Origin of the sequence: Pedobacter sp. B4-66 (genome assembly GCF_018492665.1) — a bacterium.
GTDB lineage: Bacteria > Bacteroidota > Bacteroidia > Sphingobacteriales > Sphingobacteriaceae > Pedobacter.
In genome coordinates this window covers 57,672-140,551 of the sequence record NZ_JAFVME010000015.1, presented here as the reverse complement: position 1 = coordinate 140,551, position 82,880 = coordinate 57,672, and the positions used below count along the sequence as shown (strand labels likewise).

The window sequence follows — 82,880 nt, the reverse complement described above, 5'->3', positions numbered from 1 at the left end:
CAATCGACCACTCTGCCAACTCTCCGCGACAAAAGTACAAATACGACTTGATTTTGCAAATTCAGATTTAGATATTTCTGCTTAAAAACGATAACGCGCTAAAAATGAGTAAGAAAAATTTATCTTTTCCCTAGTTTATCCTCTATTGGAGCCGCTTTTTTGAACAAATTGAAGTTAGGTCTGATGATTTTAACGCTGCGTTTCGACAGATCTACGCTTGCATTTAGCTCAAAGCCGACCAAAAGTATCAGAGAATTTAGATAAAGCCAGATCATAATTACGATAAGTGTACCGATAGAACCGTAAATTTTATTGTACGAACTGAAGTTATTAATGTAATAAGAAAAACCCCAGATGGAGATAAAAGCAAGTATGGTAGCCAGACATGAGCCAGCACTAAAAAACTTCCACTTCTTAGCATGAGCAGGGCCATATCTGTAAAGAATAGAAATTGTTACGAAATATAATACCCCCAACAGCGCCCATCTGGTAAGCTGTATGGCAAAAGTGGTAAAGCTTTCTCTAATATTAAGTTTGCTTTCAATACGGTTTATTGCCAGTTCACCAATAGCCATCGCTGTAATACAAGTAATCACCGAGAAAGAGATAATCAAGGTAAGTAAAATAGCCATCAAGCGTTGTTTAAGCCAGCTTCGTGTTTCAATAATTAGGGACGATTTATTAAAAGCCATCATTAAGCTATGTACCCCATTAGTAGCAAAGAATAACGACAAAATAAAACCGAAAGATAGCAAGCCCCTGTTTTGCTTATGCACTATCTCATCAAGTGTAGTGCTAAAAGCATTATATGCATCCTCAGGTAAAATTAAAATAATCAGTTGCATCAGCTGATCCTGAAAACCAATTTTCTTGGGTATAAAAGGGATCAGTGTAAATAAGAAGATGATGGCCGGGAAAATGGCCAGCATAAAGTTATAAGCCAGCGATGAAGCTTTATTAACCAAAGATTCCTTGCCAATTTCTTTAAAAAAGAAAGTAGCGACAGTATAAATAGGAAGTGGACTAAAGCCTGGTAATACACAAACTTTTGTCCAGCTAATAAATAGAGAATAAAGTCTGATCTTTAAAAGCTGCTTATGAATCCACTCCATTTTTTAAATAAAATAACTTCGGACATTTTTCATGAAACTTTCCGGCGGTTGACATGGCCTTCTGGTTTCTTTGTTTACGAAAACAAGTGTAGTTTTTCCTGTGTTAATTAGTTCTTTATTGTTATTGTAGATTTCGTAATCTACTGTTAATCTAACTGTTGGTAATTCGTTAACAATCGACTTTATGGTAAGTGTCTGATTATAAAACGCGGGCTTCAAAAACTTCGATTGAAACTCTAAAATCGGTAACATCACTCCATCAGCTTCCATCGATTCGTATGTGATACCCGAACAGGCTTCAAAACACTCTGTTCTGGCCAACTCATAATATTGAGCATAGTTGCTATGGTGTACTACACCCATCTGATCGGTTTCTACATAACGAACTTTAACCGTGCTTTCGTGTACAAACATTACTTAAAGATATTGCGTTTATTTAAAGCATCTCTATACTTTTTTGCATTCTTTTCATGTTCCTGAACAGTTACTGCAAAATTATGATAGCCCGAAAAATCCTCCTTAGCACACATATAAATATAGTTATTATTATCACGGTTTAATACAGCATCGATAGCATTAATACTTGGCATCATGATAGGACCCGGAGGCAAACCAGCATATTTATAAGTATTATATTTCGATTGTACGTTTAATAATGAATTGGTAACACGTTTAACCGTAAAATCATTATTAGCAAAAATAACAGTAGGGTCGGCCTGAAGCAATATTCCTTTATTTAAACGATTTAAATACAAACCTGCAATAATTGGCATCTCTTTGTCGTATAAAGCTTCAGCATCAACAATTGAAGCTAAAATAGAAACCTGAATAGGAGTAAGGTTTAATGAGGCAGCTTTTTGTTTACGATCTGCATTCCAGAACTTATCGTATTCAGTATGCATTCTGTTAAAAAACTCAGGAGCCGTAATGTTCCAGTACATTTCGTATGTATTAGGAATGAACATTACATAGCTGTTATCTTTATTGAAACCATATTTTTCAAGTAAAGCAGCAGAGTCAAGCAGATTGAAGAAAGTTAAAGAGTCCGGCTCAAGATTTCTTGCCAGATAACCCGCAAAGTTTTCTTTTTTTCTTAAGTTCTGAAACTTAAGTTTTACAGGGTCTTGATTACCAGATTTCAACATATTGATAATGCTGCGGTTACTCATCCCTTTTGTTAGCTTATAACGACCTGGTTTTAGAGAACGCGCAAGTTGCATTTTACCCGATGCCTCACTAAAAGTACCTATGTCAGTTAACATATCTTTTAGCTTAATCTCTTTAAAAACGTCGTCAATATTATATCCTGTTCTTACGTACAAATATTTTTCGTTGCCCGTAACGTTCGGAGCCATGTACACTTTATATAGTTTTAGTCCGTAAAAGCCACCAGCAATTAAAACAACCAATAGTACGCCTAATATTACTTTGATGCTCTTTTTAAGGCCTGTTTTGTTTTCTTCGTTTGACATATGTAAATGATAGTGAATTATTTTTTATTAGATAGTGTAATGTTTACCGGTGTGCCAATTTTAACTTTAGTTACAGAATCGGTTACAAATGGATCCTGCTTAATAATTACAGCATTTGCTGAATCTGTTATAATGCCTTCATAACTAACTGTTCCAAGATTTAGCATTGCACCATTTCTCAATGCAAATATTGCTTCATCTTTAGTTAAACCAACTAATGTTGGAATATCTACTTCTTCATTTCCTTGTCCATTGCTCAATAAAAAGTCTATTCTCGACCCTTTAGGGATCATTTCTCCAGCTTTAATCGGTAGGTTGCCAAATGAAACTTCTAATACAACATCCTTACTCACATCTGGTTTATATGTAGTGTCTCCAAGTTTCAAGCCATAACTTTCAATTATACCTTGTGCCTGTTTAAATGATTTAAATAACACGTCTGGAAATTTTACATTAGGCGCTTTATTCATACTTACCGTAAGGTAAATGGTTCTGTTGTCTTTTACAAAAGTTGCAGGATTCGGGTCTTGATCTATCACAGTTCCCGGAGGAGTGTCCATAATGTACACCGAATCTACTTCATAACGTAAACCCAATTGCTCCAATTTACTAACTGCCTGTGTAAATGATAGTCCTTTAAGTGCAGGTACATTTAAACCCTGTCCATGTTTGGTGTAATACCTTAAACTAAAGAAGGCGATGAATAGAATTACGGCAACAGTGATTGCTGCTGCGAGAAAGTTATTTCTAAATGATTTTGTTTTTAAATAAGATATGAATTTGCCCATGCGTTTTTCTCTTCTGAAGGTATTGCGTCCAAATTTAGATTAAAATAATATTTTATTGGAATTAAAATAACATCTGCACCAACTAATTTATATTTGTGTGCGCAATCAATACGATTAGAATATGAAGAAAACAATAGCATTGCTAACCGGAGGCACTACAGGCGAATGGGTAGTGTCAGTTAAAAGTGCCGCCACTATAGCACAAAATTTAGATGCCAGCAAGTTCGATGTTTATAAAATTATGCTTACTCAGCAGGGTTGGTTTTATGAACCTGCTGATTCTGTAAAGATAGAGGTAGACCGCAATGATTTTTCTATTACCATAAAAGGTAGAAAGATAATGTTTGAAGGTGTATTTATAGCTATACATGGTGCACCTGGAGAGGATGGAAAATTGCAAGGGTATTTTGATATGCTTAATATCCCTTATACAACTTGCGATGCACTGACGTCTGCTATTACCATGAATAAAGGTTATACAAAGGCAATTGTACAGGGAATAGACCAGTTGTATGTGGCTAAATCTGCTCAGATCTTTAAAAATGCATCTTATGATTTAACTCAGCTTAAAAAAGATCTTAAGTTGCCATACTTTGTTAAGCCAAATAATGGTGGCAGTAGTATTGGAATGAGTAAAGTGAGTCATGCTAATGATCTGGAAAAAGCGCTTGAAAAAGCTTTTCATGAGGATACCCAAATTCTGATTGAGGAATTTATCTCAGGCAGAGAGTTTACTGTTGGTGTTGTAAAGCTTGATGGTAAGATAAAAGTGTTGCCAATTACAGAGGTAGAAACAGCTAAAGAGTTTTTTGATTTCGAAGCAAAGTATACTCCCGGTGTTGCAACTGAAACAACTCCTGCACCGGTTAAACCAGAAACCAGAGATAGGGTAGCGAAAATAGCTGAGGCTGTTTATGTTAAATTAAACTGCCGCGGCGTAGTGCGCATCGATTTTATTCTGACTGAAGATGAAGGTGATTTCTATTTCATAGAGATAAATACTATACCAGGTCAAACGGCTACTAGTTTTATCCCTCAGCAAGTTGCTGCGATGGGGATGAAGTTAAGTGATTTTTATACGAAGTTGATTAAAGAAACAATAGGGTAGTATAAAGTCGTCATTCTGAGTTTGGCTCAGAATGACGATCGATTAAAACCTAACCCCTACACTAATGCCAGCTCTTAATCCTGCCCAGGGGCCATTAAAACTAACTTTGGCGCCATTACCATCCACAGTAGATTTAGTTTTTACGATTGGGAGGTCATCTAAATCTTCCAAAGTATCCCGCAAGGCTTGCTGTTCTTCCGGACTTAAAGTCTTCTGACCGGAAATATCTCCATTAGAAGAACCATAATTTGGGCCTAAAATCCACCAGTCAATGGCAACTCTTTTTCCTATTACCCATTGCGAACCAAAAAGTACACCACCTGTAAAAGCGGTAATATTTCCTTCAAGAGGCATTGTTTCCATTCTGATATCTTGAGTAACCGGATCTTCAACTTCAAAATCAAAGGGAACCTCTGCAGTATATCTTGCATATCTGACAAAAGGGGCTACATAAAATCCCTTAAAAAAACCTTGGCCTAAATAAAATCTCACCTCTGGAGTAATCGCGAAGTTGCTTGTTTTAAATTTTTTGATATTTTCTCTTAACTGATCGTCATCTTCAATTTGATCTTCAATTACAGAACTAAGCGGCAGCTTTGATTTTGGAGAGAACCTGAAGCCAACTGCTACTGAGATTTTTTGCTTTATTGACCGCTCATATTGAAAAGAGTAGTTCTTTAAAAGAAGTGCAGGAATATTCCATTTAACTATGTTTTTTTGGTCAGATTCATCATCATTTGAATACTGAGCTTTTACAATTGTTGTACTTGCTATTAAAAGTAAAATGATCCCGCTTAAAAGTGTGATAGTTTTAGTAGAATTTCGTTTCATAAATTTCTCTTTTAGTTATTGTCCTATTTCCTCTAAGTTACATGTAAATAGTAATTGAAAAAAATACCTATTAGTAGGTATTTTTTTAAGGGTATCCTTATATTAGTAAATCAAGTTTTGCTGCAAATCATGACGATTAAGTATTTATTAGACAGTAATTTTAAGCCAACATCTTATGGAAAAGGGGATGTAATTTACGAACCAGGGGCTCAACCAAGAGCCGTTTATTTTATAAAAAGCGGTAAAGTAAGGATGGTTACTGTAAATGATGATGGCAAAGAATTTATTCAGGGCATCTTTAAAACCAACGAATATTTTGGCGAACCAGCATTATTACTTGATAAGCCGTATTTGGCATATACAATAGCTACTCAGGATTCAGAAATTATAGCGGTAAAGGGCGAAGATTTTCTCAAAATGCTAAAGGATCATCCAGATTTTAGTATGAAGCTTATTCAAACATTAAGCCATCGTTTGTTCTACAAATCTATGATGCTCGAGGAGTTGGCAAATGAGCATGCAGAACACAGGATAAGAACATTAGTGGCTTATCTTTTTAAAGATGTAGAGCATGGGCAGGAGTTAAAAGTAACAAGACAGCAGCTTGCTGATATGAGTGGATTAAGGGTTGAAACAGTAATTCGTATCATTAAAAAGCTGTCAGATCAGAAGGAATTGAAGCTGATGAAGGGGAAAATCATTAAAATTTAAGTATGATCTGGATCATAAATTAAATGTTTAATGTATCGTATTTTTGTATCATAATATTAAAGTTATGAAACCAATATCAAAAATACAGGCAGTTGTTGAGTGTAAATGTCCAAGATGCAGAAAAGGCCAAATATTTTCGGGTAAGCTTTATGCTTTTAAAGGACAAACAACTAATGAGTATTGTCCAGTTTGTAACCTTCGCTTCGAAAGGGAACCGGGCTTTTTCTATGTAGCAATGTTTATTAGCTATGCTATGAACGTTGCAGAAATGATTACCATCGCAGTTGCCACATATATATTAGGACTTGAGCTCACTTACGAAAATCTGTGGGCCTTTGTAGCAATTATTATGGTAGGAGTATTTCTTTTTGCTCCTTTAAACTACCGTTATTCCAGAGTGTTTTTACTTCATTGGCTTACACCTGGCTTAGGGTATGTTCCTGGTGTTGAAACAGCAAAAGCAAATTAGATTCTAGTGGATATATAAATAAAGTCCTTCTGAATTTATTTCAGAAGGACTTTATTTATTAAACCTTTATGGTCTTCCATCGGCCAATTTTAAACAGGATGTAACCCGCTAATGCTATACCAGTTTCTGCCACAGGAATGGCAATAAATACGCCTACAGGTCCCAATCCCATATCTTTGGCTAAGAAGTAACCCAAAGGAATCTGGAATAACCAAAACCCGAAAAGGTTAACCCAAGTTGGTGTCCACGTGTCGCCAGCGCCATTAAACGTGCTGATCAGTACCATACCGATTCCATAAAATATGTACCCAAGGCTCATAATCTGAAGTGCATTTTTAGCAACCTCCTGTATCAAAATATCATTAGTGAAAAACGATATAAAATACCTGCCAACTCCAAAGGTTAGTGCCATAACAATGACCATGTAAATCACGATGTACTTAGCGGTTTTCATTACCGATTGTTCAGCACGATCAATGCGTTTTGCACCAAGATTCTGGCCAACCAATGTAGCTGCTGCATTGCTCATTCCCCACGCTGGAAGCATAAAGAACATCATTAGTCTTAAAGCAGTTTGGTAACCTGCCGATCCATGATCTCCGCCTGTAGTTGCCACAAGTTGTGCTAAAAATATCCAGCTGCATGATGCAATAACAAATTGGAAAATGCCCGGAGTAGCAATTTTTAATAATGCTTTTATCTGTTCCCAATGAGGTTTAAAGTAATGCAATTGTATCTTTAAAAGACTTTTTCCACTCACAAGGTGATAAACCTGATAACAAACGCCAATGCCTCGTCCGATGGTTGTTGCCATTGCAGCACCTGTTAATCCAAACGCTGGTATTGGTCCAAAACCATTAATTAAAACCGGACATAGAATGATGTTGGCAATATTGGCAATCCACAAACTCTTCATGGCTATAGCTGCATTACCCGCACCTCTAAAAATTCCGTTTATAAGAAAAAGCAATACAATGATGATGCTACCACCCATCATAATGCGCATAAATGGTGTGCCTTGTGCGGCTGTCTCTGCCGACGCACCCATCAGTAATAAAATGTCTGTAGCGTAAATAAGTCCGATAACGCTGATAATCACATTAAAAAATACAGCAATTATGATGGCTTGCATACCTGCTTTTGCGGCAGCTGCCGGATCTTTTTCGCCGATTCTTCTGGCAACAACCGCTGTTGCGGCCATGCTCATGCCTATAGCAAGTGAATAGATAACTGTAAGCACAGATTCCGTTAGCCCTACAGTTTGTATGGCGTGACTGCTGTTGTGTAAATGGCCTACAAAGTAAAGATCTACCAGTGCGAAAACAGATTCCATGGCCATTTCTAACATCATGGGGATGGCTAGTAAAATAACCGCTTTACGGATACTTCCTTGTGTAAAATCGAGCTCTTCGCCTTTGAGGGCTTGTTTAATAAGTGTAAAAATTTGAGATAGCTTGCCTATTGAAGCTGTATTTTGTTCTAACATTGGGTAGGGGAAAAATAGTAAATAAACCGTATTCAGCAAGAAATGCTGTGTCTTTATTTTCGTGAAAAGGTGGAGTCCTTGGTTTTTTAGAACCTCAAACGGACTGCAAGTACTTTCATCGTAATGCGGTTGAGTTAGAAAACAAATATATATTATTTACAAATACATTGCTAGCATTTGTGAAATTTTATTTAAGATTCCTAAGAGAGAAGTCGGGTTGGATTGTTCGATGTAAGTCCATGTTGAGTCCATGGTAAGTCCATGTTGTGTCCATGTTTTTCCAGTAAAAACATGGACCTAATGTTTATTTTATGTAGAAAGAATGTTGTGTCCTATTAGACTTGCATTAAGCTGTTAAATACTGTATGCTTTTATCATTTCTTCATTTACTTTGCAGCCTTTTCCGGTGGTGGTGTCAATCATTACGTAATCAAACCAACCATCAGAAGCAATTTTTCCGGTTCTTTTGTTCTCAATTTCAAACTGTACTCGACAGCCTTTTTCGTTGATAGTTAAAATTCCGGTACGAACGGCAATCACATCGCCAAGAATAAGTGGACGCTTAAAGTCTACCAGTGCAGTACGAACTACCCAGCCGAAACCACTATCTAAAAACGATTCCATGGGCATTTTATAAAATTCGGCCATCTGATCATAACGTGCAGCGAGTACGTAATCAAAATATTTGCTGTTATGTACATGATTAAACATATCTATATCATCAGGACGTACTTTTAGTTCACTTTCAAAAATACTGTATTGGGTTTTTTCCATAAAATAAGTTGTTACCGCAACAAAAATAGGATTTAGGAATGGGCAATTTATAGTCAGATCAATTTTTTACGCCTACTTGTTAATCTTTAAAACTTACACTATCTTTGCACGCAATTAATTAATCATTTAAACTTTAGTATCATTCAAGAATGTATTTAAGTAAAGAAAAGAAAGCTGAAATCTTTAAACAGCACGGTGAAGTAGAAACTAACACAGGTTCTGCAGAAGGTCAAGTAGCGTTATTCACATACCGCATAGCTCACTTAACTGAGCACTTAAAGAAAAATCGTAAAGATTTCTCTACTCAGTTGTCACTACAAAAATTAGTAGGTAAACGTCGTGGTATTTTGGCATATCTATTTAAAAAAGATATTAGTCGCTATCGTGCTATCATTAAGGCTTTAGGTCTAAGAGATATCATTAAACCTTTGGGGTCGAAAGACAGCAAATAAGCGTAATTGTATCAGGAAAAGCCATTCTTTAGAGAATGGCTTTTTTAATTTTATGATGAAATTGTTTGAGTTTTATCTTAAGTTTGGAAAATAAAAAACAACAATATATAAACAAGGTGTATCGAAAGAGGAAAATGCACCACAACAATTATTAAATGAATGTAATAAAAAAATCGTTCGACTTGGGCGATGGAAGAACAATCGAAATTGAAACAGGAAAATTAGCTAAGCAAGCTGATGGTTCGGTAGTAGTAAGAATGGGCGATACTATGTTATTGGCAACTGTAGTTTCTACAGTAGGTGCTAAAGCTGGTGTCGATTTTTTACCTTTATCTGTTGATTATCAGGAGAAATATGCTGCCGCAGGCCGTATCCCTGGAGGTTTTCTTCGTCGCGAGGCAAGATTATCTGATTATGAAGTTTTAATTTCACGTTTAGTAGATCGCGCTTTACGCCCGATGTTCCCTGAAGATTACCACTCTGATACTCAGGTAATGATCTCATTGATCTCTTCTGATAAAAATATAATGCCTGATTGTTTAGCAGGTTTAGCTGCTTCGGCTGCTATCGCGGTTTCAGATATTCCTTTTAACGGACCAATTTCTGAAGTACGCGTTGCTAAAATTGATGGACAACTAGTAATTAACCCTTACGTAAATGATTTAGAGCGTGCTACAATGGAATTCCTTGTTGCAGGTACTGAAAGAGATATCGTAATGGTTGAAGGTGAGTGTGATGAGATTTCTGAAACTGAAATGGTTGAGGCAATTGAATTTGCTCATAAAGCAATCGTTATTCAGGTTCAAGCTCAAAAAGAACTTGCTGAACTTGTAGGTAAAACTGTAAAACGTGAGTATTCTCATGAAGACAGCAACCTTGAGTTAAGAGAACAAGTTTTTACTGCCACTTACGATAAAGTTTATGCTGTAGCGAAAAGCAACACAAGTAAAGGTGAGCGTGGTGATGCATTTGCTACTATTTTAAAGGATTTTGTTGCTACATTAGGTGAAAACATTGATGATGTAACTAGCTTCCTTGCTAAGAAATATTTCCACGATGTACAATATGATGCAATTCGTAACCTTGTTTTAGACGAAGGAATTCGTTTAGACGGTCGTGATGTACGTACTGTACGCCCTATCTGGAGTGAAATAGGTTATTTGCCTTCTGCTCACGGTTCTGCAGTATTTACACGTGGTGAAACTCAATCATTAACTACTGTTACTTTAGGCTCTAAAGATGATGAGCAAATGATTGATGGTGCTTTCATCAATGGATACAATAAATTCTTATTGCACTACAATTTCCCTGGTTTCTCAACTGGTGAGGTTCGTCCTAACAGAGGTGCAGGTCGTCGTGAAATTGGTCATGGTAACTTGGCAATGCGTTCATTAAAGAAAGTATTACCAGGGTTAGAGGAAAATCCTTACACCATCCGTATCGTTTCTGATATCTTAGAATCTAATGGTTCTTCATCAATGGCGACTGTTTGTGCTGGTACATTAGCACTTATGGATGCTGGTATTAAAATCAAAGCTCCGGTATCGGGTATTGCAATGGGTTTAATTACTGATGAGAAAACTGGTAAATATGCAATCCTTTCTGATATTTTAGGTGATGAAGATCACTTAGGTGATATGGACTTTAAAGTAACTGGTACTGAAAAAGGTATTGTTGCTTGTCAAATGGACTTAAAAATCAATGGTTTGAAATGGGAAGTGTTAACAAACGCTTTAAATCAAGCTAAAGAGGCTCGTTTACACATCTTAAATGAGATGAAGAAAACAATTTCTACACCTCGTGAGGATTACAAAGACCATGCTCCACGTATCGTTTCTTTAACTATTGATAAAGAATTTATTGGTGCTGTAATTGGCCCAGGCGGTAAGATTATTCAGGAAATGCAACGTGAAACCGGTGCTTCTATCTCTATCGAAGAGGTTGGAAACAAAGGTATCGTTGAAATCTTTGCTGATAACAAAGCTGCAATTGATGCTGCTGTTACTCGTATCAATGCAATTGCTGCTAAACCAGAAATAGGTGCAACTTATAGTGGTAAAGTAAAATCTATTATGCCATTTGGTGCATTTGTAGAGATTATGCCAGGTAAAGATGGTTTACTTCACATTTCTGAAATCGACTGGACTCGTTTAGAAACTATGGACGGTGTGTTTAAAGAAGGTGATAAAGTTGAAGTGAAACTTTTGGATGTTGATAAACAAGGTAAAATGAAACTTTCTAGAAAAGCTTTATTGCCTCGTCCGCCAAAAGCAGAAGCTGCTCCAGCTGAAAATAAACCAGCTTAATTAAAAGGTAAGACTGTCAGCCGACGGTAAATCCTTCGGTTAGTTAGTTTCTTATATATGGAAAACCCCGCAAATTGCGGGGTTTTTTGGTTTAAAATGGGTTATTTATTTATATTTACACATGTAAACCAGCTATAATTTTAAAATACATTCCTTATGAAACATCTTATTGCTCCATCTGTACTTTCGGCTGATTTTGCTAACCTTAAACGCGATATTGAAATGATAAATGCGAGTGAGGCAGATTGGTTTCATGTGGATGTAATGGATGGCGTATTTGTGCCAAACATCTCATTCGGTTTTCCGGTAATGGAGGCGATAAAAAAATACGCTACCAAGCCATTAGATGTTCACTTAATGATTGTTAATCCCGATCAATATATTGAGCGTTTTGCTGAAGCAGGAGCATCGGTAATAACTGTGCATTACGAAGCTTGTACACATTTACATAGAACAGTTCAGGCAATTCATGCGACTGGATGTAAGGCAGGTGTTGCAATTAATCCTCATACTCCGGTATCGTTACTTAAAGATATATTGGTAGATCTGGATATGGTTCTTGTGATGTCGGTAAACCCTGGGTTTGGCGGTCAGAAATTTATACCTAATACGCTAAACAAGCTTAGAGAATTGAAAGCAATGGCACTGGCTATTAACCCTAATTTGTTAATTGAGGTAGATGGTGGGGTAGGGATACAAAACCTGGCTGATTTAATAGAAGCAGGTGCAGGTGTTTTTGTTGCAGGAAATGCTATTTTTGGTGCAGCCTCTCCAACAGCTATGATCTCAGAATTAAAACAACTTAATGCGCAATTGAAATCGTCATAAGCCTACAGTTTTACAACATAAATGCATAGACTCTGCCTGTTGCTATCTATTTTACTATTTGGTTTTACGTATGTAAATGCGCAACCCATAGTAAAAGTGACGGGTTTAATTACGGATGATCTGAAAAGTCCGTTGCCAATGGTAACCGTTAGTGTGATTGGGCAAAATCAGTCGACTGCTTCTGATGAGAAAGGTGCCTACAATATTTATTCAAATACTACTTCCTTTACGTTGAAATATAGTTTGTTGGGCTATAAATCTGTTTTGGTTGAGTTTAAAATAGATAAAGCCAGAAGGATCATTCAAAATGTTTCTTTAACGAGAAATATAAACGAGCTTGAACAGGTGACCATTACCACAAGAGAAAATCAGCTTAGTAACAGTACCACTATTAATATTGCTGATATTGCTTCTATACCCTCGGCCTCCGGTAATTTTGAGGTGGTACTTAAAACTTTACCCGGCGTATCTACAAACAATGAACTGAGCTCACAATATAGCGTTAGAGGAGGTAATTTTGATGAAAATCTGGTGTATGTAAATGATGTGGAAATCAGTAGACCAGTATTGATCAGAAATGCGCAGCAAGAGGGACTGAGTTTCATTAATAGTGATTTATTAAGCTCAGCTAAGTTTTCTGCAGGGGGATTTGAATCGCGCTATGGAGATAAATTATCGTCTGTGCTGGATGTTAGATACGACAGACCGGATAGCAGTGAAGCAACATTAAATCTCGGGATGTTAGGGGCAGGTTTTAGTACTAAAATTTTAAATAAAAGCAGTTACTTACTTGCCGGATTGAGGTATAAAAACAATACAAGTATATTAAATAGGCAGGATAATAAAGGAAGCTATGCCCCTAATTTTACTGATGCACAACTCATTTATCATCAGAATATTTCCTCTAAAATGAGTGTTGATTTTCTTGGGAGTTTTAACAGCGGGATTTTTAAACTAATACCCGAAAGCAGAGAAACTCAGTTTGGAACATTAAGTACAGTGATGCGATTGCAAACGGATTATAGCGGTAAGGAAATAGACGATTATCAGACTGCGGGTGGGGCTATCACTTTAGCATTTTATCCTAAATCGGATTTGGTAGTTAAATGGATAAACAGCTATTTCAGTACAATTGAAAGAGAGCGAATAGATATTGAAGGTAGATATGTGTTTGACGAGGTGAGCAATAATTTTGCTAATGGAAATTTTGGTTCAGTTAGAATTAACAGGGGGATAGGCAAGTATATAAATTATGCCCGCAATAACCTGGAATCTGAAAACCTGAGTTCAGAAGTAAAGGTGGATCAGGATTACGAGAATCATACATTTTCACTAGGGCTAAGATTTGAACGAAAGAATTATACGGATAATTTAAATGAGTATAGCCTAATAGATTCTGCTGGATACATACAGCAGGTAGGCCTCAGCAATTTTTACCAGGATAATCTTGTTAATGTTAAAAATGACCTCGCTATTCAGTATTACACTGCCTATATTCAAGATAGTTATACTTTATCTGCTAATTCTACTCTTCAACTTGGGGTAAGAGGTAATTATAATACCTTAAGTAAGCAGTTTTTGCTTAGTCCGAGGTTGTTGCTGGCCTACAGACCATCTAGCAATAATAAAATTATAAGGTTTACTGCGGGCGTTTATCAGCAGGCTCCTGACTATAGGAGTATCAGAGATTTCAATGGAGTTCTTAATTTAAATCAGTTGGCGCAGCGGTCATTTAATACTTCGGCGGGTTTGGATTACGCATTTGATGGGTTGGGGACACGATTAAAATTCACTTCTGAGCTTTATTTTAAATATCAGGATAGGCTGATTCCTTATATGATGGACAATGTACGGGTTAAGTATTTGGCTGATGAAGTAGCTAAGGGATACATTTATGGTGCAGATTTTAGTGTAGGAGGGGAGTTTGTGAAAGATTTGCTATCCTACTTTAGGGTTTCTTTGATGAAGGCCAATCAGAATATTAAAAATGATGAGCGAGGTTATTTAAGAAGGCCAACAGACCAAAGGATTAACTTTTCGGTGTACTTTCAGGACAGATTGTTGAGCAGTCCTACCTATAAAGTGCATTTGAATATGTTGTATGGCTCTAAATTGCCAATAGGGGCGCCTCTTGTAAAGCGTTATTCGGAGGATTTTAATATCCCTGCTTATAAACGTGTGGATATTGGGTTTTCTAAAGATTTTTTAGACGATGCAGGAGTGAAAAAACCGAGGCTGCTGGATAAATATTTTAGTTCGTTTTCCGCTCATTTAGAGGTATTTAATTTGTTAAATATTGATAATACGGTTTCATATTTATGGCTTAAAGACATAGATAACGTACAATATGCTATCCCTAATTATTTAACTGGCAGGCAACTAAATTTGAAATTGATCATAAAGTTCAAGAATTCGAAATAATAAATAATATAAAACTGTTACATTTACAAGCATTAAAAATCACTATAAAAATGAGACACAATTTCGGCGCAGGCCCCTGTATTTTACCTCAGGAAGTATTTAAGCAAGCAGCACAAGCAGTTCTAGATTTTAAAGATGGTTTATCCATTTTAGAAATCTCTCATCGCACATCTGAATTTGAAGGTGTGGTAGCAGAAGCAGAAAAATTAGTTAAGGAATTATTAAACGTACCTTCCGGATATTCTGTTTTATTTTTACAAGGCGGTGCAAGTTTGCAGTTTGCAATGGTTCCAATGAACTTATTGCCTGAAGGAAAAACTGCCAGCTATCTGGAGACAGGCGTTTGGGCAAATAAAGCTATTAAAGAGGTATCTACTTTTGGTAAAGCAAACATTGTTGCTTCTTCAAAAGAATCAAACTTTACCTTTATTCCTAAAGATTATAGTATTCCTGAAGACAGTGCTTATTTCCACTGCACTTCTAACAACACTATTTATGGAACAGAAATGTTCAGCTTACCTGAAACCAATATTCCTGTAGTTTGTGATATGTCTTCGGATATCATGAGTAGAGTAATTGATGTTTCTCAATATGATTTGATCTATGCAGGAGCTCAAAAAAATATCGGTCCAGCTGGTTTAACGGTTGTAATCGTTAAAGATGAGATCTTAGGTAAATCAGGTAGAAAAATCCCTTCTATGCTTGATTATAAAGTTCATATCGATGGTGGTTCTATGTACAATACTCCTCCGGTATTTTCTATATATGTAGCTATGCTTAACTTAAGATGGTTAAAATCTAAAGGTGGTGTTGCTGAGATTGAAAAAGAAAATAAAGCAAAAGCTCAGGCTTTGTATACTGAGATCGATAGAAACCCATTGTTCAAAGGAACTTGTGCGGTTGAAGATCGTTCTAGAATGAATGTTTGTTTTGTGATGGAAAATCCTGAGCTTGAAAAACCATTCTTGAAATTTGCTGAAGAGAACGGAATTGAAGGTATTAAAGGACATAGAAGTGTTGGTGGTTTTAGAGCCTCTATTTACAATGCACTTCCAATTACAAGTGTTCACACACTAGTTGAATTAATGCAGATTTTTGCTGAAAAAAACACCAAATAAAATATAAATTAATGATTAAGATACTTGCAAACGATGGGATTGATCCTATCGGTAAAGCGTTATTAGAAAAAGCAGGTTTTGTTGTTGATACCGAAACTGTTCCTCAGGATCAATTGGTTGAAGCTTTAAAAAACTATGATGGTATTACAGTTAGAAGTGCTACCAAATTACGTAAAGAACTGATTGATCAGGTGCCTAACATTAAATTGATTGGCAGAGGCGGCGTAGGTATGGATAATATTGACGTTGAATATGCCCGTAGTAAGGGTGTTGCAGTGGTAAATACACCTGCAGCTTCTTCGTTATCTGTTGCTGAATTGGTATTTGCACATTTGTTTACCGGTATCCGTTTTTTACAGGATTCAAATAGAAAAATGCCTGTTGAAGGAGCTACCAAATTCAATGCTTTAAAGAAAGCATATGCTGGTGGTGTTGAACTTCAAGGTAAAACTATGGGTATCATCGGTTTCGGTCGTATTGGTCGTGAAACTGCTAAGGTTGCCCTTAGGTTAGGTATGAATGTATTGGCTTACGATCTTTATCCTGCTGAAGGCACTTTACCATTGACTTTTCAAGGTGGTGTCTCTGTTGAGATTCCATTCAAAACAGTGTCATTGGATGAAGTAATTGCAAACAGTGATTTCATTAGCTTACATACTCCATTTGCTGATAAACCTATTTTAGGTGCAGATGAGTTTGCTAAAATGAAACAAGGTGTTGGTGTTGTAAACTGCTCAAGAGGCGGTACTATTGATGAAGAAGCATTAATTGCTGCTTTAGACAGTAGTAAAGTATCTTTTGCTGGTTTAGACGTGTTCGATGACGAGCCTACTCCACGTGCTGCTATTTTACAACATGCTAAAATCTCTTTAACTCCTCATATTGGAGCGGCTACTAATGAAGCTCAGGAGCGTATAGGAACTGAACTTGCTTCATTAATTATTGAGCATTTTAATAAATAAGACTATTGGTCAAAGCTATATTTTTGTATAGCTTTGACCATATTCATAAAAAGTATGCCCCTTATAAAGCCTTTCTGCGCGCTTAAACCTGCAGTAAACTTACAATCTCAGGTTGTAACTAGGCCGCTTGAAAATTATAGCATAGGCGAAGCAAGATTAATTGCTTCTGAAAGTAAGTGTACTTTTCTTCATCTGATCAGTCCGGAACTCGATAATCCATATTTAAGGGGTACAAGAGAAGAGTTAGTTTATAAAAAAATTAGTGAGAACCTTGAGGGGTTTCTTGACCATCAATTTCTTGTTAAACAGGACAAACCTGCCATTTATATTTATAGAGTGAAACATAACGGACTGGTGCAAACTGGCATCTGGACGCTTACTCATATTAAAGATTATTTGGAGGGGAGGATAAGGAAGCATGAATCTACAGTAGAGCGCAGAGAGAAGCTTCTGGCGGACTATCTACAGCAAACTGGACTGGATGCTAACCCAGTATTAATTACCTATCATCCGGATCAGATTATCGATTCGATCACTGAAAGATACACCCAGCTTAAACCTGACCTTGATTTTACATTTGCCGACGGCACAACACATCAGGTATGGGCGATTTGTGATGATCAGGATTTAAAAAAACTGGTTTTCGCTTTTGGTAATATTCCTAGTGTTTATATTGCTGATGGGCATCACAGGGCAGCCTCGATGGCAAAGATGGGAATGCATAAACAAGCTTTAAATAATGGTATGCATACGGGAATGGAAGCTTACAATTATTTTACTACGGTTTATATGAATACTCGTGAGGTTAAAATATTTGAATTTAACAGGCTGATTCGGGACTTGGATGATTTGAATCCTGAGCTATTGATTGGACTATTAAAACAATCGTTTTTAGTACAGGAATCGCACAATGCTGTTAAGCCTGATCAATTGCATAAAATAGGAATGTATTTTAATGGGAAATGGTATGTTCTTGAGCCAAAAACAGCAATTTATGATAAGAATGATCCTGTTAAAACATTAGATGTAAGTATTCTTCAGGATTTTATTCTTGCTCCGATTTTAAATATAAATGATCCAAGAACTGATGCCCGTATTACGTTTGAGGGAGGAGCTAGCTCAGTTTCTGAACTTCAGCAGAAGGTTGATAATGGGCTTTATACTTTAGCTTTTACCTTATTCCCAGTTTCAATAGATCAAGTTATTGCCGTGGCAGATGCCAATGGGGTGATGCCTCCGAAATCGACATGGGTTGAGCCTAAATTTTTGGTAGGGCTATTAACCAACTATTTTAATTAAGAGATTGAGTTAAAACCCAGTATCTGTAACCTAATATTGCTTTTTGGAATGTAGTTAGTTTAAGCGGGTCTTTTTTATAAAGACTTGGCAAAATAGCTTTGTTGATTTTTAAAAGAATTTTAAAGACTGCTTTTTGCATTATGTTTTTTTAAGTTTTTTGTAGAATAAATAACAGGCTACAAATAAGGTAAGGGTAAGAAACATAACTACATAATTTGTAATCTGTTTTTCTTTATTTGCAGCGACAAAATCTTTCTTTAATTGCTCATTTTGATCTTGCAATTTCTTTATAGAAGCTTTGTAGTTCTCAATTCTACTGCTGCTGCTACTCGCTTCATTTTTAATACGTTTAACCTCTTCATCTTTGTAGTTCATTAGTATTTTGAGCTCTTTAAAGATGTTGTTGTCGTTTAAAACAATCTGGCGTAATATTTCATTTGAATTCTTTATATCGTCTTTGGTTTGAAATCCAAATATTCCAGTTCTGGTATCTAAACTTTGATCGTACTGGCCAAATTTGGCGCTTCTTTCATTTAGTAGTGCATTTACTTTTAATCTTTGTGTTTGATAAGCAGTTGTATCTGTTTGAAAAGTTGCGGCTTGTAAAGAAGTGCTAAAAAGAAAAATAATAAGCAATACGTTTTTAATCATGATTAAATGTTTTTAAGGAACAAGCAAACTCCATGCCTTAGCTTTGTATTGTAAATATAGTAGATTTTTTAAGGATGAAACTCGATCCTGATGATATCGTTGAGGTGTAGACCTAATAAACCACTGGCTTTCCCTTTATTTATGGCAATTTCCAGGTGGTTGCTTATGCCAAAAAGGCAAAGCTTTTCTCCTTCAGGAACCTCATTGTAATGCCAGCTTAATTGAGTAATGGTTTCACTTTTTCTGAAGTACAATGTGAAATCGCGATTACGCTGGATTTTAGTAAAAAGATCTTTTGTGATGTTGGTGATTACATTACAGAAAGTGTCGATATAGATCACGCTACCCCTGATGATATCTCGTTCGATTACGGGATTTAATAACATTCTTTCTTCAATACTATCAGTGGCTACACCAATGTCCCTAAGTTTAGCGCCTTTGGCAAGTTGAGTTGCTGCTTTAACAAAGATATCAACCAATGGGAAGTGAAGATATTTTAGATCCTGCATGATATTAAGCTCTACAATTTCTTCAGGCTTTTCATTAAAAAGTAAGGAGAAGATGCCATTGTCGGCACCAACAAAGAAATGATCTTTGTGTTTAAGTGCTATATATTTTGTGTTTTCGCTGAATACAGAATCGATACCAATAAGGTGCACAGTTCCCTTTGGAAAGTAAGGATAAACGTTCTTTAGGACGAATGCCGCATGCGAAATATTAAAGGACGGCACTTCGTGAGTTACATCAACAATTGTAGCTGTAGGCAGGATACTCAGGATACTACCCTTAAGGGCAGCCTGATAGAAATCTTTAGAACCTAAATCTGTTGTTAAAGTAATAATGGCCATTAAAAATTGAATATTTATTCTTAATCTTGCGTAGGTGGTAAAACGCGTACAAATATTCAACTTTTAAATCAAAATATACACTCCAATCTAAAAAACAATATTTTGAACGAACTAAAACTAACATTAGAATCGGTAGATCCGGTACAATTTTGGGGTGCTAACAACGAGCATTACGAGCTAGTTAAGAGTGCTTTTCCGAAATTAAAAATTGTGGCAAGAGGTAATGAAGTAAAGGTACTTGGTGATGAACAGGAACTTAAAGTTTTTGAGAAAAAGTATGGTCAACTGATTAGCCAGTTAGAGAAGTATAGCTCTTTAACGGCGAATGATGTTGAGTCCATTCTGGTTTCAAAAAAAGTACAGTCGGCCGACCAACCTGCTGCTGAAAAAACAAGCAATGGGGGAGGTGGAGAAGTCATTGTGTTTGGTACCAATGGTTTAATGGTAAAAGCAAGAACCGCGAATCAGCGGAGGATGGTGGAGAGCATCAATAAGAATGATGTGTTATTTGCTATCGGCCCTGCCGGAACCGGAAAAACTTATACTGCCGTTGCACTTGCTGTAAGAGCATTAAAAAATAAAGAGATTAAGCGTATCATATTAACCAGACCTGCTGTTGAGGCGGGAGAAAATCTTGGGTTTTTACCTGGAGATTTGAAAGAAAAGGTTGATCCTTATTTGCGTCCGTTGTATGATGCATTGGATGATATGATCCCTGCTGAAAAACTTAAGTTATATATTGAAAACAGGACTATCGAGATTGCTCCATTGGCATTTATGCGTGGAAGGACACTGGATAACTGTTTTGTGATTTTAGATGAGGCACAGAACTCTACTGATTTACAACTGAAAATGTTTTTGACCCGTATGGGGCCATCAGCTAAATTCATTGTAACTGGTGATGTAACACAAATAGATTTACCGAAGAAACAGATGTCGGGTTTACATAACGCACTGCGTATTCTCGATGATATACCGGGCATCGATATTATTTACTTGACAGGGGAGGATGTTGTAAGGCATAAACTTGTTAAAAGAATATTGAAGGCTTACGGTGATATTCAGTAAAACTAGTATTTAGATATTAGCACTTAGTATTTAGACATTGGTATTGGTACTTGGGAATTAATATTTAGATATTTGCAATTAGAAACGTGTACTTAGTAATTAGAGACCTTGATTTAATTACTAAGTACTAACTACTAAAAATAAAATGACAGCAATTAAAGAAACAAATTTTAGCTTCCCTAAGCAGACAAATTTTTACAAAGGAAAAGTGAGGGATGTTTATACCATTAATAACCAGTTTATGGCAATGGTAGTAACTGACAGGATATCTGCATTTGATGTGGTTTTACCTGAGGCAATACCCTTTAAAGGACAAGTATTGAACCAGATAGCAGCTAAATTTTTAGGTGCAACTAAAGATATTGTTCCAAATTGGGTTATTGAGGTGCCTGATGAAATGGTTACAATTGGTCGTATTTGTGAACCGTTTAAAGTGGAGATGGTAGTTAGAGGCTATTTAGCAGGACATGCCTGGAGAGAGTATAGTGCAGGAAAACGCAGCGTTTGTGGTGTGTCATTGCCTGAAGGCTTAAAGGAGAATGATAAGTTGCCTAAGCCAATTATAACACCTACAACTAAGGCATCTGTTGGTCATGATGAGGATATATCAAAAGAGGACATTCTGGCCAAAGGGATTGTTTCTGCAGAAGATTATGCTCATTTGGAAAACTATACTTATGCATTGTATGAGCGTGGTACGCAAATGGCTGCAGAGCGCGGTCTTATCCTGGTTGATACTAAATATGAATTTGGTAAAGTTGGTTCAGATATTTATTTAATTGATGAGATTCATACCCCTGATTCTTCGCGTTATTTTTATGCTGAAGGTTATGCAGAGAGACAGTATAAAAATGAGCCACAGAAACAATTGTCGAAAGAGTTTGTGAGAAAATGGTTAATAGAAAACGGTTTTCAAGGTAAAGACGGACAAACAGTTCCTGTAATGACCCTTGAAATTGTGAGCTCTATTTCTGATCGTTACATTGAGCTTTATGAACAAATAACAGGAGATAAGTTTGTTAAGAATGAAGCTGCTGATGTTGTGAACAGAATAGAGAAAAACGTAGCCGATTCTTTAAATCAGCTCTTTTCGGCGTAGGTGTACAATCGACTCCAAATATTAAATAAATAATAGAATTTTAACTACATTCGTATCAAACTAAATAAATCAATATCATGAAATTTTCAGTAGATAAGCATGAAAAGTATGTTGTTTTGAAGCTTAATGAATCTAAGTTTACAAATGACAATACCCCGAAATTGAAATCTGAATTCATCTTATTGAATACAGAAGGATATCGTAATATCGTATTAGATTTATCATCTATAAAGCAATGTGATGACTCTCAGGATTTGAGCAGTTTACTTGTTGGAGATAGACTTTGCAAAAAATCTAATGGATTGTTCATTGTAACAGGAATAAATGAGGTTGTAGCTAAAATATTGGAAATGTCCAATTTAGACCAATCTTTAACTATTGTATCAAAACTTGATGAAGCAACTGATCTGATCTTTATGGAAGAAATAGAAAAAGAGTTGCTAGGGAGTGTAGATAAAGATTAATGAAATTTGAGGTTACTATTTTAGGGAGCAGCTCTGCAACACCCGTATATAATAGAAATCCTACTTCACAGCTATTAAACTGTAATGAGAAGTTTTACTTGATTGATTGTGGTGAGGGTACTCAGCAGCAATTGATCAAGTATGGCTTTAAAGCAAGTAAGATAGATTATGTGTTTATAAGCCATTTACATGGCGACCACTATTTTGGTTTGATAGGTTTGTTATCGAGTCTGCATTTAAACGGTCGTGTTAAGCCTATTAAAATATTTGGTCCTGAGCCGTTGCAGGAAATTCTTGCACTTCAATTTAAATATTCGGAGACTATAATCAGGTATCCAATTGAGTTTGTTGTAACTCAGGCCAATGAATCTGCCCAGATTTTTGAAAATGCAGATCTTGTTGTGGAATCTTTTGTATTAAATCATAGAATTCCTTGCACTGGCTTTAAGTTTACTCAAAAGAAAAGATTGCGTAAGCTTATTGTCGAAAAACTGGAGGAGGATCAAATAGATATTGAGTATTATCCTTTGCTTAAAAGAGGGGTAGATCTTAACTTGCCTGATGGCAGGGTTATCCTGAATAAGGACTATACTATGGATTCTGATACCCCGAGAAAATATGGGTATTGTTCTGATACACTATTTGATGAAAGGTACTTTAGCTGTATTTCAGATTGCGATTTGCTATACCATGAAGCTACGTTTTTACATGAGATGTTAGATAGGGCAAATGTAACGCATCATACAACAGCTTTACAGGCTGGTGAGATAGCTGATATAACTGGAGCGGCCAAATTACTCATCGGACACTTTTCGTCGAGATACAAGACTTTGCAGCCTCTTTTGGATGAAGCGAAATCTGTTTTTGAAAATACTGAGCTGGCAATAGAGGGGAATACTTATACGATATAAGATTAGCATTAACAAAAAAGACCGCTTCATTAATGAAACGGTCTTTTTTGTTAACCTTTATTATAATTATTTATCCTTTTTTCCGCCACCAAATATTGAGAAGTGAACATAACGTTTAGGATTCTCTTTTAAATCTATCATTAGGTTATCCAGACTTTTCGATGCATTGTTTAAGTTATCATACATTTTTGTGTCATTAACTAACAAGCCTAGTGTTCCTTCACCACTATTGATTTTACCTACAATACTTTGAAGATCTACAACAGCTTTGTTTGCATTGTCTATAGTTTGTTTAAAATTAGCTGCAGCTACCTGATCCGTTATTGAATTTATGTTGTTCAATATAGCGGATATTTTAGCATTGTTTTGCTTAAGGTTGCCCGAAATTGCTTCTACATTAGCTAGAATTGCAGAGATGCGAGTACCTTCTGAGCCTACCAGATTATCTACTTTTTTAGAGGTAGACTCTAAAGAAGAAAGGGTAGAGGCTATGCTGTTAAAGCTTTTGTCTACATTCTTTTGGAAGTTCGGATTTAAAATTGAGTTTACACTTGTAAGGATGGAGTCCATTTTACCTATAATTAACTCTGCTTTTTTCTGAACAGGCTGTACTGTTTCAAGAATACCTTTTTGCACATTAGCGTTTAGTGTATCGCCATCTTGTGCAAAATCACTTCCTGAACCCAAAGCCATAACAATAGCTTTACTACCTAAAAGGTCCGTACTTTCAAGCTTAGCTACACTATTTCTTGGGATTTCGTATTTGCCTTTAATTTTAAGGGTAGCTAAGATAGATCCGTCAGTTAGCAATTGTAGTTTATCTACACGTCCAATCTGGTAACCGTTAATTAAAACGGGTTTGGATACCGCAAGCCCATCAACACGTGAATATTTTGCATATAAAACAGTTTCACTTGAAAAAATGGCATTCCCTTTTAAAAAGTTATAGCCGATAATTAACAGGGCAATAGAAAAGGCAGCTAATATGCCTACTTTGGTTTCGTTTGCTATTTTCATTCAGTGTATGTTCTTGGTATGTATTTACTTAATTTGTTTCGGTTTCCTTTTTATAAGTTTTTATTGCCTTGTAGATTGAATTAACAATCTCCTCCTGACCATGCGCTGAATTCATATATTCTTCTTCTGAAGGGTTAGAAATAAATCCAATTTCTGTTAGTACCGCCGGCATCCCGCATCTTTGAAGAATTAAAACACCTTGTTCCTTAACTCCTCGGTTTACTCTATTGTCATCGTGAGTATAATTGTCTTGAATCAATTTAGCTAGTTTCAGACTTTTATCCCTAAATATATTTTTGAACAAAGATAGTATAATAAATGTTTCGGGATCATTAGGATCATATCCGTTGTAATTTTGCTTATAATTTTTTTCAAGCTTAATATCTTCATTCTCTCTAATCGCAGCATCTTGCTCATTTAAGCGGTGAGATCCTGCCACAAACGTTTCTGTACCACTTGTGCTTTTATTTTTTACATAAGCGTATTTTGGGACTTTTTTGCCTTTTTTGGTTTTTGTATAGCCTGTAACAACCCTTTTGTCGGGCATTGAATTACAGTGAATAGAAATGAAAAGGTCTGCTTGGTTGTCATTTGCCAGGGCAGCTCTTTTGTAGAAATCTACATCTATATCTGTTTTTCTGGTATAAAGGATTTTAACTCCTGGTAGTTCATCCTCAAGTTTTCTGCCTAGTTTTAAGGCCACTTTCAGCGCCACATTTTTCTCTAATGAATAACTGCCTCTAGCGCCAGGTTTACTGCCACCGTGTCCGGCATCGATGACAATGGTTTTAACTTTATAAGTTTGGGCGTATATTAGTTGAGCGTTAAATAAACATAATAGTAATAACAGGGTTGCATTTTTCTTTACACTCATCTAATAATTGTTATTGATTTAACTTATTTATCCTTCTATGCTCTTTTTATAGTTTTCAATTGCCTTTAAAAGACAATCGGTAATTTCTTTTTGACCGGCTTCAGAATTCATGTAATCCTCTTCTTCGGGATTACTGATAAAACCAATTTCGGTTAATATTGCAGGCATACCTGCACGCGCCAAAACTGCAAGACTTTTCTCCTGAACCCCGCGATCAATACGACCTACGTTAACATACTGGTCTTGTACTAACTTCGCTAATTTTAAGCTTTGAGTTCTGAAAGTATTTTTCATTAAAGAGAGGATGATAAAATTTTCAGGATTATTTGGGTCGAAACCTTCATAGTTTTCTTTATAGTTCTCCTCTAAAAATATAGAGGCATTCTCTCTCTTAATCGCTTCGTCTTGCTCATTTACACGACCCATACCCGAAACAAAGGTTTCAACGCCTCTTGTAGATGTGCTTTTTCTGCTAACTGTACTCGTTATTGGAACTCTTTTTCCTCTGCTGTTTTTTCTATAGCCGGTTACTACAGTTGATCTGTATACTGGCATATCATTACAATGAATAGAAATGAAAAGGTCTGCTTTTGCATTGTTTGCAATAGCAATACGTTCATAAAGAGGAATAAAAACGTCTTCAGTTCGGGTATAAATCACTTTTACATCCTTCAAATTGGCTTCAATTGCTGCCCCAAGGTGTAAAGCAGTTTTAAGAGCAACATCTTTTTCTGTAGAGTAGGCGCCCCTTGTACTTCCATCTTTTCCGCCGTGCCCGGCATCAATAACGATAGTTTTTATTTTATATTCTTGCGTAAATGCCTGATAATTAGATAGAGTAATAATAACTGCAGAAATAAATACAATCAAAATTGCATTTGGTCTGAGCAATGGTATATTTTTCATTAATTTTGAACGTTTTGGATTAAACATTAATGCAAAAATAACATTCACACACGAATTTGAAACTTTTACGGTACATCATTTTTTTAAACTTCCTTGTTTTATTAACATCTGTTGGTAATCGGGCACTTGCGTTGAACAGTTTTTCATGGCGGCAAATAACTAAACAGGTAGATACAACTAAAAAAGGTAACGCACAAAGCGCGCCAAAAGATACGGTAGTTAGTGAGAAAATTGAATACTCCGCTCGGGATTCCAGTTATTTTGATAAGGAAAACGAAATGGTTTATCTGTACGGAAATGCCAGGGTTAAATATCAGGGTATTGAATTGGATGCAGACTATATTACCTATAATTCCAAAACGAAACTGATTTATGCCAGTGGAAGAACGGATGCTAAGGGTAAGTATGTAGGTAGACCAATTTTTAAAATGACCGGGCAATCTACATCGCTTGCAGATTCAATATTCTATAATACTGAAACCAGTGTTGGACGTATATGGGGAGTATTTACTGAGCAGGAAGGTGGTTTCTTCACTGGAGGTAAAGCAAAAAAGCAACCTGATGATGAAATTCATAGTAAAGGTCAAACTTATAGTACTTGTAATTTGCCCCATCCGCACTTCGGGATTTATATTACAAAAGGTATTGTAACAGAAAAGCAAATTATTACGGGGCCTGTATATTTAAAGATAGAGGACATTCCATTGCCTATTGGTTTGCCATTTGCATTTTTTCCCAAGCCTAATAAGAAGTCGTCGGGAGTTATTTTACCAAGTCCGGGAGAAGATGCTACTCGGGGCTTTTTTCTTCGGGAAGGAGGGTACTACCTAGGCTTAAATGATTATTGGGATGCAAAAATGCTTGCTACAATTTATACCAGAGGCTCATATGAGGGGACTTTGTTGTCTAACTATACTAAAAGATATAAGTATAACGGAAATATAAATTTTAGGTATTCAAACTCAAGGTATGGCTTGGAAGGAACTCCGGAGTACGAACCTAGAAAGGATTTTAACTTACAGTGGACACATACACAAAATGCAAATGCCAGGCCAGGTACTACGTTTTCTGCCTCAGTAGATGCAGGTACAAGTTCATTTAATCAAAATACTGCTGGAGGGAGCAGCTATGATTATAGCCAGTTTACTAAAAATACTTTAAGATCATCAATATCTTATGGGAAGATATTTGGTAATGGAATAACTCTCGGTGTTGCGGCCTCAGGTTCTCAAGAAACACAAAATAAAACGGTGAGTTTACAGTTGCCAGACATAAGTTTAAGTGTGCCTACTTTTAATCCATTTGATTCTAAAGATAGGCTGGGTGAGCAAAAATGGTATCAGAAAATCACTGTAGGTTATAATATGCAGGCCAGCAATACCATATCCACAACTGAAGATCAGTTATTCAAAAGAGAGTCACTTAATAAATTTAAGAATGGTGTTAGTCACCAGATCCCAGTAAATATGGCATTTAATATATTGAATTATTTTAATTTCAATACAGGGGTATCTTATACGGAGAGGTGGCAATTTCAAACTATAAGGAAATCTTATTTGAAAGTGCTGAATAGCAGTGATCAGGAAATTATTGATACGGTACCCGGTTTTAAGCGCAATGGAGAGTATAGCTTGAATATGGGTGTTTCTACAAAGGTTTACAGTACTGCTCAGTTTACCAAATTTGGTAATTTTAAAGCTTTGAGGCATGTAATGACGCCTCAGGTGAGTTTTAGTTACAGACCTGATTTTTCTGATATAGCTAAAGGATATTATAAGAATGCTTATTATACTGACGGAAGGCCAAAGATCGGTTTTGATGGAAAGCAACAAAAATATTCAATCTTTGAAGGGTCACCTTACGGATTTCCTGGGGCTGGACGTAATGCTTCAATTTCTTTTAGTTTAGATAATACGGTAGAGGCTAAAGTTTTAACTCCAAAAGATACTACAGGTAAAGGCGACAAAAAGATTCCAATTATTCAGGGTTTAAGTATTAGTGGTTCATATAATTTCCTTGCGCCTAGCTTTAAGTTGTCGACGTTAGGGTTTAGTGGAAGATCGCAGTTTACTGATAAATTGGGGGTTAATTATTATGGTACTTTAGATCCATATAGATATACTGATACTTTAGATGCTGCAACAAAAAAGGTAGGCAGAAAGCTGCTTGATGAGTATGTTTGGAATGTTGGTAAATTGCCCCGACTTACAAGTTTTGGATTCTCCTTTAACTACAGCCTAAACCCTGAGGCTTTAAAGAAGAAGAATGAGAATGACCAAAATTTAAAGGATAAAGCGGCGAAAACCGGGATGACACCAGAACAAGCTGAGGAATTAGCCAAAGTAAGCCGTGATCCTAATGCATTTGTAGATTTTAAAATTCCATGGAATTTTGCTTTTAGTTATACTTTTAATTACAATACAGATAGGTTGGGGCAAAACTCTACCATAACGAATACATTGAATTTTAATGGTGATGCAAACATTACCACGAAATGGAAGGTTCAATTTAACTCGGGTTGGGATTTTAAGGCGAGTACCTTCTCTCAAACCTCATTGTCGATCTACAGAGATTTACATTGCTGGGATATGAGTTTTAGCTGGATTCCTTTTGGAGCGTACCAGTTCTATTCTGTAGATATCAAAGTAAAAGCGTCAGTACTTCAGGATCTAAAACTGAGCAAGAGAAAGAATTACTATACCCGATACTAATATTTGAATTTATGCTAGCTGAAATAATAACTATAGGGGATGAGATTCTTATTGGTCAGATTGTAGACACCAATTCAGCCTGGATGGCTAAGGAACTTAATCTGATTGGGATTAAAGTAAAACAAATTACTTCGGTGTCTGATGATGGGGATCATATTATTGAAGCTTTAACGCTTGCAGAAAAAAGAGCCCGGATAATTTTAATTACAGGTGGCTTGGGGCCAACTAAAGACGATATTACTAAAATAACTTTGGCTAGATATTTTAATATGGGCCTTAGAAGAGATGAACCAACATTAGCGCATATTACTGAAATCTTTACGCGTTTTAACAAGCCAATGATTGAATCTAATATGAAACAAGCTGATGTGCCAGATGGTTGTACTGTTATCAAAAATGAAAACGGAACAGCGCCTTGCATGTGGTTTGAACATAATGGTAACATCATAGTATCTATGCCGGGGGTTCCGTTCGAGATGATGTATTTGATGCAGGAACAAATTCTTCCGCGTTTAAAAAGTGCATTCAAGCTCCCTTTTATTGTTCATAAAACAATACTTACAGCTAATATAGGGGAATCATTTCTTGCTGCTGAGATTGAAGATGTTGAAAATAGTTTACCTGAACATATTAAACTTGCATACTTACCAAGATTAGGGCAAGTTCGTTTAAGATTGAGCAGTACAGGCACAAATGAAACAATATTGAGAGATGAGGTTGAGGTGTATGCACAACAGATTATTGCCAGGGTAAAGAAAAACGTTGTTGTAGAAGAAGATATTGCTCTTGAAAAAGCGATTCTAAATATAATGGATAAGAGGAAGCTTACACTTTCGACAGCAGAAAGCTGCACTGGAGGTTACATTGCTCACCTTATTACCCAGCATCCTGGTTGCTCCTCAGTTTATGTAGGCGGGGCGGTAGTATATTCTTATGAACTTAAGGAATCGGTATTAGGCGTTAGTCCGGAAACACTAAATAATTATGGTGCGGTGAGTGAGCAGACCGTAAAAGAAATGGCTCAGGGAGCAATAGATCATTTTAAAACAGACTATGCAGTAGCTGTAAGTGGAATAGCCGGTCCGGATGGCGGGATGCCGGGTAAACCTGTTGGTACAGTGTGGATTGCAGTAGCTAGCAGCAAGGGTGTTGTCGCAAAGGTTTATAATTTTGGAAACAAAAGAGCTCAAAACATAGAACGTTCAGCCATAGCGGCTTTGACCATGATTTTGAACGAACTTAACCAATATGGGGATTAAGTGTTCAAAATACTTTACTTTTGCATCCGATATCAATCATAAAATAAAAAATGGCTCAATACGAATTATTGTTACCTAAAATGGGGGAAAGTGTTGCGGAAGCAACCATCATTAAATGGGTTAAACAGCCCGGAGATATGATAGAGATGGATGATACGATTCTGGAAATAGCTACAGATAAGGTTGATTCTGAAGTTCCTTCGCCAATTGCAGGTAAGCTAATTAAACAGTTATTTAAGGAAGATGAAGTGGTACAGGTAGGTACTGTTATTGCAATTATTGAAACAGATTCTATAGGTGACGAACATGTGCCGGTTACTACACAAGATACCGCCGAACCTATTGTTGAAAGTATCCCAGGTGCGGAACAATTGGTATCAAATGATACAGTTAGAACTGCTGTGAAAGATAATAGCTCCGATCGTTTTTATTCTCCATTGGTAAAAAATATCGCTACGCAGGAGAATATCGCTGTAAGTGAACTAGATTCTATATCTGGTACCGGTGCAGAAGGTCGTTTAACTAAGGATGACTTGTTAAATTATATTCAAAATAAAAAGACAGGTGGATCATTAGGTAACACTGTTTCGGAAACAGCTAAGAGTGCAGAACCAGTGGTGGTGGTTAATGCTCCTACGAACAATCCAAGTATACAGCCTATTAAACCTGTATCTCACAGTGTGAGTGGTGGTGATGAGATTATAGAGATGGATAGGATGCGTAAGCTGATTGCTGAACATATGGTAATGAGTAAGCAAACTTCTCCTCATGTAACCTCATTTGTTGAAGCAGATGTGACTAATTTGGTTCTGTGGCGCGAGAAAGTAAAAAATAGCTTCGAAAAAAGAGAAAATGAGAAGATTACTTTTACTCCATTGTTTATAGAAGCTGTTGCTAAAGCAATAAAAGACTATCCAATGATCAACGTTTCTGTAAGCGGAAACCAGATTATTAAAAAGAAAGATATAAATATTGGAATGGCCGCTGCTTTGCCTAGTGGCAATCTGATTGTTCCTGTTATTAAGAATGCGGATCAGTTTAATTTGGTTGGTTTAACTAAGTCAGTAAATGATTTGGCTAAACGGGCACGTATTTCTAAACTTAAACCTGATGAAACGCAAAATGGTACGTTTACGCTAACTAACGTAGGTTCGTTTGGTAATGTAATGGGTACACCTATTATTAATCAGCCTCAGGTAGCTATTTTAGCTGTAGGAGCAATTAAAAAGAAACCAGCAGTATTGGAAACGGAATTTGGTGATGTGATAGCCATACGTCATATGATGTTCCTTTCACTTTCTTATGACCACAGGGTTGTAGATGGAGCGCTGGGCGGTTCTTTTGTTAGAAGGGTAGCAGATTACCTTGAGAACTGGGATTTGAACAGAGAAATATAATATAAAGTAAAAGGCCCCATTTGGGGCCTTTTCACTATCAAAACAAAGTAAAAATAATAACTAGTTAAATAACACTTCCTCCTCAGAAATCTTTAAGACTTGCTGATCTGTGTAAGTGTACCTACCAGTATGAGCAATAAAAATATCCTTTTGCTCAAGAAGATCGCGGTTAGCCAATAAACTCTTCAGGCTAACATTCCCAATTATATATTTGTAATCATTGCGGGAGAACCGCTCAATAATGTTATCTACCTGAAGTTTGTCCAGTGTATACTCATGGGTATAACGCAGATAAACTTCAATGTTTACATTATCGGTATGTACTAATCCATTGTGCTGATGATATTTCTTATACTCATAACGATAATCATATCTTAATGCAGCTATATCTGATAAAACGGCTGCTCCGGTAGGATGGCCGCCTGCGCCTTTTCCGAAGAAAAATTGCTTATCTGCAAAGGCCGCCTGAACAGTTACCCCGTTATATTCGTTTTCTACATTAAATAAGAAATCATCAGATTTTACAAACTTTGGCAATACATAAGTAACAATCTGCTTAGTGCTTATTTTACGTGCAGTAGGTACCAGCTTAATCTTAAAGTTCTTTTCTCTGGCATATTTAATGTCATGCTCAGATAAGTTTTGTATCCCTATGTTAAGTATTTTGTTTGGATCAATAAATAATCCGTAAGCATGAGCAGTTGCGATAGCCAGTTTAAATTTAGGGTCATATCCTCCAACATCAAGGATAGGGTTGGACTCGGCAAAGCCAAGATCCTGAGCTTGCTTTAATGCAACACCATATTCAAGATTTTCATTAAATATTTTAGATAAAATATAGTTTGAAGAACCATTGAATATTCCGCTGATACCGTGAAGTAGTTCATTATCGTAGTACTCTTCAAGATTACGGATAATGGGTATACTGCCACAAACTGCACCTTCATATAGTAGTGAAGAGTTGTGTTTCTCCTGCAGCTCAACCAACTCAGCCAAATGAGTAGCAATCATTTTTTTATTAGCAGAAACTACATTCTTGCCACTAATTAATGCTCTTTTTACAATGTTATAAGCAACTTCTGCATCATCAATCAATTCAACTATTGTGTTGATTTCACTATTGTCTAATATCTCGTCATGATTTGTGGTGAAAAGATGTGCGTCAAGGCTACGTTTTTTCTCAGGATTTTTAATAGCTATTTTAACGATTTCAAGGTTTAGATCCTGACCACGAATAATATCATGTAGTCCTTGACCAACAACTCCAAAACCAAATAAACCGATCTTAAGTTTCTTACTCATCTAAATACTATGCTGTTTTATGTAATTTAATTATTTTCTTATTTGCACTCTCTTTCAAGAATGTGCCGATTATGTTAGTCAAAATGTCAGTTTCAATTAAAAAACCATCATGACCATAAGCAGAGCTAATACTTTGAAGTGCTGCTCCTGGAATATTCTTTGCTAAAAAATCTTGTTCACAAAGCGGGAATAAAACGTCGTTTTCAATTCCTATTACTAAAGTGTTTGCTTTAACTAATGATAAAGCATCAACTATGCTTTTTCTGTTACGACCAACATTATGGCTGTCCATAGCCTTACTTAAGTACCAATAGCTGTAAGCATTAAAGCGCTTACATAGTTTTTCTCCCTGATAATTCTGATAAGAAGCAGCTCTAAATGAACCCGTTTTGTCGTTTACACTTTCTAATTGAGTAGCTGAATAGGCTTCGTAAGTGCGGTAAGATAATAAAGCAATACTTCTTGCAGCTTTTAAACCTTTTAGACCACCATCAGGTTGCTGTGCATAAAATGTACGATCAGTGCCAATTGCTAAACGCTGGCTCTCATTAAATGCGATTCCCCATGGTGAATGTACTGCATTTGTAGCTACAAGAATTAGATTTTCTATGCTTTTGTTATCAGCAATAGCCCATTCTAAAGCCTGTTGACCACCAAGAGAACCACCAATTAATACTTTAATGTCTTGAATACCAAGATGCGATGCAAGCAAGCGATGAGCAGCTACCATATCTCTTATGGTGAACTCTGGAAAAGCAAGGTAATAAGGTTGTCCTGTTACCGGATTTACACTTAAAGGATTAGTAGTGCCATAATTAGAACCTAATACATTTGCACAAATGATAAAGTGTTCCTCAGGATTAAACAGGTCGTTATTACCAAAAAGCCCTTTCCACCAATCCAAAACATCTGCATTGGCAGTAAGCGCATGGCATACCCAAATTACGTTATCTTTTTTGGCGTTTAATTTGCCATAAGTTTGATAAGCAATTTCTAGTTTACGCAGTTTCTTACCGTTCTCCAGTTTAAATTGTTTTGTGTATACATATGTTGCGGTAGTGCTCATTCTTTAGATCTTGTATCGTTTTACTGTTATTTGTTTATTGTAGCAAAAGCCTGCTCGAAATCAGCTTTAATATCATCTATATGCTCAATTCCTACAGAAACACGCAACTGGCTCGCCGTAATACCTGCTGCAACTTGTTCAGCATCACTTAACTGCTGGTGAGTAGTTGCAGAAGGTTGTATAATCAGCGTTTTTGCATCACCTAAGTTTGCAAGGTGACTCACAAGTTTAAGGCTATCTACAAATGCGGTTGCTTTCTCTTTATCTCCTTTTAATTCAAAAGATAACACTGCGCCGAAACCGTTCTTTAAGTATTTTTTAGCATTCGCATGGTATGGGCTGCTTTCAAGTCCTGGATAATTTACACTCTTAACAGCCTCATGGCTCTCTAACCAAGTGGCTAAAGCAAGGGTATTATCAACATGACGTTGTACACGTAATGATAATGTTTCTAATCCCTGAATTAAAAGGAAAGAATTGAAAGGAGAGATGGCCGGACCAAAATCTCTTAATCCTTCAACACGTGCACGAATAATGAATTGAATGTTGCCAAAAGGACCACCAATCCCAAAAACGTCGTTAAAAATTAAGCCATGATATCCGTCAGATGGATCGGTAAATTGAGGGAATTTGCCGTTACCCCAGTTATAATTCCCTCCATCAACGATTACACCACCAATACTGGTCCCATGGCCGCCAATCCATTTAGTTGCTGATTGAACAACGATGTGGGCGCCATGCTCTAAAGGCTTAAATAGGTAGCCTGCAGCACCGAAAGTATTGTCTACTATTAATGGTAGGTCGTGTTTATTAGCAATAGCAGATAATTTTTCAAAATCAGCTATGCTAAAAGCAGGATTACCTATGGTTTCTAAGTATATCGCTTTTGTGTTTGCATCGATTTTTGATTCAAAATCATTGGCGTCATCACCATTGGCAAATCTAACTTCAATACCTAGACGTTTAAAGCTTACTTTAAATTGGTTATATGATCCACCATATAAATGTGAAGATGATACAAAGTTATCACCTGCTTGTAGAATATTATTTAATGCAATGAATTGGGCCGCTTGTCCGGATGCTACTGCCAAAGCTGCAACACCACCTTCAAGAGCTGCTACTCTTTTTTCGAAAACATCAGTTGTCGGATTCATGATCCTTGTATAGATGTTGCCGAATTCTTTTAGTGCAAATAAATTTGCACCATGCTCAGAGTTTTTAAAACCGTAAGAGGTAGTTTGATATAAAGGAACAGCCCTTGAACCTGTTGTAGGATCAATTTCCTGGCCTGCATGTACTTGTAGCGTTTCGAATTTGTGAGATGTTGACATTTTATATTTAGTTATAAGTGGTTCTTATTAAGTTCTTTGATGGATACGTTTTACTTGAATTAGTTTTAGAAACGTATATAGTTTTTTCGTACCCCTGTAAGAGGCCTTCCGTATGAATCTGAAATGCAAATGGAAGATTTGTAAATTATAGTATGCAACAGCACATGCAATTAGCCTGCTGAGCATAACAATAATTGAATAGATTCGAAGTAATTCTTACAGTTTTCATTTTGTTTCAATTTATCTTTCCAAATGACACCATGTCTTTTGGTCAGGAATTGGCACCTTCTCCATTTTGGGAGGGTTGCCAGTGGGTCAAAGAGCCTGTCTCTCGCCACTTCTTTATAAATCAAACCTTTTCTTAAGGAAGGTTGACTTGATTAGCTTTCGCTAAATGATAATGCAAATGTAGATTTAAGTTAATAAATATCCAAAATATAATTTTGGATATTTATTAACTATTTGTATTTCAGTATTCTAATTTGTTTTTTTAATAAAATGCTTAAGCTTTATCCAGCTAATGCCTGATCTAAATCGGCTATTAAATCATCAATGTGTTCTAGTCCTACAGATATCCGAATTAAATTTTGCGGAGTTTTAGTGTCTGGCCCTTCAACAGATGCACGATGTTCAATTAAACTTTCAACTCCACCTAAGCTAGTCGCCTGTGCAAAAAGTTTAACTTTATTGACCACTTTTCTGGCTTCATCAGATCCACCTTTGACTAAAATAGAAAGCATTCCACCAAAACTAGTCATTTGTACCTTTGCTATTTCATATTGAGGATGGGTTGCTAAACCTGGGTAATAGACCGCTTCTATAGCTGGGTGTTTTTCAAGGTATAATGCTAAGGCCATTCCGTTAGAACAGTGTCCACGCATACGGTATGCTAGAGTTTTGATACTTCTCACCAAAAGAAAGCAATCAAAAGGAGAGGGCACTGCACCACCAACTTGCTGTATGTTCCTGATCTTTTCCCAGAATTCGTTTTTTTCGGCTGTAATAAGAACACCACCAAGGACATCACTATGACCACCAATATATTTTGTTGAAGAGTGCATTACGATATCAGCCCCGAAATCAATTGGATTTTGTAGGCATGGTGAAGCAAAAGTGCTGTCGCAGGCAAGTATAAGATTATTCTCTTTGGCAATTTTTGAGACTCCGGCAATATCTGTAATTTTTAATAGTGGATTAGAAGGCGTTTCTATCCATATAAGAACAGTGTTTTTTTTAATGAACTTTGCAATGTTATCAAGGTTCGTAAGATCTATGAAATCTATTTCAAGAGTATCTTTAAAAATAGTTTGGAGTTGTTTTTTAAAGCCCCAATACATATCGTCAGGTGCGATGATATGGCTTCCTGATTTTAATGCCTGAAAAACGGCCATACCTGCAGTGTTTCCTGAAGAGAATGCACAAGCTTCTATACCTTTTTCGAGCGCTGATAATGCTTTTTCCAGTGCTGATCTGTTTGGATTACTTACTCTACTATACATGTGTCCACCAGAGTAGCCACCGTCTTCATCTCTAAGAAATGTGGTAGATAGATTTATGGGAGGTGTTACATCTTTGGTGCTGATTTTATATAAATTTCCAGCATGTATAGCAAGTGTTTCTGGCTTCATTATTACGGGGTTAAAAGTTAAGAATAGGCATTAGGTGTAGCAAAGTTAAGGGTATAATGTTATTCGCCTTAAGTTTTGGCAAGATTTATGTAATTGAAATATCAAATTAAAGAAGAATATGAAAAGAATATTACTGATAGCAGCCATTTTATGTAGTTCGTTAATGGTTTTGCAAAGTTGCTCACCTAAAGGAGGAGCAGTTCAAAGTTTAAAAAAAGGTAATGTAACTGGTAATTGGGTTTTAAATGACATCACATTTGAAGGTGTACCACAGGCGGCAGTAAAATCATTGTTTGATGAAGGTTCATACACTTGTTTTCAAGGTAGTACCTGGAGTCTGACTAATAGTGGTAATGGTAGCTATACATTACAAGGCGGCGGAGCTTGCCAGGCAAAAACTCAGAAAATTTATTGGTCAGTAAGTCCTGCAGATGAAACTTTTCAATTTAAAAAGATTTTTGAAGGTGAAAAGGCTAAAAACGTAACATCTGGTTACAGGTCTGTTCTTTCTTCTACTGATGGTAACACTATGGTAATTAAGTCGCCTGTTGAATATGGATCAAAAACTGCTTACATCGTGTTGAACTTTGTTAAAGCAGCGAAGTAGTGAAAAAAGCAAACTAGTGTTTAACTAGTTTATGGTTAGTTTGGTTTAGGAGAAAGGGTTCAATTAGATTTGAACCCTTTTTTTGTGGTTTTATTTGCGAATTGGGTTTTAATCTTTATATTTGAATTCATCTGATGATATGATGAATTAGCATGAAGAATCTTATACAAAAAAAGTCTTTGGCGGATGAAGTGGCCTCGCGATTAAGTGAGCAGATATCTCTTGGTCAGTACAAAGTTAATGAACAGTTACCGATAGAACCGGAGTTGATGAAAAACTTTGGAGTTGGACGTTCAACCATAAGGGAAGCTATTAAGATATTAGCAAATTCAGGGTTACTTAGAGTGCAACAGGGAATTGGAACCTTTGTAGATCAGGCTATAGCAAACAGGGAGCCTATGGAGCTCAGGTTGAAAAGGGCTAATGTTAAGGACCTGGATGAGGTTAGACAGTTACTTGAAATGAAAATTGCAGAGCTAGCAGCACTTAACCGAACTGAAAGTGATATCATAGCTATAAGAGCTCATCTGGAAAACAGAAAAAGGGCTGCTAAGGCCGGATTAATTGATGAATGTATAGAAGCTGATGTTCAGTTTCACATAGCAATAGCCCTTGCGTCAAAGAACGAAATACTGGCAGATTTATATAAATCGGCCTCCATCCACTTAAAAAACTGGTTTCTTCAAACGCATCCGGATGTTAGAGTATTTGAAGAAACTTATATATATCATGAGCAACTGCTAAAAAGTATTATTGCAGGAGATGCTAAGAAAGCATGGACCATTGCAGCAAAAATATTAGGACACGTATCTCAGTAAAAATTTATAACAATACATCAGATGATCTGATCTAAAACAATGGAAAAAACATCTTTTACAAATACAGCCGTTATTGATTCAAAAAAGATTGCTCAACAAACGGTTTTCTCTATTTTATTTACCATAAGCTTTACTCATTTACTTAATGATATGCTTCAGGCTGTAATTCCTGCTGTGTATCCTGTAATGAAAGAAAAGTTTAATCTTACATTTACCCAAATAGGTCTCATTACTTTAACTTATCAGTTAACGGCATCAATACTTCAACCATTTATCGGATTTTATACCGATAAAAAACCGCGTCCGTATTCCCTTGCAATAGCAATGGGTTTTACACTATTAGGCCTCATTGCGGTATCTTTTGCATCTAGTTTTATTAATATTCTTTTGGCGGTTAGTTTAATAGGAGTGGGCTCTTCAATATTTCATCCAGAGTCATCCCGCGTTGCACATTTAGCTTCAGGCGGAAAAAAGGGACTGGCACAGTCTATTTTTCAACTGGGGGGTAATGCAGGAAGTGCAATAGGGCCGCTTTTGGCAGCAATTATAGTTGTCCCTTACGGTCAATTTTATATCATATGGTTCTCATTAGCTGCAATTTTAGGTATCGTAGTCTTATCGAGAGTTGCAAAATGGTATCAGGAACAATTGGAATTAAAAGAATCAAATAAAAGCATTGTTAAAGAAGAAGTACATCATCATTTATCCAAAAATCGTGTAGTGATTTCTCTTGGTATTTTATTGGTCCTTATCTTTTCGAAATACTTTTATATGGCTAGTATGACTAGTTATTACACATTCTACCTAATGGATAAATTCGATGTGTCGGTGCAACAGTCTCAAGTCTACCTATTTGCTTTTTTAGGGGCTGTTGCTGCCGGCACATTAATTGGCGGCCCCTTGGGTGATAGATTTGGTCGCAAGTATATTATCTGGATCTCTATCCTTGGTGCTGCACCATTTACTTTATTGCTGCCTTATGTTTCTCTGTTCTGGACAGGTGCTTTATCTGTTGTTATAGGGCTTATAATTTCTTCAGCATTTTCTGCAATATTGGTATATGCAACTGAACTTGTACCAGGAAAAGTAGGAATGATTGCCGGCTTATTTTTTGGCTTTGCTTTCGGAATGGGAGGTTTAGGTTCTGCTATCCTTGGCAAACTTGCAGATCAAACCAGTATTGAATACGTGTTTAAAATTTGTGCTTTCCTTCCATTAATCGGAATTTTTACAGCATTTCTACCAAATATAGAAGGCAGTAAAAGAAAATAATCTTCGCGCTCGATTGTGCTCCTATATTCATTAAATTATTAATGAATTGGGAGCGCTTTTTAGGTTCTACTTACAATTGAGAGAAAAAAAGCGGTTGGTAATTAGCCCGGCTATAAAGATGGCCAAATTAACCTGTTTTTTGTATTAGGATACAAAAATGGCCGCCAGAAGGCAGCCATTTAGGATTATTATTGCAAAAAAAAAAATTAGAAATTACCTGGAGTGGTAGTATCCCACCATAAGCGTGATGCAATATCGTCTTTACCTGAGCTTAAAAAAGTCGCAGCTTCGGCAACAGCAGCAGTATTACCTGTTCTTTCTGCAGGCACAAATACGAGTCGCTTTATCCATTGATCGGCTGTTATTACACCCCAATCCGGGCTACTGTCATTTTTAGCAACATGTGGAATTTTAGGATAGCCTGTCCTTCTAAAATCTACCCATGCTTCTAAAGTATTGGTAAAAGTAGCTAAGTATTTTTGTGTGATAATTTTTTCCAGTTTCAGTTCATTAGAGTCGCCAGCATCCCAGGCTATTGTAATGGTTGAAAGTGCTGTGAAATTATTTTTACTGTCTTTTGGGTCAATATAGTTGATTGGTTTACTTGTTGCATCAGTCAAGTAAGCATCAACACCTGCGGCTCCCCAGTCGGCAAAAGAAAGGCGGACTCCATTTTCATAGTTTGTTTTAGCATCTCCTGCGTTTGCCCATCCTCTTAATGCCGCTTCGGCTTTCAAAAAAGCTATTTCTGATGCAGTAAACCCTCTTCTGTTTTGCACTGATTTGAAATCTGTACTCACTGTAGAATATGAAACTCTGTCATCTTTGGCATTTATGAAAGCGCCGCTGCGAATACCTTTATATTTGTATGCAGGATGGTCAGTAACTAAACTGGCATCACTTACTTCAGCAAAATATTTGTTCATACGTCCGTCTTTTAAACCCACCATAAAAGACTCCATGGTTGCACCCATACGGGTATCGTTCCAGTCAAAAGAAATCATCGAAACAGGCATTACCTCTCCATTTAACGAAATAAGGAAATTCTCGGCATTAGTACTAATTAACCCAACTGGATCAGCCAGAGCTTTTTCTCCTTGTGTTTGAGCAACTGTAGGGCTAACCTTAACCAAGCGCATGGCCAAACGGAAACGTACCGAATTAAGTAATTTTAACCATGAAGCGATGTTACCTTTATAGCTTGGATCAAATTTGGTAAATCCGGTGTACGATGTGTTGGCTTTGAAATTTGTTTCAATCTCATCTAACTGCGTAAACAGATTGTTATATAGATCCGACTCCTTGTCGTATTTGATCGAACCTAAACCAGGAGTACCATAGTTCGAATAGATCACAGGACCATAGATAGCCGTTAATTTCGATATAGCCAATATCCTAACCAATTTTGCCCAATCACCGAATAATGGTAATTCTTTTTCTTCGGCAAGCTGTATTACCTGTTTTGATGGAGACATTACGCTACCATATATACGGTTCCAGTATGCATCAATCCAGCGCAGGTAATAAGTGGTATTGTTTACACCTGCAACATAAGGGGTTGGAGAGCCCATATATCCCATCCAGTTGTCATAACACAGATCTTCTTCAATTTGGTGGCCCATCAGGTTAAATAGCATAACTGAGAAGGAAGATCCAACCAGATTAAAGTCCTGCTCTAGCATTTTATCTGTTATCTGATTTGGATTTGTATTTATTTCTTCGAAATTCTTGGTGCAGGAGTTGAGTACGATCAAAGCAAGCACCATTAAACATATTTTTTTCATTATTTTAAGACATTAAAAGTTTAACTTAAGATTTAGCCCGTAAGAACGTGTAGCAGGTGCAGCAAAAATATCATTAGCCTGCATGCTATTATTGGTACTCATTGCCTGCTCCGGATCGAAAGGTGATTTTTTATAGAAGAAAAACAGGTTACGCCCGATTAGCGAAATAGAAGCTGATTTAATAGCTGTACCCTTAATTGGCAAATTATAGGCTAATGATACCTGTGCCAAACGGACATTGGTGCGGGAGAATACATAAGGCTCCATAATCCCATTTCTATCACCGATTGTTGAATAGTACAGCGCAGGGTCAATTGAGCTTTGAGGGGTAGTACCCATTATGGCATTAATCGGAATACTTCCTGCATCTCGTGCTTCGCCAGTTCTTTTACTTACTCCATACGAATCAAGGAAAGCCTCAGTTTTAGAGAAAGCAACACCGCCGAACTTAGCCGTTACCAGGGCACTTAAACTTAAGTTTTTATATGTAAATGTGTTGTTCCAGCCGGTTATAAAATTTGGATTTAAATTTCCAACATATTCCTGTGTAGCAGCCTTACTCGGTTTTCCAGCATCATCCAATATAATCTGGCCTGAAGCATTGCGTGCAAATTTGAAAATGTATAAGTCGTTAAAAGACCCACCAGCTTTGATTATTGAATTAAAACCTTCGCTATCGCTACCCACCTGATAGCCGGGGTTATCGGCAATCAACTCTACAATCTTGTTTTTGTTCTGCGATAGGTTAACGGATGTGTTCCACTGGAAGTTTTCGTTTCTTATTGGGTCACCACCTAGTGTCAACTCAAAACCCTGGTTGGTAACCTTACCCGCATTCACATAGTAAAAGGTATAACCGGAACCCGAAGGAGCTGGCAAAGATAAAAATTGGTTGGTACTTGTATTTTTATAATAGGTAAAATCAAGAGTTAATCTATCGTTTAGAAGACGGCTTTCTAGGCCAATCTCATTACTGGTTATTTTTTCAGGTACCAATGTCGCAAAAGGTGTCTGTGTATTTCTGGTAATTCCGCCTATGCCGTTCGGTCCACCTGCACCACCGATAACATTACCTGGGTTTACGATATTATATGGAACCTCATTTCCAACCTGAGAGGTAGATGCCCTTAGTTTTAAGAAATTGATTTCATTGGGCATGGTTACCATCTGGCTGATTATTGCTGACAGCCCTGCGGAATAATAAAAATAAGAATCGTTTCCGGTCGTTGCCAAAGTAGATGCGTAGTCGTTACGCCCTGCCAGATCTACATAGATCATATCTTTGAACCCTAGAGAGGCATTGGCAAATAAGCCCTGTTTCTGAACTCTGCTATAGGTCTGATTTATAACCAGATTATAAGGCAGGTTTGCGAAACTGAAAAAGTTCGGGTACTGGAGCGGTGTTGTGCCGTTGGCAAAAGTCATTCCATCATTAAACGTGTAATCCTGGATACTTCCCCCCAATACGCTATTCAAACTGAATTTACCAAAAGTGTTGTCATAGCTTAAGATGGCATCACCATATAAGGCTTTGTCATTATACTTGGCGTAATTCCATGTTCCGTTAGAACTTACGCTTACCGAGTTGCCCCCTGCAGCATAACGATAGTCTAATAATCTGTCATTATAATCAATGTTCCCACGTACATCAAATTTAAAATGTGGTAAAAATGCGTATGATGCTTTTGCTGAAGCAATGACTCTGTTACTAGTGGAAAGTTTTGGGTCATTATTTAATTCCCAATACGGGTTGTTTTGTTTTTCTTCAGTAGAATACCAGTTTTGTTTATACAGATTTCGTTCAGTATTAAAAACCTGATAATTTGTTTTGTAATCATTAAAATCTCTTTCGCGAGCAAATAAATATAATCCTGTTAATGGATTATTGTAATAACCGGCTCCCGTGCGATTTTTTGACTTTTCGTTAGAGAACCTCACATTTCCACTCAAAGTAAGTTTATCATCAAATATTTTTGTCTCCTGACTAAAGGTAACATTATGCTTATTGTAAGTGCTGGTTGGTACAATGCCCGATGCATTATTATTTCCATAAGAGAAATAAGTAGTTGTTCTTTCATTCCCACCTGATACTGAAAGTGAATTAATAGTATTTACACCGGTCTGAAAAAAATCATCAATATAGTTACGTTGGTAATCTCCTTTTGTTTTTGACCAACTGTAATCGCTACCACCTACTGCACCATAATCAAATTGAAACTCAGGTAATGTAGCAGCATTGCTGAAATTTATAGTAGAATTTAAAGCAATAGCAATTTTGCCGGCCTGACCTTTCTTAGTGTTGATTAAAATTACGCCGTTAGCTCCCTGGCTACCATATAAAATAGCTCCATTGGCGCCTCTTAAAATAGTTACTGACTCAAAATCGTCTTGATTTAACGCAGAAAGGCCATCTCCACCATCTGTTCCACCATAAGACCCCGGCTGTCCGCCTTTGTTATTTACTACAGGCACACCATCAATTACAAAAAGCGCTTCACTATTTCCTGCAATTGATTTTGAACCCCTTAATACCGTTTTTGTTGAACCTCCAACACCGGAGTTACTGATGCCAATATCAATACCAGCAGCTTTACCACTTAAAGCCTCCATAAAATTGGGACTTCCGGCTTTTGTAAGTTCTGCGCCTACAAGTTGCTGTGCAGCGAAGGTCAGCGCTCTTTTCTCACGTTTTACACCTAAAGCGGTAACTACTACCTCTGTTAAATTTGCATTACCGGAAGGTTTTAACGTTATAGTTACGTTGGTTAAATTGCTGATATCTACTTCCTGAGATTCCATGCCAATATAGGAAACTATCAGTATGGTGGCATTATCAGGAACATTTAATGTAAACTTCCCATCACTGCCAGTAACTGTTTTAACCTTGGTGCCTTTTGCGGAAATGGTTGCACCAGGAAGTGGTAATCCGGTATCATCGATTACCAATCCGGTTACAGTCTTAGCAACTGTCTCACTTATAGTAATCGGATGTTTTACCACCTTGGAGAGATTTGGGAATAGGCTTTTGTTTATTACAATGCCCTCAGCCTTAGCGGTATTCTGTAAGCCAAGCGCAGCAACTGCTACGAGCGCTAGCTTCCGCAAGCCTCTAGTTGTGCTAGAAAATTTGATTTCTAGGACACTGGTTGTGGAATGAACTTTCCTCATTTTCATACATTTGTTTAGTTTAGTTTAATAATATTCATTAATACGTTCCATTATTTACAAATGGTTAATTGTAAATGAGCTTGGTTAGCGAATTCTTTGATGTCTCAAAGTAATTGACAGCACACAATGACTCGTATTTAGAGAAGAGATCTATTTCAGAAAGAAATTGCCTACAGAGAATTCATTTTTTTTGAAATTATTTTTATTCGCTACATTGCATTGAAAAAAACAACCCATTTAGCAATTGAAAACAGTAAAGCCCGACTTATCCAGTCTGTGGATCAGAATGTCCGTTGAAGACGATGTTAAATCCTTTGAGGCTTTATACTATGCGCTATTCAATAAACTTTTTAAATTTTGTTGTTACTATGTAACTCAAAAGGAGATTGCTGAAGATATCATTTCAGAAATATTTGTAAAGTGTTGGGAAAACAGAAAAGTAAACTTGCATGTAACTAACCCGGAGACATATCTGTTTGTTGCGGTTAGAAATCAATCATTAAAACATCTTAAAAAATATTCAGGGATCCGTATAACTGAATTAGAATTGTCGGGCGAGTATCCATTCTCGGACAATAATAATCCAGAGAAAGAGCTGGAACGCAAAGAGTTGCATGTTAAATTAGATAGTGCAATTGAAAAACTTCCATTGCAGGCAAAAATGGTTTTTAGGTTGATTAAAGAAAATGGAATGAGATATAAAGAAGTTGCCGAAATTCTAGATATATCTCCAAGAACAGTGCAAACACAGCTTTTTAGAGCTATTGATAAACTAAGGGTTACACTTTTCGCATATAAAGAAGGTAAGGATCAAAGCGGCAACAATGACAAACTTATTAGCGGAAAAATTATAAGTCTTATTTTTTTAATAAGCATAACAAACTATTTTTTAGAGTATTGTAGGCATTTTTAAGTAAAAACAGTACTATATATAATAACACAACAAAAAACACAAATGACTGATCAAAGATTTACGGAGTTATTGGGCAAAAGATTAGCTGGTGAAATTTCACCTAAAGAGCTTATTGAGCTTAAAGAACTACTTTCAAAAAGTACCGTTCATAGAAATGAGTACGAAAATCTAACCGGTTATTTTAATGACGAAAAACCAGGCACTAACAATATTGATTCAGTTTTTGAAAAGATTAAACAACAAATAGCTGTTCCGGAGCCTAAGCCTGTTCAGAATATTGAAGAACCTGTAAAAAGAGACTTTGTTAACTGGTACCGAATTGCGGCTGTTATTGCCTTTTGTATCTGTTCTTTTGCTGCGTATTATTTTTTTCCAGATAATTCTGCCGGGAAAAACGATATTGCTGAATGGAAAGTTTTGCAAACCCCGAGTGGGGATAAATCAAAAATTATACTTGAAGATGGTACTCAGGTAAACTTAAATTCTAAAACTCAATTAAAATATCCAGCATCTTTTAGTAGAAAAAACAGGGAAGTATATCTGAATGGTGAAGCTTTTTTTGATGTTAAGAAAGACTCTGAACATCCTTTCATTATTCATACGAAACATATGAGCATAAGGGTATTGGGAACTGCTTTTGATGTAAAAGTTTATGAAGATGATTCATTTATTGAAACAACTTTGGTAAGAGGGCTTGTTCAGATCACATTGAATAACAAACCTGCTGAAAAGATCATATTAAAACCAAACCAGAAGTTTACCCTGGCTGACAAAAACAATGTTAATTACACGATAGTTCCATTGACTTATTATAATTCAAAGGATAGCAGCAACAACAGTATAATGGAAACCTCCTGGTTAAATGACAGGTTAGTATTCAAGAATCAAACATTCGTTTCTATTGCCCGAGATGCTGAAAGAAAATATGGCGTAGAGATAAGGTTTAATGATGAGAAAAAGAAAGATTATATTTTCACGGGAGAGTTTGAGAAAGAAAGCATCGAAGAACTATTAAATGCTTTGAGATATATAGAAAATTTCAGCTATAAAAAAGAGGGGAATATTATATATATTTATTAAAATCCCTCTAACCGATTTACAATCAAGACCCGAGTACGAAGCTTATGATGAAGACGATGCGACACGTATTGATTTTCTGCTTCCTTATGATAGCAATTAATGTTCATTCGCAAACGAAAGTGACATTAAAGCTCGAATCGGCAAGCTTTGATCAAGTTATTAATGAGATACAAAATCAGACCTTTTATCGATTTGTATTTAGTGAACGGAAAATTCCTGATAAGAAAATTACCATCAATGTAAAGAATAAGGAAACCTTTAAAGTACTAGACCAGATTCTTACAAACACCAATTACAACTATAAATTACTTTCCAAGAATCTTATTGTTATAAAACTGAGATCGATTGAAGATCAGGATGTTGATTCAGTTAAGATGCTGAATGAAGTTATAGTAACAGCCTTAAATATTAAAAAAGAGAACAGAAAGATAGGTTATTCGGTATCGACTATCGATGGTTCTTTATTAACGAAGGCAAGGGAATCGAACCTTGCTATGGCATTAGAAGGACTGGTAGCGGGGCTAAATGTTAGTGGCGTGAATGGAGGGCCGGGCTCGTCTTCGAGAATACTGCTAAGAGGTGCAGCAAGTAAGGATGCAGGGCCTCCTCTTTTTATTATTAATGGGATACCTATAGATAATACTCAGCGTGGGAGTGCAAATGAATATGGAGGTGTAGATTATGGGGATGGAATTAGTAACATCAATCCTGATGATGTAGAGACTATTACTGTATTAAAAGGATCTTCCGCTTCTGCTTTATATGGTGCACGTGCTGCAAATGGTGTGATCATAATTACAATTAAAAGTGGAAAAAGGAAATCAGGTAATTCTGTTGAATACAACTCTAATTTCTCATTTGACAATCCTGTAAATAATACTGATTATCAATATGTATATGGTCAGGGCGCACAAAACTTAAGACCACAAAACATTGCAGGAGCAATTGCAACCGGTATACTTAGTTGGGGGGAAAAGATGGATGGACTACCAAGTGTACAAATTAATGGAGAAAACCACCCATATGCACCGGTAAAAGACAACATAAAAAGATTCTATAGAACGGCACCAGCTTTTACAAATACCATTTCTCTAAATGGCGGATCGGATAAAAGCAGCTATCATGCATCAGCTTCAATTCTTGATTATCAATCTATTTTAAGAAATAGCGATCTGAACAGAAAAACCTCAAACATATTTGCTTCATATGACTTAACCAAAAAACTCACACTCACTTTAAATGGCAATTACATTTATGAGCGGGGCAAAAACAGATCGTACCTTAGCGATGGTCCTATTAATGCAAACTATGGTATCAACGCCATAGCAACAAGTGCAGATCAAGCCTTGTTAGCCCCAGGATATGATGTAAATACGGGAGCTGAAACCAGGTGGAATGCGGATGAATATAAAACTAATCCATATTTCACCATCAATAAAAAAGAAGACAACGCTACACGCGACAGGTTAATATCCTCAGCGCTTATCAAATACGATTTGAGCAACAGTCTGTTTCTACAGGGAAGATTTGGTTATGACGTCAGTAACGACCATGTTATAAGTATTGTACCAACAGGCACGGCTTTTTCTATAAATGGTCAGGGTGGTATAAATGCCTTAAATCAATCAAAAACATCAGAATTAAATACTGATATTCTTCTTTCAGGAAACAGAGACATTACTAAAGACCTGAACATAGATGTATCTGCAGGGGCAAGCTTTCGCAATAGAAGAACAAAATCTAATGAGTTAACAGGCACCCAATTTATCATACCCTATTTATACACAGTTGATAATCTATCGGCTGTTAGCAGTAAAGATGCACTTTCAAGAATTGTTACTCAGTCGGCATACTATACAGTTGACTTTGATTTCAAAAAATTCCTTACGGTATCATCTACCGGACGATACGATGTATACTCTACACTTCCCAGCAATAACAGGGGGATTTTTGTTCCAAGTGTCTCAGGAAGCTTTATATTCTCTAACTTTTTAAAAGTAAAAGGTCTGGATTTCGGTAAAATAAGAGCTAGTTTTGCTCAAACAAGCGGAGAACCGGCAGTTCCCTACACTACACAAGTTTATTATTCCTCGGACAAATCTATAAACGGTGTTCCTTTAGGGAATTTTTCAAGAGATTTACCAAACTACAATCTGAAACCATTCACCTTAAATGAATTTGAAACTGGTATTAATTTAAAGCTTTTTGGCAACAAAATAGATCTTGATTTCACTTACTTCCACAGGATTACCAATAAGGAAATTATTAATGCCGGACAATCTGTAGCCACAGGATTCACATCTGCCTATGTAAATTTAGGCAAAACCCGTAATACAGGTATTGAAACTTCTATACAAACCAATTTAATAACCAATGAGAATTTTAGTTGGAAAGCTGGAATTAATGCCAGTCATATAAATAACTTGTTGATATCAATAGACGGCATAAGCAGCTATGCATTTGGCGGCACTTACCGACCATTAAACGCAAATACTGCCCTTGTTGTTGGCAAGTCGATAACTCAGATTATGGCTTATGATTATCAGCGTGACAAAAATGGGAACATTATTATTGGTTCAGATGGGGTTCCAAAGCGAGGAGAGATGAAACCAATGGGTAGTATTCTTCCATCTTACTATGGAGGGTTCAGCAATAATTTTCAATATAAAAGCTTCAGTTTAAGCTTTCTGATAGATTATAAATTTGGAAATAAAGTCCTGTCGGCTACAGAAAATTACTCCTATGTTCTTGGTCTTAATAGGGCAACGCTTTATGGTCGTGAAACAGGTATAGTTGCTAACGGTGTGTATGAAAATGGAGAAACAAATACCACAAATGTTCCTGCCTACAACTATTACCCTGCATTGGCTACAAATATCTCTGCACTCTCTGTTTTAAATGGCAGTTTTATAAAATTAAGACAAGTTGTGCTTGGCTACACATTCTCGTCCAAAATATTAAATAAAACGCCTTTTAAAAATGCATCAATAGATTTAATAGGAAGGAATCTATTAACTATTTTGAAGTATACTAAAAATATAGACCCAGAATCTCAGTTCTCTCCCAGCCTTGCTTATGCAGGAATAGAGGGTGCATCATTACCCGCAACAAGAACTTTTGGTATAAATCTAAATCTGAAGTTTAAATAACTGTACGCTATGAAAAAAGCAATTATTCTTCAAGTGATTTTAATAATGATAATTATGTTTAGCTGCAGTAAAGAACAGCTGGATAAAATAAATAATGATCCTACAAAATCCAATGCTTCAAACTATGACCCTAATGGTCTACTTTCAACAGCACAGTTAAAGTTCGCAAATAAAGGTTATTATCAGTTGCTTTATCAAAGTACAATGACACAGTTACTCGCATCTACTTATTATTACTATAATAACGGAGATAAATACCTAAATGTAGCGAGCTTTACTGATTATCAAGGGCGGATTTTTGACGAGGACTATGCAGAAGCCTCCACAATAAGAGAAATGCAGCGACTCGCAACTGAAAAAGATGATGATAAATATTCAAATCTGATCAGTATTGGTGATATTATGTTCGTGTTAATTTTACAAAGAATAACCGATACTTATGGAGATGTACCTTATAGTGAAGCTGCAAAAGCCAGACAAGGGATTAAATACCCTTTGTATGATAAACAGGAAGACATCTACAACTCCATGTTATTAGATTTAGAAAAAGCCATTGCAAATTTGAACCCTGATAAGCCCAGGCCAACCGCTGATCTGCTTTACAACGGCGACATTAATAAATGGAAAAAGTTTGGCTATGCTTTAATGATACGCGTGGCAATGAGGTTGAGTAAAGTTCGACCAGATATCGCTCGACTATGGGTTGAAAAAGCTTCGGCTCATGCTTTTTCTGATGCAAGTGACAATGCAATTCTAATGACTGATGCTACCAGTTCAGCTAGCCAAAATAGATCTTCAACAGCATTACGTGTGTTTTCAGATTATATTGAAGTAAAATGGAGCAAAACCTTAATCGATTATCTAAGAGAAACTGACGATCCAAGATTGGCCGTTATAGCTGAAATACCTCAGGATGGTCTTGCAAAAAATGTAAATCAAACACTTTCAGGAAATACAGAAGCATCAGTTCAAATTGGACTGCCCAACGGATATGATCTGCTTGGAGGGAATACCGATATCAGCAAACATCCATCATATCCCGGGGGAACAGGGTCAGGTGCTGATTTTGCTCCTCTAGGTAAATATTCCAGACCAAGAACCTCTGTGTACTTGAAACTTGGAGGACCGATTTTTATTATAACATATGCCGAAACAGAATTTTTACTATCTGAGGCAAAGCTGAAAGGTTGGGATGTTTCCGGCACTGCGTCTCAACATTATTCAAATGGTCTTAGAGGCGCATTACAATCAATGGAACAACAGGATGTACAGGCTGAAATTGCCCCTGAAATCATCAACGCCTATGTAAATGAGCATCCACTAAACCAATCTGACCTGGAAACAGCCCTTAATCAAATTAATACCCAGTATTGGGTGGCTACAGGCACCAACTTTAATTTTATTGAATCGTGGTTAAATTGGAAAAGATCAGACTACCCTAAATTGATACCTGTTAAGTATATCGGTAATGTAACTAACGGAACCATCCCCAGAAGAATGATATACCTATCATCTGAAGCTTTGAATAATCCTGAGAACTACAAAACTGCAGTTACTAGATTAAATGGCGGTGATGCCCTAACATCAAGGGTGTGGTGGGACAAGTAAAAAGCGCTCTTAATTCATTAAAATATTAATAAGTACATAATTTGCGTGTTTTTACTAAATTTATCCCTTGTAAACTTACTGTTTTTCCTTTTAGGTAAAACAAAATTTTTTTTAAGCTATATAAATGAACCCTTTCTCCTTAAAAACAAAGTCTTTTTTATTTGCCTTACTCGCAATAGGCTCGTTCTTTTCACTAAAAGCGCAAACTTATCAGTCGGTTAAACAGATTGCGGAGAGAAGAGTGCCATGGTTAGCTTCATCTTTATCATTTAGTATAATCCCGTCCGATAATTGGAATGAGGTTTTTGAGCTTTCCATGCGAAACAATAAAATACATATTGGAGCATCAAGTTCAAGTGCCGCATCATCTGCTTTAAATTGGTATCTAAAATACTATTGTAACCGAAGTATGTCTCATTTTGGAGATAATCTTTCGTCGGTAACAAAGCTTCCTTTAATAAAGCAGAAAATAAGGATTGTTTCGCCATATCCGGTTCGTTATGCATTAAACTACTGTACCATAAATTACTCGATGAGTTTCTATAAATGGGAAGATTGGGAAAGAGAGTTGGATTGGATGGCTTTAAATGGAGTAAATCTGATGTTGGCCCCAGTTGGCATGGAGGCGGTATGGCAAAATACTTTAAGAAAGCTTGGCTATTCAGAGAAAGAAACCCTAGATTTTATTGCAGGACCAGCCTTTAGCGCATGGTGGTTAATGGGGAATCTTGAAGGTTGGGGTGGTCCAGTTAGTCAGGATTTTATAGATCGGCAGGCAAAGCTCCAACAGAAAATCCTTAAAAGGATGAAGGAGCTTGAAATAGAACCCTTAATGCACGGTTTTTATGGAATGATACCAACTTCCTTAAAAACTAAAATGGACATCAAGGTAATTGAGCAAGGTAAATGGGCTGGTGGTTTTCAGCGTCCCGACTTTCTTTTAACTGAAGATCCTGCTTTTTCGAAGCTAGCAGATATTTACTACAATGAAATGAAGATATTGTATGGAAGAGATCTGCGTTATTTTGGTGGGGATCCTTTTCATGAGGGAGGTAGTTCAAAAGGAACAGATGTAACTACATCGGCCACAGCAATACAAAAAGTAATGCAGGATAACTTTCCGGGTAGTACCTGGGTGTTACAAGGCTGGCAGGAAAATCCCTCTCCTAAATTGCTAGACGGATTAAATAGAAAAAAGACACTTGTGATAGAGTTGTTTGGAGAAAATACCAACAACTGGGAAAAGCGTAAAGGCTATAATGGAACTCCCTTTGTTTGGAGCAACGTAAGTAATTTTGGTGAAAAGAATGGTCTGTATGGTAAACTTCAACGATTTGCTGATGAGGTTTATCGTGCTAAAAACAGTCAATACGGAACCTTTTTAAAAGGTGTTGGAATTATACCTGAAGGCATTTACAATAATCCGGTTACGTTTGACCTGATGCTTGAGCTTGGATGGCATAAAGAGCGTGTAGATGTTAAGCAATGGATTAAAAAATATCAGGCTTTCCGTTATGGAAAAACCACACCGACATTAGAGAAAGCTTGGCAATTGTTATTGGAAACAGCTTATAGCAGCCCTGATATTTATCAGGAAGGACCTTCTGAATCGATATTCTGTGCCAGACCAGGTATTGATATTAAAAGCGTTTCTTCGTGGGGAACTAGGAAAAGAAACTATGATCCGGCCAAGTTTAAAGAGGCGGTTAAACTTTTCGTAGCAGCATCCAATGATTTTAAGGACAATGAAACATATCAGGTTGATAAAATAGACTTTGTAAGACAGTTGCAGGCTAATATTGGTGATGAGGTTTATCTGGAAATGACAGATGCCATTAAGGCTAAGGATGCAATGAAATTTAAAAAAAGCAGTGATAAATTTCAACAGTTGATTCTTCAACAAGATTCTTTATTGAGTTCTTCAAAATATTTCTCGTTAAACACATGGCTAAAGCAAGCCTTAAATTTTGGCGATACGGCTCAGGACAAAGCCAATGCTATAAAAAATGCTAAAATTCAAATTACCTACTGGGGGCCGGATTATAATGCGGCAACAGATCTTCATGAGTATGCTCACAAAGAATGGAGCGGTTTGCTAGGTTCATTATATTTATCCCGCTGGAAAAAGTTTACAGAACAGGAACTGGCAAAAATGAGCGATCCGGAAGCTCCAATAACCGACTACTTTAAAATGGATAAAGCGTGGACGGAGGGCCAGGAAATGTATGCGCCTCAGCAACTGTCTGACAAGCAGCTAAATGATTTGATAAATAGAATTATAAAGTAAAAATAGGTTAGCGCTCTTTACATAACCCTGACAGGTAATATCCCTTAAAAAGGGGTTATCTGTTGATTTTATCTTACTTTTGTTCATTATACGTTATAAATGGATACTACTTCAAAACTAGCTCTGATTTTAAACGATCCAGATCTGCCTAAGGCACTTAAATCAATTGCACAAAAGGTACAAAATCAAGAAAGGATTACTTTTGACGAGTGTGTTTATCTTTATGAACACGCCGAATTGGGTTACCTAGGTACTTTGGCTAACTATATAAGAGAACAAAAGCACGGTGATAAGACTTATTTTAACCGTAACTTTCATTTAGAACCGACTAACCTTTGTGTTTACGATTGTAAATTTTGTTCATATTCCCGCTTAATTAAGCAGAAAGAAGAAGGCTGGGCATTAACAATGGAAGAGATGCTCGACGTTGTTAAAAAGTATGATGATGAACCTGTTACCGAAGTACACATTGTAGGAGGGGTTTTACCTCAATATGATGTTGCTTTTTATTCAGCTTTATTTACTGCAATAAAAAAACACCGCCCTGAACTTCATGTTAAAGCACTGACTCCTGTAGAATATCATTATATATTTAAGAAGGCTAAAATTGACTACGCTACTGGTATGAGGTTAATGAAAGAAGCCGGATTGGAGTCAATTCCTGGAGGAGGAGCAGAGATTTTTCATCCTGAAGTTAGAGACCTTATATCTAAAGATAAATGTACTGGCGAACAATGGTTGGCTATACACGAAGAATGGCATAAGTTAGGTATGCGTTCTAACGCAACAATGCTATATGGTCATATCGAAAAATATGAACATCGTGTGGATCACATGGAGCAATTACGCCAATTGCAAGATAGGACAGGAGGTTTCCAAACTTTTATCCCTCTAAAGTTCAGAAATCAGCACAATCAAATGAGTAACGTACCTGAGGTATCTGTAATTGAAGACCTGAGAAATTATGCAATTGCGCGTATTTACATGGATAACTTTGATCACATAAAAGCTTATTGGGCGATGATTAGCCGACAAACAGCTCAACTGTCACTGAACTTTGGAGTAGACGATATAGATGGTACACTTGATGATACCACCAAAATTTACTCAATGGCCGGTGCAGAAGAGCAACATCCTGCGATGAGTACTCAAGATCTTGTAAATCTCATAAAACAGGTAAAACGCAAGCCGATAGAAAGAGATACCCTATATAATGTGGTAACAGATTATACCGATTTCGTTTTTGAGAATGAAGTGAAGCCTCAGTACTACAAATTACCTGTAATTAACTAATGGATAAGGAAATATACATCATCAGACATGGTGAAACGGAATTAAATAAATTAGGAATTGTACAAGGCCGGGGAATTAATAGCGATCTTAACGAGACCGGAAGGAGTCAGGCCGCTGCTTTTTACGCAATGTATAAAGATGTGCCTTTCGAAAAAGTGTATACCTCAAAACTAAAGCGTACACATCAAACAGTTCAAGGGTTTATTGATGCTGGTACTCCATGGGAACAAGTGGCTGGTTTAGATGAGCTTGCATGGGGTAAATGGGAAGGTAAGCCTAATGATGATAATGCAATGGCTGCATTTAAAGCAATTGTACAAGCATGGAACGATGGCGATTATGATGCTCATTTTGAAGGAGGAGAGAGTCCTAATCAAGTTTTGGTTAGGCTTAAAGAAGCGATGGATCTTATCAAATCCAGAAAAGATGAAAGGCTAATCTTAATTTGCATGCATGGCCGTGCAATGCGTTTATTACTTTGTTTACTTATGAACAAACCTTTATCTGAGATGGGCGATTTTCCTCATCAAAATACCACACTTTACAAAGTTGAACTTACCAAAGATGAATTTAATATCATTGAGTTCAATAATACCGACCATTTAAAATAATTCCATTGAGTAATATTAAAATATCTGCAGTTTCCTATACAAATACTAAGCCCTTCATTTACGGAATTGAGCATTCGGAAATTTTAAATAAGATAGATCTAAGTTTAGATATCCCATCAGATTGTGCGGCAAAGTTAATTAATAATCAGGTTGATATAGGCTTAATTCCTGTGGCAGCTATACCATACGTACCTAATGCCAATATCGTAGCAAACTATTGTATTGGTTCAGTTGGCGCAGTGAACTCGGTATTTATTTTTAGTGATGTTGCCATTTCAGAAATTAAAACCGTAAGATTAGATAGCCATTCTCGTACATCAAATAATCTTGCAAAAGTATTGTTGAAGTTTTACTGGAAACAAGATGTCGAATTTACAACTGATATCAATGAAAAAACGGATGCCATAGTTTTAATTGGCGACAGAACTTTCGGCAAAAAGACCGATTATTTGTTTGCTTATGATATGGGAGAAGAATGGATGAACTTTACTGGCTTGCCGTTTGTTTACGCAGCTTGGGTTGCCAATAAAACTATTCCTCAATCCTTTATTGATGAATTTAATGACGCATTGGCTCTCGGATTAGGTCACCGATCTGAGTTATTAAAAGACTTAGCTGTCCGTGATGATTTTGATTTAGACGATTATCTATTCCACAAACTCGATTTCGACCTCACAGATAAGAAAAGAGAAGCATTGGATTTATTCCTATCCTATATTGCTAAACTTTAAACCTATAAACATTTTTTAAATTTTCAACAAATCATAAAGCCTATATATCAAGATAGTATCTTTACGATTTTGTAAACAGAATCATTTTGGCTAAAGATAATACTAAAGAAACCCCGTTAATGCAGCAATACAATGCTATTAAAGCAAAGTATCCGGGCGCATTATTACTGTTTAGGGTTGGCGATTTCTATGAAACATTTGGTGAGGATGCAGTTAAAACATCGCAGATATTAGGAATTGTACTTACCAGAAGAGGTACAGGCCCAAATGGTGCTTTAGAATTAGCGGGCTTCCCACATCATTCATTAGATAATTATCTTTCAAAGTTGGTTAGAGCAGGCCAAAGGGTGGCAATTTGCGACCAGTTGGAAGATCCTAAAACAACAAAAACAATTGTTAAGAGAGGTGTTACCGAACTAGTAACACCAGGTGTAGCTTATAGCGATAACATCTTAAGCCAAAAATCTAACAATTATTTGGCCGCTGTTTATTTTGATAAAAATAGTATTGGTGTATCTTTTGCAGATATTTCGACAGGTGAATTTCTTGTTGCCCAAGGAGATGCAGAATACATAGACAAGCTTTTACAAGGCTTTAAACCAAATGAAGTCGTTTTTCAGAAAAGTAAAAGGAAAGAATTTCTTGAGAATTTTGGCGACAAGTTTTATACTTTTCATTTAGACGATTGGGCATTTACCAACGATTACGCAAATGAAATTTTAACCAAGCATTTTGAAGTAACCTCTTTAAAAGGATTTGGAGTTGATAAGCTACAAACAGGGATTGTTGCTGCGGGAGTGGTTCTTCATTATTTGAATGAAACTGAGCATCGCAATTTAAAACACATTTCATCAATTTCTCGTTTAGAGGAAGAGAAGTTCGTATGGTTAGATCGTTTTACGATTAGAAATCTGGAGTTGGTTAGCTCTACAAACGATAATGCTGTTACGCTTTTTGAGGTGCTTGATCAAACATCAACCCCAATGGGCGCCCGTTTGTTACACAAATGGATCATATTGCCGCTAAAGGAGTTAAAACCAATTCAAGAGCGTTTAGGTGTTGTTGAATTCCTGATAAAAAAAGAATCTCTTTTAGATGAGTTTTTAACTCATATCAAGCAGATCGGTGATTTGGAAAGATTGATTTCCAAAGTAGGACTACAAAGAGTAGGGCCTCGAGAGCTTTGTCAGTTAAAAAAAGCATTATATCATATAGAATCTGTTAAAAAGATAGCTGAAGAGGTGAAAAACCCTTTCTTGTCTGTTCTTGCAGATCAATTAAATCCATGTTTAACCATCAGAGAAAAGCTCGAAAGAGAATTACAGCAAGATCCACCTGCTTTATTAATCAAAGGGAATGTAATTGCTGATGGGATTGATGAAGACTTGGATAGGCTTAGAAAAATAGCCTTTGGAGGTAAAGATTACTTAGTTGAAATTCAGAAAAGAGAAGCTGCCATTACCGGTATACCTTCTTTAAAAATAGCTTTTAATAATGTTTTTGGATATTATTTAGAGGTTACCCATACACATAAAGATAAAGTACCTGCAGACTGGATTAGAAAACAAACTCTTGTAAGTGCTGAAAGATATATTACTCCTGAATTAAAGGAGTATGAAGAACAGATACTTGGTGCCGAAGAAAAAATTCAGCAGATAGAGGTTCGTTTATACAATGAATTGGTATATCAGGTATCTGCATATATTAAGCAAATTCAATTAAATGCTTTCCAGATAGCTCAACTAGATGTGCTGTTGTGTTTTGCTCAATTAGCGATTAAAAATCACTATGTAAAGCCTGAAATTACTACTGGAAAAGCTTTAGATATTAAAGGTGGAAGACACCCTGTAATTGAAAAAAGGTTACCTGTAGGAGAAGAATACATCACCAATGATGTGTTCTTAGATAACGATACTCAGCAGATCATTATCATTACCGGCCCCAATATGTCGGGTAAGTCGGCTATATTAAGGCAAACTGGGCTTATTGTATTGATGGCTCAAATGGGCTGTTTTGTGCCGGCTAAAGCTGCGAGTATTGGGTTAATTGATAAGATCTTTACAAGGGTAGGGGCTTCTGATAACCTTTCTTCGGGAGAGAGTACATTCATGGTAGAAATGAATGAAACGGCCAGCATCCTAAACAACATTTCGGATAATAGCTTAATTCTCCTTGATGAAATTGGTAGAGGAACAAGTACTTACGACGGTATTTCAATAGCCTGGGCAATTGCAGAGTTTTTGCATACGCATCCAACCGCGCGACCAAAAACATTATTTGCCACTCACTATCACGAATTAAATGAACTGGAAAATACCATGAGCCGTATCAGGAACTTTAATGTATCCATTAAAGAGGTTTCAAATAAGGTAATTTTCCTACGTAAGCTAGTGCCGGGTGGCAGTGAGCACAGTTTTGGTATTCATGTTGCTAAAATGGCCGGTATGCCTGCTAAACTGATCAACAGGGCAAATGAGATTCTTAAAAAGCTTGAAATAGACCGAACTGAAGGCCAAAGCATTAAAGACAGCATTAAAAAGGTTCAAAATCAGGCTTATCAATTACAAATGTTTGCCATTGACGATCCTGTTTTAGTAAAAATAAGAGATACCCTTAACAACCTTGATGTGAATATACTTACCCCGGTTGAGGCGCTCTTAAAGCTTGATGAGATACAAAGAATAATTAAACAATAAGGCTATGATAATTTTGAAACTGCAGAAAAACAATATTAAAGGCATACTTTTTATACTTATGTTAGTTGTGTTGTCTTCATGTGGTTCAAGAAAACCAACTGTAAGCCCTAATTCAGCTTCTAAGGTAGCTTATGCCATGTCGCATTTAAAGAGTAAGCAATTGTACCGCTTTATTAATGACTGGACAGGAGTCAGGTATCGCCTTGGAGGATTAGATAAGGGTGGTATTGACTGCTCAGGTTTTGCTTTTTTATTGCAAAAGGATATTTATGGTATTAGCCTACCAAGAAGATCACGCGATCAAGCTACAACAATTAAGGAAAAGAGCATTAGCCAATTAAAAGAAGGAGACCTTATCTTCTTCTCTTTCGGCGGCGGTGCAGTAGACCACGTTGGTATATATCTTAATGATACTTATTTTGTTCATGCTTCTACAACAAGAGGCGTAGTAGTTGACGATTTAAGTCTGCCTGCTTATCAAAAAGCAATGGTTAAAGCAGGGTCTTTTAAAAACTAAATAATGTCAGAACAACAAGATTCCTTCTGGAACAAATACAAACGCTTTGCAACAACCGAAATACTAATGTATTTGATTATGGTTATTGGAATAGCGTTAGGAATTATTTTTCTAAGTTAGTCTGTTTTAAAAACTACCTTACCATTATCAGAGCTGCTTACATCACTAAAAAAGCGCATAAAGTTTTCATATGTGTCAGCAGGATAGGTTCCGTTATTTAGTACAAACTTCCTGTTGTAGGTAAGCTTTTTACCTTCCATTTTTACTTTAATAGTATAGCTTCCGAAAGGAGATTTAATTTCTCGATCTTCAGGCTTTGCTTCTATACTATATCCTTCAGGAACATTGTAAACTATCTCATCTTCATCAGTAAACCCTCTGTTTACATATACGGGTAGTGTTCTGTTTCTAACTTCAGGAATTGAATTTGTTTTATTGAATGCATTAAGAACCATATAAATTCGGTTATTGGTACGCGGTGCATATTTCTGAATAGTGAAATCTAATGATTCTGATGTTACCGGATTACTGTCTTTTTTTTGAGTTAGCTTAAGATTACTGAAGTCTATATTATCGATATCGTATTCTTCCTTTAGCAGCTTTAATTGTTCAGATGTAGGTTTGCCAATAATACGGCGATAATTGTCATATTGAGAACCACTAAAGTTCGTTTGAAGCTTACCATTAACATTTCCATCTTTGTCCAGATTAAGTTCCGCTTTGCGTTTTAACAAGCTGGCAGCGGTAGTTAATATTGGTGTTTTTATCAGTTTTCCTCCTTGTTCCGTACAGGCTAACACAATACGGTCATCTGTAAAGCTACCTAAATAACCGAAAGGGCTGTCCTGACTGGTACATTCTAACCAGGTTGTATCATTTTTAAGTGGTACACATAAGATAATGTGATTACCCTGGTCCATACTTGCAAAATCCACATCCATACTTTTTTTATAGCTATCGCCATATACAACACAATAAAGGCTGTTTATGCCTACAGCTTTTAATAAACTCTGTGTATAGTTTACAAGTGCTTTACAATCGCCATAGGAAACGCGGTGTACTTCTGCAGCTTCAAAAGGTTGAAAACCACCTATGCCAATTTGTACACTGATATATCTTGTTTTCTTTTGAACATATTCATAAATCTTTTTTGCCTTCTCTTTATCAGTGTTTAATCCTTTTACCAGATCATTCATTTCTTGAATGATGTCAGGAGAAAGGGTTTGTCTGGTTTTTACAAGATCATCATAAACCCACTTACCTAATTCCTGCCAATTACTGTAATTTCCTTTATGTCCGTAATAGGTAAATTGCTCAGGCGCTATTTTTACATAAGTAAGGTAATTATCCGGATCTGGAGCGTAAGGTTCGCGCTTAAGTGCACTTAGGTCATTTACTTTCCATGTCCGACTAGCTAATTTATCTGTTTTTTCTACTTCTGGACTACCTTTATAATTATACTCCTTTACACGGATTTTATCATCAGGTTTCGAAATAAAAGTATACGTATTTTTCTCAACCGAAACATCAGAGTAGGGGGTGGCATACCAATCGGGAATAATTAGGTTTTGTTTATACCTTATTTCATACTCGTAGATAATCGTATAGGGATATGATAAAACATTTGGAACATATTTTTTAATCCGTGCATCTTCAAATAGAGAAAAGTCATTTACAGCGCTTTCATCAAGGAAATTGCTTAACGAAAATTTACCTGTTGGTTTTCCGAAAGCATCCATAATAATACCTTTAGCACTTTTAATGGAGGTTGCCTTGTTATAGAAAATATACAGACTTGCAGCTTGTTCTCCATTTTTATTCAGAACTGTAATTGCTTTTTTAACATTCAGGATCACATTTTCCGGAGCACGCATATCAACAGTAGTCGCCATATTTCTGATTACCGCATTGGCTCTGCTTTTTAATGCAGAAGGAATGTTTTCAACGTTATAATCTGGTTGCTCCTGTGTATATCCATTTAAAGCAGCTGCAATAAAAATAAGTACTAATAATCTCTTTAGCATTTACTTGGTTTTTTTAAATACAATATCGGTTTTTTGTAATTGTATAATTCGGCTATAAAACTCTTTGAGCGATAAATAATCCTCAGAATCGTAAATAGGTTTGTTAAACTGTAGCATTTGATTGAAAATAAATGAATCATCTTGCATTGCTGTTGAAGTCAGGTATTTACCACCATTGTCTGCAAGGGCTAGAGACATATCTTTTGGCTTATCTGCAACACTAATATTGGCAGGGAGTTTAATAATCATTGTAATTCTTTCTTCATTTGCGGCTCCTAAATCCACCGGATAGTTTCTTTCATTTAAATTAAACGGATTTTTGCTGATACGGTTTATAAAGAATGGGTTGAAGTAGGACTGATCGGCATTTAAATTGTCGAACACCTTCATGTCAATTTCATATATTTCAATAAGTGGGTTATCTAAACTATCCACATTTTCTATGGAGTGCTTAAGGATGCTAATTCCAGGCATTTGCTCATCTAATTTTTCTACATATTCATCAACAGAGTTGGCAGCTACTATACGTTGACGTTTTTTAAGTGCGGCATATCCTGAAGAATAAGTAGTTAATTTACCTTTTAACTTTCCATCACTGGTTAATTCACCATCCAAAATATATTTTGTCGACTCCTTTTGACTGGCTTTTAAATCATACCAATAAGAAGGCTTTTTCAAATTTATAACCCTGCCATTTCCATTTATACACTGCAATGGCAATAAGCCAAAAGGTAATAGCGGTTGAGATGCATCAAGTAAGTAACTTTGATCGCCGATGTTTACTTTAGCAACCACATAATCAAAATCACTGATCACAGGATATAAATTATTAACTACTCCATTTGCCCTGGTTGATAGTATTACGGCTTCAGCATCCAGATTTGCAGCACTCAATGCTGCAATTAAAGCAAGGTTAATATCTCCGGTATTTCCTGAATGTTTTTCTAAGGCAGTTTTAATATTAGTTTCACTGTATATGCCAATAAAACCATTCATTTTTATATTCTTTCCAATGTAAGTGTAAATTGCTTTAGCTTTATTAAGGTCATCACTGACATTCCCTAATATCTGCGGAAGAAGCTCTTTGAAAACATCTTTCCTCTTCATTTGATCTCCGAATGCTTTTTCCGATACTAGTTCATAATCAACGTCTTTCCAGGTTTTAGTGATGCTTTTTTTACCTCCATTCATTTGCACATAATCAGAAAGTTCGAAGTAAATAGCTGACTTGAAGTTGCTGGGGGCGGTCATGTAATCTTCTTCAATCAATGCTGGAACATCTTTCATGATGTAAGTCATTTTTGAGCAGTCAATTTTAGTTCCGTTAATACTAAGGCATTCTCTTTTCACTTCGGCATTTTGTTTGGCAAACTTTTGCACCCCTCTTAATGAAACATTGTAGTTGTATATCGCAGGGATGTTGGCTATATATTCGCTTTGTAGTTTTGGTATGTCAGACTGAAACTCCCAGGTTTTGAAATTGAAAATGCTTGGTAAGCTCATACGATAGCTATACTCTATAATACTTCCATCCATTAAGTTGGGCATGGTGAACTTTGTAAGCGAAACGTATTTGTTCCTTTTCTCAGTAAATACCTTTTTCTTATCAAGCTCTGTAGTAACCAACTTTCCGTTTGTAAAGTTTATGGTTGTAGCTTTTAATTCTTTAATTTCATCTTCACCATCACGGTATATCCTTAAAGGAATTACAATATTTCCATGGCTAAAACCTTCCTTATTGAAAATCTTAATACGTACGTGGTATTCAAAGTCGATGTAAGTTTTTCCAGTGGCATTATCAAGTTGTACAGAAGCAGTTCCGAATTCTTTGATTACCATTGCATTGGCAGTGCTATCTAGACGGGTATTTTTTAATTCAACATCACTTCCGGTAATTTTGCCATATTCAAAGTCCTGTGCGTATAGGTAGGTGGTCGAAAAAAAAGTTAAAAGAAGGGTAATAGAAAAGAGTTTCATACTGGAGCGATATTGTTATATAAGATTGACATAGCAAAGGAAATAAAAATATACATTAAAACCATTTGTTTCTGAATTTAGTGGATTGTCAAATTAAGTTAAGGATTAATGGATGATTTTTACGACTTTTGAAAAGCTACAAAATGTTAAAAATGAAATTAAATTTAAATCGTCCGCTTGCTTTTTTTGATCTAGAAACTACAGGAGTTAATGTTGGTGCTGATCGTATCGTAGAAATTGCAATACTAAAAGCTATGCCAGATGGCTCAGAACAGATTAAAACTTTACGTATTAATCCTGAGATGCCAATACCACTACAATCATCATTAATTCATGGAATTTATGATAAGGATATTGCTAATGAGCCAACATTTAAAGATGTAGCACAAGAACTTGCTGATTTTATTGGCGATGCTGATTTAGCCGGATACAACTCTAACAGATTTGATATTCCTGTTTTGCTTGAAGAGTTTTTAAGAGCAGGTGTAGATTTTGATATGAACGATAGAAAATTTGTTGATGTTCAGAATGTATTCCATCAAATGGAACAACGTACACTACGTGCCGCTTATAAGTTCTATTGTGATAAAGACATTGTAAATGCGCACTCTGCAGAGGCTGATATTACAGCTACTTACCATGTTTTATTAGCTCAAATTGAACGTTATAGAGATACCGAGTTCGAAGATAAGCAAGGTAATATATCAAAACCTGTACAGAATAATGTTGAAGCTTTGCATGCTTTTACCAATATGAATAAACCTGTTGATTTTGCAGGCAGAATGGTTTTTAACGAAAATGATGAAGAAACTTTCAATTTCGGAAAACATAAAGGTAAAACCGTAGAACAGGTTTTTGATATTGAACCAAGTTACTATGCTTGGATGAAGCAAGGTGACTTTCCTTTATACACCAAGAAAAAGTTAGGTGAAATATGGGATAGATGGAACAAAAAAAAAGAAAAACTAAAGATTGAAAAGCAACAGCAAGGTCAGCAGGCTCAGGCTCCTAAACAAGCCCAACCCAATGTAGCTAGTAAGCCTACTACTCCAAATCAGGCTAGACCCGCATTTAAACCTCAGCCAAAAAAGGAAAAACCTGCGGTTGACGTTACAAATGATATGTTGGAACAGTTAAAAATGAAGTTCGGAAAATAGTAGAGAGACCCAAATGATATAAGTTATTTAGAACTACCCGGATTAATTATTCGGGTAGTTTTTTTATGAAATCTATATTCCTCGTAAGCCCTTTGAATTTAGTTCTTTTAACTGCCGAGTTTTTGAATATGCTTTTAAAAACGTCCTCTGTGATGTCCAGCCAGTCTTCACGTTTCATGTTTAGCAGGCTCTCATTTGGCTGAAACTTAGGTTCAGTATGTGGAACAGAAAACCGGTTCCATGGGCATACATCCTGGCAAATGTCGCATCCAAACATCCAGTTCTCCATTTTATCATTAAATGTGTTAGGTATTTCGTTCCTCAACTCAATGGTTAAGTAAGAAATACACTTCTTCGCATCAATAATAAATGGCGATAATATAGCATCAGTAGGACAGGCATCTATACATTTAGTACATGTACCGCAATGGTCTGTTTCAAAAGCATTATCATATTCCAGTTCTAAATCCACAATAAGTTCAGCCAGAAAGAAGAATGATCCGCTTTTTTTGCTAATTAGATTGCTGTTTTTCCCAATCCAGCCTATACCTGCTCGTTTTGCCCAAGCACGATCCAAAACAGGAGCAGAGTCCACAAAAGCGCGACCACTAACCTCACCAATCTCTTCTGAAATAAAATTAAGCAGTTGAAACAGCTTATCCTTGATTACCAAATGGTAGTCTGTACCATAAGCATATTTGGATATTTTTGGCGCATTAGGGTCGGTCTGCTGCTCTTCAGGGAAGTAGTTCAGTGTTAATGATATTACCGATTTTGAATCATCAACCAGTAACCGGGGGTCTAAACGCTTATCAAAGTGATTTTCCATGTAGGCCATTTCTCCATGAAAATTATTATTAAGCCACTTTTCGAGCCTTGGTGCTTCATCTTCAAGGAATTCAGCTTTGGCAATACCGCATTGCATGAAGCCTAATCGGAGGGCTTCATCCTTAATCATTTTGCTGTATTTTGCCGAATTACTGTTCATGAAATGCAAAGATAATCTTTGCTTATCAAACCTTTAAGGTCTTTAATTGTTTATAAGTAATTAAAACATACTGTTATGGATAATGAAGATGTTAAACACTCGCAAGAGCCGCTAAAACCTCATAAGCCAGTTGAGACGAATTATTCAAAGCATCAGGATGATCCGGGGCCCTCACGTCAGGCAGTAGATGAATATGATAAAAACGGAGCAGCTCCGGTATTAAAATGGATAATTCCCATTCTGGTTGTTGCTTTGTTGATCTATTGGCTGTTTTTTAAAGGCTAATGAAGTAAGATGATTAAAATAGTTTACCTGTTTGACCAGGGAAATTTCTTTTCAAATGCTTATACGCAGCTTCCGTAGCTTCGCGGCCACGAGAGGTACGCATTAGAAAACCTTCTTGTATAAGGAAAGGTTCATAAACCTCCTCAATAGTTCCTTCATCGTCACCAACTGCGGTAGCAATCGTTTTTAAGCCAACAGGTCCACCTTTAAACTTATCTATAATGGTGGTGAGGATTTTATTGTCCATTTCGTCCAAGCCGTGCTCATCAACATTTAAAGCATTAAGTGCATAACGGGCAATTTCCGTATCAATCTTACCATTTCCTTTAATTTGGGCAAAATCTCTTGTGCGTCTTAATAGCGCATTGGCAATACGTGGAGTACCACGACTTCTCCTTGCTATTTCATATGCACCTTCTTCAGTAATTGGGGTGTTTAGTATATCTGATGATCTTAAAACAATCGTCGTAAGTAATTTGGCATCATAATAAGCTAATCTTGAGTTGATGCCAAACCTAGCTCTTAAAGGTGCGGTTAATAAGCCCGAACGGGTGGTTGCACCCACTAGTGTAAATGGATTCAGACTAATCTGTACTGAACGTGCATTAGGGCCACTTTCCAGCATAATATCAATCTTAAAATCCTCCATTGCAGAGTATAAATACTCTTCAACAAGCGGGCTTAATCTGTGTATTTCATCAATAAATAGAATATCTCCAGTATCCAGATTAGTAAGTAATCCTGCAAGATCGCCTGGTTTATCTAAAACAGGGCCTGAAGTTATCTTTATTCCTACACCCATTTCATTTGCAATGATGTGCGAAAGTGTTGTTTTACCTAAACCCGGAGGGCCGTGTAATAAAACATGATCTAATGGTTCACCTCTTAACTTTGCCGCTTTTACAAAGATTTTAAGGTTCTCCATGATTTTCTCTTGCCCTGTAAAGTCCTCAAAAGCTTGTGGACGTAGCACTTTCTCTATATCACGTTCAATAGGAGTTAGGCTTTCAGAAGAAGGATCAAGATTTTCGTTCATTTATTTTAGTGCTTATTTAGTACTTAGTGTTGGATGCTTAGTTAATATTAGTAACATGATATACTCCTAAACGTTCAAAAATACATTTAAAATTACATATATGAAATTCTATACGGTTAGTTGCAAATAGCGCTTTAATACTAAGTGTTAAATTTAACACCCAATACTAAATACTATCTACTAAGTAATAACTAAGCATCCAGTCCTAACTAAACTTACCCGCAACTTTGGCTTCTTTAACACCATTGGCATAATTATAAAAACCTTCACCAGATTTTATTCCTTTGTTACCTGCCGTAACCATATTTACCAATAGTGGGCATGGAGCGTATTTAGGGTTTCCAAATCCATCATGCAATACACGTAAAATGGCTAAACAAACATCTAAACCTATAAAATCTGCAAGCTGCAAAGGTCCCATTGGGTGTGCCATTCCTAATTTCATTACGGTATCTATTTCTTCAACACCTGCAACATTTTCATAAAGTGTGTAAATAGCCTCATTGATCATGGGCATCAATATACGATTGGCTACAAAGCCAGGATAGTCATTTACTTCTACAGGAGCTTTTTCAAGCTGCTTAGACAGAGCCATTACAGTGGCAGTTGTTTCATCACTTGTGGCATAACCACGAATCACTTCAACGAGTTTCATTACCGGTACAGGATTCATAAAATGCATTCCAATAACTTTATCACCACGGTTAGTAACTGAGGCTATTTTGGTAATAGAAATAGAAGAAGTATTACTTGCTAAAATGGTTTGAGGCTTGACAAATGCATCCAAATCCTTAAATATCTTCAGTTTTAGGTCGAGGTTTTCGGTAGCAGCTTCAACAATCAAATCTGCGCTAGCAACACCGGATTGCATATCAGTAAACACAGTGATGTTTTTAAGCGTTTCTACTTTTTGCACCTCCGTGATTGTCCCTTTTGTAATCTGGCGATCAAGGTTTTTACTGATCGTGTTTATTGCCTTTTCAAGGGCTTCCTTGTTAATATCCACAAGGTTTACTTGATGTCCGAATTGCGCAAAAGTATGTGCAATCCCGTTGCCCATAGTACCTGAGCCTATTACCGAGATGTTTTTCATTTACAGTTTTTTTACGGCGCTAATCTATTGATAATCCATGAACCATCCACAAAATCGTAAACAATTCTGTCATGAAGTCTGCTAGGTCTGCCTTGCCAGAATTCTATATGAGTTGGTTCAACCAAATACCCTCCCCAATGTAACGGACGCGGGATTTCCTGACCTTCATATTGGGTAGTAAGTTCCTCAACTTTATGCTCCAAAGATTCTCTGCCACTAATTACCTTACTTTGAGGAGATGCAGTTGCACCAATTTGACTTTCTATTGGACGAGAATGAAAATAATCGGACGAAGCCTGTTCACTAACCTTACTTACCATCCCCTCAATACGTACCTGTCGCTCTAATTCAGGCCAAAAGAAAACCAATGCTGCCTGAGGGTTCTCAACTATATCTATACCTTTTTTACTTTCATAATTGGTATAGAATACAAAACCATCCTCATCAATATCCTTCAATAATACAATCCTTGCCGAAGGCTTTCCAAACCTATCACAAGTGGCAAGAGTCATCACATTTGGTTCATATAACTTTGCATCCACAGCATCCTTAAACCACTTTTTAAATTGAATAATTGGATTCGCATTTACGTCATTTTCAGAAAGACTAGCAGAACGATAATCTTGGCGCAGGTTTTGTATATTTTCTTTAGTAAGGTTCATACACAAAAATAGGGTTAGTTTAGTTAATTTTGTTTTAAATTTCTAAAATGTTAAGTCGCTTAGAGCCATCTATAGGTAAATTATTAATTTCTGAACCATTTTTAATGGATCCCAATTTTAGACGTTCTGTAGTTTTAATTACAGAGCATCAGGAAGAGGGAACGGTTGGTTTTATATTGAACCAAAAAAGTGCGCTTCTATTAAGCGATGTGATTCCTGAATTTGAGAACGCCGACTTCCCGGTGTATATCGGAGGCCCTGTTGGAACTGATACAGTTCATTTTCTTCATCGCTGCTATGATAAACTAAATGATGGGGAAGAAATTGCCAAAGGCATTTATTGGGGAGGTAACTTTGAAGCCTTAAAAATTCTGATTAACGGTAAAATCATTGACCCAAGCGAGATAAAGTTTTTTATTGGCTATTCAGGTTGGGGCACAGAGCAACTTAAAGAAGAGCTTAAAGAAAACACTTGGATAGTATCAGATAGTTATCATTCTGATGTGGTTTTTTCAAATGATGAGGAAGATTTGTGGAGAGAAGTGATCATTAACCTTGGTCCGAAATATGCGCACGTTAGTAATTTCCCTAGTAATCCTAATTTAAATTAGATTTTAGAACTTAGTATTTAGACATGTTGCTAAACTATCAATGTCTAAATACTAAAATCCAAATACTCCTCTACATCTCCAAAGCGCTTTCTTCAACTTTCTTTCTAAGCTCGTCTTTGTAAGCTTGCATTTTTACAGCAAGACTTGCATCAGCTGTTGAAAGTATCTGAACAGCAAGTAAACCTGCATTTTTTGCCGCATTAAGAGCAACAGTAGCAACAGGAATACCGTTAGGCATTTGTAAAATTGAAAGGATCGAGTCCCATCCGTCAATAGAGTTTGAAGATTTTACAGGAACTCCGATTACCGGTAGGACAGTAATTGAAGCTACCATTCCAGGTAAGTGTGCTGCGCCGCCTGCACCTGCGATAATTACTTTTAAACCACGATCAGCAGCCTGCTTTGCATAATCAAACATCCTTTCAGGAGTACGGTGAGCAGAAACAACTGTCATTTCGAATTCTACACCGAATTCTTTAAAAACATCAGCAGCGTCCTTCATAATATGAAGATCAGATTTGCTGCCCATTATAATGCCAACTTGTACGCTCATTAGGAAATAACTTTTAATGTATGTTTAATATAATTTGCTTTTTCTATTGCACTTTCGCGGTTTTGGTCAACAACAGTAATGTGACCCATTTTGCGGAAAGGCTTGGTATATTTTTTCCCGTACAAATGTACATATACACCGTCAATCGCCATGATTTTTTCTAAACCATGGTATTTTGCTACCCCATTATGATTTTTTTCACCAAGTAGGTTAATCATTACCGCGTTGTTTATTGAACGGGTATCACCTAAAGGCAGGTTAAAGATAGCCCTTAAATGCTGCTCAAATTGAGAAACATAATTACCTTCAATGGTTTGATGACCACTATTGTGAGGACGAGGAGCCAATTCATTTACTAAAATGTTACCATCTCTGGTAATGAACATTTCGACCGCTAATATTCCGGTAATATTTAGTGATGAAGCAATGCTTTTAGCAATAATTTCAGCTCTTTCCTGAACAGCTTCAGGATAAGTAGAAGGAGAAATAAGGAACTCAACCAGATTTGCCTCTGCATTGAACTCCATTTCAACCATAGGGAAGGTTTTCATATCTCCATTAGGGTTTCTTGCCACAATCACCGCAATTTCTTTCTCGAAATCTACAAGTTCTTCAATTAAACAAGGACCATCAAATGCATTTTCAACATCAGCCGCATTGTTGATTTTCATTACCCCTTTGCCGTCGTAACCATCCTTGCGCTGTTTAAGCATATAAGGGAAAGGAATGTTGCTGTTCAACATTTCCTCCTTACTGTTTACCAGTTGAAACGGAGCAGTAGGGATATCATTTTCTTTAAAAAACTGTTTTTGAACACCTTTATCTTGAATTAAACGAATTACCCTCGATTGTGGGTAAACATGTTTTCCTTCTTTTTCTAACTGTTCAAGGGCCTCTATATTTACTTTTTCTATTTCAATAGTAATGATGTCGGCTTTCTTTCCAAAATTATAAACGGTATCGAAATCAGTAATTGAGCCACACTCAAAGTAGTTTGCTATATGTTTACAAGGTGCGTCGTTGTCGGGATCTAAAATTAAAGTGGTTAAGTTATAATTGATAGCCTCTTGTATCAGCATTCTACCTAATTGTCCGCCTCCAAGTATGCCCAATTTTAAATCACTTATCTGTTTTGCCATATCAATATGAAAAAGTTATGCTTATTTTGCACAAAAATAACAATATAAACGGATTGATGGATGCAGATGCTATAATTATTGGAGCCGGAGCTTGTGGTTTGATGTGTGCAGTACAGGCAGGATACCTCGGAAAAAAGGTTATCCTACTAGAAAAAAGCGATAAACCGGGGGCTAAAATCCTGATCTCTGGTGGCGGTAGGTGTAACTATACCAACCTGTTTGCCAGTGATGAACAGTTTATATCTAACAATAAACATTTCAGTAAATCGGCATTTACACAGTGGACAGTTGAAGATACCGTCAGTTTTTTTGAAACTTATGGTATCACAGGAAAAGAAAAAACTTTAGGTCAACTTTTTCCGGACGGCAAAAACGCGAAAGATATTGTAGAAGTATTTACTACAATATGTGCCGATTTTGAACAGCAGATTATTTGCAATGCACAGGTATCGGAAATTGAAATTATTAACGATAGTTCTTTTGAAATAAAATACGAAAAAGGAGGGAAGCAGCGCACTCTAAAAGCTCCAAAGCTGGTAGTAGCTACAGGTGGATTGCCAATACACAAAATGGGAGCCACAGATTTCGCACTTCGTTTTGCCAGAAAACATGGCTTAAATATTATTGAAACCGGACCTGCTTTGGTTCCCTTAACCATTACCGGTAAGGACGAAGATTGGTATGCTCAACTATCAGGAAACAGCGTTTTTTGCGAAGTAAGCAATCATCGTATAGCTTTCGAAGAGAATATTTTGTTTACCCATTGGGGTTTAAGTGGCCCAGCTATTTTGCAGATTTCTTCTTATTGGAGAAGGGGTGAAGAGATTAATATTGATTTGCTGCCAGGTAAAGATATTACACGCCTTATTGAAGAAGAAAGAAAGATGAATGGAAAATCTCTGCTTTCTACCGTATTTAATAGGTTTTACCCTAAAAAACTTACTGATGCAATGAGTAAATTTTTACCAATAGAAAAGCAGGTAGCATCATTAACTAAAGTAGAATTAGAACTTATCCATAAAACCATACATCTATTTAAGGTAAAACCTGCCGGAGATAAGGGCTACGATAAAGCCGAGGTAATGAGGGGTGGTATTGACACCAATGAGCTTTCCTCTAAAACATTGGAATGCAAAAATATAGCCGGTTTGTATTTCGGGGGCGAATGTGTAGATGTAACCGGCTGGCTTGGTGGCTATAACTTTCAATGGGCTTGGGCAAACGGATTTGTGATTGCCCAGAATTTGTAGAGCGTTGTTAGGGCCTATTAGGTCCTAACAACGCAAAGAACATTTACTCGCAATTTGGAGTGGTGAAAGTCCAGGTTTCAGCGTTTCCGGTTGGGAAGCTATAAACCATTCCTTTGCCCATCTCAAACCACAGTTTACCACGTAATTTCTCGCGGCCACCAATCTCGTTCATAGATAAACTATCATAAAGACGACCATTTATCATTACATATTTAATCTTCTCAGAATTTCTGATGTCATCCAATGGATTAGCGTCCATAATTACCAGGTCGGCAAGTTTGCCGTTTTCCAGAGAGCCAAGTTCTTTATTCATGCCTAGGTATAATGAACCATTAACGGTAGCCGATCTGATGGCTTGCAAAGGAGTCATGCCGCCTTGTACCAGCATCCAAAGCTCCCAATGCGCTCCCAAACCTTGTATTTGTCCGTGAGCCCCTAAGTTTACTTTAGTGCCACCATCAGCTATTTGTTTAACTGCTTTCGATACCTCAATGTGTCCGTAATCTCCATATTCTGAAGTAGTTCTTCTTCTAGAGCGCGAATCAATAATAGGGCGGGGAGTAAATGCCATTAACCTTTCATTTTCCCATACGTTGGTTCTGTCGTACCAATAATTTTCGCCCCATTGGCTACCGTAACTTACAATTAGAGTAGGCGTGTAAGCTACTTTTGTATTGTTCCAAAATGAAATTACATCTTTATAAACCGGAGCAACCGGAATGCTGTGTTCGATACCTGTATGACCATCAGAAATCATGTTCATGTTAGTAAAAAAGGTTGAGCCTCCCTCAGGTACTACTTCCATTTTTAACTGACGGGCAGCTTCTAAAATCTGTTGACGCTGATCGCGACGTGGCTGATTGTAAGATTTTACAGAGAAAGCGCCTACTGCTTTTAATCTTCTAAGATTAGATAGAGCATCATCTAAACTATTAATTACCACTTTGAAATCTCCATCTGCACCGTATAGTATAGATCCGGTAGAGTATAATCTTGGACCAACCATACGGCCTGACCTGATCATTTCTGACTGACTGAATACCATTTCAGTGTTGCTTGATGGATCGTGTGAAGTAGTTACGCCAAAAGCAAGGTTGGCCAGATATGACCAATCCTGTTGTGGACTAATGCCGTCAGGACTAGTACGTAAATGTGCGTGTACATCTATTATGCCTGGCATTATGGTTTTTCCGGTTACATCAATCACCTTGGCGCCATCAGGTATGCTTACTTCACTAGCTTTACCTACCGCTGCAATTTTATTGTGATCTATTATAATTGTTCCTTCTTCAATTACTTCATCGCCTTTCATAGAAATTATTCGGGCACCTTTTAAAGCCGTTATGCCATCAGGAATATCAGTTTTAACACGTAAACCAATAGATATACCTGTTGAATCAGGTGGCGGAATAGTCTGTGGTGCACCTTCTATAAAGGTAAAGGTGTTTTTAATTTCGCGACTAAAATACTGCTCACCCAATGTCCATAGCAGTTTGCTGCCATCATTACTCCAATGTAAATAAGTACCTGCATCTTTTGTTACCCTGGTTAGCGGAATGGCTTTGTTTGTTGATGAAAGGTCTAAGGGTGCACCTGTAGTAACCATTGGGGTAATGTATGCGTTAAACAATTCAGTAAAAGCCATCCATTTTCCATCTGGACTAGGACAAAATTGTGTAACATATGTCGAGGTATAATGTGTAAGTGGTTTGCCTCCATTTAAGTCGACACTTTTAAAAGCTTTTTTGCCATTCTCATAGCCTTGAAAAAAGATACGGCTATCATCTTTATTAAATTGAGGTTTTATGCCACTTTCAGATACCAGTGTTTTTCCGGCGCCATCTGCTGTCATAGTAAAAATACCCGTTCCACGGCCGTATGCATAGCCTAAAACGTCGTTTCCTACACCTTTGCGGTATACAATTTTGTCCCCCTTGGTAGAGTAAGTTGGAGAGTAATAAAAACCTTTTTCTTCTGTTAGAGGTACTGTTTTGCCTGATTTTAAGTCGGCTTTTTTAATTGCTCCCTTAAATTCATCGCTCCAGGTGGTGTAAATTACAGATTTTCCGTCCGGACTAATGTCTGGTTCAAATTCAAAATCAATACCATTGGTAACTCTTTCAGGTGTACCGTTTGGAAGTTCCTTTTTGTATAAAAAACCTGCAGCATTAAAAACTACAAACTTACCATCGGGAGAGGTAGTTAACTGCCTGATCATTTTTGAAGTGAACTCGGCGCTAAAAACCTGTTTTGGGAAATGCAGCGACTCCTGTATAGTTTGTGTGCTGGTTACTTTAAAAGGGATATCAGAAATGACCAATGAACTTAGCTCAATCTTTCTGATTTTTCCTTTAGAATAGAAAATGATATTTTTAGCATCTGGTGTCCATGCAAAGTTTGGATAAACGCCAAATATGGCCCATGTTTCTTGTTGGTCATGCGTTAAATCTTCAGTTAACGTCCACTCTTCGCCTGATTTAATATTCTGTACAATGAGTACCGATTTTAGTCTGACGCGTTTTACATAAGCCATCATTTTTCCATCAGGTGATATTTGCGGACGAGCAGAACCTCCCGGTTGCTCTATCAGATCAGTTAATTTTCCGGTAGTTAAATCTAGCTGACGGATGGCGTAAATTACCCCATTTGGATCTTTGCTATACTCAAAATTGGGACCTGGAGATACATCTTCACTAAAATATAAATATCTGCCATCAGGCGATACATTAGGTTCACCGGCATCTTGCTGGTCATTTTTCCTTTGGGTTAGTTGTACGCCTTCGCCGCCATATATACTATACATCCACATTTCTCCGGCACCTAAAGAGCGGCTTCCTGTAAAGTGTTTGCGGGCAATCAGATATTCACTGTTAGGCATCCAAGTAGCATTGTTTAGCAGTCTGAATGTTTCTTTGGTAACCTGTCTTTTATTAGAACCATCGCGATTCATAATCCAGATGTTGTCAGCTCCGTTTTTATCACTGGTAAAAGATATGTATTTGCCGTTCGGACTAAAACGAGGTTGTACCTCCCAGGCAATCCCTCCGCTTAATAATGTTGCCGTACCACCTGCAACAGGAATGGTATAAATATCACCTAAAAGATCAAAAACAATGTCTTTACCATCGGCGCTTACATCTAAATTCATCCAGGTTCCCTCATCTGTACTAATGTTAAACGTTTTAGTCGGACCCTGATATTTTTCAATGTCCCATTTTTTTTCCTGGGCGTAACTGAAATGGAATATAGTTAGGAAACATAATAGAGGTAATGATGTTTTCATAAGCAGCGGCTGTTATTGAGCCCGCAATTTAGTAATATCAGTTCATTTTTATAGTTTTGGGCTTAACCTTTTTATGAGTGAAGTAGAGATATTAAAACGATACTGGGGATTTGACAGTTTTAGGCCCTTGCAGGATGAAATTATCAGGTCGGTTTTAAACGGAAATGACACCTTAGCATTATTACCTACAGGAGGAGGCAAATCGCTTTGCTTTCAGGTACCAGCGATGGTAATGGAAGGAATATGTATCGTTGTTTCTCCTTTGGTAGCGTTAATGAAGGACCAGGTAGAGGGTTTAAAGGAAAAGGGCATTAATGCTGTGGCCATTTATGCTGGTATGGGTAAAAGGGAAATTGATATCCTTTTGGATAACTGTATTTATGGCAATATTAAATTTCTATATCTTTCGCCGGAGCGCTTACTTTCTGAGTTGGTAAGGGAAAGGATTTCTTATATGAATGTGAACCTTATTGCGGTTGATGAAGCACATTGTGTATCGCAATGGGGTTACGATTTCAGACCACCATATTTATTGGTTAGTGAAATCAGGGAGATTCATCCTAAGGTTCCTGTTTTAGCTTTAACAGCCACTGCTACCCAGTTTGTAAGAAATGATATTGTAGATAAATTACAGTTTAAAAATGCGAAGATTTTTGTGCAGAGTTTTGCACGTAAAAACTTGAGCTATGTAGTTTTAAATGACGAAGATAAACACAGGAAACTGATAGATATTGTAAAAAATGTAAAAGGCAGTGGACTGGTTTATGTGCGTAACAGGCGCGAAACTTCTGAAATAGCGTTGTTTTTGAAAAGGAATGGTATTGCTGCCGATTTTTATCATGCAGGAGTTGAAAAAGAAGAGCGCTTTAAACGACAGGAGGATTGGAAGAAAAACGTAATCCGTGTAATGGTTGCCACCAATGCTTTTGGGATGGGTATTGATAAGCCTGACGTTCGATTTGTAGTTCACCTGGATTTGCCAGATAGCTTAGAAGCGTATTATCAAGAGGCAGGTAGGGCAGGAAGAGATGGGAGACGATCTTATGGCGTTTTGTTGTCTAATAAATCAGATCAGATGGCTTTGCAAGCCAAATATGCGAATAGCTTCCCTACGTTAGATGAGATTAAAAAGATCTATCATTATTTGGGTAACTATTTTCAATTGGCATTTGGGGCAGGCGAGGGCCTAAGCTTTAATTTTGATATTGCCGACTTTTGCAAACGGTTTAACGTTGGTGTAATAAAAACACTTGCGGCATTGAAGTTTTTAGAACGCGATGGGTATATCACCTTGTCGGAAAATGTTTTTTTACAATCGAGGGTGTTGTTTACAGTTGGTAATGAGGATGTTTATCGTTTTCAAATAGAAAACGCCGGCTATGATCCACTTATTAAAGCCATTTTAAGATCTTACGGTGGGGCTTTTGATCAATATGTGAAAATTCAGGAAGCAGAAATCGCTAAGAAAGTAAGAATGTCGTTTAATGATGTGGTGAGGTTGTTGAATAACCTACAGGATCAGGGTATTTTGTCTTATTTGCCTCAAACAGATCAGCCACAGCTACAGTATATACGTGCCAGAGTTGATTTACTACATATAGATATTGATGTAAAATATATTGAATTGCGTAAGAAAATTCAGACAGATCAGATAAATGCTGTTTTGGCCTATGCCGGAAAACCGGAATGCAGAAGTGTTCAGTTGCTGACTTATTTTGATGAACCTGATTCTGAAAAATGTGGAGTTTGTGATATCTGCCTTGCTGAGAAAAAGGCAGATGATCTGGATCAGTTATCTGATACGATAGATTTTGAGATTGTTACTTTGCTACAGAGCAATAGTCATGATTTAGCTGAATTGGTAGCGGGCATAAAAGTTGGCGCCGAAAATGAAAAACTAAACCGGATAAGAGAATTGCTTGATGCCGGAAAAATTAAGACAGATGGGAAAAATTATTACCTTTAATACTATGAGAAAAATTGTCGCTATTGCCCTTGCTATTCCTGTTCTTTTGGCAGGATGTTCTACTGAATGTATTCAGGATTCAGGTAAGCACGTTGTTAAAGATGCCGTTGTAAAGAATTTTGATCAGATAAAAATTACAGGAGCCATTAAATTGGTGATGACACAGGACAGTTCTTATTCTGTAAAGATCGAAGCAGACTCGAACATTATTAATATGGTTAGAACAGACGTGAGTAGCGGAGAGCTTAGGGTAAAATTGGAGGATGGAATGTATTGTGGATCGGACTCAGTTGTTGTTCGTGCGGGGATAGGTGAATTAAAGAAACTGAATACAGTTGGGAGTGTTAAAGTTGTTGGCGAAGGCCGTATTTATGCAACTGATGTAGATTTAAAACTTGAAGGTACATCGGATGTTACGCTAGATTTGAGTGCATCTAAACTGACCACTAAAATTGATGGCATAGGCAAACTTGCTTTAACAGGGCAAGCAGGTGTACATAATTTGACAACAAAAGGGACAGCTTCAGTACATGCATTCGATTTTGTAGCAGGTATTTACGATATAACAATAGATGGGATGGGGAAAGCTAATATAAATGTACTGAACGATTTAAAAATTAAAACTTCGGGTACAAGTGAGGTATATTACAAAGGGAACCCTAAAAATGTTGATGAGAAAAAATCAGGAGCTACCAAATTGGAGAAAGTAAATTAACTCTGAATACTGTTTTTTAGCTACTTTAGCCGTCTCATTTAACACATGGAACAAAAAAACGACAAAAAAGTCATTCGCTCCTGGGCATTTTTTGACTGGGCTAATTCAGCATATAATTTAGTAATTACCTCTACCATTTTTCCTACTTATTATACAATAATTACTACTACAAAGGAACATGGTGATAAAGTTTCTTTTTTTGGAAGAACTTTTACCAATACTGCCTTGTCGAATTATGCGCTTTCTGTAGCCTATTTGATAATGGCTTTGGCGTTGCCTATCCTTTCATCTATAGCTGATTATCGAGGTAACAAGAAGATTTTTATGAAGATATTTACCTATATAGGCGGTGTAGCTTGCATGGGATTGTACTTCTTTAAACTGGATACCTTGGAACTTGGCATCATTTGTTTTGCTATAGCAGCCATGGGATATATAGGAGGAGTGTTGTTTAATAACTCTTACCTCCCCGAAATTGCGACAGTAGAGCATCAAGATGCAGTTAGTGCTAAAGGCTTTGCTTATGGTTATGTCGGCAGTGTTTTACTTCAGATCATTTGTTTTGTTTTCGTATTGAAGCCGGAACTATTCGGTATAACCGACTTGTCATTCCCACCAAGATTATCCTTCTTGCTGGTTGGAATCTGGTGGATAGGCTTTGCTCAGATTCCATTTAAAAAACTTCCGGCAGGTAGCCCGAATTATTCTGCTATTAATAAAAGCGTTGTTAGAAGTGGTTTTCAGGAGCTTTCTAAAGTATGGAAACAGTTAAGTCACATGAAAGTGCTTAAAATGTTTTTATTGGCATTTTTCTTTTACTCTATGGGCGTGCAAACTATTATGCTTGCAGCCGCTGGATTTGGAGAAAAGACCTTGCAACTGGGTACCTCTAAGCTTATTGTAACTATTTTAATTATACAGTTGGTCGCCATATTGGGTGCCATGATGATGTCGCATTTCGCCAAGAAAATAGGTAATGTTCGAGTGCTGATCTTTGTTGTAATCGTTTGGATTTCTGCTTGTTACTGCGCTTATTTTATCACTAATGAGTATCAATTCTACGGATTGGCTGCTATAGTTGGTTTAATTATGGGAGGGATTCAGTCGCTATCAAGATCAACATATTCAAAATACTTGCCTTCAGATACTCCAGATACTGCCTCATTCTTTAGTTTTTATGATGTAACCGAAAAGATGGCAATTGTAATTGGTTTGTTTAGTTTTGCTTATATTGAAGAAGCAACCGGAGATATGCGGAATTCCATAATAGCTTTGGCATCATTTTTTATAATAGGTTTGGTATTTTTGTTGGTGCTTAAAAGGGTTGAAAAGCAATCTGTTTTATAAATGCTCAACACTATAGCAAACATCGTCGTGATGACGATCGTTTTAAAATAAATACAGGATGACGGTCGTTTTATATTAAATAAAATGGTCCCTTTTAACTTAAATAATAGAGAATATAATATTAATGAGAATAGAATTATTTGTACCCTGTTTTGTTGATCAGTTGTATCCGGAAACGGCTTTTAATACCATCAAGTTATTAGAAAAAGCTGGTTGCGAAGTGTTCTATAATTCGAATCAGACTTGTTGTGGCCAGCCAGCCTATAATGCTGGTTACTGGGAGCAAGCTAAAGAAACGGGCAATAAGTTTTTGAGTGATTTTTCAGAAACTGATTATATAGTAGCGCCATCTGCATCATGTGTAGGGATGGTTAAAAGCGGTTATAGCGACCTGTTTACCAATACAACAGTCCACAACAAGTGTAGAAACATACAGTCAAATATTTTTGAGCTTTCAGATTTTCTGGTAAACGTTTTAAAAAGAGACTATTTTGGTGCGGAACTGGATGGGAAAGCTGTTTATCATGATTCTTGCAGCGGTCTGCGCGAATGTAAAATCAAAGAAGAACCAAGGTTACTTTTATCTAAGGTGCACGGACTAGAAATGGTAGAAATGAAAGATACCGATATGTGCTGCGGTTTTGGCGGTACGTTTGCTGTTAAATTTGATGCTATTTCATCAGCTATGGCTGAGCAGAAAGTGAATAACGCGCTGGACCAAGGGGCTGAGTATGTAATTTCTACAGACTTATCGTGCCTGATGCACTTGCAGGGGTATATCGATAAAAATAATGTTCCTCTTAAAACGATGCATTTAGCCGATGTGTTGGCAAATGGATGGTTAGAAAGTACAGAATATTAATTACTGATTTATAGTTTATCAAGACCATTCCATATAATTTCGGCTATGGCCTTCATGCCGCTATCTGAGGGATGCTCTGATACACCATAATTGTCAAATACTCCTTTTGCTTTGTAGGTTTGATCGTAAGATAAATTTTTGAGGGGAACAAATTTTGAGTGTTCACTCATAATTTTGTCAACAGGATCATTACCCCAAAATGAGCCCGCTGCAAGGACTTTAACATTTGCATTGTTTTGTTTAAGGAAAGTTAAAAGCTGAAGATATTTCCCTTCAAATTCTGATTTATTTAAACCAATCTGTTCAATATTTTCGCCAATTCTCAATATAATAAGATCAGGATGTAAGTCTTGAAATTCCTTAAAATCCTTCTGGTAATTATATGTTTTGTATTCGCGTTCAAAACGGCTGATATTTCTTGCTGTTACCGTACATTTAGGATTTAAGCTTTTAAAGTTGGCTGTTAATAAATGTACATAATCTAATTCAGGTGCACTTGCAGCCATTCCCCAGTTACCAAGCCAACCTACCTTAATATCGGCAGGTGAAAACGTAATACTGTTTCCCAGAATTAAAACATTCGATATGGTGGTATCTATTGTAAGCTTAGTGATTGTTGGAGGGGCACTAGTTGGCTGTTCTTTTTTACAGCTTGCAAGTCCAAGAATCGTAATTGATGCGATGAGTATTAATTTGTTCATGATTTAAAAAAGGCCTTTAAATATATAATATTTAAATTCCGATCTGGTATGGCTTAACTTCAAACTATTAGCAAAAATAGGTTATCCATATTTAATTTTCTGTTAAATTTTAGTTCTTAAATAGTATCTTTGTAATAACAGCAAACAATGAAAAGCTGTTATTTATGCATTGTTTTATTGCACGTATAATAGACTTTGTGTAAAGTATTATAAATCAATTAATTATTTAAATCATAGTTGTAGATGATTAACATTACACTACCTGATGGCTCTAGCCGTCAGTACGAAAAGGGCACAACTGCCCATCAAATTGCATTATCAATTTCTGAGGGTTTAGCCCGCAATGTCTTAGCAGCTGAAGTTAACGGCGAGGTTTGGGATTCGTCAAGACCAATTGAGTCTGATGCTTCTTTAAAGCTTTTAACGTGGAATGATACTGCCGGTAAAGCTACTTTTTGGCATTCATCAGCCCACATTATGGCTGAGGCATTAGAAGCTTTGTATCCAGGTACAAAGTTTGGAATCGGCCCTGCAATTGAAACCGGATTTTACTATGATGTAGATTTTGGCGATAGAGAGTTTTCTTCAGATGATTTTAAAGCTATCGAAGCAAAAATCATTGAATTGGCAAAACAGAAAGAGGTTTTTGTTAGAGAATCAGTTTCAAAAGCAGATGCTGTTAAGTATTTTACCGAAAAAGGAGATGAATATAAGTTAGATCTTATTGACGGCCTTGAAGATGGTAAGATCACTTTTTATACTCAAGGAGAATTTACCGACTTATGTCGTGGCCCACATATCCCTAATACAGGGTTTATTAAAGCTGTAAAATTGATGAACGTTGCCGGCGCTTACTGGCGTGGTGATGAAACCAAAAAACAACTTACCCGTATTTATGGTGTAACTTTCCCTAAAGCAAGTGAGCTTACTGAATATCTTCATATGATTGAAGAGGCTAAGAAAAGAGATCACAGAAAGCTGGGTAAAGAGCTTGAATTATTTGCTTTTTCTGAAAAAGTAGGTATGGGATTGCCATTGTGGTTACCTAAGGGTGCAGCATTGCGCGAGCGTTTGGTGCAGTTTTTAACTAAAGCACAAGGTAAAGCGGGGTATGAGCAAGTAGTAACCCCACATATTGGTCACAAGAACTTATACATTACTTCTGGTCACTATGAGAAATATGGTAAAGATGCTTTTCAGCCAATAAAAACACCACAAGAGGGAGAGGAGTTTTTCCTTAAACCAATGAATTGTCCGCACCATTGCGAAATATATAAAGTTAAACCACGTTCGTACAAGGATCTTCCTTTGCGTTTTGCTGAGTTTGGTACCGTATATCGCTATGAGCAAAGTGGAGAGCTTCATGGTTTAACACGAGTTCGTGGATTTACTCAGGATGACGCGCATTTGTTCTGTCGTCCAGATCAGGTAAAAGACGAGTTTAAAAAGGTAATCGATCTTGTGCTTTATGTATTTAAATCGTTAGGTTTCAATGATTATATCGCTCAGGTTTCGTTAAGAGATCCTGAAAACAAAGCGAAATATATTGGAAGTGATGAGAACTGGCATCTTGCAGAAACTGCTATTATTGAAGCCGCTGCAGAGAAAGGTTTACCAACAGTTGTAGAATATGGCGAAGCTGCATTTTATGGCCCGAAATTAGATTTCATGGTTAAAGATGCATTGGGTAGAAAATGGCAACTTGGAACTATTCAGGTTGATTATAATTTGCCAGAGCGTTTTGAACTAGAATATACAGGTAGTGATAACCAGAAACACAGACCGGTAATGATCCATAGGGCTCCATTCGGTTCCCTGGAGCGTTTTATCGCTGTTTTGATTGAACATTGCGCTGGTAATTTCCCTTTATGGCTTTCACCTGAACAATTTATTATCCTTCCTATCTCAGAAAAGTATGAAGAATATGCAAAAAAAGTTTCAGATGAATTAAATAATTCCGATATTCGCGGGCTGATTGACTTTCGTGATGAGAAGATTGGAAGGAAAATCAGAGACGCAGAGGTTAAA

67 protein-coding genes and 1 riboswitch (1 of these 68 only partly in view) are annotated in these 82,880 nt (G+C 36.7%); of the genes, 39 read left to right on the top strand and 28 right to left on the bottom strand.

Annotation, left to right across the window (positions count from 1 at the left end; translation table 11 throughout):
• Positions 1-119: 119 nt before the first annotated feature.
• The 4 genes from J1905_RS21875 to J1905_RS21860 are packed head-to-tail and all read right to left on the bottom strand — an operon-like array spanning position 120 to position 3,372.
• On the bottom strand, positions 120-1,112 hold the full coding sequence (locus tag J1905_RS21875; RefSeq protein WP_214229341.1) for a YihY/virulence factor BrkB family protein: 993 nt from the start codon (positions 1,110-1,112) through the stop codon (positions 120-122).
• Between the two features lie 3 nt (positions 1,113-1,115).
• Positions 1,116-1,526, bottom strand: a complete 411-nt coding sequence (locus tag J1905_RS21870) for an acyl-CoA thioesterase (protein WP_214229340.1) — start codon at positions 1,524-1,526, stop codon at positions 1,116-1,118.
• On the bottom strand, positions 1,526-2,584 hold the full coding sequence (gene mltG, locus J1905_RS21865) for an endolytic transglycosylase MltG (RefSeq protein WP_214229339.1): 1,059 nt from the start codon (positions 2,582-2,584) through the stop codon (positions 1,526-1,528). Before mltG ends, J1905_RS21870 begins: the two co-directional genes overlap by 1 nt.
• A 17-nt stretch (positions 2,585-2,601) precedes the next feature.
• Positions 2,602-3,372 (bottom strand): PASTA domain-containing protein, encoded by a 771-nt coding sequence (locus tag J1905_RS21860; RefSeq protein ID WP_214229338.1) that lies wholly within the window; start codon positions 3,370-3,372, stop codon positions 2,602-2,604.
• Positions 3,373-3,493: 121 nt separating this feature from the next.
• Between J1905_RS21860 and J1905_RS21855 the strand changes: the two genes are divergently transcribed.
• Positions 3,494-4,480, top strand: a complete 987-nt coding sequence (locus J1905_RS21855) for a D-alanine--D-alanine ligase (RefSeq protein WP_214229337.1) — start codon at positions 3,494-3,496, stop codon at positions 4,478-4,480.
• A 42-nt stretch (positions 4,481-4,522) separates the two neighbouring features.
• Here J1905_RS21855 and J1905_RS21850 read toward each other — a convergent pair whose 3' ends face one another.
• Positions 4,523-5,311, bottom strand: coding sequence for a DUF3575 domain-containing protein (locus tag J1905_RS21850; RefSeq protein WP_214229336.1), 789 nt, complete (start codon positions 5,309-5,311; stop codon positions 4,523-4,525).
• A 129-nt stretch (positions 5,312-5,440) separates the two neighbouring features.
• Between J1905_RS21850 and J1905_RS21845 the strand changes: the two genes are divergently transcribed.
• A complete protein-coding gene (locus J1905_RS21845; protein WP_214229335.1) occupies positions 5,441-6,022 on the top strand; it encodes a Crp/Fnr family transcriptional regulator in 582 nt (193 codons plus the stop codon).
• A gap of 64 nt (positions 6,023-6,086) precedes the next feature.
• Positions 6,087-6,491 carry a DUF983 domain-containing protein gene (locus J1905_RS21840; protein WP_214229334.1) on the top strand — a complete coding sequence of 135 codons (405 nt, stop codon included), beginning with the start codon at positions 6,087-6,089 and terminating at the stop codon, positions 6,489-6,491.
• A gap of 58 nt (positions 6,492-6,549) precedes the next feature.
• Here the strand turns inward: J1905_RS21840 and J1905_RS21835 are convergent, their stop codons facing one another.
• A complete protein-coding gene (locus tag J1905_RS21835; RefSeq protein WP_214229333.1) occupies positions 6,550-7,977 on the bottom strand; it encodes an MATE family efflux transporter in 1,428 nt (475 codons plus the stop codon).
• A 354-nt stretch (positions 7,978-8,331) separates the two neighbouring features.
• Positions 8,332-8,751: an acyl-CoA thioesterase gene (locus J1905_RS21830; protein WP_214229332.1), complete on the bottom strand. Its 420-nt coding sequence runs from the start codon at positions 8,749-8,751 to the stop codon at positions 8,332-8,334.
• A gap of 149 nt (positions 8,752-8,900) precedes the next feature.
• Between J1905_RS21830 and rpsO the strand changes: the two genes are divergently transcribed.
• From rpsO to J1905_RS21795, 7 genes are all read left to right on the top strand, one after another.
• Positions 8,901-9,203, top strand: a complete 303-nt coding sequence (gene rpsO, locus J1905_RS21825) for a 30S ribosomal protein S15 (RefSeq protein ID WP_214229331.1) — start codon at positions 8,901-8,903, stop codon at positions 9,201-9,203.
• Positions 9,204-9,358: 155 nt separating this feature from the next.
• Complete coding sequence (pnp, locus tag J1905_RS21820; RefSeq protein WP_214229330.1) at positions 9,359-11,509, top strand: polyribonucleotide nucleotidyltransferase; 2,151 nt, start codon at positions 9,359-9,361, stop codon at positions 11,507-11,509.
• A gap of 156 nt (positions 11,510-11,665) precedes the next feature.
• The gene (gene rpe, locus J1905_RS21815; protein WP_214229329.1) at positions 11,666-12,337 is read left to right on the top strand and encodes a ribulose-phosphate 3-epimerase; all 672 of its coding nucleotides are present in this window, start codon (positions 11,666-11,668) and stop codon (positions 12,335-12,337) included.
• A gap of 21 nt (positions 12,338-12,358) precedes the next feature.
• Entirely contained in the window at positions 12,359-14,758 is a 2,400-nt protein-coding gene (locus J1905_RS21810; protein WP_214229328.1) for a TonB-dependent receptor, read from the top strand.
• A gap of 50 nt (positions 14,759-14,808) precedes the next feature.
• A complete protein-coding gene (gene serC, locus J1905_RS21805; protein WP_173089259.1) occupies positions 14,809-15,876 on the top strand; it encodes a 3-phosphoserine/phosphohydroxythreonine transaminase in 1,068 nt (355 codons plus the stop codon).
• A gap of 11 nt (positions 15,877-15,887) precedes the next feature.
• Positions 15,888-16,838: a D-2-hydroxyacid dehydrogenase gene (locus J1905_RS21800; RefSeq protein WP_214229327.1), complete on the top strand. Its 951-nt coding sequence runs from the start codon at positions 15,888-15,890 to the stop codon at positions 16,836-16,838.
• Between the two features lie 54 nt (positions 16,839-16,892).
• Positions 16,893-18,137 (top strand): DUF1015 domain-containing protein, encoded by a 1,245-nt coding sequence (locus J1905_RS21795; RefSeq protein ID WP_214229326.1) that lies wholly within the window; start codon positions 16,893-16,895, stop codon positions 18,135-18,137.
• A gap of 138 nt (positions 18,138-18,275) precedes the next feature.
• Here the strand turns inward: J1905_RS21795 and J1905_RS21790 are convergent, their stop codons facing one another.
• Positions 18,276-18,788 carry a hypothetical protein gene (locus J1905_RS21790; protein ID WP_214229325.1) on the bottom strand — a complete coding sequence of 171 codons (513 nt, stop codon included), beginning with the start codon at positions 18,786-18,788 and terminating at the stop codon, positions 18,276-18,278.
• Positions 18,789-18,856: 68 nt separating this feature from the next.
• Positions 18,857-19,636 (bottom strand): SAM hydrolase/SAM-dependent halogenase family protein, encoded by a 780-nt coding sequence (locus tag J1905_RS21785; RefSeq protein ID WP_173089263.1) that lies wholly within the window; start codon positions 19,634-19,636, stop codon positions 18,857-18,859.
• Positions 19,637-19,738: 102 nt separating this feature from the next.
• Between J1905_RS21785 and J1905_RS21780 the strand changes: the two genes are divergently transcribed.
• The 4 genes from J1905_RS21780 to J1905_RS21765 all read left to right on the top strand — a co-directional run bounded on the left by J1905_RS21780 (position 19,739) and on the right by J1905_RS21765 (position 23,178).
• The gene (locus J1905_RS21780; protein WP_214229324.1) at positions 19,739-20,704 is read left to right on the top strand and encodes a PhoH family protein; all 966 of its coding nucleotides are present in this window, start codon (positions 19,739-19,741) and stop codon (positions 20,702-20,704) included.
• A gap of 145 nt (positions 20,705-20,849) precedes the next feature.
• Positions 20,850-21,803 carry a phosphoribosylaminoimidazolesuccinocarboxamide synthase gene (locus J1905_RS21775; protein WP_214229323.1) on the top strand — a complete coding sequence of 318 codons (954 nt, stop codon included), beginning with the start codon at positions 20,850-20,852 and terminating at the stop codon, positions 21,801-21,803.
• A gap of 77 nt (positions 21,804-21,880) precedes the next feature.
• Positions 21,881-22,267, top strand: coding sequence for an STAS domain-containing protein (locus tag J1905_RS21770; protein WP_108203933.1), 387 nt, complete (start codon positions 21,881-21,883; stop codon positions 22,265-22,267).
• Entirely contained in the window at positions 22,267-23,178 is a 912-nt protein-coding gene (locus J1905_RS21765) for a ribonuclease Z (RefSeq protein WP_214229322.1), read from the top strand. The genes J1905_RS21770 and J1905_RS21765 overlap by 1 nt, the downstream gene beginning before the upstream one ends.
• A gap of 66 nt (positions 23,179-23,244) precedes the next feature.
• Here J1905_RS21765 and J1905_RS21760 read toward each other — a convergent pair whose 3' ends face one another.
• Genes J1905_RS21760 through J1905_RS21750 form a run of 3 tightly spaced genes read right to left on the bottom strand, consistent with a single transcriptional unit; the run spans position 23,245 to position 25,975 of the window.
• Positions 23,245-24,195 carry an MlaD family protein gene (locus J1905_RS21760; RefSeq protein ID WP_214229321.1) on the bottom strand — a complete coding sequence of 317 codons (951 nt, stop codon included), beginning with the start codon at positions 24,193-24,195 and terminating at the stop codon, positions 23,245-23,247.
• A 28-nt stretch (positions 24,196-24,223) separates the two neighbouring features.
• Positions 24,224-25,069, bottom strand: coding sequence for an N-acetylmuramoyl-L-alanine amidase family protein (locus J1905_RS21755; protein ID WP_214229320.1), 846 nt, complete (start codon positions 25,067-25,069; stop codon positions 24,224-24,226).
• A gap of 27 nt (positions 25,070-25,096) precedes the next feature.
• A complete protein-coding gene (locus J1905_RS21750; protein ID WP_502928757.1) occupies positions 25,097-25,975 on the bottom strand; it encodes an N-acetylmuramoyl-L-alanine amidase family protein in 879 nt (292 codons plus the stop codon).
• Between the two features lie 56 nt (positions 25,976-26,031).
• Here J1905_RS21750 and J1905_RS21745 point away from each other — a divergent pair, with 56 nt between their 5' ends.
• The 3 genes from J1905_RS21745 to J1905_RS21735 are packed head-to-tail and all read left to right on the top strand — an operon-like array spanning position 26,032 to position 31,342.
• A complete protein-coding gene (locus J1905_RS21745) occupies positions 26,032-28,686 on the top strand; it encodes a putative LPS assembly protein LptD (protein ID WP_214229318.1) in 2,655 nt (884 codons plus the stop codon).
• A gap of 11 nt (positions 28,687-28,697) precedes the next feature.
• Positions 28,698-29,945, top strand: coding sequence for a competence/damage-inducible protein A (locus J1905_RS21740; protein WP_214229317.1), 1,248 nt, complete (start codon positions 28,698-28,700; stop codon positions 29,943-29,945).
• A 50-nt stretch (positions 29,946-29,995) separates the two neighbouring features.
• Positions 29,996-31,342, top strand: a complete 1,347-nt coding sequence (locus J1905_RS21735; RefSeq protein ID WP_214229316.1) for a dihydrolipoamide acetyltransferase family protein — start codon at positions 29,996-29,998, stop codon at positions 31,340-31,342.
• Between the two features lie 60 nt (positions 31,343-31,402).
• On the opposite strand, the gene J1905_RS21730 is transcribed toward J1905_RS21735, so the two are convergent.
• From J1905_RS21730 to J1905_RS21715, 4 genes are all read right to left on the bottom strand, one after another.
• Complete coding sequence (locus tag J1905_RS21730) at positions 31,403-32,644, bottom strand: homoserine dehydrogenase (RefSeq protein WP_214229315.1); 1,242 nt, start codon at positions 32,642-32,644, stop codon at positions 31,403-31,405.
• 7 nt (positions 32,645-32,651) lie between these two features.
• Positions 32,652-33,710: a homoserine O-acetyltransferase family protein gene (locus J1905_RS21725; RefSeq protein WP_214229314.1), complete on the bottom strand. Its 1,059-nt coding sequence runs from the start codon at positions 33,708-33,710 to the stop codon at positions 32,652-32,654.
• A gap of 26 nt (positions 33,711-33,736) precedes the next feature.
• A complete protein-coding gene (locus J1905_RS21720) occupies positions 33,737-35,041 on the bottom strand; it encodes an O-acetylhomoserine aminocarboxypropyltransferase/cysteine synthase family protein (RefSeq protein WP_214229313.1) in 1,305 nt (434 codons plus the stop codon).
• Positions 35,042-35,278: 237 nt separating this feature from the next.
• A riboswitch (SAM riboswitch) is annotated at positions 35,279-35,392 on the bottom strand.
• Between the two features lie 158 nt (positions 35,393-35,550).
• Positions 35,551-36,669, bottom strand: coding sequence for a trans-sulfuration enzyme family protein (locus J1905_RS21715; protein ID WP_214229312.1), 1,119 nt, complete (start codon positions 36,667-36,669; stop codon positions 35,551-35,553).
• Positions 36,670-36,787: 118 nt separating this feature from the next.
• Here J1905_RS21715 and J1905_RS21710 point away from each other — a divergent pair, with 118 nt between their 5' ends.
• The 3 genes from J1905_RS21710 to J1905_RS21700 all read left to right on the top strand — a co-directional run bounded on the left by J1905_RS21710 (position 36,788) and on the right by J1905_RS21700 (position 39,366).
• Positions 36,788-37,276, top strand: coding sequence for a lipocalin family protein (locus J1905_RS21710; protein WP_214229311.1), 489 nt, complete (start codon positions 36,788-36,790; stop codon positions 37,274-37,276).
• A gap of 152 nt (positions 37,277-37,428) precedes the next feature.
• Positions 37,429-38,094, top strand: a complete 666-nt coding sequence (locus J1905_RS21705; RefSeq protein WP_214229310.1) for a FadR/GntR family transcriptional regulator — start codon at positions 37,429-37,431, stop codon at positions 38,092-38,094.
• Between the two features lie 39 nt (positions 38,095-38,133).
• Complete coding sequence (locus tag J1905_RS21700; RefSeq protein WP_214229309.1) at positions 38,134-39,366, top strand: MFS transporter; 1,233 nt, start codon at positions 38,134-38,136, stop codon at positions 39,364-39,366.
• A gap of 206 nt (positions 39,367-39,572) precedes the next feature.
• Here J1905_RS21700 and J1905_RS21695 read toward each other — a convergent pair whose 3' ends face one another.
• On the bottom strand, positions 39,573-41,150 hold the full coding sequence (locus tag J1905_RS21695; RefSeq protein WP_214229308.1) for a SusD/RagB family nutrient-binding outer membrane lipoprotein: 1,578 nt from the start codon (positions 41,148-41,150) through the stop codon (positions 39,573-39,575).
• A 12-nt stretch (positions 41,151-41,162) separates the two neighbouring features.
• Positions 41,163-44,324 (bottom strand): SusC/RagA family TonB-linked outer membrane protein, encoded by a 3,162-nt coding sequence (locus tag J1905_RS21690; RefSeq protein ID WP_214229307.1) that lies wholly within the window; start codon positions 44,322-44,324, stop codon positions 41,163-41,165.
• A gap of 238 nt (positions 44,325-44,562) precedes the next feature.
• Here J1905_RS21690 and J1905_RS21685 point away from each other — a divergent pair, with 238 nt between their 5' ends.
• The 10 genes from J1905_RS21685 to J1905_RS21640 all read left to right on the top strand — a co-directional run bounded on the left by J1905_RS21685 (position 44,563) and on the right by J1905_RS21640 (position 59,203).
• Positions 44,563-45,231, top strand: a complete 669-nt coding sequence (locus J1905_RS21685) for an RNA polymerase sigma-70 factor (protein ID WP_214229306.1) — start codon at positions 44,563-44,565, stop codon at positions 45,229-45,231.
• 42 nt (positions 45,232-45,273) lie between these two features.
• Complete coding sequence (locus J1905_RS21680; protein ID WP_214229305.1) at positions 45,274-46,311, top strand: FecR family protein; 1,038 nt, start codon at positions 45,274-45,276, stop codon at positions 46,309-46,311.
• An 86-nt stretch (positions 46,312-46,397) separates the two neighbouring features.
• Complete coding sequence (locus J1905_RS21675) at positions 46,398-49,460, top strand: SusC/RagA family TonB-linked outer membrane protein (protein WP_214229304.1); 3,063 nt, start codon at positions 46,398-46,400, stop codon at positions 49,458-49,460.
• Positions 49,461-49,469: 9 nt separating this feature from the next.
• A complete protein-coding gene (locus J1905_RS21670; RefSeq protein ID WP_214229303.1) occupies positions 49,470-51,068 on the top strand; it encodes a SusD/RagB family nutrient-binding outer membrane lipoprotein in 1,599 nt (532 codons plus the stop codon).
• Positions 51,069-51,192: 124 nt separating this feature from the next.
• A complete protein-coding gene (locus J1905_RS21665; RefSeq protein ID WP_214229302.1) occupies positions 51,193-53,355 on the top strand; it encodes an alpha-N-acetylglucosaminidase in 2,163 nt (720 codons plus the stop codon).
• Between the two features lie 99 nt (positions 53,356-53,454).
• Positions 53,455-54,648: an aminofutalosine synthase MqnE gene (gene mqnE / locus J1905_RS21660; RefSeq protein WP_214229301.1), complete on the top strand. Its 1,194-nt coding sequence runs from the start codon at positions 53,455-53,457 to the stop codon at positions 54,646-54,648.
• Positions 54,648-55,259, top strand: a complete 612-nt coding sequence (locus J1905_RS21655) for a histidine phosphatase family protein (RefSeq protein ID WP_214229300.1) — start codon at positions 54,648-54,650, stop codon at positions 55,257-55,259. Before mqnE ends, J1905_RS21655 begins: the two co-directional genes overlap by 1 nt.
• Positions 55,260-55,264: 5 nt before the next feature.
• Positions 55,265-55,990: a menaquinone biosynthetic enzyme MqnA/MqnD family protein gene (locus J1905_RS21650; protein WP_214229299.1), complete on the top strand. Its 726-nt coding sequence runs from the start codon at positions 55,265-55,267 to the stop codon at positions 55,988-55,990.
• An 86-nt stretch (positions 55,991-56,076) separates the two neighbouring features.
• Complete coding sequence (gene mutS, locus J1905_RS21645) at positions 56,077-58,686, top strand: DNA mismatch repair protein MutS (RefSeq protein ID WP_214229298.1); 2,610 nt, start codon at positions 56,077-56,079, stop codon at positions 58,684-58,686.
• A gap of 4 nt (positions 58,687-58,690) precedes the next feature.
• A complete protein-coding gene (locus tag J1905_RS21640; protein ID WP_214229297.1) occupies positions 58,691-59,203 on the top strand; it encodes a C40 family peptidase in 513 nt (170 codons plus the stop codon).
• Positions 59,204-59,319: 116 nt separating this feature from the next.
• Here the strand turns inward: J1905_RS21640 and J1905_RS21635 are convergent, their stop codons facing one another.
• Positions 59,320-61,227: a DUF3858 domain-containing protein gene (locus J1905_RS21635; RefSeq protein WP_214229296.1), complete on the bottom strand. Its 1,908-nt coding sequence runs from the start codon at positions 61,225-61,227 to the stop codon at positions 59,320-59,322.
• A complete protein-coding gene (locus tag J1905_RS21630; protein ID WP_214229295.1) occupies positions 61,228-63,204 on the bottom strand; it encodes a DUF3858 domain-containing protein in 1,977 nt (658 codons plus the stop codon). It abuts the gene before it with no gap.
• Between the two features lie 152 nt (positions 63,205-63,356).
• Here J1905_RS21630 and J1905_RS21625 point away from each other — a divergent pair, with 152 nt between their 5' ends.
• Positions 63,357-64,361: a 3'-5' exonuclease gene (locus J1905_RS21625; RefSeq protein WP_214229294.1), complete on the top strand. Its 1,005-nt coding sequence runs from the start codon at positions 63,357-63,359 to the stop codon at positions 64,359-64,361.
• 46 nt (positions 64,362-64,407) lie between these two features.
• Here the strand turns inward: J1905_RS21625 and queG are convergent, their stop codons facing one another.
• On the bottom strand, positions 64,408-65,349 hold the full coding sequence (gene queG, locus J1905_RS21620) for a tRNA epoxyqueuosine(34) reductase QueG (protein WP_214229293.1): 942 nt from the start codon (positions 65,347-65,349) through the stop codon (positions 64,408-64,410).
• 75 nt (positions 65,350-65,424) lie between these two features.
• On the opposite strand from queG, the gene J1905_RS21615 reads away from it, so the two are divergent.
• Positions 65,425-65,634, top strand: a complete 210-nt coding sequence (locus J1905_RS21615; protein WP_173089294.1) for a hypothetical protein — start codon at positions 65,425-65,427, stop codon at positions 65,632-65,634.
• Between the two features lie 13 nt (positions 65,635-65,647).
• Here the strand turns inward: J1905_RS21615 and ruvB are convergent, their stop codons facing one another.
• The 3 genes from ruvB to pdxH form a co-directional block, all read right to left on the bottom strand.
• Entirely contained in the window at positions 65,648-66,670 is a 1,023-nt protein-coding gene (gene ruvB, locus J1905_RS21610) for a Holliday junction branch migration DNA helicase RuvB (RefSeq protein WP_173089295.1), read from the bottom strand.
• Positions 66,671-66,875: 205 nt separating this feature from the next.
• A complete protein-coding gene (locus J1905_RS21605; RefSeq protein WP_214229292.1) occupies positions 66,876-67,763 on the bottom strand; it encodes a 3-hydroxybutyryl-CoA dehydrogenase in 888 nt (295 codons plus the stop codon).
• 11 nt (positions 67,764-67,774) lie between these two features.
• The gene (gene pdxH / locus J1905_RS21600; protein ID WP_214229291.1) at positions 67,775-68,425 is read right to left on the bottom strand and encodes a pyridoxamine 5'-phosphate oxidase; all 651 of its coding nucleotides are present in this window, start codon (positions 68,423-68,425) and stop codon (positions 67,775-67,777) included.
• A 47-nt stretch (positions 68,426-68,472) separates the two neighbouring features.
• On the opposite strand from pdxH, the gene J1905_RS21595 reads away from it, so the two are divergent.
• A complete protein-coding gene (locus J1905_RS21595) occupies positions 68,473-69,036 on the top strand; it encodes a YqgE/AlgH family protein (protein WP_214229290.1) in 564 nt (187 codons plus the stop codon).
• Positions 69,037-69,106: 70 nt separating this feature from the next.
• Here J1905_RS21595 and purE read toward each other — a convergent pair whose 3' ends face one another.
• Both purE and J1905_RS21585 read right to left on the bottom strand, forming a co-directional pair.
• The gene (purE, locus tag J1905_RS21590; RefSeq protein WP_108203967.1) at positions 69,107-69,589 is read right to left on the bottom strand and encodes a 5-(carboxyamino)imidazole ribonucleotide mutase; all 483 of its coding nucleotides are present in this window, start codon (positions 69,587-69,589) and stop codon (positions 69,107-69,109) included.
• Positions 69,589-70,728 carry a 5-(carboxyamino)imidazole ribonucleotide synthase gene (locus J1905_RS21585; RefSeq protein WP_214229289.1) on the bottom strand — a complete coding sequence of 380 codons (1,140 nt, stop codon included), beginning with the start codon at positions 70,726-70,728 and terminating at the stop codon, positions 69,589-69,591. Before J1905_RS21585 ends, purE begins: the two co-directional genes overlap by 1 nt.
• Before the next feature lie 17 nt (positions 70,729-70,745).
• Here J1905_RS21585 and J1905_RS21580 point away from each other — a divergent pair, with 17 nt between their 5' ends.
• A complete protein-coding gene (locus tag J1905_RS21580) occupies positions 70,746-71,978 on the top strand; it encodes a BaiN/RdsA family NAD(P)/FAD-dependent oxidoreductase (protein ID WP_250318167.1) in 1,233 nt (410 codons plus the stop codon).
• A gap of 43 nt (positions 71,979-72,021) precedes the next feature.
• Here J1905_RS21580 and J1905_RS21575 read toward each other — a convergent pair whose 3' ends face one another.
• Positions 72,022-75,261 carry an amidohydrolase family protein gene (locus J1905_RS21575; protein ID WP_214229288.1) on the bottom strand — a complete coding sequence of 1,080 codons (3,240 nt, stop codon included), beginning with the start codon at positions 75,259-75,261 and terminating at the stop codon, positions 72,022-72,024.
• Positions 75,262-75,334: 73 nt separating this feature from the next.
• Here J1905_RS21575 and J1905_RS21570 point away from each other — a divergent pair, with 73 nt between their 5' ends.
• The 4 genes from J1905_RS21570 to J1905_RS21555 all read left to right on the top strand — a co-directional run bounded on the left by J1905_RS21570 (position 75,335) and on the right by J1905_RS21555 (position 80,151).
• Complete coding sequence (locus J1905_RS21570; protein ID WP_214229287.1) at positions 75,335-77,227, top strand: RecQ family ATP-dependent DNA helicase; 1,893 nt, start codon at positions 75,335-75,337, stop codon at positions 77,225-77,227.
• Positions 77,228-77,231: 4 nt separating this feature from the next.
• The gene (locus J1905_RS21565) at positions 77,232-77,942 is read left to right on the top strand and encodes a head GIN domain-containing protein (protein ID WP_214229286.1); all 711 of its coding nucleotides are present in this window, start codon (positions 77,232-77,234) and stop codon (positions 77,940-77,942) included.
• 45 nt (positions 77,943-77,987) lie between these two features.
• Positions 77,988-79,289, top strand: coding sequence for an MFS transporter (locus J1905_RS21560; protein ID WP_214229285.1), 1,302 nt, complete (start codon positions 77,988-77,990; stop codon positions 79,287-79,289).
• A 124-nt stretch (positions 79,290-79,413) separates the two neighbouring features.
• The gene (locus tag J1905_RS21555; RefSeq protein ID WP_214229284.1) at positions 79,414-80,151 is read left to right on the top strand and encodes a (Fe-S)-binding protein; all 738 of its coding nucleotides are present in this window, start codon (positions 79,414-79,416) and stop codon (positions 80,149-80,151) included.
• Between the two features lie 8 nt (positions 80,152-80,159).
• Here J1905_RS21555 and J1905_RS21550 read toward each other — a convergent pair whose 3' ends face one another.
• Positions 80,160-80,852, bottom strand: coding sequence for an SGNH/GDSL hydrolase family protein (locus J1905_RS21550; protein ID WP_214229283.1), 693 nt, complete (start codon positions 80,850-80,852; stop codon positions 80,160-80,162).
• 243 nt (positions 80,853-81,095) lie between these two features.
• Here J1905_RS21550 and thrS point away from each other — a divergent pair, with 243 nt between their 5' ends.
• On the top strand, positions 81,096-82,880 hold the 5' portion of the coding sequence (gene thrS / locus J1905_RS21545) for a threonine--tRNA ligase (protein WP_173089309.1). 141 nt of this gene lie beyond the right edge of the window; the window shows 1,785 of its 1,926 coding nt (coding positions 1-1,785); the start codon lies at positions 81,096-81,098; its stop codon lies beyond the right edge, outside the window.

What these genes read in the sequence shown, in the direction of transcription:
- J1905_RS21655 (WP_214229300.1), top strand. Translation starts at nt 54,648, where the DNA reads ATGGATAAGGAAATATACATCATCAGACATGGTGAAACGGAATTAAAT.
- J1905_RS21875 (WP_214229341.1), bottom strand. Translation starts at nt 1,112, where the DNA reads ATGGAGTGGATTCATAAGCAGCTTTTAAAGATCAGACTTTATTCTCTA.
- J1905_RS21690 (WP_214229307.1), bottom strand. Translation starts at nt 44,324, where the DNA reads ATGAAAATGAGGAAAGTTCATTCCACAACCAGTGTCCTAGAAATCAAA.
- J1905_RS21555 (WP_214229284.1), top strand. Translation starts at nt 79,414, where the DNA reads ATGAGAATAGAATTATTTGTACCCTGTTTTGTTGATCAGTTGTATCCG.
- J1905_RS21855 (WP_214229337.1), top strand. Translation starts at nt 3,494, where the DNA reads ATGAAGAAAACAATAGCATTGCTAACCGGAGGCACTACAGGCGAATGG.
- J1905_RS21630 (WP_214229295.1), bottom strand. Translation starts at nt 63,204, where the DNA reads ATGAAACTCTTTTCTATTACCCTTCTTTTAACTTTTTTTTCGACCACC.
- J1905_RS21735 (WP_214229316.1), top strand. Translation starts at nt 29,996, where the DNA reads ATGGCTCAATACGAATTATTGTTACCTAAAATGGGGGAAAGTGTTGCG.
- J1905_RS21790 (WP_214229325.1), bottom strand. Translation starts at nt 18,788, where the DNA reads ATGATTAAAAACGTATTGCTTATTATTTTTCTTTTTAGCACTTCTTTA.
- J1905_RS21755 (WP_214229320.1), bottom strand. Translation starts at nt 25,069, where the DNA reads ATGAGTGTAAAGAAAAATGCAACCCTGTTATTACTATTATGTTTATTT.
- J1905_RS21615 (WP_173089294.1), top strand. Translation starts at nt 65,425, where the DNA reads ATGGATAATGAAGATGTTAAACACTCGCAAGAGCCGCTAAAACCTCAT.
- serC (WP_173089259.1), top strand. Translation starts at nt 14,809, where the DNA reads ATGAGACACAATTTCGGCGCAGGCCCCTGTATTTTACCTCAGGAAGTA.
- rpsO (WP_214229331.1), top strand. Translation starts at nt 8,901, where the DNA reads ATGTATTTAAGTAAAGAAAAGAAAGCTGAAATCTTTAAACAGCACGGT.
- J1905_RS21860 (WP_214229338.1), bottom strand. Translation starts at nt 3,372, where the DNA reads ATGGGCAAATTCATATCTTATTTAAAAACAAAATCATTTAGAAATAAC.
- J1905_RS21800 (WP_214229327.1), top strand. Translation starts at nt 15,888, where the DNA reads ATGATTAAGATACTTGCAAACGATGGGATTGATCCTATCGGTAAAGCG.
- J1905_RS21625 (WP_214229294.1), top strand. Translation starts at nt 63,357, where the DNA reads ATGAAATTAAATTTAAATCGTCCGCTTGCTTTTTTTGATCTAGAAACT.
- J1905_RS21605 (WP_214229292.1), bottom strand. Translation starts at nt 67,763, where the DNA reads ATGAAAAACATCTCGGTAATAGGCTCAGGTACTATGGGCAACGGGATT.
- J1905_RS21795 (WP_214229326.1), top strand. Translation starts at nt 16,893, where the DNA reads ATGCCCCTTATAAAGCCTTTCTGCGCGCTTAAACCTGCAGTAAACTTA.
- J1905_RS21840 (WP_214229334.1), top strand. Translation starts at nt 6,087, where the DNA reads ATGAAACCAATATCAAAAATACAGGCAGTTGTTGAGTGTAAATGTCCA.
- J1905_RS21665 (WP_214229302.1), top strand. Translation starts at nt 51,193, where the DNA reads ATGAACCCTTTCTCCTTAAAAACAAAGTCTTTTTTATTTGCCTTACTC.
- J1905_RS21765 (WP_214229322.1), top strand. Translation starts at nt 22,267, where the DNA reads ATGAAATTTGAGGTTACTATTTTAGGGAGCAGCTCTGCAACACCCGTA.
- J1905_RS21830 (WP_214229332.1), bottom strand. Translation starts at nt 8,751, where the DNA reads ATGGAAAAAACCCAATACAGTATTTTTGAAAGTGAACTAAAAGTACGT.
- J1905_RS21835 (WP_214229333.1), bottom strand. Translation starts at nt 7,977, where the DNA reads ATGTTAGAACAAAATACAGCTTCAATAGGCAAGCTATCTCAAATTTTT.
- J1905_RS21670 (WP_214229303.1), top strand. Translation starts at nt 49,470, where the DNA reads ATGAAAAAAGCAATTATTCTTCAAGTGATTTTAATAATGATAATTATG.
- mqnE (WP_214229301.1), top strand. Translation starts at nt 53,455, where the DNA reads ATGGATACTACTTCAAAACTAGCTCTGATTTTAAACGATCCAGATCTG.
- mltG (WP_214229339.1), bottom strand. Translation starts at nt 2,584, where the DNA reads ATGTCAAACGAAGAAAACAAAACAGGCCTTAAAAAGAGCATCAAAGTA.
- queG (WP_214229293.1), bottom strand. Translation starts at nt 65,349, where the DNA reads ATGAACAGTAATTCGGCAAAATACAGCAAAATGATTAAGGATGAAGCC.
- J1905_RS21750 (WP_502928757.1), bottom strand. Translation starts at nt 25,975, where the DNA reads ATGAAAAATATACCATTGCTCAGACCAAATGCAATTTTGATTGTATTT.
- J1905_RS21770 (WP_108203933.1), top strand. Translation starts at nt 21,881, where the DNA reads ATGAAATTTTCAGTAGATAAGCATGAAAAGTATGTTGTTTTGAAGCTT.
- J1905_RS21870 (WP_214229340.1), bottom strand. Translation starts at nt 1,526, where the DNA reads ATGTTTGTACACGAAAGCACGGTTAAAGTTCGTTATGTAGAAACCGAT.
- J1905_RS21845 (WP_214229335.1), top strand. Translation starts at nt 5,441, where the DNA reads ATGACGATTAAGTATTTATTAGACAGTAATTTTAAGCCAACATCTTAT.
- J1905_RS21550 (WP_214229283.1), bottom strand. Translation starts at nt 80,852, where the DNA reads ATGAACAAATTAATACTCATCGCATCAATTACGATTCTTGGACTTGCA.
- J1905_RS21850 (WP_214229336.1), bottom strand. Translation starts at nt 5,311, where the DNA reads ATGAAACGAAATTCTACTAAAACTATCACACTTTTAAGCGGGATCATT.
- J1905_RS21720 (WP_214229313.1), bottom strand. Translation starts at nt 35,041, where the DNA reads ATGTCAACATCTCACAAATTCGAAACGCTACAAGTACATGCAGGCCAG.
- ruvB (WP_173089295.1), bottom strand. Translation starts at nt 66,670, where the DNA reads ATGAACGAAAATCTTGATCCTTCTTCTGAAAGCCTAACTCCTATTGAA.
- J1905_RS21675 (WP_214229304.1), top strand. Translation starts at nt 46,398, where the DNA reads ATGATAGCAATTAATGTTCATTCGCAAACGAAAGTGACATTAAAGCTC.
- J1905_RS21695 (WP_214229308.1), bottom strand. Translation starts at nt 41,150, where the DNA reads ATGAAAAAAATATGTTTAATGGTGCTTGCTTTGATCGTACTCAACTCC.
- J1905_RS21740 (WP_214229317.1), top strand. Translation starts at nt 28,698, where the DNA reads ATGCTAGCTGAAATAATAACTATAGGGGATGAGATTCTTATTGGTCAG.
- J1905_RS21570 (WP_214229287.1), top strand. Translation starts at nt 75,335, where the DNA reads ATGAGTGAAGTAGAGATATTAAAACGATACTGGGGATTTGACAGTTTT.
- rpe (WP_214229329.1), top strand. Translation starts at nt 11,666, where the DNA reads ATGAAACATCTTATTGCTCCATCTGTACTTTCGGCTGATTTTGCTAAC.
- J1905_RS21710 (WP_214229311.1), top strand. Translation starts at nt 36,788, where the DNA reads ATGAAAAGAATATTACTGATAGCAGCCATTTTATGTAGTTCGTTAATG.
- pdxH (WP_214229291.1), bottom strand. Translation starts at nt 68,425, where the DNA reads ATGAACCTTACTAAAGAAAATATACAAAACCTGCGCCAAGATTATCGT.
- J1905_RS21680 (WP_214229305.1), top strand. Translation starts at nt 45,274, where the DNA reads ATGACTGATCAAAGATTTACGGAGTTATTGGGCAAAAGATTAGCTGGT.
- J1905_RS21810 (WP_214229328.1), top strand. Translation starts at nt 12,359, where the DNA reads ATGCATAGACTCTGCCTGTTGCTATCTATTTTACTATTTGGTTTTACG.
- purE (WP_108203967.1), bottom strand. Translation starts at nt 69,589, where the DNA reads ATGAGCGTACAAGTTGGCATTATAATGGGCAGCAAATCTGATCTTCAT.
- J1905_RS21575 (WP_214229288.1), bottom strand. Translation starts at nt 75,261, where the DNA reads ATGAAAACATCATTACCTCTATTATGTTTCCTAACTATATTCCATTTC.
- J1905_RS21775 (WP_214229323.1), top strand. Translation starts at nt 20,850, where the DNA reads ATGACAGCAATTAAAGAAACAAATTTTAGCTTCCCTAAGCAGACAAAT.
- J1905_RS21785 (WP_173089263.1), bottom strand. Translation starts at nt 19,636, where the DNA reads ATGGCCATTATTACTTTAACAACAGATTTAGGTTCTAAAGATTTCTAT.
- J1905_RS21640 (WP_214229297.1), top strand. Translation starts at nt 58,691, where the DNA reads ATGATAATTTTGAAACTGCAGAAAAACAATATTAAAGGCATACTTTTT.
- J1905_RS21565 (WP_214229286.1), top strand. Translation starts at nt 77,232, where the DNA reads ATGAGAAAAATTGTCGCTATTGCCCTTGCTATTCCTGTTCTTTTGGCA.
- J1905_RS21725 (WP_214229314.1), bottom strand. Translation starts at nt 33,710, where the DNA reads ATGAGCACTACCGCAACATATGTATACACAAAACAATTTAAACTGGAG.
- J1905_RS21715 (WP_214229312.1), bottom strand. Translation starts at nt 36,669, where the DNA reads ATGAAGCCAGAAACACTTGCTATACATGCTGGAAATTTATATAAAATC.
- J1905_RS21700 (WP_214229309.1), top strand. Translation starts at nt 38,134, where the DNA reads ATGGAAAAAACATCTTTTACAAATACAGCCGTTATTGATTCAAAAAAG.
- J1905_RS21635 (WP_214229296.1), bottom strand. Translation starts at nt 61,227, where the DNA reads ATGCTAAAGAGATTATTAGTACTTATTTTTATTGCAGCTGCTTTAAAT.
- J1905_RS21595 (WP_214229290.1), top strand. Translation starts at nt 68,473, where the DNA reads ATGTTAAGTCGCTTAGAGCCATCTATAGGTAAATTATTAATTTCTGAA.
- J1905_RS21705 (WP_214229310.1), top strand. Translation starts at nt 37,429, where the DNA reads ATGAAGAATCTTATACAAAAAAAGTCTTTGGCGGATGAAGTGGCCTCG.
- J1905_RS21580 (WP_250318167.1), top strand. Translation starts at nt 70,746, where the DNA reads ATGCTTATTTTGCACAAAAATAACAATATAAACGGATTGATGGATGCA.
- J1905_RS21730 (WP_214229315.1), bottom strand. Translation starts at nt 32,644, where the DNA reads ATGAGTAAGAAACTTAAGATCGGTTTATTTGGTTTTGGAGTTGTTGGT.
- pnp (WP_214229330.1), top strand. Translation starts at nt 9,359, where the DNA reads ATGAATGTAATAAAAAAATCGTTCGACTTGGGCGATGGAAGAACAATC.
- J1905_RS21560 (WP_214229285.1), top strand. Translation starts at nt 77,988, where the DNA reads ATGGAACAAAAAAACGACAAAAAAGTCATTCGCTCCTGGGCATTTTTT.
- J1905_RS21585 (WP_214229289.1), bottom strand. Translation starts at nt 70,728, where the DNA reads ATGGCAAAACAGATAAGTGATTTAAAATTGGGCATACTTGGAGGCGGA.
- J1905_RS21760 (WP_214229321.1), bottom strand. Translation starts at nt 24,195, where the DNA reads ATGAAAATAGCAAACGAAACCAAAGTAGGCATATTAGCTGCCTTTTCT.